General features: G+C 43.5%; 89 protein-coding genes, 6 tRNA genes, 1 pseudogene and 1 riboswitch (2 of these 97 cut by a window edge). Of the genes and pseudogenes, 72 read left to right on the forward strand and 24 right to left on the reverse strand.

Annotation, left to right across the window (positions count from 1 at the left end; translation table 11 throughout):
* The 3 genes from QP420_RS02835 to QP420_RS02845 all read right to left on the reverse strand — a co-directional run.
* Positions 1 to 568 carry the 5' portion of an amino acid ABC transporter ATP-binding protein gene (locus QP420_RS02835; protein ID WP_081090937.1) on the reverse strand. Its footprint begins 239 nt before the window's first position, so only the first 568 of its 807 coding nucleotides appear in the window; it begins with the start codon at positions 566 to 568; its stop codon lies beyond the left edge, outside the window.
* The gene (locus QP420_RS02840; protein WP_481616486.1) at positions 568 to 1,461 is read right to left on the reverse strand and encodes an amino acid ABC transporter permease; all 894 of its coding nucleotides are present in this window, start codon (positions 1,459 to 1,461) and stop codon (positions 568 to 570) included. The genes QP420_RS02835 and QP420_RS02840 overlap by 1 nt, the downstream gene beginning before the upstream one ends.
* 183 nt (positions 1,462 to 1,644) lie before the next feature.
* Complete coding sequence (locus tag QP420_RS02845; protein WP_060786849.1) at positions 1,645 to 2,514, reverse strand: ABC transporter substrate-binding protein; 870 nt, start codon at positions 2,512 to 2,514, stop codon at positions 1,645 to 1,647.
* Between the two features lie 374 nt (positions 2,515 to 2,888).
* Here QP420_RS02845 and QP420_RS02850 point away from each other — a divergent pair, with 374 nt between their 5' ends.
* Complete coding sequence (locus QP420_RS02850) at positions 2,889 to 3,758, forward strand: 5'-methylthioadenosine/S-adenosylhomocysteine nucleosidase (protein ID WP_481616487.1); 870 nt, start codon at positions 2,889 to 2,891, stop codon at positions 3,756 to 3,758.
* A gap of 19 nt (positions 3,759 to 3,777) precedes the next feature.
* Here the strand turns inward: QP420_RS02850 and QP420_RS02855 are convergent, their stop codons facing one another.
* The 4 genes from QP420_RS02855 to radA form a co-directional block, all read right to left on the reverse strand.
* Positions 3,778 to 4,305, reverse strand: coding sequence for a cupin domain-containing protein (locus QP420_RS02855; protein WP_415688990.1), 528 nt, complete (start codon positions 4,303 to 4,305; stop codon positions 3,778 to 3,780).
* Positions 4,306 to 4,399: 94 nt separating this feature from the next.
* Complete coding sequence (locus tag QP420_RS02860; RefSeq protein WP_060786852.1) at positions 4,400 to 5,821, reverse strand: amidohydrolase family protein; 1,422 nt, start codon at positions 5,819 to 5,821, stop codon at positions 4,400 to 4,402.
* Between the two features lie 90 nt (positions 5,822 to 5,911).
* A complete protein-coding gene (locus QP420_RS02865) occupies positions 5,912 to 7,432 on the reverse strand; it encodes an adenosylhomocysteinase (protein WP_481616488.1) in 1,521 nt (506 codons plus the stop codon).
* Between the two features lie 9 nt (positions 7,433 to 7,441).
* Complete coding sequence (gene radA, locus QP420_RS02870) at positions 7,442 to 8,899, reverse strand: DNA repair protein RadA (RefSeq protein WP_481616489.1); 1,458 nt, start codon at positions 8,897 to 8,899, stop codon at positions 7,442 to 7,444.
* Between the two features lie 91 nt (positions 8,900 to 8,990).
* Between radA and QP420_RS02875 the strand changes: the two genes are divergently transcribed.
* Positions 8,991 to 9,623, forward strand: coding sequence for a hypothetical protein (locus QP420_RS02875; protein WP_415688996.1), 633 nt, complete (start codon positions 8,991 to 8,993; stop codon positions 9,621 to 9,623).
* A gap of 147 nt (positions 9,624 to 9,770) precedes the next feature.
* Positions 9,771 to 9,860 carry a 30S ribosomal protein bS22 gene (locus QP420_RS02880; RefSeq protein WP_004268639.1) on the forward strand — a complete coding sequence of 30 codons (90 nt, stop codon included), beginning with the start codon at positions 9,771 to 9,773 and terminating at the stop codon, positions 9,858 to 9,860.
* A 178-nt stretch (positions 9,861 to 10,038) separates the two neighbouring features.
* On the opposite strand, the gene rpiA is transcribed toward QP420_RS02880, so the two are convergent.
* The 4 genes from rpiA to QP420_RS02900 form a co-directional block, all read right to left on the reverse strand.
* Entirely contained in the window at positions 10,039 to 10,737 is a 699-nt protein-coding gene (rpiA, locus tag QP420_RS02885) for a ribose-5-phosphate isomerase RpiA (RefSeq protein WP_004131725.1), read from the reverse strand.
* A 144-nt stretch (positions 10,738 to 10,881) separates the two neighbouring features.
* Positions 10,882 to 11,862 carry a ribonuclease H family protein gene (locus QP420_RS02890; protein ID WP_481616490.1) on the reverse strand — a complete coding sequence of 327 codons (981 nt, stop codon included), beginning with the start codon at positions 11,860 to 11,862 and terminating at the stop codon, positions 10,882 to 10,884.
* Positions 11,863 to 11,979: 117 nt separating this feature from the next.
* A complete protein-coding gene (pgm, locus tag QP420_RS02895) occupies positions 11,980 to 13,653 on the reverse strand; it encodes a phosphoglucomutase (alpha-D-glucose-1,6-bisphosphate-dependent) (protein ID WP_060786858.1) in 1,674 nt (557 codons plus the stop codon).
* Between the two features lie 30 nt (positions 13,654 to 13,683).
* Positions 13,684 to 14,817, reverse strand: coding sequence for a diacylglycerol/lipid kinase family protein (locus tag QP420_RS02900; RefSeq protein ID WP_060786870.1), 1,134 nt, complete (start codon positions 14,815 to 14,817; stop codon positions 13,684 to 13,686).
* Positions 14,818 to 15,072: 255 nt separating this feature from the next.
* Here QP420_RS02900 and QP420_RS02905 point away from each other — a divergent pair, with 255 nt between their 5' ends.
* The 5 genes from QP420_RS02905 to QP420_RS02925 all read left to right on the forward strand — a co-directional run bounded on the left by QP420_RS02905 (position 15,073) and on the right by QP420_RS02925 (position 23,730).
* On the forward strand, positions 15,073 to 16,596 hold the full coding sequence (locus QP420_RS02905; RefSeq protein ID WP_481616491.1) for a L,D-transpeptidase: 1,524 nt from the start codon (positions 15,073 to 15,075) through the stop codon (positions 16,594 to 16,596).
* Positions 16,577 to 17,887, forward strand: coding sequence for an App1 family protein (locus QP420_RS02910; RefSeq protein WP_060786860.1), 1,311 nt, complete (start codon positions 16,577 to 16,579; stop codon positions 17,885 to 17,887). The genes QP420_RS02905 and QP420_RS02910 overlap by 20 nt, the downstream gene beginning before the upstream one ends.
* Positions 17,888 to 17,947: 60 nt before the next feature.
* Positions 17,948 to 20,452, forward strand: a complete 2,505-nt coding sequence (locus tag QP420_RS02915; protein ID WP_481616492.1) for a S9 family peptidase — start codon at positions 17,948 to 17,950, stop codon at positions 20,450 to 20,452.
* 30 nt (positions 20,453 to 20,482) lie between these two features.
* The gene (locus tag QP420_RS02920; RefSeq protein ID WP_060786862.1) at positions 20,483 to 21,202 is read left to right on the forward strand and encodes a Crp/Fnr family transcriptional regulator; all 720 of its coding nucleotides are present in this window, start codon (positions 20,483 to 20,485) and stop codon (positions 21,200 to 21,202) included.
* Between the two features lie 86 nt (positions 21,203 to 21,288).
* Entirely contained in the window at positions 21,289 to 23,730 is a 2,442-nt protein-coding gene (locus QP420_RS02925) for a transglycosylase domain-containing protein (protein WP_481616493.1), read from the forward strand.
* A gap of 56 nt (positions 23,731 to 23,786) precedes the next feature.
* Here the strand turns inward: QP420_RS02925 and QP420_RS02930 are convergent, their stop codons facing one another.
* Complete coding sequence (locus QP420_RS02930) at positions 23,787 to 24,941, reverse strand: quinone-dependent dihydroorotate dehydrogenase (protein ID WP_464405259.1); 1,155 nt, start codon at positions 24,939 to 24,941, stop codon at positions 23,787 to 23,789.
* Positions 24,942 to 25,594: 653 nt separating this feature from the next.
* On the opposite strand from QP420_RS02930, the gene QP420_RS02935 reads away from it, so the two are divergent.
* Positions 25,595 to 27,322 carry a DEAD/DEAH box helicase gene (locus QP420_RS02935; protein WP_481616494.1) on the forward strand — a complete coding sequence of 576 codons (1,728 nt, stop codon included), beginning with the start codon at positions 25,595 to 25,597 and terminating at the stop codon, positions 27,320 to 27,322.
* Between the two features lie 253 nt (positions 27,323 to 27,575).
* On the opposite strand, the gene QP420_RS02940 is transcribed toward QP420_RS02935, so the two are convergent.
* On the reverse strand, positions 27,576 to 27,998 hold the full coding sequence (locus QP420_RS02940) for a DUF3052 domain-containing protein (protein ID WP_081091024.1): 423 nt from the start codon (positions 27,996 to 27,998) through the stop codon (positions 27,576 to 27,578).
* A 237-nt stretch (positions 27,999 to 28,235) separates the two neighbouring features.
* Between QP420_RS02940 and nrdD the strand changes: the two genes are divergently transcribed.
* The 6 genes from nrdD to QP420_RS02970 all read left to right on the forward strand — a co-directional run bounded on the left by nrdD (position 28,236) and on the right by QP420_RS02970 (position 36,564).
* Positions 28,236 to 30,680, forward strand: a complete 2,445-nt coding sequence (nrdD, locus tag QP420_RS02945; protein ID WP_481616495.1) for an anaerobic ribonucleoside-triphosphate reductase — start codon at positions 28,236 to 28,238, stop codon at positions 30,678 to 30,680.
* Positions 30,681 to 30,765: 85 nt separating this feature from the next.
* Positions 30,766 to 31,473 carry an anaerobic ribonucleoside-triphosphate reductase activating protein gene (gene nrdG, locus QP420_RS02950; protein WP_081091006.1) on the forward strand — a complete coding sequence of 236 codons (708 nt, stop codon included), beginning with the start codon at positions 30,766 to 30,768 and terminating at the stop codon, positions 31,471 to 31,473.
* A gap of 858 nt (positions 31,474 to 32,331) precedes the next feature.
* The gene (locus QP420_RS02955) at positions 32,332 to 34,239 is read left to right on the forward strand and encodes an ABC transporter ATP-binding protein (RefSeq protein ID WP_481616496.1); all 1,908 of its coding nucleotides are present in this window, start codon (positions 32,332 to 32,334) and stop codon (positions 34,237 to 34,239) included.
* A complete protein-coding gene (locus QP420_RS02960; RefSeq protein WP_481616497.1) occupies positions 34,239 to 36,272 on the forward strand; it encodes an ABC transporter ATP-binding protein in 2,034 nt (677 codons plus the stop codon). Before QP420_RS02955 ends, QP420_RS02960 begins: the two co-directional genes overlap by 1 nt.
* A 103-nt stretch (positions 36,273 to 36,375) precedes the next feature.
* Positions 36,376 to 36,449 (forward strand) — tRNA-Asp (locus QP420_RS02965).
* Positions 36,450 to 36,491: 42 nt separating this feature from the next.
* Positions 36,492 to 36,564, forward strand: a tRNA-Phe gene (locus QP420_RS02970).
* Between the two features lie 73 nt (positions 36,565 to 36,637).
* On the opposite strand, the gene galE is transcribed toward QP420_RS02970, so the two are convergent.
* On the reverse strand, positions 36,638 to 37,648 hold the full coding sequence (gene galE / locus QP420_RS02975) for a UDP-glucose 4-epimerase GalE (RefSeq protein ID WP_481616498.1): 1,011 nt from the start codon (positions 37,646 to 37,648) through the stop codon (positions 36,638 to 36,640).
* Positions 37,649 to 37,918: 270 nt separating this feature from the next.
* On the opposite strand from galE, the gene trmB reads away from it, so the two are divergent.
* The 11 genes from trmB (at position 37,919) to QP420_RS03030 (ending at position 50,474) form a co-directional block, all read left to right on the forward strand.
* Positions 37,919 to 38,779 carry a tRNA (guanosine(46)-N7)-methyltransferase TrmB gene (gene trmB, locus QP420_RS02980; RefSeq protein WP_481616499.1) on the forward strand — a complete coding sequence of 287 codons (861 nt, stop codon included), beginning with the start codon at positions 37,919 to 37,921 and terminating at the stop codon, positions 38,777 to 38,779.
* A gap of 164 nt (positions 38,780 to 38,943) precedes the next feature.
* A tRNA-Glu gene (locus tag QP420_RS02985) sits at positions 38,944 to 39,015 on the forward strand.
* 186 nt (positions 39,016 to 39,201) lie between these two features.
* Positions 39,202 to 39,576, forward strand: coding sequence for a thioredoxin (gene trxA / locus QP420_RS02990; RefSeq protein WP_060787267.1), 375 nt, complete (start codon positions 39,202 to 39,204; stop codon positions 39,574 to 39,576).
* Positions 39,577 to 39,729: 153 nt separating this feature from the next.
* Positions 39,730 to 40,734 carry an aggregation-promoting factor C-terminal-like domain-containing protein gene (locus QP420_RS02995; RefSeq protein WP_060787268.1) on the forward strand — a complete coding sequence of 335 codons (1,005 nt, stop codon included), beginning with the start codon at positions 39,730 to 39,732 and terminating at the stop codon, positions 40,732 to 40,734.
* 61 nt (positions 40,735 to 40,795) lie between these two features.
* Positions 40,796 to 42,475, forward strand: a complete 1,680-nt coding sequence (locus tag QP420_RS03000) for an MDR family MFS transporter (RefSeq protein ID WP_464405272.1) — start codon at positions 40,796 to 40,798, stop codon at positions 42,473 to 42,475.
* Between the two features lie 772 nt (positions 42,476 to 43,247).
* On the forward strand, positions 43,248 to 44,054 hold the full coding sequence (locus QP420_RS03005; protein WP_060787269.1) for a DeoR/GlpR family DNA-binding transcription regulator: 807 nt from the start codon (positions 43,248 to 43,250) through the stop codon (positions 44,052 to 44,054).
* A 37-nt stretch (positions 44,055 to 44,091) separates the two neighbouring features.
* A complete protein-coding gene (locus tag QP420_RS03010) occupies positions 44,092 to 44,910 on the forward strand; it encodes a hypothetical protein (RefSeq protein ID WP_481616500.1) in 819 nt (272 codons plus the stop codon).
* Positions 44,897 to 47,707 carry an HAD-IC family P-type ATPase gene (locus tag QP420_RS03015; protein WP_481616501.1) on the forward strand — a complete coding sequence of 937 codons (2,811 nt, stop codon included), beginning with the start codon at positions 44,897 to 44,899 and terminating at the stop codon, positions 47,705 to 47,707. The genes QP420_RS03010 and QP420_RS03015 overlap by 14 nt, the downstream gene beginning before the upstream one ends.
* A 61-nt stretch (positions 47,708 to 47,768) precedes the next feature.
* Positions 47,769 to 49,268 carry an L-serine ammonia-lyase gene (locus QP420_RS03020; RefSeq protein ID WP_481616502.1) on the forward strand — a complete coding sequence of 500 codons (1,500 nt, stop codon included), beginning with the start codon at positions 47,769 to 47,771 and terminating at the stop codon, positions 49,266 to 49,268.
* A 269-nt stretch (positions 49,269 to 49,537) separates the two neighbouring features.
* Entirely contained in the window at positions 49,538 to 49,945 is a 408-nt protein-coding gene (locus tag QP420_RS03025; protein ID WP_060787272.1) for an FKBP-type peptidyl-prolyl cis-trans isomerase, read from the forward strand.
* A gap of 49 nt (positions 49,946 to 49,994) precedes the next feature.
* On the forward strand, positions 49,995 to 50,474 hold the full coding sequence (locus QP420_RS03030) for a GreA/GreB family elongation factor (protein WP_060787273.1): 480 nt from the start codon (positions 49,995 to 49,997) through the stop codon (positions 50,472 to 50,474).
* A gap of 184 nt (positions 50,475 to 50,658) precedes the next feature.
* Here the strand turns inward: QP420_RS03030 and lexA are convergent, their stop codons facing one another.
* The gene (gene lexA, locus QP420_RS03035) at positions 50,659 to 51,381 is read right to left on the reverse strand and encodes a transcriptional repressor LexA (RefSeq protein WP_060787274.1); all 723 of its coding nucleotides are present in this window, start codon (positions 51,379 to 51,381) and stop codon (positions 50,659 to 50,661) included.
* A 159-nt stretch (positions 51,382 to 51,540) separates the two neighbouring features.
* On the opposite strand from lexA, the gene QP420_RS03040 reads away from it, so the two are divergent.
* Together QP420_RS03040 and nrdR are read left to right on the forward strand one after the other, a co-directional pair.
* The gene (locus tag QP420_RS03040) at positions 51,541 to 51,903 is read left to right on the forward strand and encodes a LysM peptidoglycan-binding domain-containing protein (RefSeq protein WP_415689029.1); all 363 of its coding nucleotides are present in this window, start codon (positions 51,541 to 51,543) and stop codon (positions 51,901 to 51,903) included.
* Between the two features lie 293 nt (positions 51,904 to 52,196).
* Entirely contained in the window at positions 52,197 to 52,643 is a 447-nt protein-coding gene (nrdR, locus tag QP420_RS03045; protein WP_060787276.1) for a transcriptional regulator NrdR, read from the forward strand.
* Positions 52,644 to 52,870: 227 nt separating this feature from the next.
* Here the strand turns inward: nrdR and QP420_RS03050 are convergent, their stop codons facing one another.
* On the reverse strand, positions 52,871 to 55,147 hold the full coding sequence (locus QP420_RS03050) for a HelD family protein (RefSeq protein ID WP_415695672.1): 2,277 nt from the start codon (positions 55,145 to 55,147) through the stop codon (positions 52,871 to 52,873).
* A 198-nt stretch (positions 55,148 to 55,345) separates the two neighbouring features.
* Here QP420_RS03050 and mraZ point away from each other — a divergent pair, with 198 nt between their 5' ends.
* The 17 genes and pseudogenes from mraZ to QP420_RS03135 form a co-directional block, all read left to right on the forward strand.
* Entirely contained in the window at positions 55,346 to 56,128 is a 783-nt protein-coding gene (mraZ, locus tag QP420_RS03055; RefSeq protein WP_060787278.1) for a division/cell wall cluster transcriptional repressor MraZ, read from the forward strand.
* Positions 56,125 to 57,195: a 16S rRNA (cytosine(1402)-N(4))-methyltransferase RsmH gene (gene rsmH / locus QP420_RS03060; RefSeq protein ID WP_481616503.1), complete on the forward strand. Its 1,071-nt coding sequence runs from the start codon at positions 56,125 to 56,127 to the stop codon at positions 57,193 to 57,195. Before mraZ ends, rsmH begins: the two co-directional genes overlap by 4 nt.
* Entirely contained in the window at positions 57,195 to 57,869 is a 675-nt protein-coding gene (locus QP420_RS03065; RefSeq protein WP_481616504.1) for a hypothetical protein, read from the forward strand. The genes rsmH and QP420_RS03065 overlap by 1 nt, the downstream gene beginning before the upstream one ends.
* On the forward strand, positions 57,869 to 59,920 hold the full coding sequence (locus tag QP420_RS03070) for a peptidoglycan D,D-transpeptidase FtsI family protein (protein WP_481616539.1): 2,052 nt from the start codon (positions 57,869 to 57,871) through the stop codon (positions 59,918 to 59,920). The genes QP420_RS03065 and QP420_RS03070 overlap by 1 nt, the downstream gene beginning before the upstream one ends.
* A 26-nt stretch (positions 59,921 to 59,946) precedes the next feature.
* The gene (locus QP420_RS03075; RefSeq protein ID WP_481616505.1) at positions 59,947 to 61,158 is read left to right on the forward strand and encodes a UDP-N-acetylmuramyl peptide synthase; all 1,212 of its coding nucleotides are present in this window, start codon (positions 59,947 to 59,949) and stop codon (positions 61,156 to 61,158) included.
* A 49-nt stretch (positions 61,159 to 61,207) separates the two neighbouring features.
* Entirely contained in the window at positions 61,208 to 62,977 is a 1,770-nt protein-coding gene (locus QP420_RS03080) for a UDP-N-acetylmuramoyl-tripeptide--D-alanyl-D-alanine ligase (RefSeq protein ID WP_481616506.1), read from the forward strand.
* Complete coding sequence (gene mraY, locus QP420_RS03085) at positions 62,974 to 64,077, forward strand: phospho-N-acetylmuramoyl-pentapeptide-transferase (protein ID WP_060787283.1); 1,104 nt, start codon at positions 62,974 to 62,976, stop codon at positions 64,075 to 64,077. The genes QP420_RS03080 and mraY overlap by 4 nt, the downstream gene beginning before the upstream one ends.
* Before the next feature lie 70 nt (positions 64,078 to 64,147).
* Positions 64,148 to 65,716 (forward strand): UDP-N-acetylmuramoyl-L-alanine--D-glutamate ligase, encoded by a 1,569-nt coding sequence (gene murD / locus QP420_RS03090; RefSeq protein WP_415695677.1) that lies wholly within the window; start codon positions 64,148 to 64,150, stop codon positions 65,714 to 65,716.
* Positions 65,709 to 67,085, forward strand: a complete 1,377-nt coding sequence (locus QP420_RS03095) for an FtsW/RodA/SpoVE family cell cycle protein (protein WP_481616507.1) — start codon at positions 65,709 to 65,711, stop codon at positions 67,083 to 67,085. The genes murD and QP420_RS03095 overlap by 8 nt, the downstream gene beginning before the upstream one ends.
* Before the next feature lie 146 nt (positions 67,086 to 67,231).
* On the forward strand, positions 67,232 to 68,470 hold the full coding sequence (locus tag QP420_RS03100; protein ID WP_481616508.1) for a UDP-N-acetylglucosamine--N-acetylmuramyl-(pentapeptide) pyrophosphoryl-undecaprenol N-acetylglucosamine transferase: 1,239 nt from the start codon (positions 67,232 to 67,234) through the stop codon (positions 68,468 to 68,470).
* Positions 68,460 to 69,965, forward strand: a complete 1,506-nt coding sequence (gene murC / locus QP420_RS03105; protein WP_481616509.1) for a UDP-N-acetylmuramate--L-alanine ligase — start codon at positions 68,460 to 68,462, stop codon at positions 69,963 to 69,965. Before QP420_RS03100 ends, murC begins: the two co-directional genes overlap by 11 nt.
* 98 nt (positions 69,966 to 70,063) lie before the next feature.
* Positions 70,064 to 71,182, forward strand: a complete 1,119-nt coding sequence (locus tag QP420_RS03110; RefSeq protein WP_481616540.1) for a cell division protein FtsQ/DivIB — start codon at positions 70,064 to 70,066, stop codon at positions 71,180 to 71,182.
* Between the two features lie 260 nt (positions 71,183 to 71,442).
* The gene (gene rpsL / locus QP420_RS03115; protein WP_003813881.1) at positions 71,443 to 71,814 is read left to right on the forward strand and encodes a 30S ribosomal protein S12; all 372 of its coding nucleotides are present in this window, start codon (positions 71,443 to 71,445) and stop codon (positions 71,812 to 71,814) included.
* A 3-nt stretch (positions 71,815 to 71,817) separates the two neighbouring features.
* Positions 71,818 to 72,288, forward strand: coding sequence for a 30S ribosomal protein S7 (gene rpsG, locus QP420_RS03120; RefSeq protein WP_004127577.1), 471 nt, complete (start codon positions 71,818 to 71,820; stop codon positions 72,286 to 72,288).
* A 42-nt stretch (positions 72,289 to 72,330) separates the two neighbouring features.
* Positions 72,331 to 74,460 carry an elongation factor G gene (gene fusA, locus QP420_RS03125; protein ID WP_464405292.1) on the forward strand — a complete coding sequence of 710 codons (2,130 nt, stop codon included), beginning with the start codon at positions 72,331 to 72,333 and terminating at the stop codon, positions 74,458 to 74,460.
* 170 nt (positions 74,461 to 74,630) lie between these two features.
* Positions 74,631 to 75,830, forward strand: a complete 1,200-nt coding sequence (tuf, locus tag QP420_RS03130) for an elongation factor Tu (RefSeq protein ID WP_060787289.1) — start codon at positions 74,631 to 74,633, stop codon at positions 75,828 to 75,830.
* Positions 75,831 to 76,422: 592 nt separating this feature from the next.
* Positions 76,423 to 76,734, forward strand: a pseudogene (locus tag QP420_RS03135) (leucine-rich repeat domain-containing protein); the annotation flags it as partial.
* Between the two features lie 1,574 nt (positions 76,735 to 78,308).
* Here QP420_RS03135 and QP420_RS03140 read toward each other — a convergent pair.
* On the reverse strand, positions 78,309 to 78,539 hold the full coding sequence (locus tag QP420_RS03140; RefSeq protein WP_481616510.1) for a hypothetical protein: 231 nt from the start codon (positions 78,537 to 78,539) through the stop codon (positions 78,309 to 78,311).
* Between the two features lie 40 nt (positions 78,540 to 78,579).
* A tRNA-Lys gene (locus tag QP420_RS03145) sits at positions 78,580 to 78,653 on the reverse strand.
* Positions 78,654 to 78,797: 144 nt separating this feature from the next.
* Between QP420_RS03145 and xseA the strand changes: the two genes are divergently transcribed.
* The 9 genes from xseA to murI all read left to right on the forward strand — a co-directional run bounded on the left by xseA (position 78,798) and on the right by murI (position 90,915).
* The gene (xseA, locus tag QP420_RS03150) at positions 78,798 to 80,027 is read left to right on the forward strand and encodes an exodeoxyribonuclease VII large subunit (RefSeq protein ID WP_060787293.1); all 1,230 of its coding nucleotides are present in this window, start codon (positions 78,798 to 78,800) and stop codon (positions 80,025 to 80,027) included.
* A 62-nt stretch (positions 80,028 to 80,089) separates the two neighbouring features.
* Positions 80,090 to 80,398 (forward strand): exodeoxyribonuclease VII small subunit, encoded by a 309-nt coding sequence (locus QP420_RS03155; protein ID WP_060787294.1) that lies wholly within the window; start codon positions 80,090 to 80,092, stop codon positions 80,396 to 80,398.
* Between the two features lie 49 nt (positions 80,399 to 80,447).
* Positions 80,448 to 80,520: transfer RNA gene (locus tag QP420_RS03160), tRNA-Arg, on the forward strand.
* A 260-nt stretch (positions 80,521 to 80,780) separates the two neighbouring features.
* Positions 80,781 to 84,179 carry a mupirocin-resistant isoleucine--tRNA ligase gene (ileS, locus tag QP420_RS03165; protein WP_481616511.1) on the forward strand — a complete coding sequence of 1,133 codons (3,399 nt, stop codon included), beginning with the start codon at positions 80,781 to 80,783 and terminating at the stop codon, positions 84,177 to 84,179.
* Positions 84,180 to 84,664: 485 nt separating this feature from the next.
* Positions 84,665 to 85,552, forward strand: coding sequence for an ABC transporter permease (locus QP420_RS03170; protein ID WP_060787298.1), 888 nt, complete (start codon positions 84,665 to 84,667; stop codon positions 85,550 to 85,552).
* Positions 85,549 to 86,556, forward strand: a complete 1,008-nt coding sequence (locus tag QP420_RS03175) for an ABC transporter permease (RefSeq protein WP_481616512.1) — start codon at positions 85,549 to 85,551, stop codon at positions 86,554 to 86,556. Before QP420_RS03170 ends, QP420_RS03175 begins: the two co-directional genes overlap by 4 nt.
* 142 nt (positions 86,557 to 86,698) lie before the next feature.
* The gene (locus tag QP420_RS03180; protein ID WP_481616513.1) at positions 86,699 to 88,447 is read left to right on the forward strand and encodes an ABC transporter substrate-binding protein; all 1,749 of its coding nucleotides are present in this window, start codon (positions 86,699 to 86,701) and stop codon (positions 88,445 to 88,447) included.
* Between the two features lie 16 nt (positions 88,448 to 88,463).
* Positions 88,464 to 90,086: an ATP-binding cassette domain-containing protein gene (locus tag QP420_RS03185; RefSeq protein ID WP_481616514.1), complete on the forward strand. Its 1,623-nt coding sequence runs from the start codon at positions 88,464 to 88,466 to the stop codon at positions 90,084 to 90,086.
* A gap of 52 nt (positions 90,087 to 90,138) precedes the next feature.
* Entirely contained in the window at positions 90,139 to 90,915 is a 777-nt protein-coding gene (gene murI, locus QP420_RS03190) for a glutamate racemase (protein WP_481616515.1), read from the forward strand.
* A gap of 60 nt (positions 90,916 to 90,975) precedes the next feature.
* Here the strand turns inward: murI and QP420_RS03195 are convergent, their stop codons facing one another.
* Positions 90,976 to 91,611 (reverse strand): vitamin K epoxide reductase family protein, encoded by a 636-nt coding sequence (locus QP420_RS03195; RefSeq protein ID WP_481616516.1) that lies wholly within the window; start codon positions 91,609 to 91,611, stop codon positions 90,976 to 90,978.
* An 82-nt stretch (positions 91,612 to 91,693) separates the two neighbouring features.
* On the opposite strand from QP420_RS03195, the gene QP420_RS03200 reads away from it, so the two are divergent.
* Positions 91,694 to 92,581: a PHP domain-containing protein gene (locus tag QP420_RS03200; protein WP_060787303.1), complete on the forward strand. Its 888-nt coding sequence runs from the start codon at positions 91,694 to 91,696 to the stop codon at positions 92,579 to 92,581.
* A gap of 19 nt (positions 92,582 to 92,600) precedes the next feature.
* Here the strand turns inward: QP420_RS03200 and QP420_RS03205 are convergent, their stop codons facing one another.
* The gene (locus tag QP420_RS03205) at positions 92,601 to 92,825 is read right to left on the reverse strand and encodes a DUF3107 domain-containing protein (RefSeq protein WP_415689078.1); all 225 of its coding nucleotides are present in this window, start codon (positions 92,823 to 92,825) and stop codon (positions 92,601 to 92,603) included.
* Positions 92,826 to 92,834: 9 nt separating this feature from the next.
* Entirely contained in the window at positions 92,835 to 94,373 is a 1,539-nt protein-coding gene (locus QP420_RS03210; RefSeq protein WP_481616517.1) for a phosphotransferase, read from the reverse strand.
* A gap of 151 nt (positions 94,374 to 94,524) precedes the next feature.
* Between QP420_RS03210 and QP420_RS03215 the strand changes: the two genes are divergently transcribed.
* Positions 94,525 to 96,177, forward strand: a complete 1,653-nt coding sequence (locus QP420_RS03215; RefSeq protein WP_481616518.1) for an ATP-dependent helicase — start codon at positions 94,525 to 94,527, stop codon at positions 96,175 to 96,177.
* Positions 96,178 to 96,293: 116 nt separating this feature from the next.
* Here the strand turns inward: QP420_RS03215 and QP420_RS03220 are convergent, their stop codons facing one another.
* Complete coding sequence (locus tag QP420_RS03220) at positions 96,294 to 97,916, reverse strand: zinc-dependent metalloprotease (protein WP_481616519.1); 1,623 nt, start codon at positions 97,914 to 97,916, stop codon at positions 96,294 to 96,296.
* 239 nt (positions 97,917 to 98,155) lie between these two features.
* On the opposite strand from QP420_RS03220, the gene QP420_RS03225 reads away from it, so the two are divergent.
* A complete protein-coding gene (locus tag QP420_RS03225; RefSeq protein WP_481616520.1) occupies positions 98,156 to 99,070 on the forward strand; it encodes a S16 family serine protease in 915 nt (304 codons plus the stop codon).
* Here the strand turns inward: QP420_RS03225 and QP420_RS03230 are convergent.
* Positions 99,061 to 99,134, reverse strand: a tRNA-Val gene (locus QP420_RS03230). The genes QP420_RS03225 and QP420_RS03230 overlap by 10 nt on opposite strands.
* A gap of 164 nt (positions 99,135 to 99,298) precedes the next feature.
* Here QP420_RS03230 and QP420_RS03235 point away from each other — a divergent pair.
* The 6 genes from QP420_RS03235 (at position 99,299) to QP420_RS03260 (ending at position 105,584) form a co-directional block, all read left to right on the forward strand.
* A complete protein-coding gene (locus QP420_RS03235) occupies positions 99,299 to 100,684 on the forward strand; it encodes a DivIVA domain-containing protein (protein WP_481616521.1) in 1,386 nt (461 codons plus the stop codon).
* Between the two features lie 55 nt (positions 100,685 to 100,739).
* Positions 100,740 to 101,492, forward strand: coding sequence for a DNA repair protein RecO (gene recO, locus QP420_RS03240; RefSeq protein ID WP_481616522.1), 753 nt, complete (start codon positions 100,740 to 100,742; stop codon positions 101,490 to 101,492).
* A 90-nt stretch (positions 101,493 to 101,582) separates the two neighbouring features.
* Positions 101,583 to 101,684, forward strand: a riboswitch (TPP riboswitch).
* A 36-nt stretch (positions 101,685 to 101,720) separates the two neighbouring features.
* Positions 101,721 to 102,341, forward strand: coding sequence for an ECF transporter S component (locus tag QP420_RS03245; RefSeq protein ID WP_060787310.1), 621 nt, complete (start codon positions 101,721 to 101,723; stop codon positions 102,339 to 102,341).
* Positions 102,342 to 102,433: 92 nt separating this feature from the next.
* Positions 102,434 to 103,357: an ABC transporter substrate-binding protein gene (locus QP420_RS03250; RefSeq protein WP_481616523.1), complete on the forward strand. Its 924-nt coding sequence runs from the start codon at positions 102,434 to 102,436 to the stop codon at positions 103,355 to 103,357.
* Positions 103,358 to 103,491: 134 nt separating this feature from the next.
* Positions 103,492 to 104,697 (forward strand): phosphotransferase enzyme family protein, encoded by a 1,206-nt coding sequence (locus QP420_RS03255; RefSeq protein ID WP_481616524.1) that lies wholly within the window; start codon positions 103,492 to 103,494, stop codon positions 104,695 to 104,697.
* 92 nt (positions 104,698 to 104,789) lie between these two features.
* Positions 104,790 to 105,584: an isoprenyl transferase gene (locus QP420_RS03260; protein ID WP_481616525.1), complete on the forward strand. Its 795-nt coding sequence runs from the start codon at positions 104,790 to 104,792 to the stop codon at positions 105,582 to 105,584.
* 33 nt (positions 105,585 to 105,617) lie between these two features.
* Here the strand turns inward: QP420_RS03260 and QP420_RS03265 are convergent, their stop codons facing one another.
* On the reverse strand, positions 105,618 to 105,995 hold the full coding sequence (locus QP420_RS03265; RefSeq protein WP_060787312.1) for an MTH1187 family thiamine-binding protein: 378 nt from the start codon (positions 105,993 to 105,995) through the stop codon (positions 105,618 to 105,620).
* 154 nt (positions 105,996 to 106,149) lie between these two features.
* On the opposite strand from QP420_RS03265, the gene QP420_RS03270 reads away from it, so the two are divergent.
* From QP420_RS03270 to dnaE, 9 genes are all read left to right on the forward strand, one after another.
* A complete protein-coding gene (locus tag QP420_RS03270) occupies positions 106,150 to 107,670 on the forward strand; it encodes a glycine--tRNA ligase (RefSeq protein ID WP_060787313.1) in 1,521 nt (506 codons plus the stop codon).
* Between the two features lie 99 nt (positions 107,671 to 107,769).
* Positions 107,770 to 108,924, forward strand: coding sequence for a tRNA dihydrouridine synthase DusB (gene dusB, locus QP420_RS03275; protein WP_481616526.1), 1,155 nt, complete (start codon positions 107,770 to 107,772; stop codon positions 108,922 to 108,924).
* A gap of 228 nt (positions 108,925 to 109,152) precedes the next feature.
* A complete protein-coding gene (ftsZ, locus tag QP420_RS03280) occupies positions 109,153 to 110,361 on the forward strand; it encodes a cell division protein FtsZ (RefSeq protein ID WP_464405316.1) in 1,209 nt (402 codons plus the stop codon).
* Positions 110,362 to 110,385: 24 nt separating this feature from the next.
* Entirely contained in the window at positions 110,386 to 110,850 is a 465-nt protein-coding gene (locus QP420_RS03285; protein WP_060787316.1) for a cell division protein SepF, read from the forward strand.
* Between the two features lie 186 nt (positions 110,851 to 111,036).
* Positions 111,037 to 111,330 (forward strand): YggT family protein, encoded by a 294-nt coding sequence (locus QP420_RS03290; protein ID WP_060787317.1) that lies wholly within the window; start codon positions 111,037 to 111,039, stop codon positions 111,328 to 111,330.
* A gap of 173 nt (positions 111,331 to 111,503) precedes the next feature.
* On the forward strand, positions 111,504 to 112,817 hold the full coding sequence (locus QP420_RS03295; RefSeq protein ID WP_060787318.1) for a DivIVA domain-containing protein: 1,314 nt from the start codon (positions 111,504 to 111,506) through the stop codon (positions 112,815 to 112,817).
* Positions 112,818 to 112,865: 48 nt separating this feature from the next.
* Positions 112,866 to 113,360 carry a signal peptidase II gene (locus tag QP420_RS03300; RefSeq protein ID WP_060787319.1) on the forward strand — a complete coding sequence of 165 codons (495 nt, stop codon included), beginning with the start codon at positions 112,866 to 112,868 and terminating at the stop codon, positions 113,358 to 113,360.
* Entirely contained in the window at positions 113,353 to 114,291 is a 939-nt protein-coding gene (locus QP420_RS03305) for an RluA family pseudouridine synthase (RefSeq protein WP_481616527.1), read from the forward strand. The genes QP420_RS03300 and QP420_RS03305 overlap by 8 nt, the downstream gene beginning before the upstream one ends.
* Before the next feature lie 52 nt (positions 114,292 to 114,343).
* Positions 114,344 to 115,343, forward strand: the 5' end (the start) of a protein-coding gene (gene dnaE / locus QP420_RS03310) for a DNA polymerase III subunit alpha (protein ID WP_060787321.1). 2,552 nt of this gene lie beyond the right edge of the window; 1,000 of the gene's 3,552 nt are visible here — the first part of the coding sequence; its start codon is at positions 114,344 to 114,346; its stop codon lies off the right edge, out of view.

A 115,343-nucleotide genomic window follows, 5' to 3' on the forward strand; every position in this document is an offset into this window, starting at 1 on the left:
TCTCGTCTAAAAGCAAAAGCTGCGGGCTGGTCATAAGTGCGCGCGCAATTGCCACTCGTTGCTGTTGGCCGCCCGAAAGCTGATCTGGGTAGGACTTTGCTTTATTTTCTAGCTTAATCCTAGATAGAAGCTCCATTGCGCGGCTTTCTGCGCGATCTTTGCTCCAATGGTGAACTTTGCGTGCAGCAAGAGTTACGTTATCTAAAACGCTCATATGCGTAAAAAGATTGAATTGCTGGAACACAACGCCAATCTGAGACCTAATTTTATCTTGATTTATGCGCGGGTCGGTAATGTCTGTGTTTCCAAGCCAAACTTGGCCGTCGTCTACTCGCTCAAGCAAATTAATGCACTTCATAAGAGTAGATTTGCCGCTTCCAGAAGGCCCTAAAAGTGCCACAACTTCGTGAGGCGCAATATCAAAAGAAATACCCTTAAGAACAGGCGTTGAATTATATGATTTACGAATGTTGCTTAGACGCAAAACTGGGGTTAAATCCGTTTGATCGCTTGTGTTTGTTTGATCGCTCATTTGCTGATTTACCTTTTGATTTGTTACGTTATTCATCACACGGTTCCTCCGTTAAGCTCGCGCTTGCGTAGTCTTGCTGTATACCAGTCGTTTAGAACAATAAATGGAATACTCAATGCTATAAACACAACGCTTGCTACAACGTACGGAGTGAAGTTATAAGAAGTTGCAACAGATATTTGAGCGGCTCGAACTGCGTCTACAGCGCCCAAAACCGATATAAGACCTGCGTCTTTTTGCATGGATATAAAGTCGTTCATTAAGGCAGGAGCCACTTTTCTTAAGCCGAGTGGAATAACCACTAATCGCACAGTTTGACCAGATGTTAAACCAAGTGACCTTGCGGATGCTCGCATAGATGGATGCACGTCTTCAAAGCCTGCGCGCAATACCTCGCCAACGTATGCGGAATAGCTCATAACAATGGCAATCGTGCCAAGTATTGCTGGCGGAATTCGCCCAAACAGCTGCAAGCCTGGTATGCCAAAGCCAATTAAGTAAAGAACAACAAGCATTGGTATGCCGCGCATAATGGTTGTGTAGAATTGCGCTATAGCTCGCAGAGGGAAAAGCATTGGGCTTACGCTTGTTCTAATAACGGCAATTAAAGTTCCAAGTATTGCAACGCCGACCACGGCAAATGCAAGCACTTGCACGTTAAGCATTAAGCCTTGCAAAACAGAAGGCAAAGATAGCATAAAGTACTTGCCAGAAAAGAACGTCTCTCGTACTCTTGGCCAGCCAGGGCTCGTTGCAAGCGCTGCAATACACACGCCCAACAGAACCAAAGTGCTTATTATGCTTGTTAGAACAGATTTAAGATTCTGTTTTTTGCGGATTGATCTACGCTCAAGCTCGATATTGCTTAAAACGTATTCTCCAGCCTTGTTTGATTCGCGGGTTTTTGTATTGCCGTTAAGTACTGACATTGGCGGCACTCAAGCCTTTCGACATAATGAATGATACGCACTATTGTAAGCACTTTTATGTGACGATTGGGTTACAAGTTGCTTACAATAATGCGTATTGGTAATGAGGATAGTACGATTTTTATTTATTTTATTTGTTTTGATCTATTTTTAATCTATTTTGTTTGATTTATTTAGATCAATTTACTTTAAAACTGGCACATTAGTTGTGTAGTCTGCAAGCCACTTTTCTTGAAGCTTCTTTAAAGTACCATCTTTTTCTAGCGCATTCACAGCTTTAGTAACGTCTGCAGTAAGCTTAGAGCCTTTTGGAAGCACAAGGCCAGTTCCTTCTTTATCTTCCGAACCTGCAATCTGACCAAGAACAACGCCATCTTTAACCTGCTTGCTGCGAACAATGTTTACGGAAGATGGAGTATCAATAACAAGTGCGTCGATTTGCTTAGAGTCAAGAGCCTGAACCAAAGCGTCGTTATCGTTAAAGGTTTGAATATCGCTCTTAATCTTGTCTTTAGCAAAGCTGTAGCTTGTTGTTCCAACCGCTGCGCCAATCGTAGCTGTTTTAAGGTCTGCCAAAGTCTTTGCGTTAGCAAACTTGCTGTCTTTTTTAACTACAACACCCTGAGTTGCGTTGTAGTAGCTTGGCGAAAAGTCTACTGCCTTCTTGCGTTCTGCTGTAATAGAGAACTGCTGAAGGTTAAAATCAAAGTCCTTTGGTCCTGGAGTTACTGCGGAATCGAAGGTTGTGCGAACCCACTTAACCTTGTCTTTGCCGTAGCCAAGCTTCTTTGCAACGGCGTATGCTACTGCGGACTCGTATCCTTTACCGTTTTCTGGCTTGTTGTCGTACATCCATGGTGTGTAAGTTGGCTGAGCTGTGCCGATTGTCAAAACGCCTGGCGTAATCGTCTTTTGGTTTGAATCTTGTGCGTTTTGGCTTCCGCATGCTGCTGTGCTAACCATTGCTGCCACTGCTAATGCTGCTGCTGCAATCTTTGTAGCTGTTGCTGCCACGCGGTTAGTGTGCAAGTTGTTATGTACGAAAATAGCCATTTTTTCTCCTTCGCATCTTTACGCAAAGCCTTGTTATTGTAATTTTTATTAGATTTATAATCGAGGTTTTGCGGTTGTACATTTGATAGTTTATAAGACGATAGAAGCATTTAAGGCTTAATTGCTACAGAATTGTTATCGCGATTGCTTATAACGTGCTATAGTTTGTTGATTTAGTGGTGTAATGGTTGCTTATTTATGTTTAATTTTGTAAATGTTAAGCGGTGGTTGCAATCGGTGTGTTGCGGTGTGTTGCGGTGTGTTGAAGTGCCTTTATGATTTTAGAATCATAAGTATTTGACTGTGTTTGACTATATTTGATTTTGTTAGATTTTATTAGATTAGATTTATTGAACTTATTTTTAGGGGAGACTATGCAAAAGGAATTTTCAATCGGTAATTCTGGCGATTTTAGCAATCTTTTAAGCCTCGCTGTTATAGTGGCTCTTCAAAAAGAAGCTCAGCCTATTTTGCAAGCATTTAATGGTGAATATAAGTCTTGGCAAGATTACGGTGTTACTTTTATTCAAGGTAAAATCGCCTCTAATAACAAAGAAAATAGCGCGATTCTTACAATATGCGTTGCTGGAATGGGAAAGTGTGCAGCGGCTGCAGCTGCCCAGGCTCTTATAATTGAAGCCAAGCCGCAAGTGTTGATTTTTAGCGGAATTGCGGGCGCTTTAAACCCTCGTCTTGGTGTTGGAGATGTTGTTATAGGCAAGAATCTTCACTATCTAGAAACAAATACTCAAATTATTGCCGAGTGCTCTCCATATAAGGACGTTTTTGAATCGGATTCAAAGCTGTGCAATTTAGCAGCAAGTCTTGCGCAATCATTGGGATTTAGGCTTGAAAAGTCTTTGCAAGAATTATCTTCGGTTGCTTGTGATTCTTGTGCGTGTATTTTGCAAAGCGCGTCTAATGAAAATAGCGCGTCTAACAAGAGCGAAAATGGCGTTGCTTATGTTTGCGGAAACATAGCAACAAGCGACCAATTTAACACAGATCCAAAGATTCTAGACGCAGTTCGCAAAGAGGTTTTTGGCGACTGCGAAGAGATGGAAGGCGCTGCCGCAGCACATATTGCAGCTAAAAATGGCGTGCCGTTCCTTGCGATTCGAGCAATGAGCAATCGCTGTGGAGAATCATACGAGTCGGTTGATGCGCATAAAGACGATTTAGTTCTTGCAGCAAATCGCGCTGGAAGCTTAACTTTGAGCGTTTTGAACGCGCTTTTAAAGTAGATTGCGCTTTTAAAGTAACCTACTCGTTTTTAGATGCTAAATTAAATCCGCTAAAAGTAAAACCAGGGCTTACAACGCAAGAAACCAATACATCTGCGTTACTAGGCACAGTTCGTTGCCATGTTCCAGCAGGAATCACAAGGTGACCGCGCGTAGATAAGCCGCTGCCATCTTTAGTGTTTCCAAGTGTAAAGCTCTGCGAATTTGCCTCTGCACAAGGATTTACGCCGCAACCGCCAAGCTCAATCGTAAGATTTGCTGGTCCGTGCCAAAGCCAAATCTCGTCTGCATCAACTTTATGCCACGCGCTTGAATCGCCAGCTGGTAAAAGAAAGTAAATAAGCGATGCAAGTGGTCTTGGCGCGTTTGCACTAGAGTTTTCGTCAATTTGCGCGTTGTTTGCGCTCGCATCTGCGTTGTTTGCGCTATATAGCTGTGCCGCTTGCCAATCGCGAGTGTACCATCCGCCTTCGGGGTGGGCTTCTAAGTGCAATTCTTTAACAAGATTTTTGGCGTAATCGCTCATATCTTCTGCATTGACGCTCATAATATCTCCTGATATCTATCGTTTTATTTTGTGTTGACTTATATGTGTTGACTTATATTTGCATTGATATTAGTCAAGTGTTATTGCGCAAGTGTTATTGCGCAAAAGCGCCATTATTGTACACAAGATTTCCCGATATTACTGTTGCTTTTGCACTTCCTGCGCCGTGGCGAACAAAATTGTGCAAAGTCTCTTCCACACCTTGCGGAGAGTTTGTATCGGTTGGAATGTTAAAGAATGCAAGGTCTGCTGTGGCTCCAGCATTAATCTGTCCAATTCTGTGCGGGCCTACATGCAAGCCCATAACGCTGGCTCCTCCTAAAGTGAGCATGCGAATAATGCGATGCGTTAAATCATCTTTTCTATAGCCCTGCGCTGTTGCTAAGTCGTAGACTTTTGCAGCATCGTCTAAAACATCTAAAGATGGGGAAGAAGATAGCGAATCCGTGCCAATCGAAAGCAGATTTCCTTCTTCCATATAGTCGCGAATTGGCGCGTCTCGCTCGGTAACCGTAATGCGATTGGATCTTGGGCAAAGTGCCACGCCAACTCCGCGCTGGCGCAAGATCCTGCGGTCTTCGCCGTCTGCCCAAACGCCATGCGCAATATGAACGTCTGGCCCCAAAGATCCAAGCTGATCCAAAAATTGTATTGCGGATGCCGTCATTCCGTGCGATTTAAGTTCGCTATAGCTTTCCCAAACATTGCTATTCCAATCTGGAGCAGAATATGTAGTTAAGGTATCTGCGTGGTTTCCCGCCTCCATTGGCGTTTCTGCAAGATGTATATGCAAGCGCATATTTAGCTGACGCGCAATGTCTGGCAAGTCCACAAATGGCTCGGTTTCTAGGCTATAAGGTGCATGTGGGCTAATACCTATACTCGGTATGCTGCCGTTGTTCATCATTTTGCCAAGCATCTCTAGCAGCTTAGCGTAGCCTTCTTCCTTCCAGTCAACGTTTTTCCAGCCCATTACCTCCCAATAGGCAATTCCGTGCATTCCCTGGCTTGCAAGCGCGCCAACGGCTTCAATGTCGGTTACAATATCGGCGGCTGCGGTTGTGCCAGCTTCCACCATCATTCTTGCGCCTTTGTATGCGGAATCTTTCCACGTAGTTAAAGAAGGGTTTTGCTGCTTATCTTCGTGCAATTTGTCGTAAACAACGTTGAATCCCTGTTCCCAATCGTGGAAATTTCTATATTCTGCGCGACCTACGCTCGCCATGTTTGTGTATTGCAAATGCGTGTGAGCGTTTATAAGGCCTGGCGTCATAAGCCCATGCCAATGCTTCTCGTTTCTAAACATTTGCATATACGATTCGCTAGGCATCTCACTTTTTAGCGTGTTTAAAACCCATTGACGTGTTCCAACGTGCACAACGCGCCCGTTAGATACAGCAACAGCACCTTCGGGGATTATTGGCCCCGTTACTGGAATAACCATTGCTGCGCTGTATAGTGTAACTTCGCTAAGTGGTGTTGGGTGTGCGAGTGCGCGTATTGGGTCTGTAAGCATTGTGTTCCTTAAGGAATTATGTTGTACTACTTTTGTTGCTTTTATTCTATTATTGCCTAGATTTATTATGTTTTGGTTAATTGATTTTAGTTAATTGGCTTTTTCTTCCGCAAATCGCGTTAAATCCCACTTGTAGCCGTTGTTTTTATTGGCTTCGCTTGCGCTATATCCGCGTTTTGCCAGTGCGATGCTTGCTATTTGCCTATCGGAGCTTTCTGGCAGTTGATAGATTCCAGAATCAAGGCGATTTTCGTCATTTTTATTGCCATTGTGCTCTAGCAAATACGCAACCGCGCTCACTTGAACAGCAAAGCTAAAGTCCATAATCTCAATCGGATTTCCGCCGCCAGTTGTGTAGTTAGTTCCGTCTCCTTCGCTTATTAACGTAATTTGCGGGCCTAACGGAACTTGGATTTTTCTTTGCGCGGTTCCAACAATCGGCTTAAAATCAGGGATTTCGTCTAGTGCAATCTCGTTTGCAATTCCACCAATAACAGCCAAAATCGCGTTTTCTTGCATGTTTTGCATGTGTTGCAATGTAATTGTGTGACGAACGCCAGTCGCAGAAACAATCATATTGCTTTCTTTAACAGCACAATCAAGATTTTTAGCTTCAAATCCGTCGAAAACTGCGCGCAAAGCTTGAACTGGGTTAGTGTCGCAGATTGTAACTTTTGCGCCCAGAGCGCGTATTCTTAATGCAAATCCACGGCCCACTGGCCCGTATCCAACAACGGTTACTTTAGCGTTTTTAAAGCATTCGCTTCCAAGAATTTGCTGCATTGTTGTAACGCATGTTTCGCCAGTGCCGTGACGATTGTCAAAATCAGTTTTTAAAGCGCTGTTATTCACTGCGATTACAGGGTAGTGCAGGTGACCCGCTTTTTGCATTGCTTCAAATGCGCGCACTCCGCTTGTTGTTTCTTCTGCAACGCCTATTAGATTTGCTGCGATTTGCGGGCGCTCCAGGCTTGCTAGGCGGGCAAAGCTAGCACCATCGTCGATTATTATGTCTGGCTGTATATCGTCTAGAAGATTTAGTGCGCCTTGGTGTGTTTGCTCAGGTGTCCACTCGCGATTTGCCTGCACCAAAATGCCCTCTTTTTTAAGCTGATCTGCCACTCGCTGATCTGTTTCGTCTGGGCCGCAAAAAACGCCCACAATAGCGCCATGCGCGTGCAACTCTCTTAGCAATGCGGCTGTTTTTGGCTCCAGCACAAGGCAAACAGCTATTCTAACGCCTTTTAAATTAAGACCATTTTCTTGTAAATCATTAAGTAGCGTGCGCATTACTGGCATGTGGCTTTGCGCGTAGTCAATGGCGTCTTTTCCGCTTAATTTAGGCGCGTCTATAGTGGTCTCTAGGTTTTTTTGGCAGATTTTTACGCAAAAATCAGCGTCTTCCTTAGAATCTATAGGAATTATTCCCCAAGATTGCGTGCTTTGCAGGAATCTTTGCACATTGCTGTTGTTGATGTTATCGCAGTTATCACTGTTATTGTTATCGCTATTGTTTCCGTTGTTTACATCTTCAATAAACACTCGCGAACCTGCAAGCGAGCGATTAGTTTTTTGCGAAGTAAACGCAGCCCATTGGCTAAAGTCCACCATATTTATCTCCTACAATCCCAGCGCGCTCAACGCTTCTTTAAGATTATTTACCTCAATTACATCAATTCCTGCAACATGAATCTTTTTTTGCAAACGGCAAACAATCGCACGCTTATAGCCAATTCTGGCCGCCTCCCTAAGTCTAGTTTCCATTCTAGAAGCCGATCGAACTTGGCCAGTTAAGCTAATCTCACCAATTGCGCACGTAAACGGCAAAACTGGCTTATTTTTTGCTGCGCTTGCAAGGGACGCCACTATTGCTAAATCGCAAGCAGGCTCTTTTGCCTTTGCTCCAGCAATCGTAGAAACATAAAGATCATTGGCAAGAAGATTCAATCCTCCATGCCTATACAAAACTGCTGTAAGCATGGCAATTCTGTTTGCGTCCACTCCAGAAACTGCACGTCTAGGAGCAGGCAAAACGGAGTTTGTAACAAGCGCCTGAATCTCAATAGCAAGGCTTCGATTGCCTTCTAAAGTAAGTGTTACGCATGTGCCTTCGTTTTTGCAATCCTCGTTAGAAGACAAAAACAGGCCAGAAGGATCTAGAACTTCTTCAATGCCACATCCGCTCATGTCGAAGCAGCCAACTTCGTCTGTAGGCCCAAAACGATTTTTAACAGCGCGAAGCATGCGCAAAGCGGTTTGACTGTCTCCTTCAAACTGGCAAACAGTGTCTACAAGGTGTTCAAGTGTGCGCGGGCCTGCAATCGAGCCGTCTTTTGTAACGTGACCAACTAAAAGCACTGGAATATTACATGTTTTAGCAACGTCAATAAGTGCACTAGCTACTTCTCGAACTTGAGTGGAGCCTCCTGTAATGCCCTCAACATCGCTAGAAACAATGGTTTGTGCTGAGTCAACAATTGCAAGAGTTGGCTTATACTTTTCGATTAGCGCTAAAGCTGTGTTTAAGTCTGTTGTGCTAGCAAGAAGAAGATTTTGACTTATGGCGTTTATGCGTGACGCGCGCAATTTTACTTGAGGCTTTGACTCTTCTCCAGAAATATACAGGACTATGCCTTTTTGGGATTCGTTTCTGCTAACTTCTGCGATTTTGCTGCAAGCATTGGCCACTTTTCCAGCTGTTTCCAAAAGCAAGGTGGATTTTCCGATTCCTGGTTCGCCTGCTATAAGTGTTACAGACCCTGGAACAAGCCCTCCGCCTAAAACGCGGTCAAATTCGCTAAATCCCGTGTGTATTCTAATTCCATTGTCTGCTTGAATGCTGCTAATTGGCTGTGCGTCTACGCTAGAATCAAGGTTTAATGCGGCAATCGCGTTAGCTTTTGCGCTTCTAGAATTTCTAGCAGATCTTAAAGTTTTGGAGACGCCACTTTGCACCTTTGGCTCGCTAAACTCGCTTAACGTACCCCATTCGCCACATTCTGGGCAGCGTCCGTACCATTTTAATCCGCTCCAACCGCATTCGGAGCATAAGTAGTAAGTAGAAGATTTTGCAGCCATGATTTGACGCTAGCCGCATTTGTAGACATTTTACCGTCATAGTTTTGTGAGATAATCCAATTATGATTAACGGCATTATTGGGGTAAAAAAATGAATTTTTATGCGAATAATTCTTCTACTTCATCTAAAGGTTTTTCGGCATCTCATAATAACTTGCGTAAGGTGATTGTTGTTGCCGCAATAGTTGTTGTTTTGGCAATTGTTTCTGCATTTGTTTGGCCAGGGTGGGCGTTAAATCGCCAGCAAGCTGCACAAGATGCTAAAACGCATGTGTCTTCTGCCAAAACGCCTTCTATTAAGGCTAAGGATTTGCCTAGCACGTCTACCGCACTTTTAAAATCTATGCCAGATACCGTTCTTGATTTTGCGCGTGTTGATGCTGCTGCCAGCGCAAAATGGTCTTCTGCTTCTCCGCTAGAAGAATATACAGTTAAGTATTCTACGGGTGAATCTGGGAGTGATATTTCGCTAGTTGTTGCTCAGTGGAGCAGCCGCGATTTAGCAAACAAGCAGTACGAACTTTTGGTAGATGGATTAAGTGGCGTAGATGTTGCGTCTGGAAAGATTCAAGTTTCTGGCAAAACCACTGGAAGCTATGTGCTAAAAACAGAGTCAGGCAATAAATCGAAGGCTAGTGCTGTTTGGCAGAACGATACCGCCGTTTTTGAGATAACTGGCTCAAAGCAGTCTGTTGAAAGATTCTACAAGCAATTCCCAATGTAAATTTGCGCTAATATAAGCCGTTTTGCATGTGTTTTGCATGTGTTTTGCATGTGTTTTTATAAAATTTTGCTTTAGGATTTTTCAAAGTCGTTAAAACGGTGTAACATTAGGCAAGTTGCACACTTTACATATGAATGGAGGCTTCAGATGGGTTCTGTCATCAAGAAGCGCCGCAAGCGGATGAGCAAGAAGAAGCACCGCAAACTGCTGCGTAAGACTCGTCATCAGCGTAAGTAATAGCTGTTTGGCGCGCCTGCCCGTTTGGGCACGTAACACTTTTAAAAGCGTTGGATTTTTCCGGCGCTTTTTTTTTATTACGATTGACGACTGTAAAAAATTTCCCGAAAATGTACGTAAAACAGTGGATTTTACGTACATTCTCGGGAAATGATTGGTTAAATATTAGATTATGCGTTTACTTATTTGGGTTTGTAAGCGTGCGAGGGCCATTTGGATCGCCAACAATCACAGTATCAACCATGTTAAGGAACAATCCATGCTCAACAACGCCAACAGTTTCAATCAAGTCTTTAGCAAGCTCCTGTGGGTGGTCAATGCGCTCCAAGTGCAAGTCAACAACAAAGTTATTCTCGTCTGTGCGTACCTCTTTGCCATTAGCATCCAAGCGCAAAACTGGCTTGTATCCGCGCTTTTCAAACTTGCGAATAACCTGTGCGGAGCCAAATGGAATTACCTCAACTGGGAGTGGGAACTTGCCGATTGTGTCTACAACCTTGCTTGCGTCTACAATCCACACAATGCGATCGGAGTTGATTGCAACAATCTTTTCCCAAAGAAGAGCTGCGCCGCCGCCCTTAATTCCGTTAAAGTTTTTGTCTACTTCGTCCGATCCATCAATCGTAACGTCAATATGGTCAACATCGTTAATATCAAGAATCTTAATTCCGTAGCCTTCTGCCTGCTCTTGCGTACGGCGAGAAGTGGTAACTCCCGTAAAGCTTAAGCCTTCTTCTTTAACTCGGCGACCAAGCTCATCTACCAAAAAACGAACGGTGGATCCTGTTCCGAGTCCAACCATCATGCCATTTTGTACGATTTTTGCAGCTTCAATTCCAGCGGCCTTCTTTAGCGCGTCTTGTTGTGCTTTATCCATTTGTGCCTACTTTCTTGCCTTTGGCAGGCTAATATCGCGCGATTTTGTGCGATACTGCGCCATTTTTAGCGATTATCTAATCGCATCTATTTCATACATATTACATATTAGTCTGCGTTAAGATTATTGCGCGTTTAGTGAGTATTAGCGCGTAGTCTTAATGTAGAACTCGGTTGGGTCTAGTTTAAAAGTGCCATCTGGCATAACGTATCCGCTTAACTGTATGTTGCCCGTTATAAATCGGGGATTTCCGTCAAAGTTGGAGCTTGTTTGTGGAGCAGGGCTAAATTGAAGAACGCCACTAACGCTTAGACCTGGTACTGGTTTATATTCCACTTTTGCATCTGATTTTTTATGCGCTTCGCAAGCTGATTCCTGTGTTGTTTCACACTTTGTTTCACGCGTTATCTGCTCGGCTTTAGTGTCATCGACTTTAGTGTTATCGACTTTAGTGTTCTCGGCTTTAGAATCCTCGGCGTTTTTGCAATCAAAATCTGGATTCACACTTTTTCCAACGCATCTGCCAATGTGATATTCGCTACTAGAAATTGTGCCATCCAACAGCATTTTTGCGTCTTGCGGAACGTCAACACCATCTGAATATTCAGAAGAAATCAACGATTTCCATCCTTCTAATGGCAAATATCCATCCTTCAATTTGCTGCGGCAATCTTCGGCGTAAGTTCTAGCAAGATTGTCAACCTTTTCGTTTCCAGCGTTTCCAGCATGACCCTTAACCCACACGAACTTAACAGGGCCTTTTCGATTGCAAATTTCTGCATCAATCGCGCGGATTAAATCTGCGTTTTTTACAGGCTCTTTTTTGGAGTTCTTCCAACCGTTCTTTTTCCAACCGTGAATCCAAGTGGTTGCACAGTTAATCGCATATTGCGAGTCGCTTTCGATTGTTAAAGGCTCACTTCCAGGGTGTGCGCGCAAAGCTTCCAGAACAGCACATAATTCGCCAATTTGATTAGTGCCATTAGTTGCGCCTCCTGCGTCTGCATTTCCACTGTGATTGTGTTCGCTAGCATTGCCTAGATTATCTAAGTGATCTGCCCAAGCCCAGCCCATTGATCCGTTTGGGTTTCCAAGTGCGGACCCATCGGTAGAAACAACAATCATTGCAAAACCTTTCAAAAATGCGCTGGCCGCATTAGCAACCAGCGCAGATATAAAAGCGAATTAATCGCAAATCAACTTCGACTAATGTGTTTAACTTTAACTAGTCGCGCCAAAGCCTTACGCCAAAGCCTTGTCTACTACGGCAGTAGCTTCTTCAAGCACCTTATCTAGCGCTTCTGGAGAAACGAAGGATTCAGCGTACACCTTGTAAATGTTTTCGGTGCCAGATGGGCGAGCAGCGAACCAATTGTTTTCGGTTGTAACCTTTAAGCCGCCAATCTTTGCGCCGTTTCCTGGAGCTTCCGTAAGCTTTGCAGTAATATCTTCGCCAGCAAGCTTAGTGGCTTCAACGTCGCTGCCGCTTAGAGCTGCAAACTTTTGCTTTTGCTCAAGCGTTGTTGGAGTATCCACGCGCTTGTACCAGCTTTCGCCAAAGCGAGCAACCTGATCTTGATGGAGCTGAGCTGGGTTCTTGCCAGTCTTTGCAGTGATTTCTGCAGCGAGCAAATCAGGAATCAAACCATCTTTATCGGTGGTCCAAACGCGGCCGTCTTTGCGCAAGAAGCTCATGCCAGAGCTTTCCTCGCCGCCGAAAGCAACTTCGCCACTAAAGAGTGGGTCAACAAACCACTTAAAGCCAACAGGAACTTCCACAAGCTTTGCGTTAATCGAAGCAGCCACGCGGTCAATCAAGGAAGAAGACACAAGTGTCTTGCCAATTGCTGTGTTCTTTGGCCAATCTGGGCGAGCGCCGCCGAACAAGTATTCCACGCACACTGCAATGTAGTGGTTTGGATTCATAACACCCCAGTTAGGGCACACAATTCCGTGGCGGTCGGCATCTGGATCGGTGCCGCCAACCAAATCGTACTTATCCCAAGCGCCAGCATTAAGCTGATCAACCAATCCCTTCATTGCGTAAGGGGAGCTTGGATCCATACGAATCTTGCCGTCGTGGTCAATGGTCATAAATCGCCAAGTTGGATCTACGTCTGGGCGCACAACGCCAATATTCAGGCCGTACTTTTCGTTCATAAGTGGCCAATAGTTTACGCTTGCGCCGCCCAAAGGATCAATTCCCAAGCGCACGCCGCTAGAGCGAATTACATCAAAGTCAATAACGTTTGCCAAGTCGCTAACGTAGTGTTCGCGGTAATCGAAGCCTTCTACTAAGTCAGACTTAATTGCCTCTTCAAAAGGCACGCGCTTAATGGACTTGTAGTTGTCAAGCAATTCGTTTGCGCGGTTTGCAATCGCATTAGTTACGTCTGCTGGGGCAGGGCCGCCAGTTACAGGGTCGTACTTAAAACCGCCGTCGGTTGGAGGATTGTGCGAAGGAGTAACGACGATGCCGTCGGCCAATCCGTCTCCGCTAAAGCGCTGAGTGCCATCTGCTGCGCGGTTGTGCGTCAAAATTGCTTGCGACACAACAGGTGTTGGCACAAAGTCGCCGCGGGAATCCACGCGAACGTGAACTCCGTTAGCAACCAAAACCTCAATTGCTGTTTTTTGAGCAGGCTCCGAAAGAGCGTGTGTGTCTCTACCAATATAAAGTGGGCCATTAACTCCAGCGCTCTTGCGATATTCAGCAATTGCTTGCGTAATTGCCACAATATGAGCTTCGTTAAACGAAGTTTTTAAAGCAGAACCACGGTGACCAGACGTGCCGAAAATCACGCGCTGTTCTGGAATGTTGGAATTTGGAACTTCATCGTAGTAAGCGCCAATCAAAGCGTCAACGTCTACTAGATCTTCTGGGGTGGCGGGCATTCCCGCATTTTTTGCTACCATAATTTTTTATTTTGCCACGGCGGCGGTATTTTAATGTAAGTCAGCGTTATTTTGGGTTAAAGAAGATTGCAGACTTTGCGGCACGCGTACGCATAATGCTCGTTTATCTACACTAAAACGCAGGTGTTTTGTGTATCCCAAAATATCTCCATCAACCTGCACTGGAGCAGATCGCTCAAGCTTTACAATGGCCTCCAGCCCCTGCGATTGGTCAATTTTGGAGTTTGTGGAAAGTGGGCTTTGTTGCGCTTTGCCTGTAACCGTTTGATGCACAACATCTCCAAATAAGTTAGCCCATCCAATTAATCCGCCAGAAGTGTCAATAACCTCAAAGTCGAGTATGCCGTCGTCGTAAGCGGCATCTGGCATAAGCGAAAACATTGGAATTTGTCCACAGTTTCCAGCCATAAGAGTTCGGAAAGATATTGATTTAGCTGTGTAATCCGTTCCATCTGTGCGCGTAAAAGTAACGTCTCCGCGGTATTTTGGCGCAAACAAGTGCTTAACGCCTGCAACAAAGTACGCCAGCCAGCTTATGTTCTTTTTAAGCGCGGGATTAGTGTCGTCTATCATAAGCGCGTCGAATCCAATTCCCGCAATAATCAAAAATGCGTGACCATGATCTTCGTATGGCTTGTCGAGTATAAAAACGCGACCAACGTCAACAAACCTAGAACCATGGCTAGTGGCCACTTTTAGCGCAGCCTGAACATCGTCTACTGGAATACCCATATTTCGTGCAAACAGATTTCCCGTGCCGATTGGAATAATTCCCATAGCGTGGTTTGTTCCGCTAACTGCGCTCGCAACCGTTCTAACAGTGCCATCTCCGCCAACAGCAACAACAACGTTTGCGCCATTTTTCAGTGCTTCTAGCGCACATTCGCGCCCATCCTTGTTAAGCTGCGTATCTATTATTTCGTACGTAAAATCGTTGGAAGCGCAGTAATCTTTAATGCTTTTTCGGTATTGTTCGGCTTGTGGTTTAGAAGGATTAAGTATAAAGGCGTAGTGAACGCTGTCTTCGTGCCTTTCCGATAATTTTTCGGCTAAATACTGCTTTTTCAAGGCGCGCGCGACTATCATAATGACGAATGGCGCAAAAACTAGCGCAAAAACAATCACCATTAACGCAATTGTTGCTTGAATTGGCATATCTGGCATATTCTCATTTTTGCACATATATTCGAGTTGTGGGCATTATTTTTCTAATAATTGTCAAATAATTTCCAATATTTAATTATTTTCACATTTTCATTACGTATTTAGCGCATCTTGACTGTGCATTTTTACTGTGTGCCTAACATATGGCGATTTGTACGGCGATTTGTATGCGACTTGCATGGCGACTTATATGACGCGCAAGTGATAAGCTTGCAACATGCGTTTTGCATGATTGAACTATAGGGGTTTATGGTCATGTCTGAATTACAAGAAAATAATGTAGACGTTTTTGAGTCCGACGATACTGAACAATTTGCAGTATCAAAAAAGCGTAGGAAGTCTAATAAGTCTGCGCTTGTATTGCTTTATTCGTTCGTTATTTTCTTAATACTTTTGGCGGCTGCTTTTGTGGGGTCGCAAGCATACTTCCGCGATCGCGTTGCGCCAGGAGTACATTTTGCTGGCAGCAGCGAGATTTCGGGCGCGCAGGTTGAAAAAGTTACCAACGCTGTGAATAACGCGATTGAAAACACAAAGATTGAGATTAAAGACGATTCTGGAAAAAGCTCCGTTGAAACCCTTAAAGATTTATCGGTAAACATAGATAAAGACGCAACCGTGCAGAGCATTATGCGCGCAAAGCACAATAATGTGTTTACAATGCTTATGCCGTGGATGCAAGAAAACGTTGGGCTTAAAGCTAAGTTAAACAACGACCGTATGGATGCATATGTTGTTAAAAAGTTTGTGAGCCAAAAAGATCGAGCAATGCCTTATACGGCTAAGTTTGATTCTTCTTCCAATTCTTACGTTGTAGAAGATGGTGTTCCAGGGCGTACGATTATAACTTTGCCAGTTCGCGAAGCGATTAAGCGAGTTCTGGAAAATCCTGGTAAAACAGTAAAAGTTACGGTTAGCTCGCGCAGAGTGGAAGCTCCGATTAAGCGCGATGTTGCACAGAAAACCGTTGATCAGCTTAATAATTTACTATCTAAAAAAATCACGTTGGATAATGGTGATTCAAAAGATTTTACACTTCCAAAGTCTGTTTTAGCGTCTTGGATTAAGATTGATGCAGATTGTACAAAAAAGAAGATTTCGTACAAGGTTGATTCATCTGCTGCAGACGCATGGCTTTCTAAAGAGCTTGCTAAAAATCTTAATCAGCAAAAAGTAGATCAAGAAGATACTTACAACAAGCAAGGCAAGTTTATATTAACAACGCTTAAGGGCGTTAACGGTATAGAAGTTAAATATTCTAAAGACTTTGCGAATAAGGTTGTTCAGGCTGTAGAAAAGTCGGCGGATGCAAAGATTAGTGTTCCAACAAACATTGTTAAGTTTGGAATCGAAAAAAAGACCGTCGAAATGCGTGTTGTTGTTAATAAAACAGACCAAACAATAAGCGTTTACAAAGACGATCAGCTTCTTAAAACCTTCCCAGTTTGCAGCGGCTCAAACGGTTATTACGAAACGCCAAACGGAACGTACTTTATTTACTTGCGCTACAGGGTGCAAGATATGCGTGGATTTAACCGAAACGGCTCTAGGTATTTCTTACCTGGAATTACCTGGGTTAGCTACTTTAATGGCGGAATCTCGTTCCACACCGCTCTTTGGAACAATGTTGGTATAGCTCAGGGATACCCTGCAAAGTACGGTTCTCACGGCTGCATAAACATGTATGAGCAAGACGCAAAGTGGGTATTTGACAACTGCCCTCGCGGAACAGTTGTGGAAGTTGTTGGAGAACAACCAGATGGACCAGTTCGCCAATAAGGCAGCGGATTTAAAGGGCGATTTGCCTGCTGCAGCTAGAAGAGTTAGTAGCACTCCGATTCAGGTTCGTGTTACCGAAACGCTGTTTGATGCCCCTTCTAGCGAAGAGCGCTTAGACAAAAAGCCTCCAATTGTTCAGTTTGCTAGAAAGTTTGTAACATCTAGTTTCGGGCTTTGGGTGCGCATAAGCGGCAAAATCGCTCGCCATTTTGGCTGGTTTCCTAGCGTTGAACCATATATTGGCTACGGTACCGATCGCTACGCGCGCTTGATTTGCCGAACCGTTTTAGCGCCTAAAGCTGGCCATCATTCCGCTTTAAAGCGCGGTATTTACGCAATGCTTGTTGTTCCTGCAATTCGTGTTAAGGTTGCTCTAAGCATTGATAACGTTGCTGTTGAATGGGCGCAGGTTGGCGATTCTTCTGTGTACGATAAGCCAGATTCTGCATATAATAGCAGCGCTGAATATTGCGTTTCGGATTGTTCTGGTTACTTAGATTTGATTACCGAAAGGTCGCTTTTAGCAGGCGAACACAAGGTTTCGTACAAGGTTGATAATCGCGATCCTGTTGAAGCAAGCATGTTTGTTATATCGGAGCAGACGCCTTTAGGTATTATTTCCGACGTTGACGATACTATTATGGTCACTCAAGCGCCTTCTCCTCTTAGAGCTGCCTACAATCTGCTTATTATGAATCCAGAGCATAGGCATGCCGTTAATGGCATGAGTCACTTTTTTAATAGTATTCGTGATTCAATTCCTAGTGTTCCGTTCTTTTATCTTTCCACTTCTCCTTGGAATGTAGAAGCCTCAATTCGCCACTTTATTTTGCGCGAAGGTTTTCCTGCCGGCCCTCTTCTTCTTAGGGATTTAGACCCGCGCCCCAAGACTTTTGTTCCAACTGGACCGCAGCACAAGCTTGAGTTTGCTCAGCAGCTTATGAATGATTTTCCAGGTATGCGTTTTGTTCTTATTGGAGATGATGGCCAAAAAGACCCTTCGACTTATGCAAAAATCATTGAAAAATTCCCAGATCGTGTTCTTGCAGTTGGCATACGTCAGCTTAAGAAAGATGCAACTTTGGTTGATTTTAGGCGAAGCATGTCTAAGACTTTTGGTGTGACTCTTGCTTCTTCTAGGGTTGCTAAAACTTGCAATAATAGCTTTATTGAAGCTAAGGGTGCGGCTGGAACTTTTGAAGGTGTTCCATTTTTTGCGGCGCAAAATGGCAACGAGCTAGAAGATCTTATGATTCCGTTTATTATTGATTCTGTTAATAGCAAAGACTGATTTTAAGCGCTGTAAATGTTGTAAATGTTGTAAAGTCTGTAAAGGTTGCAAAGGTTATAAATGGAAGATAATTCGTTAAAAGTTGGTGATTTTAAGACTGTTGAAAAGCCACTTCCTGCAAAACGAGTTGATTACGTTCGTAAGTTTCATAACCAGGTGTTTGTAGATGAATATGCTTGGATGAAAAACACTAAATCCAAGGATTTACGCGATTATATTAACGCTCAAAATGAGTACACTAGCAAACGCGTTTCTAGTTTAGAGCCTTTACGTAAACATTTGTTTAGTGAGTTAAAGAGCCGTATTCAAGAAACAGATATGTCGGTTCCAACTCGCATGGACGGTTATTGGTATTACGTTAGAACCGAAGAAGGCAAGCAATACGCCGTTCAATGCCGTATGAAAATTAAGAGCAAAGATGACTGGAATCCACCTGTTATAGATGAGCGCGCGCATGCTGGCCAGACTCCAGGCGAAGAGGTTATTTTTGACGCTAACATAGAAGCCAATCGTTTTAATGGCGGATTCTTCCAGCTTGGCGGAATGGATATTAGCCTAGATGGAAAGCGAATGTTGTTTGGGGTAGATACTAGCGGCAACGAAAGATTTGACTTTTATATACGCGATTTTTGCGCGCCTTCTGGTGACGATTACAACACTCGCTATAACAATAGTTTTGTAACGCTTTCAGATTGCATAAAAGGCATATCTTCCGCGCTTTTAACGCCAGATGGAAAATGGGTTTTCTACGTAACTTTAGATAGTGCTTGGCGTCCATATCAGGTGTTTAGACACAAGGTTGGAACAAGCGTAGAAAATGACGTTAAAGTTTTTGAAGATTTAGACGAGCGCTTTTTTGTTAGCGTGTACGAAAGCTTTGATGAGCGAAGCGTTATTATAAACAGCAGCTCTAAAACCACTTCACGCGTATTAATGCTGCCGTTAAGCACTCCAGAAGCAGATTTTAAAACGGTGTTAAAGCCTGTAGAAAACGTGGAATACGACGTTTCGTTTGCTTGCTTTGAAAACGCTGGGCAAGATGGCAAAGACATTCCACTTATGTTTGTAAGCCACAATCTTAAGAATCCGAATTTTCAGATTGACGTTATAGATTTGCGCAAGCACTCTATAGATTCAATGCCGTTTAACATTGGCGAAGGCTGCTGTGTTGCACAAGGGTCTCCTTACGGATGTAAAAATGGCGATTTAATAGAGAAAGGCGCAAGTAAAAAGGCCATTAGTGAGCCGTATTACAACAGCAAAAATCCTAAGATTTTGCAAGGATTGCGCGGCTTAAGCGTAGATGGTTTAAGCGTTTATAAAAATTACGTGGCTCTTTCTTTCCGTGCAAATGGTTTGCCTCAATTAGCAGTTATGACTAAAAGCAATGCCGTTGAAGACTTTAAGTCTGGGTGCCCTTGGAGATTCCGTCTTGTAAAAGAAGATGGGTTTGTAGAAGATTCTTGCAATTCTGTGGTTTCTTGCGACTCGTTGGATCTTAGCGATTCTTGCGCAAAAGTCGCAAGCTTCCGTTTTACCAGCGCTCGCAAAGAATTATCTAAAATAACGCCTGAGCAGGCAAAAAATAGCCGAATCAGCCTTATTGGAGCAACGGGAAATCCGTGTTACGAAGCGCCAAAAATACGTTATTCTTGCTCAAGTTACGCAACTCTTGGAGCGTTAAAAGAGCTAGACATAGCAACAGGTAAAAGTGTTTTGCTTAAGCGCGGAAAAATCTTGGGCGATTTTAACGAAAATGACTACGCAGAAAAACGAGTGTGGGTTAAGGTTCGAGATGGCGAGAGCGTGCCAGTTTCGCTAGTGTGGAAAAAAGACGCTGTTGCAAAAACAAATGCAATGTTTATAACTGCTTATGGAGCGTACGAGATTAGCAGCGATCCATATTTTTCGGTTGCGCGTTTAAGCATGCTAGATAGAGGAGTGCTTTTTGCTCAAGTTCATGTGCGCGGCGGCGGAGAAATGGGTCGCGCGTGGTATGAGAATGGTAGGCGTCGCAACAAAAAACACACGTTTGAAGATTTTATAGATGTTACGTGCGCTCTTCAAAAAGCTGGGTATGCTTCGGCAAATCAGACTGTGGCTAATGGCGGTTCCGCGGGCGGCCTTCTTATGGGCGCTGTGGCAAATATGGCTCCGCAATGTTATGCAGGAATCGAGGCGGATGTTCCTTTTGTAGATGCGCTTACGTCTATGTTAGACGAATCGTTGCCGCTTACTGTTACCGAGTGGGACGAATGGGGAGACCCGTTACACAACGCGCAAGATTACGCGTATTTAAAGTCGTACACGCCGTACGAAAATGTACCTCAGAGCGTTAAGGCGGGCGAGTTTCCAAAGATTCTTATAACTTCTTCGATTAACGATACTCGCGTTCTTGTTACGGAGCCTCTTAAGTGGCTTGCTCGTTTGCAGGCAGCTGGAGTGGATGCGATTGCGCGAATTGAAACAGACGGAGGCCACGGCGGTGGCTCTGGTAGGTATAAAAAATGGGAAGAAGTTTGCTACGAAAACGCATGGTGTTTAGATGCCATGGGTATTTCGTAGAATATTTTTAAAACACATTGGAGGCTGATTGTGGTAAGAATTAAGCCAAATAAGCCCTACGAGGAAGACCTTCCGTTAACGCATACCGCGTTATTTAAGCAAGTGCCGCTAGATCAAGCGAGGGAGCTGCTAGAACACTTGCATGAGTCGGTTTTTTCTAGGGGGCAGGCGATTTTTAACGAAGGAGATACAGATCGCCGCATGTATCTTTTGGAGCGTGGGCGCGTTAAACTCGTTCGTCATTCAAGAGATAATCGTGTGCAATTGCTTAGCATTCACACGCACGGGGAAATTCTTGGAGAAATTCCTGTTTTTGACCCGTATGGCGGTCCGCGCACGGCTTCTGCGATTGCTATTACAGATAAAACTCGCGTACTCTGGTTAGAAAACGAGGTGCTTTTTAACTGGTTGGGTCACCATCCTCGTGTTGCTGTAGACATGCTTCAGGTTTTGGCTGCGCGCTTAAGAGCAAATAATGAGCATATTTCCGATCTTGTTTTTATGGATGTTCCAGCAAGATTGGCTAAAACGCTTTTAAATCTTGCTTCTAGATTTGGCGAGCCTGTTAGAGAAGGCGTGCTTGTTCCTCACGATTTAACGCAAGAAGAGCTTGCTCAATTGGTTGGATCTTCTAGAGAAACTGTTAACAAAGCCTTGATGGATTTTGCACAAAGAGGTTGGATTAAAAGACACGGAAGGTCGATTATTATTTATGAGCCTGGAATGTTGATTCGTAGGGCAGAAAGATAATCAGAAATATAGTCAAAAATATAATCAAAAAGATAAATCGTCTTTTTCGTGCCGCAACGTAGAGGCAAGCCTCTAGAATAGTTCGCATGCCTAAAAAGAAATCCCTAACAACTCGTAGAGTACTCGCACTGTTTCTTACATACATCACTTTGTGTGTTGCAGGTGGTGTAGCTTCCAGTATTCTTTTTGTACCAGGGGTAATGAGTATAAACAACGTTGTTAAAACTGTTGTACCTTCTCTTAGGGTAGATGGCATTGATTTTGACGTTACCGCGCTGCCGCAAAAGTCGCGTTTGTACGCTTCGGATGGAAAAACAGTAATCGCAACTTTCTACGCGCAAAATCGTACGGTTGTGCCACTTAAGCGTATATCGCAGTACATGCAGCAGGCAATGGTGGCTCGAGAAGATCGACGATTCTTTGAGCATTCAGGTGTAGATGTTCAAGGTGTTATGCGAGCATTTGTGCAAACATTTATAAAAAAATCCGATATGCAAGGTGGATCTTCCTTAACTCAGCAGTACGTTAAAAACGTTCTTATGATTAAGGCGCGAGAAGACAATGATCCTATTTCGGAATATCACGCAGCAGAAAGCACAGTCACCAGAAAACTGCGAGAGATGCTTATTGCTATTCAAATGGAAAAGAAGTATTCAAAGCTAGAGATTTTACAGGGATACTTAAATGTTGCACAGTTTGGTAGTAATAATCTTTACGGTGTAGAAACTGCTGCAAAACGATACTTTAACACTACGGCCGCTAAGCTTAATCTTGTTCAGTCGGCAACAATCGCAGCAATTACAAAGAATCCTTCTAGATACGATCCTTCCATTGAAGAAAATTGGCCAGAATCGCAAAAGCAGAGGAATATTGTTCTTGATTTAATGCTTAGGCAGAATTTTATAACCCAAAAAGAGCATGACGACGCGGCTGCAATTCCTATTAAAGATACTCTTAATATTCAGCACGAAGTTGCAAACGTTGGCTGCCAGGCTGCTGGAGATGCTGCATTCTTCTGCGATTATGTTACTAAAAAAATATTGAATTCCCGCGAGTTTGGAAAGACCACTGTTGCGCGTCAAAAGCTTCTTAACGAAGGCGGATTAGACATTTACACAACAATGGATATTCTTGCAAACTCTACCGCAATGGATACTGCTAGAGCCACTGTTCCAATTCACGATCCAAGCGGCTTTGAAGTGTCAATTGCCGCTATTAAGCCTGGAACTGGAGAAGTGCTTGGCTTTGGAAGCAATCGCATTTACGATGCGACTGATGCAGCAAAGTCCGACCCTACACACACTGCTATTAACTACGCTGTAGACGAGCGCGACGGCGGCGGCTTAGGCTGGCAGATTGGTTCTACGTGGAAGCCGATTAACATTGTTGCTTGGCTGCTTGCTGGAAAGTCAATCAATCAGTCTCTAAGAACAAGCATGCTTTATAACAACACTGATTTCTCTTGCGCAAGATATCGCGGAATAGGGCGTTGGTCTGTTCAAAACTCTGGCGGCGGTAGTGTTAGCCCAGAAACTCCTTTAATGGGTCTTGTTCATTCTCACAACACCATTCAGGCTGCAATGGGATCTCAGCTTAAGCTTTGCGCTGTTGCAGAAGCGGCTAGAACATTGGGGTATCACAATTCTCCGTTAGGTCAAGAAGACGTGTTTTCTAAAAACTCGTTCAACCCGCCTATGTTGATTGGTGCTGTGCAGGCTTCGCCGCTTACAATGGCAAATGTTTATGCAACGATTGCTGCTGATGGAGTTCAATGCGACCCTATAGCCATTAAGCGCGTAGTAGATAAGAATGGCAAGCGTTTAAGAGTTCCAAGTGCTAATTGCCATCAGGCAATACCAAAGAAGGTTGCTCAAACAACAGCATACGCCATTAATCAGGGCGTTGTTCAGCCAACTGGTGTTGCACATATGGCTCAGCTAGAAGGCGGACGCAAGACGTTTACAAAAACTGGTACTAACGAAGACTTTTACATGGCAACAGCTGGATTTGTGCCAAATAAGGTTTCTGCCTTTGTTGCTATTGGAAACGCCGAGGTTCAAAAGAGCTTTAACAACATGAGGATTAATGGCGTCTACCACAGCACATGGTATGGTACCTACATCGCTATGCCTGCTTGGAAAAAGTTTATGGACGCGTACCTAAAGGCATCTAACACTCCTATGGATAACGATTATGGAAAGCCAGATCCAAAGTTTATGGCTGGCGGAAAAATGCCGTTAACTACAGAAGAGATGCGCAAACAGTACGAACTTCAGCAGCAGCGTGATAGAGAAGAAGAAGCACGTAGGCAGGCTGCTCAAGAACAGAGCCAAGATCAAAGCCAGCAGGGTTCGGATTCTAATCAGCAAGATTCGTCGCAGAGCCAGCAAGGTGTGCAAAACTACTACTACAGGCAAGATGCTACTACAAATGGCCGTTATGCAACGGGTGATGGTAGGCAGAATCAGTATTACGGTGGAACCAGCAATAGGTATGGATCCAACTCGTATTACGGAGGAAACCGCTAGGCTACGCTAACCTGCGTTAGGCTAGACTAATCTATGTTAGTTTAGCCTAATCTGCGTTAATCTACGTCTACTCCAACGGCGTCTGCAACGCTATTAAAGCCGTCTTCTTTAAGTAGTTTTGCAAGACCGCGCTTTAAGGTTGTAATCTGCTGAGGGCCTCTGTACATAAGAGAAGAAACGAACATGACTAAATCAGCTCCGTTTCTAATCTTTTGATAAGCCTGATTTGCGGTAAATACTCCGCCGATTCCAGCAATAGCAAAGCGATTGCCAAACTCGCTTCTAGTTCGCCTAATAAGCTCATTGCTTGCGCTGTAAGTTGGAGATCCAGAGATTCCACCTTGCCAATCTGCAGGAATGTTTAGTCCATCGCGATTCTTGCGCAAGTTTGCAATGCTAACTCCATCAACCTTATGCGCGCTCAGAACGTCTAGCAAAGACTTAAACTGAGGCCATCCGCCCTTTAGGTTTAAAGGCATTTTTACAAGAGTTGGCTGAGGGCGCTTAACTTTATCTAAAACGTTAAACAGCTTATCTAGAGCTTCTGGCTGGTTAAAAGGTTCGCCAACCATAGTGTTTGGGCAAGAAATGTTTACTTCAATCATCGAGCTTTTACCGCTTGCACGCTCCATAGATATGCGATAATCTTCAATACCTTCGTCTAAATCTCCAACAAGATTATCGTTTGTGCGCGCAATGCTAACGGAAATCTGCATGCTTTTAGCGTTAGTCCAGGCTTTTTCTACTCTAGGAATAACAAGTGCGCTGCCGTCATTTGCAAGGCCAGCATGAACCAGTAAGGAATCATATTCTGGAAGTCTATGATACCAAGGCTTGGCATTGCCTGCGCAAGGGCGAGCGGTTGTGGAGCCAACTGTCTCAAACCCAAAACCAGCATTGTCTAGAACCGTGCACAAATCGCAGTTTTTATCGAGTCCTGCGCTTAAGCCAAATGGATTTGCAAAATCCACTCCCATAACTTGAGTCTCTAAAACCGGGTCGGTGTAGTCGAGCATTTGGCGCAATAGCCACATTAATCCAGGAATGCGCTCGCTTGTTTTGCAAAATGCAATCATGCGGTCGTGCGCCTCGTCTGGCGGAATGTTAAACACTAAGTGCGGCTTAATAATGTGCTTGTAGCTAAAAGTAAATAAATCCGTTGCAGCAAGGTTCACAGCATTGTGTAATGAATTTTCAGATACATAACTCATGATTCAATACTATCTAACTTTGCGCATTTTGCAATTTTTCCCGAGAATGTACCAAAAAACACCTAAATCACGTACAAAAGTGCGCGACGACCTGCCTTTTCGCTTGAGAAGCGTAGCGCGCGAACGGTTTTCCTTTTTGGTGTGTAGGAGGGCTGGCTAATTCTTGTCTCACAACGCTTCGCCTCTTACGTGTTGTCTGTTGTTGCGGTTGTTCCGATTTGGCTTTGATTTTGTTTTTGGCTGAAGTTTGTTTGTAGGCGTGCGCCACTGGATTATTTGGTATCGGCTGCCGCTCTTATACTGTTCGACCAAGAATCACCCAGCCCTCTTGCATGCTTGAACAATTTCGTATCGCTAGTCGCCTGAGATTCTCGATTTTTCTTGCTGCTTCAGCGAATCACCATTTCATGCTGAGGTTCGCTTCATCCGCTGCGAAAAATCTCGAATCTCCACCTCACTTGGCGTAACCTGCGTAATCATGTGGTGCGCGAGCGATATTTCCGACTTTGTTGCTCAACACGCCGATTTTTAGCAACATTCTCTGCAAATCGTTTTTACCTATTTGTGTGGGGCATGTGCTAGTCTCTGTTAGTTCATGACTTTTCACCGATTCGTTTAATCGAATTGTTCAATCATAGATACGAAAGGCTATTGTGCCAAATACTCATTACGCTGCGTCAAGTGCGTCTAATAGCAAGCGCGAATCTAAAAAAACTGGTGTTGCAAAAAAGCGCGGTCAGCATAAATCGGCGCGCAATCCGTTTGAATACAGAGAATCTAGTAAGAGGCGCGGTGCAAATCACGATTTTAACGCGCGAAAGAATCGCAATCGCAAGGCAGACAAAGCCAGAAGTCGCGCGCGAGAAAAAGCTTTGCAGTACGAAGAGATGGCGATTAAAGAAGCTGAGCAGGACTTTGGCAAACAGGACTTTGGCAAGCGTGATTTTGGCAAGCGTGACTTGAATAAGCAAAATCCACAGAATCCACAGATTGCAAAAAACTCCGTAATGATTCCAGATTCCGCAATTGAATCGCGCGAAAACTACGAAGATGACGTTACTTTTGAGCAGCTTGGCGTTCCGCAGCCTTTGGTGGAAGTTCTGCGTGCAGACGGCAAAACAACGGCTTTTCCAATTCAGCAGGCGACTTTGCCAGATTCTTTGCAAGGCGCAAATATTTTAGGGCGTGGAAGAACTGGTAGCGGCAAGACTCTTGCATTTTCTATTCCGCTTGTTGCGCGATTGGCTGAAAATTTTGTTGATTTGATTAAAACTGGAAAAAAGCGCGGTTCACGCGATTTGCGCGATTCGCACTCCGCCGACGCTGCCAATAGCGCTCCAGCCGCACCACGCGCAATGATTCTTGCTCCAACTCGCGAGCTTGTTCATCAAATAGACGACGTAATCGCCCCTCTGGCGGCTGCTTACGGCATGAAAACTGTAACGGTTTATGGCGGCGTGAGTTACAGGCGGCAAACGGCGCCTCTTAAGCAGGGTGCGCAAATCGTAGTGGCATGCCCAGGGCGATTAGAGGATTTGCTTCGTCAAGGTGCGTTAACTCTTGAAAAGGTGATGGTAAGCGTTTTGGACGAGGCCGACGAAATGGCGGATATGGGCTTTCTTCCAGCTGTTACGCGACTTTTGGAGCAGACTAATCCAAACGGTCAGCGCATGCTGTTTTCGGCCACTCTCGATAAGCAGGTTGGAAATATTGTAGATCAGTTCCTTCCAAATGCGATTGTTCACGCGGTAGACGATGCGGATTCGCAAGTAGATACAATGACACACCACATTTTTGGCGTATCTGCGGCAGATAAGTACGAGGTTTTGCGAAAGCTTGCTTCGGGCAAAAAGCGCGCAATATTCTTTACGCGCACAAAGTATCAAGCTAAGAACATGGCAAAGAAGTTTGTGCAACAAGGAATTCCTGCGGTTGATTTGCAAGGAAACTTATCGCAGAATCAGCGCGATAGGCATATGAGTGTTTTTGCTAGCGGAGATGTGCGCGTGCTTGTGGCTACAGATGTTGCGGCGCGAGGCATTGACATTAGCGACGTGGCACTTGTTGTACAAACCGAGCCGCCAGAGGATCCAAAGTCCTTCTTGCATAGGTCGGGGCGTACGGCGCGCGCGGGCGAGTCGGGCGATGTTGTGACTCTTGTGTTACCGAATCAAAAGCGCGCTGCGCACGTTATGTTAAGGCGTGCGGGCATTAAGGCAAAGGCGCAAGACGTTAAGCCTGATTCGCCAATTTTGCAAGATATTGTTGGCGATTTGGCGGATTTGCAAGAGGGCTGGAGTATGCCAGAGCCGCCGCAACCAAAGCGAAAAGTTAGGCGCTACGACCGACCTTCGCGCTTTAAGCGTAGCGCGCGAAGGTAATTCGGAGCGCTGAGCTTGCTTAAGGTTGAAAGCACGGTGTGCTTTCAACGCAAGCGAAGACGTGAGCGCGCTGTAACGCGCGAACGATGACCTGCCTTGTAGCGCGCTGTAACGCGCGAGTGATGTTCCCGATTTTGTTGTTCAAAACGCTGTAAATCGCTACAAAGTGCGGAGTTGTTTTCCGCTGTTCGTACGTGATTTAGGTCAAATTTGGTACAAAACCCGTCAACTAACTAAGTGCCGACTATTTGCGCTACTTGCTTTGGCCTTTTCCAAATGCACGCAAACGAATTCCATTCCAGTCTTCGCTAACTGTTAAAGGCGTTGCGGCGTTCATACCAGCCGTCATGGCTGCTGCTTGAACAGTGCTCGAACTTGGAGAACCCGCGCGCCCTGGCTTAGGTGTTAAAACCCACATTGGCGCGCTGCTGTTCAACATGTTTGTTGCATCCATAATAGTGTCTGCCAACTCGTCTTCGTCGTCTCCGTCGCGCCACCAAATAATAACGCCGTCAACAGAAGAGTCGTAGTCTTCGTCAACAAGTTCTTCGCCAGTTAATTCTTCGATACTGCTGCAAATTGCATCGTCAACGTCATCGTCCCATAGCCACTGCTGTACGATGTCTCCAGGTTGGAATCCAAATTCTTCTGCATGTTGAAAAGCTGTCTGTTCCACGTGACTCAATATATCAAAGTGCCAAGAATTTGCGCGACTCGCCATAGCTTCACTTTTGCCACCTTGAGACACGCCTGGAAAATCGCCAGAAACCGTAAAATCACTATATCTAGTTTGTTTTTTATTCAAGTTGCCCTAGATATTGTGCATGCAATGGGCTATAGTAGAGCAAGTTGTTGCGAATCATAAGGCGATTTGCGCTGCAAAATATACGGTAAATGGAGAAAGGTCTGTAGAATGCAGGTCTCTGGTATGACTTTAGAAGATGAAGCTTTGCAGGACGAAGCTTTGGCCGATTTTAGTGGCAATAACTCTTCCGCTGAATCTTCCAAGAAATCTCGCGTACAGGTTGAAAAGCGCGATGGTCGCGTTGTTGATTTTGACCCAATGAACATTATTATGGCCATTAAGGCTGCTTTTAAGGATTTGCGCAAAGACGTTGGTCCTCAAGAAGAGCAGATGATTCGCGATATTACAGATCATATTGAAGCCGAGATTCAAGACCGCTACAATGGCCCTGCAAAAATCGAAGATATTCAGACTCTTGTTGAGCATGGTCTTATTGAAAATCACCTTTACGAAGTTGCGCGCTGCTACACAAGCTACCGCCTAAACAGAGATATTGATCGCGCTAAGGCAACAGATATTAATGAAGCTGTTAATCGCCTTGTAAACCGCGATGAGTCGCTTGTGCGCGAAAATGCCAACAAGGATTCCAACGTTTACGCCACTCAGCGAGATTTGCTTGCTGGCGCTGTTTCTAAGGCTTCCGCGTTCTCTATGCTTCCTCACGCTGTTTCTAACGCGCATATGAAGGGCGATATTCACTTCCACGATGCCGATTATTCGCCATTTACCTGCATGAGCAATTGCTCGCTTCCAGATTTTGGGAACATGCTTGCTAAGGGATTTGCGCTTGGTAACGCCATGATGGATAGCCCAAAGTCTATTGGCACCGCCGCAACTCAGGTTACTCAGATTATTAAAGACATTGCAGGTGCGCAGTATGGCGGCCAAACTGTGAACCGTGCAGACGAGATGCTGGAGCCTTACGCTAAGTGCGATTACGACAAGAACCTTGCTATGGCTCAAGCCATGATTCCAGATTCCACGCCAATCGAAGTTGCTAAGGCCATGATTGACGGCTTAAAGGCTCAGGAGCCTAAGAATCTTCATTGCGCAGATAGGGATCCGCTTCCAGAAGACACTCCTTTTGACGAGAATTTGAGCGAGTTGGATCAGCTTCGCGAGGTTTACGCAAAGATAATGACCCGCAAGGCGATTTACGACGCTATGCAAACAATGGAATATCAAATCAATTCCAACCGCGTTTCTAACGGCCAGACTCCGTTCGTAACCGTCGGTTTTGGTCTTGGTACGTCTTGGTTTGCTCGCGAAATTCAGCGCGCTATTTTGCTGAATCGTATTCGCGGACTCGGTAAAGATCGTCATACTGCTATCTTCCCTAAACTTGTGTTTACTATTAAGCACGGCGTTAACGCAGATGCAGGCGATCCAAACTACGATTTAAAGCAGCTTGCGCTTGAGTGCTCTACAAAGCGTATGTACCCAGACGTTGTGTTCTACGAGAACATTGTTAAGATTACTGGATCCTTTAAGGCTCCTATGGGTTGCCGATCCTTCCTTCAGGGTTGGGTTGATCCAAAGACCGGCAAAGACGTGGAAGACGGCCGCATGAATCTTGGCGTTGTAACAGTTAACGTGCCTCGCATTGCGCTGGAATCTCACGGAGACGTAAACCGCTTCTGGAAGCTGTTTAACGAGCGCATGGAAGTAGCGCATCAGGCTTTGCGATTCCGCATTATGCGTTGCAAGCAGGCAACTCCTGTAAACGCTCCAACTCTGTTCCGCTACGGCGCGTTTGGGCGCTTGGGTGCCAACGAAAGCGTGGATCAGCTGTTCCGCAACGAGCGCGCAACGGTTTCGCTTGGCTACATTGGTCTGTATGAAGCTACATCCGTGTTCTTTGGCAAGGATTGGATGCAAGATCACAGCTGGAACGAAGACGGCAAGCAGTTTGCGCTTTCTATGGTTCGCCGCATGAATCAGCTTTGCCAGCAGTGGTCGAAGGCAGAGGGATACCACTACTCGGTATATTCCACTCCTGCTGAGTCTTTGACGGATCGCTTTAACCGCATGGATCGTCAGAAGTTTGGCCGTATTGAAGGCGTTACCGATCACGACTTCTACACCAACTCCTTCCACTACCCAGTGTGGTTGCAGCCAACTCCTATGGAGAAGCTCCGCTACGAGGTTGACTTCCCGTACTTTGCTTCCGGCGGATTTATTAACTACTGCGAGTTCCCATGCTTGCAGGCAAATCCTAAGGCTTTGGAGGCTGTTTGGGATTATGCTTATAAGATTGGCATTGGCTACTTGGGTACGAACACTCCGATTGACCATTGCTTTGTTTGCGGATTCCAGGGCGACTTTGAGCCAACTAAGGAAGGTTTCCGCTGCCCAGAGTGCGGCAACAGTGACCCAGATAAGTGCAACGTAACCAAGCGTACTTGTGGCTACTTGGGCAATCCTGTTCAGCGCCCAATGGTTCACGGTCGTCACGAAGAGATTGCTCACCGCGTAAAGCACATGTCGGGCGAAACTGGCCATGTTATTCTTAACAATGGCGAATCGCGCGAATGGTACGAGGAGACTAAGTAGCGCGTAGAATTGCGGCAAAAGTCGCGGCATAAAATCGCATAAAATAAAGTAAAAGCTAGGCTAAATTACTAAAAAGGTTGGAACCATGGCTCACATAAGTTTGCACGATTTTGCACCTGCAGACGTTAACCGCGGGCCTTGGATTCCAACCTCTCTTTCTAATAATCCGCGCGCAGGGCAGTGGTCCAGTGAGCGCATGAGCAAGGGCATGATTGCGGATTATAAGCGATTTCTTATGACGGACGGCGAAGGAATCCGTTGCTCGCTGTACGTTTCTGGTTGTCCGTTTCATTGCGTTGAGTGCTATAACGAGTCGATTTGGGATTTTCGTGCGGGCTATCCGTACACGCAAAAGCTTGAAGACCAGATTATGGAAGATTTGGCACTTCCGTACGTGCAAGGTTTGACGCTTCTTGGCGGCGAGCCGCTGCTTAACACTGGCATTTTGCTGCCACTTTGCAAGCGTATTCGAAGCGAATTTGGCAATACTAAAGACATTTGGAGCTGGACTGGCTACACCTGGGAAGAGCTTATGCGCAAAGGCGAGACTCCAGACAAGCTTGAGTTGCTTCGCTACATTGACATTCTTGTTGACGGAAGATATATGAAGAATCTTCACGATTCGCTGCTGCAATTCCGCGGGTCTAGCAATCAGAGGATTATTGACGTGCCAAAGTCGCTGGAAAATCCGAGTGAGCCGCCTGTAATCTGGGAAAAGCTTCACGATCAGGAGCGTTTTATTCCGTCGATTTATGGAAAAGATAGAGCGTCGGGTGAGGGCGATGCTTCGTAATCCTATTGAATGCGCCACACATACGATATATTTAACAATGTTTGCGGACGATTATAAGAATGCATACATATACACATGTTAAGCTAAATATAATTAACCTAGTAACATCTGTATTGCAAACTGTCAAAAGAATTATGCTAACTATGCTCATAAATACTGTAACTAAACGATAGATAGTTTGGTATGTTTTTTCTTTGCATAAATATAAAAGATAGATTAGTAATATTAATAGGACGAATGCTTGAATGGTGAGACTAACAGTATTAATACAAGTGTTATCGTCTTTTAAGTCCTTCAATTGTTTAAAGAAATAAATAGCTGACGAAATATAACAAAGCAGCGTTATTGGCAGTAGAACTACGTGTTTGCTGTTCATATTGTTCCTCACATAATTGTTGATATTAATAGTGGAAATTCTCACTGCAAGTCGACACGAATGCCTTTCTGCTGTGCTACAGCGCCAACTATCTTTGTGTTACTCATAAGTTTCTTCTTGGGTGTTGGCTTGAACTTGCAATGATAGTAAAAAGATATGGATAATGCTACTGAGCAAGTAAGTATTCTATTAATAGCTTTTTTATATTCATAACAGTACCTCTTTATACATGCGAATATACATTCTTTCACTATATAATTTTTATAAGATGAAATCAATCGTTGTTTATAATTTGAATGTGTAGAAGCACTTTTTCGTATGTGATTTGTCTGTATACTACTATGTCAAAGATTCATCTATTTATGCATTTGGTAATGAAGTAACTCAATACGGAAATGCGCCATGCGCAATAATTCAAATATGTATTTGAAGAAGTGATATTATTAAACCTACATATGACGTTATGTAGGGGAAGGGATGCAATGGCGGAGAAAGTAACGCGTAAATCGTCGAAGCAATCAAGAAACCGCGCCGATCGTGCTCCTCACGCCTTACGTACCATTCTTTATTCTTTGAAAAACTATCGCCTGCTTGGCGCTCTTACTTCCGTATCAATTATTTTTGAAGCAGCGATGCAAATAATTATTCCGTCAGTAATGTCGAATCTTATTGATTTCGGCATTGTAACGCGCTCCAATTCCGCTTCTTGGTATTACGGTTTGCAGCTTCTTCTTTTTGCAGCGCTTTCCGTGATTGCTGGCGTTATTTCGGGTATTTGCTGCGCGCATTCTAGTGCCGGTTTTGGTAGAAGTTTACGGCACAATATTTTTGCGCGACTGCAGCTTTTAAGTTTTTCTGATTTAGATAAGTTTTCTACCGGCACGATTGTGACTCGCATGACGAGTGATGTGTCGAATGTGCAGTTTGCTTACCAGCTGATTATTCGCTCAGGTGTTCGTAGCGTTGTGATTATTGCGGCAGCGTGGTGGTTTACTTTTTCAATTAGTCCTGCTATTTCTTGGGTTTTTCTTAGCTTTGTGCCGATTGTTGGTTTGATTGGTGCTGTTGGTGCTGCAATTGTTGCGCCTAGATTTATGCGAATTTACCGCATGATTGACGAGATGAATAATCAAGTTGGTGAGAATTTGCATAATATTCGCGTTGTGAAGTCTTATGTGCGCGCTGACTACGAAAATAGCCGTTTTATGCGTATTTCGCACAAGATTTACCAGCATTTTCTTAATGCTGAGTACGTGCTTAATTACAGTATTCCGCTGTTTAATTTGTGCTTTTATGCTGGAATGTTGCTTATTGCGTGGATGGCTTCGCATGAGATTGTTGCTTCCGGAAATAATCCTGCGTTTGGCTTAACTACAGGAAATCTTGCGGCTTTGGTTGTGTATGCGTTGCAAATTTTGTTTGCGCTCGCGAATTTGGTTGCAGTTTTTGTTATGTCTGTAACTGCGCGCGCTTCTATGCATCGTATTGCAAATGTTTTACAATCGCATAACACGGAGTATGTTGCTAAAAATCCACTTACCACTCTTGCAGATTCTTCTATTCGCTTTAATAATGTTGATTTTACATACGCTAGTGGGGATTCATCTTCGGCTGCTGGCGATTCTTCCAGCGAGCATAATGGCGTCTTTTCTAAAGATAAGCAGGAAATTTTACACAATATAAACTTGAGCATTCCTTCTGGATCTACCGTTGGTATTGTTGGCGCAACAGGTAGTGGAAAGTCCAGTCTTGTGCAGCTGATTGCGCGCCTTTACGACGCTACAAAAGGCGACGTTTTTGTAGGTGGAGCCAACGTTCGCGATTATAATCCAGCAAGTTTGCGCGAAGAAATAGGCGTTGTTTTGCAGAAAAATCTTCTGTTTAGCGGCACAATTGCAGAAAATCTTCGTTGGGGAAGTAAGGATGCTAGTGATGAGGATTTGCGAGCGGCATGCCAAATTGCTTGCGCAGACGAGTTCATTAACGATTTGCCGGAGACTTACAACACTCATATTGAGCAGGGTGGCAAGAATATTTCCGGCGGTCAGCGTCAGCGTTTGTGCATTGCTCGCGCGCTTTTAAGAAAGCCTAAAATTCTAATCCTCGACGATTCAATGAGCGCGGTTGATATGAAAACGGATGCTAAAATTCGCGAAGGATTGAAAAAGTTTATGCCTGATTCTACGCAAATTATTGTTGCTCAGCGCATTTCTTCAATCGAGCACGCGGATATTATTGTTGTTTTGCAAAACGGCCGCATACTTGCTCAAGGCTCTCACAGCGACTTAATTAACTCTTGCGAACTTTATAAAAATATGGCGGAATCTCAAGCAAAAAGTCGCGTGCAAAGTCAAGAAAATATTGCTATTGCGGAAGAAGGTGCTGAATAATGTCTGCAGATAAAAAAGTTTCCGCAATCAACTGGCCCGTGCTTAAACGACTCGCTTCCTGCGTGCTTGCTTATCGCGCAAAAGTTTTCGTAATCATATTTGCGATTATTGTAAGTTCTATTGTTCAAGCTGCATGCGCAATGTTCTTGCAATCTATTGTGGACGTGTATATTCTTCCGCTTGTTGGCAAGCATAATCCAGATTGGATGCCGCTTGTGCGCATGATTATTCTTATGGCAAGCGTTTACGTAATTGGCGTGTTTAGCTGCTGGCTGTGGAGCAGGTTGGTTGCGAACGTGTCGGAAAGTGTTATGCGCGATTTGCGTAACGCTATGTTTAAGCACCAACAGAAGCTTTCGCTTAAATACCTTGATTCTCAAGGCTACGGCGATGTTATGAGCCGCTACACTAACGATACGGAAGTGCTTAGGGAAGCGATTTCGTGGGCTTTTCCAGACTCGTTTTCTGCGCTTATTTCTATTACGGCAGCTTTTGTGTCTATTATGTGGCTTTCGCTTCCTGTGGCAGCGTTTGTGGCAGTTTTTACTGTGCTGCTTCTATTTTTAGTCCGATTCATGCTTAAGCGTTCGGGCAGTCTTTTTAAGCAATTCCAGAGCGCTTTGGGTGAGCTTAATAAGTATGTAGAAGAAGCGGCAACAGGCAGTAAAATTATTAAAATTTTCAATCACGAAGAAGTTGCGCTTAAAAAATTAGATATTTGTGTTGAAAAAGTGCAAAAAATTTCGGCAAGTGCTAATTCTTACGCAAATAATGTTATGCCGGTAATTAGTAACGCAAGTTATCTTCTTTATGTGCTTATTGCTTTGCTTGGCGCGTGGGCTGTTTCTGCAGGTTTTCCAACTTTTGGTCTTGCAAACTCTGGTCCTTTGACTATTGGAACGCTTATAGCTTTGCTTACTCTTTCACGCGCGTTTATTAATCCTATTGGCGAAATTACGATGCAATTAAATTCGCTTATGATGGCTTTGGCTGGAGCGTCGCGCATTTTTGAGCTTCTTGACGAAAGTCCGGAGGAGGATTCTGGCACAGTTCGTTTAGTAAAAGTTAGAGTTGCGCAGACTGCAGAAACTCTTGCTGCTGAATCTACTTTTGACGTTTTACAAGAAGTTGACGAAAAAGAAGAGGGCGCTAATATTTACTGGGCTTGGAAGAGAGCAAAGCAAGATAATGGCAATAAAGCTACTCAGCGCGCTAAAAGCTTAAGCGAAATGGCTCAAGAAGTGGTTTTGCGCGCAAAGCGCGACGCTCTAACTTCTAAAGACGGCCGTTACACTCTTCTTCGCGGAGACGTGCGATTTACGGATGTTGTGTTCGGGTATGACCATGAGAAGACGGTTTTGCACGACATTACTTGGTTTGCAAAACCGGGTCAAAAAGTTGCTTTAGTTGGAGCGACGGGTGCTGGAAAAACTACGATTGCGAATTTGCTTACGCGTTTTTACGATATTGATGACGGTCAGATTTTGTACGACGGAATTGACGTTCGTGATATTTGTAAAACTGATTTGCGTTACGCTATTGGTACAGTTTTGCAAGATGTGAACTTATTTACTGGCAGCGTTATGGATAATATTCGTTACGGTCGCCTTGATGCAACTGACGAAGAGTGCGTAGAAGCTGCTAAATTAGCGCATGCTGACGCGTTTATTTCGAATCTTCCAGATGGCTACAATACGCAGCTTAAAAACGGTGCAGAAGAGCTTTCTCAAGGCCAAAAGCAGCTGATTGCCATTGCGCGTGCGGCTGTTGCAAATCCTCCTGTTTTAATTTTGGACGAAGCTACTTCTTCGATTGATACGCATACTGAGGCTTTGGTGCAACATGGCATGGATTCGCTTATGGAAGGCAGAACCGTGTTTGTTATAGCGCACAGGCTTTCTACTGTGCGAAATGCGGATGTGATTATGGTTTTGGACCATGGACGAATTGTTGAGCGCGGACCGCATGAAGATTTGATGAAAAAGCGCGGCGAATATTATCAACTTTGCACGGGTGCAATTGATTTGGAGTAATAAGCCTGATATTCCGCGGCAACACGCCGAACACGCCTAGAGCTTGCATTTTGGCGTGGATTCTGTAAGATAGTGACTCGGCTGTTCGATGGAACAAAGCCACGGCCCCGTAGCTCAGTTGGTTAGAGCGCCGCCCTGTCACGGCGGAGGTCACCGGTTCAAGTCCGGCCGGGGTCGCGATTAGTAAAGGCCCGGTTCGCCGGGTTTTTTATTCATCATGGCTCTGTAGCTCAGTTGGTAGAGCGAGCGACTGAAAATCGCTAGGTCAGCGGATCGATCCCGCTCGGAGCCACAAGTTGAAACAAAAAACGCGCAGCATTTTTGCCGCGCGTTTTGCTTATATAGTCAATCTATTAGCAAATCTATTAGTCAATCTGCTTCCAAGACTCAACATCAATATGATGCTGTGGGTTTGCTTGCCAAGCCGCCCAAGCCGACTCAACGATTTCTTTAACGCTGTAGCTAGCATGCCAGCCCATCTCTTCGTTAATTCGCTTTGGACTTCCAATAAGCTGTGGAGGGTCTCCAGCCCTACGTCCTAAAATCGCCTCTTTAAATGGCAATCCAGTAACGCGTCTAACCTCGTCTACAATCTGACGAACCGAAGTTCCCTTGCCCGTACCAACGTTAAAAGCGTCGTACTTGCGCTCATCGCGATCCAAATAAGTAAGAGCCGCAATGTGTGCATCTGCAAGATCCGAAACGTGAATGTAGTCGCGAATGCAAGTGCCGTCGGCAGTAGGGTAGTCGCTGCCAAAAATCGCAGGTGCTTTTCCTCGTTGCAATCTATCTAAAAGCATAGGAATTAGATTCAAAATTGCAGGATCTTCTAACTCCACAGGGCCACATCCAGCAACGTTAAAGTAGCGCAATGCGCAGAATCGAATTCCGTATGTTTTTTCGCAAGCGCGAGCCATCCATTCGCCAAAAAGCTTAGTTTGGCCGTATGGGTTAATTGGCAGCATTGGCACAACGTCTTCTGGAACAACATCTACTGGCGGCTCGCCGTACGTGGCTGCGCTAGACGAAAACACAAGTTTTTTAGCTCCGCTTTGGCGCATTCCTTCTAGAACGTTAAGCATGCCGTTAATGTTCTGCTGGTAGTACCATAGCGGCTTTTCTACGGACTCGCCAACCTGCTTTCGCGCAGCAAAATGAATTACGGAGTCAACGTTGTTCTCCTTCATTATTTGCGCAAGTCGCGCTCCTGCGTCTGGGGAAGCAATGTCCATTCCGTACAGTCGCGTGCCTTCAATCCTTGTAGGCTTTCCGTAGCTTAAATCGTCTACAACCACAACGTTTTGCTTGGCTTGGTGAAGAGCGTGTACAACGTGTGCGCCAATGTATCCACATCCGCCTGTAACTAGAACAGTCATTGTTTACCTTGTTACCTTTCTGGTATTTATCTGCTTATATCTTGTTATCTGCATGCTGGCACGATTTATTTGCAAATCGGTTTGCAGAATGTATTTTGCAGAATGTTATAGGGAAATTATAGCGCTTGAATAATATTGGGCGCGTGTTTAATGTGCGCTGTTTTGCGCGTTTGGTATTATGCGTTGAGTTGTGATTTAACTTGTAATTCGATTTGTGATTCAACTTGCAGTTTAATTGCGTATGCATGCGAATAAGGAAGATTGGCTAAAATGGACGATTTTAATGTAGATAGCGCAAGTGGCGATTTGCCTAATGGCAACTTGCTCGAGCCTAAACAAACTAATGCCGCCGCAAGGGTTATTCTTTCGTTTGTTCGCAGGTCTGCCAGGCTGGACGCTCGTTTAGAAAAGGCCAAGCAGCGCTACTCGGGCATGTATTTACTAGACATTGCAGATGGCGTTGGGTCTTTGCGTGTAAAAAGCGATTTATGCGTGGACTCGGCATGGATTGAGGCCAATTGGGGAAATGTTAATCCGCTGATTGTAGAAATTGGTTCGGGTCAGGGCGAAAACATTGTGGCGGCAGCTGCGGCGAATCCGAATATGAATTTTCTTGCTTTAGAAGTTTATGATCCAGGCGTGGCTCATACCATGCTTTTGGCGGGAAAACAGGATTTGCAGAATCTACGAATTGCGCAGGTTAATGCTCCCGATTTTCTTGCGGCTTGCAAAAGTAACGTTTTGGCAGAAGTTTGGACATTTTTCCCAGATCCTTGGCCTAAAATGCGTCATCACAAGCGCCGAATTGTTCAGCCAGCTTTGGCGCAGTCTGTGCATAATGCGCTTGTTTCGGGCGGAGTTTGGCGAATTGCTACAGATATTGAAGATTACGCGTTGCATGTTCACGAGGTTATGGATTCTTTGGCGTGCTTTAAAAACGCTGGCGATTTGCGCGTGAGCCTGCCTACGGAGCATGTTGGCAAGGGAAATGCTCAAGATGCTGCGGATTTGCCGCATGCTGATTTTGTTGAGTCGCAGCGATTTGATGGGCGTGTTTTAACTAATTTTGAGCGCAAGGGATTGGAAGCTGGGCGCGTAATCCACGATTTGACTTATGTTGCTAAAAAGTAGATTGCAGGTTTGATTCTTGCGGTTTGATTCTTGCGGTTTGATTCCCGCGGATTTCTGCTTGATTCCCGCTCGATTGCTATGTGTGCTTGCGTTGATTTTACGCACAACACGCCGCGATTTGCGTGTACGCTTAGTGAGTGTTAATATCATATGGTTTGGTTAAAGCCCCCTTCGTCTAACGGTTAGGACACCAGACTTTCAATCTGACAACAAGAGTTCGACTCTCTTAGGGGGTACAAGTTGCGCCGCTTTATTTGAGCGGCGTTTTAGTTTATTCCCATAATTCATCAACCCATTAATGGCGTGCAATTACCATAGTTTTGCTAGAATGGTTCAAATAATAATCAAAACAAAATACTCCAAAATGGGGCGGTTCAATCGCTGTATACGTTGAACCGTATTAAATAGTACAAGGGGCAAAAATGGCACTTATTCACGCTACGCAAGACGATTTTGAGAAGATTGCAAGCACCAACGAGGTAGTTGTTGTTGATTTTTGGGCCACTTGGTGCGGTCCTTGCCGTGCTTTTGGGCCGATTTTTGAGCAAGTGAGTGCAAAGTTTGACGATATCCCGTTTGTTAAGGTAGATATTGATCAGGCTCCCGAATTAGCCAGCGCAGCGCAGATTAAGGCCGTTCCAACGGTTATGGTGATTAAGCGTGGAGAGGTTATTTATCGCCAGGCAGGCGCTTTGCTTCCTGCGGATTTGGAGGATTTGGTTAATCAGGCAAAGTCCTACGATTCTAGCAGTGATTCTAGCAACGATTCAGGCAACGCCCCTAAGGCTAACGACTAGCGCATAAAAACATAGCGCGCGAAGCTAGGGAAAAGTGGCCTCTAGCCGTTGATTTTTAGCCCTTCTCTTTACGTAATATTACAATTGAATACACTGTGTGCAATCGCTGTTAAAGTCTGAGTGCACAGCTTTTAAGGTTTATCAAGGAGAGTTATGACAAGTCACAGAAAGAAAACTGTTACGCTTACCTCATTGAGCGCGCGTCAATGGGCAAGAGTTGCAGCGATTTTTGTTGGTGTTGTGTCTGTTATAGCTCTTGGAATTGTTTCTAGAAACTTTTATTCCAATTCCAAGCCTTATTCCGCAAAGTCTTACGTAACTGCTTATTCTGCAACAGATAGCGCAAATCAGGTTTCTCGTGGAGTCTACAGAAACTCGCTTAAGCCTGTTAAAAAGGGCGCAACTTCTTATGTTACAGTAAATATAAACGGTCATCATCGTGCGGTTTTTGGAACTGATTTTACAAACGTAAAGTCCGTTTTAGAGGCTGGAGATATAACTTTAGATTCGCATGATGTTGTTACGCCTTCTCTTGATTCAAAGGTTAGCGAGGCTACGGTTATAACCATTAAGCGCGCGGGCGCAAAGTTGGAGACTTCCGACGAGCCGATTGCGTTTAACACGGTTAAAAAAGAGACCGCAGCTCTTCCAAAAGGCACGGAAAAGGTTAAGGAACAAGGCGAGCCTGGCGTTATGGAAACAAGCAAAATTGTTACGCGTGCAGGCAAGAAGGTTGTTTCTTCCAACGTTTTTGTTTCCTTTGTTAAAAAGGCTCCAAAAGATAAGGTTGTTCTTGTTGGAACTGGTGGCGCTAGCGTAGATTCTGGTTTTGCCGCTTCCATTGGAACAACCGTTCCAGCTGGCGAGATGCAGGAGTGGGCACATTCCTGGCTGCTTTCAAACGGCTACAGCGAGGCCGATTTTACTGCTACCGTGTTTATTATTTCGCACGAATCTGGTTGGCGTGTAAATGCTATGAACCCTTCTGGCGCCTATGGTTTGCCTCAAGCTTTGCCTGGAAGAAAGATGTCTTCTATGGGTGCTGATTGGGCAACTAATTATCAAACTCAGCTTCGTTGGTTCTGGAATTATTGCAATGGCCGTTATGGTTCGATTCAGGGCGCCTACAGGCACTGGTTATCGCATAGAAGCTACTGATTTGGCGGATAATTAAGTGCCAAATAAATTTTTGAAATCTCTAGCTTCACTATTTTCTAAAATGACGATAACACCTAAACCATCAAGATTGTCTAAAACGCCTAAATTACCTAAATCACATAAATTATCAGAGTTGCCAAAGTTATCCGAGTTACATAAAAATAAGTTTGCTCATTTAAGCAGTGCTTTAGTTGGGGAGCAAGCGTATAAAAATAATCGCCTTACCCGCGCGGCTCTTGTATCCCTTGCAATCCTTACGTTTATAACGTTTATTGGTAATTTTGCGCAATTGCAGCTTACGGCCGCTTTGCCAACCATTGTTCGCGAATTTAACATTAGCGTTACTACGGGTCAGTGGCTTACCTCTATTTTTCAGCTGATTATGGCCATTATGGTGCCGCTTACCGCATTTTTGACTAGGCGATTTTCCACGCGTCAAATCGTTATATCGTCTATGGTTCTTTTTACGCTCGGCTCGATTATGGCTTGGCTTAGCAACGATTTTATTATGGCGTTGGCTGGCCGTACTTTAGAGGCGATTGGCACGGGCGTTATGTGGCCAGTGTTGCAGATTACAGTGTTTTCTGTGTATCCCGTAACGCGGCGCGGAATGGCTATGGGCAGTGTTGGTATGGCAATGAGTATTGCGCCTGCAATTGGCCCAACTGTTGGCGGTATGCAAACCGATTTTAACGGTTGGCGATCAATTTTCTTGTCGCTTAGCATTATTGGCGTAATTTCTATTGTTCTTTCCGCATTTTTCTTGCATAATTTTGGCGAGCAGGATCGCTGTGCCAAAGCTGACTTTTTCTCCGTTGGTCTTTCGATTGTTGGATTTGGCGGAGTGATGTTTGGCTTTACCAACATTGAAGCATACGGAATTTCTAGTGCGTTTTCTTGGGCGCCAATGCTTGTTGGTGCGTGTGGAGTGGCCTGGTTTGTTCTTCGCCAGTTGCGCGCAAGCTCTAATGGCAAGCAGCCACTTCTTGGAATTGGTGTGTTAAAAAATCGCTATTTTACCGTTGGTACGGCTTGCGCGTGCTTAACGTTCTTTGCTTTTAGCTCAATCATGGTTGTTATTCCGCTTTATATTCAGTCGGATCGCGGTTTTTCTGCCACTATGAGCGGTCTGGTGCTTTTGCCAGGCGCGTTTGGAATGGCCATTTCGCAGTATTTTGGTGGGCGCATGCTGGATCGATTTGGCGTGCGGCCAGTGGCAATGGCTGGATCGCTGATTTTGCTTTTTGGCACAGTTATGATGAGTCTTATTGATAGATACACTTGGATTTGGTGGATTTCAATATGGCAATTTACTCGTCAAATTGGCATGGGATTCTTGCTTATGCCAGTTACAACGTGGTCTTTAAATTGCTTGCAGCGCAGCGAGCTTGGAGACGGGTCGGCTGTTACTAACACAATGCGCCAGCTTTGGGGTGCGATTGGTGCGCCTGTTCTTGTTGTAACAATGGCCACTTTTACGCAGTGGCATCATGCGCTTACGGGTGTTGGGAGTGCGGATAACATTGCGGCAAGCATTTTTGGCGTGCAATGGACTTTGCGCATTAGTGCGATTATTACGGCTATTATGGCGTTGATTGTTATTTTTGGCGTTAAGGGAGAGGGCGCGGGTTCGGCGCATCAGCTTGCGCGCAAGGCGATTGACCGCATGCGCGTTTTGCATATTCCGCATGCTTCGGAGCATAAAGACGTTATGCACGATCATACGCATCATCAATACTGATATCTTTGCATATAATCTATTTTCCTTGCGTCTTTCCGCTTTTTGTTGCTAACACGCCGTTTTGAGCAACATTTTCGGGAAAATTTTCCTGATTTTGTAGTTCAACACGCCGTGAATCAGCTACAAACGCAGTACATAAACTCACATAAGTTATACCAAGCTAGGTAGAGATTCGAGATTTTTCGCAGCGGATGAAGCGAACCTCAGCATGAAATGGTGATTCGCTGAAGCAGCAAGAAAAATCGAGAATCTCAGGCGACTAGCGATACGCAATTGTTCAAGCATGCAAGAGGGCTGGGTGATTCTTGGTCGAACAGTATAAGAGCGGCAGCCGATACCAAATAATCCAGTGGCGCACGCCTACAAACAAACTTCAGCCAAAAACAAAATCAAAGCCAAATCGGAACAACCGCAACACAAGACAACACGTAAGAGGCGGAGCGTTGTGCGAATCGACGACTTCGAGCTGCATAGCGCGCGAGAAGTCACCTCGATTCGCTGAGCCGCTTAGAGCAGAAGCACTGCTTCTGCGCGGCGAAGGCGTGAGCGCGGCTAATCCGTGCGAACGCAGAAACACCCAGCCCTCCTACACACCAAATAGGAAAGCGCCATCGCGCAATACCAAGTAAGGATTGCGCATTTTTAAAAGCATTTGTTCGTTTTGGGGAATTTTGCCAGATTTTACGTGATTTTTGTTAAATACTTAACGTTTAGAGCTTAGAAACGCTCATTTGCGTTTGTTTTTTGCGTTTACTTGTGCGATAATGTTCACATGATTTCTTCACAGCGTCAACAATTGATTCTGAGCCGCCTTCGCACCAGGGGGGCCGTGCGTATTACCGCTCTTTCCAAAGAACTCGCCGTTTCTGCAATGACAATTCGCAGAGATATCGCAGAGCTTTCGGATCGCGGGCTTTTAAAGCGCGTACACGGTGGTGCTGTTACAACTAACACTCTTCTTTCGGAGCCGCTGTTTTCCGTAAAGTCGCAGATGGATATGGGGCTTAAGGATGCAATCGCCAGTAAGGCGGTAGATTATGTTCAGCCTGGAGATGTTATTGCTATCGGTGGTGGCACAACTGCGTACGTATTTGCGCAGCATCTGCTTGAGTCGCGTAGGGCGTCTGGAATCACGATTCTAACAAATTCAATTCCAGTTGCGGAGCTTGTTCAAGCGCTTGAGTCCAAAGATATTGAGGTTATTGTTACAGGTGGCGTTATTACGCGTTCCAATTCCCTGGTTGGCCCTATTGCAGATAAGGTTGTTTCGTCTTTGCGTGTAAACACCGTATTTTTGGGCACGCATTCCGTTAGCTTGCCGCGCGGATTCCTTATGCCAAATTCGCTGGAAGCCGCTACAGATATGGCTTTGATGGATATTGCGGATCGCACGATTATATTAACGGATCACACTAAGTGGACGTGCACGTCGCTTTCGCTTTTTGCGCGATTTGACCAGGTTGATACGGTTATTACGGATGATTGCTTAGATGCGGATTCGCAGCTTCGCACCCGTGAGTTGGTTAAGAATCTGGTTCTTGCTCCAACGGTTGCTGGCGATTCTTCCGCGTCCGCGTGATTTTGCGTGAGCGTGTGTAATCGTGGCGTGCGTAGGTATGCGTGCATTTAGTGGTGTTTTGCGCAAAAGCAATCGTAGCAATCGTAGTAATCGTATTGTTTTTGCGCTCGCATCCATGTTGGTTATTTTCTTGCTTGCATCGCTAAGTGCTTGCACGCCTAAAAATCAAGCTGTTGGAGACACTGGTCGTTCGGACGATATTGTTCACGACGGAATCGACGTAGAAGACATAAAGTTGTTTATAGTCGGTTCAAGGCAGGCGGCGCTCGATTCTAAGCTCTTGCATCTGTGTGAGAAATTTGGTTTAAAAGCATCGTACGCATCAATCGCAGACGTTAAGAATGCCAATTTTGCCTCGCAAGAGGCCGTTAAAGATGCGTCAAATCAGCCTGTTTCTATGATTTTGATTAACAACATTAATGTTGATGGCGTAGACCGCGTTGATTCTAGCGCTAAGAGCAATGCTGGTGGAGCGCATGTTGATTTACAGGCGCGCAAAGCTTGGGTTGATGCGCTTAAATATGCGCGTTCTGCGGGGATTCCTGTTGCGCTTGTTAATCCAAAAAATCCACCTAAAGATTGTTCTTTGTTTGCGGCAAAACTCTATATTCTTAAGGATTTAGACGGTCAGGATTTGTTTGATTTTGGTTTAATCAAGGGTGATTTGAAGGGTGATTCTAAGGCCGCTTTTAATGGCGATTTTAGAAATCATTTAAGCTGTGTTGAAAAGAGTTGCCAGAAAAGTCATATAAAAAATTGTGGGAAGATTCAGCATTCTAGTCTTCTAAAAATCGTTCAATCGGTAATTGACAATACGCCTCATGGTAGGGATGTGGTTATAAATGACAAAGGTTAGTGCAGGCGCGCAGGTTTTGCAAGAGGAGCAGGTTGTGCCAGAGGATCAGGTTGTGCAAGAGGATCAGGTTGTGCAAGAGGATCAGGTTGTGCAAGGCGCAAAAGACTCTCCAGATTTGCCAGAAGTTAGCGAATCGGGTTTAACTCAAAGTGAAGTTTCCGCTGCCGTAGAACAAGGATTTGTAAACGTTACAGAAAATCGTACTTCTAGGTCAGTGCTTTCAATTGTGCGCGCAAACGTTTTTACGCTTTTTAATGCAATTATCTTTGCGGCAATGGTTGTTGTTCTTGCCACTGGCTCTTGGAAAGACGCGGTTTTTGGCTTTGTAATTCTTATTAACACAGGTATTGGCGTTGTTACGGAGCTACGCGCAAAGCGCACGCTTGATCGCCTTTCGATTCTTGTTGCTTCTCGTTCTATTGTTCGGCGAGGCGGCCAAAACGTTTATGTTGATCATAGCTGTATTGTTCTTGGTGATTTGTTGTGGGTTCGTGCTGGCGACCAGGTTCCTGCGGACGCTAAGGTTGTTGAGTCTTGGGGCTTGGAGATGGACGAGTCCATGCTTACTGGCGAGTCTGTAACTGTTCGTAAAGCTGCGGACGACTTTGTTTATTCTGGGTCTACAGCGGTTTCTGGTGTTGCTTTAATGCGCGTTACGGCTGTAGGTGCTAATAGTTATGCAGCTAAACTTGCGGCGCAAGCAAAGGTTTATACTAAAACAATTTCCGATTTGAGTCGTGGAATCAACACGATTTTAAAGTGGATGACTATTGTTGTTGTTCCTCTTTGTGTTTTGCTTGTTTGGTCACAGATTAACAAGGTTGGCGGTTTTGCTGAGTCTTGGCAGACTGGGCAGTGGAGGAGTGCTGTTGTTTCTGCTGTTGCTGGCGTTGTTGGCATGATTCCAGAAGGTCTTGTTCTTTTAACTTCGCTTAATTTTGCTGTTGCTGCAATGCGTCTTGCTCGTAAAAAAACACTTGTTCAGGAGCTTGAGTCTGTTGAGACTTTAGCTCGAGTGGATTGCCTTAATTTAGATAAAACAGGCACTATTACAGATGGCGGAATCGCGTTTGTTGGTGTTGATGTGATTGACAATTCGATTGACGATTCAATTGACGAAGCTTTTGTAAAAAGTAAAAGCGGCGATTCTTCCAGCGTGGCGGCTGCTAGCGACTATAGTCATGCTGTAAATCAGGCTTTGTTTGATTTGTCTAACGAAGAAAATCCAAATGCTACGGGTCTTGCCATTATGGAAGGCCTTAAAGATCAAGGTGCTTGCGTTGCGTCGAATGTTAACGCTCGCTTGCCATTTTCTTCCGCAAGAAAGTGGAGTGCAATTCGCTATGAGCTAAAAGACGGCAGTTTTGAAACATGGTATATGGGTGCTCCAGAGGTTTTGGCAACTGCGATTTGCGCTGACTGTTCTTTAGAAGATGGCGATTCTACTTGCAATAATTGCCATTTAACGGAGCCTTTCAAGCGTATTTTGCATCGAGTAAACGAATATGCACAGCAGGGCAATCGTGTTCTTCTTCTAGCGGTTGCTACAGGCAAGTCTGTGGTTTCTGGCTCTGTGGTTTCTGGCGATTCTTGTGATGCAACTTTTTCTAGCTCGCCAAAAGTGTCCACAAGTGCTCGCCCTGTTGCACTAGTTCGTTGCTCGGAGAAAATCCGCACCGATGCTCGCCAAACTCTTGAATGGTTTAGGCAGCAAGGTGTTAGATGTCGCGTGATTTCTGGCGATAATCCAACAACTGTTGCAGCTGTTGCCGAAAAAGTTGGTCTAACTGGTGATTCAAAGCCCGTTTCAATGGACGCAAGGCAGCTGCCTAAAGATATAAATCAGCTTGCCGAGGTTCTTGAAAACGTTGATGTTCTTGGGCGCGTTTTGCCTGATCAAAAGAAGTTAATCGTTCAAGCTCTACATTCCAAGGGTCACGTTGTTGCTATGACTGGTGATGGTGTGAACGACACTCTTGCGCTTAAGGAAGCAGACTTAGGCGTAGCAATGGGTAATGCTGCTCCAGCCGCTAAGGCAGTTGCGCAAGTTGTGCTTGTTGATTCTCGTTTTTCTCATCTTCCAGACGTTGTTGCTAAGGGTCGCCAAGTTATGGCAAATATGGAGCGTGTTGCAGGCCTGTTTCTTGTTAAAACCGTATATTCTGCACTTATTTCAGCAGGTGTGGTTTTACTCGGTCTGCATTTTCCATATTTACCTCGCCACATAACCTATATCGGTTCGTTAACCATTGGTATTCCAGCGTTTTTGCTTGCTTTGGCTCCTAATACAAGACGTTATATTCCTGGATTCTTGCATCGTGTTGTTAGATTTGCGCTTCCAAATGGCATTGCTGTTGCCGTATCTGTTTTGGCTGTTTCCATTTTTGCTCCTTTAATGCTTTCGCGTGGACTTGATTCCTCTAGCGTTAGTGCTTCTAGCATAATTGTTGAATCTGTTTACACCATTGGTCTAACTCGCAGTATTTGCGCTGTTACAGTTTTTGTGCTGGGTGTTGCAGTTTTGGCTACTGTTTCTAGGCCACTTGCTTCTTGGCGTGGAATTATGGTTCTGTGTTTTGCTGCTGCTGGCGTTATTGGCGCGTTTATACCATTTGTTGCGCGTTTCTTTGATTTGCATGTTCCTATAAGCGGAAATGCAATGTTTGTTATGATTTGTGCCATATTATTCGCTTTCGTTATATGGTTGATTTTGCATCTGATTAGTCATCTAGTTGAAAATTGGATTTATAGCGCAAACGATGATATTGCTTTACGCTCGGATTTAAGCAACGATTAGTGCAGCGTGTCGCAACCTTAACAATTGTGTTTACAATAGATATGTGTTCAGTATTTTAGAAATGTTTTCGGTTGGTGTAGGTCCTAGTTCTTCGCATACGGTTGGGCCTATGCGCGCGGCGAATGCCTTTGTAACCTCTTTGCAAAAGAGTGGGAAGCTTAACAATGTTTCTCGTGTGCGCGTTACATTGTATGGTTCTTTGTCTCTTACTGGATTGGGGCATGGTACAGATCGAGCATCCGTTGCAGGTCTTGAAGGTAATCTTCCAGACGATGTTGATACAGAACACATGATGACTATCCGCGAAGATTGCAAGAAAAGTGGAACTTTAACGCTTGCGCATAGTCATACTATTGCGTTTGACTACGATTCCGATGTTGTTTTTGAAAAGTGGAGGCGCATGGCTGCGCATCCTAATGGCATGCGGTTTGTTGCTTTGGACTCCTTTGGTAATACTGTTGACGAGCAAGTTTGGTATTCGATTGGCGGTGGATTTATTCGCAAAGGTAATGCAGACGATAAGATGATTGGTTTGCATGACCGCGTTGGTGAATCTGAAACAGAAAGTGAAGATTCTTCTAAAGACTCTTCTAAAAATGTTGAGTCTTCCACTATGCAATCTACTGATTCTTCTACTGATTCTTCCACTGATTCTTCTGTTCCATATCCTTTTACAACGTGCAAAGAACTTATTTCTATTTGCAAAAAAGAACATAAGAGCATAAGTAGCATTGTTTGGCAAAACGAGCTTGCTTTGCATAATGGCGATTCTGAATATGTTCGCTCCTATTTGCTGCGTGTTTGGAATGTGATGGGAGAGTGTGTTGAACACGGCTGTAACTCTAAGCAGCAGATTCTTCCAGGTGGACTTGATGTTCACAGACGCGCTCCACGCATGTATGAGCGTTTGTCCGCAAATTCCGACATTCTTAAGCAAGATCGCAGACGAGCAAACTGCGCTTTGGAAGCTTCTGATTCTGCGTGGGTAAATCTTTTTGCTCTTGCGGTAAGTGAAGAAAATGCTGGAGGTGGTCGTATTGTTACGGCTCCAACCAATGGATCCGCTGGCATTATTCCAGCAGTTTTGCAATACTATTGGCGTTTTGTAGACAGTGCTAGCGAAGAAGGCATTGTAAAGTTCCTTCTTGCTGCTGGTGCTATTGGTTACTTGTTTAAGCGCAATGCTTCTATTTCTGGCGCAGAAGTTGGTTGCCAGGGAGAAGTTGGTTCGGCGTGTTCTATGGCTGCCGCAGGCTTGTGTGAAGTTCTTGGTGGAAGCCCTGAGCAGGTTGAAAACGCTGCAGAAATCGGTATTGAGCATCATCTTGGTCTCACTTGTGATCCAGTTGGTGGTTTGGTTCAGATTCCTTGCATAGAGCGCAATGCTATGGCTGCAAACACGGCCATTAACGCTGTTAGAATGGCGCTTTTGGGTGATGGCTCTCATATTGTTAGCTTAGATAGCGCTATTAAAACAATGAAGGAAACTGGGCATGACATGATGTCTAAGTATCGCGAAACATCTAAAGGTGGTCTGGCTGTAAACGTTGTTGAATGCTAGTTTATAGCTTTTTATGTTTATAGTTATCTCATAATATTTTTCCTTTAAATGCTTGTATACTTGCTTGCATTATGTTTATGTAGGCGTTGTGTAATTTATATACGTATTGGAATAGGTAGCGGTTGAGTGCTAATCTAAAACACGCTATAAGATTGCATAACTGTTATAATATTCAAAGTTTTTAGTAAATAGTTTGTAGAGGTTAATGGTTGTTTGCAAGCATTTATATATGTTTGTAAGGGATTATAAGAGGTTATAAAGGAGGCAAAATGGTAAAGGATATGCCAGAAGTGGTTGCAGAGTTTGGTACTACGCCAACGGTGACGTTCCCATCGCTTGAGCCGCCAGCAGGGCTTAAGGTTGTTGAGTTGGTAGAGGGCAACGGACCTTTGGTTCGTGCTGGAGACACTGTTACTGTTAATTATCACGGTGTTGTTTGGGGAGCTAGCGAGCCTTTTGATTCTAGTTTTGCTCGTCATACTCCTGCCAGCTTTGGTATTGGTGTTGGTCAGGTTATTCAGGGATGGGATCGTACTGTTCCAGGTCATAATGTTGGTTCTCGCTTACTTGTTTCTATTCCACCTGAGTATGGTTATGGTTCGCGCGGGGTCCCTCAGGCTGGAATTGGCGGTTCGGACACCCTCGTTTTTGTGATTGATATTATTTCTACTCGCTAAATGCGTGTGGTTGATTTTATTCTTTGTTCTTTGTTAAGGAGATTGCAAAATGGCTGAAGAAAAAACAATTTTGTTGACTAAGGAAGCCTACGATAAGCTCAAGGAAGAATTAGCTCATCGCGAAGGTGAATATCGTGACGAAATCACCGAGCGTATTGCTGCTGCTCGCGCCGAAGGCGATTTGTCTGAAAACGGTGGCTATCAGGCTGCTCGTGAAGAGCAGGGCAAGAACGAGGGTCGTATTAATGAGCTTATTGTTAAGCTGCGCAATGCCAAAATCCTTGAGGCTCCAAAAGATGGTCTTGTTGGTAATGGTTCTGTTGTGACTCTAGATCTTGCTGGCCGAGAGATGACATATGTTCTTGGTTCACGTGATATTGCTGTTGCTACTGATTACGATGTTATTAGCCCAGAATCTCCGATTGGCGCTGCAATCATTGGTGCTAAAGCGGGTGATACTGTTAGCTACTCTGCTCCAAATGGTCGTCAGATTTCTGTAACCATTAAGGACTCTCATCCACTCGCCTAGGCAATAAAATGCATTAATAGGCAAGCGTCTTTGCTGTTATCTATCTATTTTCTCTAATCGCTGTGATTTAAAATCTTTATGATTTACAAATCACAGCGATTTTATTTATGCGTTTATTTGTGTCCGTTTAACAGTATCGCTCTTTAGTTGTTTTGATTGCTTAAATCTTTAAATCTCTAAATCTCTAAATTTTTCTTAAAATGGTAACAACTTTGCCCATTATCTTTGCGTGCGATCCGTCAATAGGGGAATACGCAGGGTTGTGAGGCATAAGCCAAACGTGACCATTTTCTTTTCTAAACGTCTTTACAGTTGCTTCGTTATCTAGTAGTGCAGCAACAATATCTCCATTTGTTGCTTCATTTTGTTCTCGCACAACAACATAATCGCCGTCGCAAATTGCTGCGTCAATCATTGAATCGCCATGTACTTCTAGCATGAATAAATTACCGCTTCCAGTAAGTCTTTCTGGTAAACGCATAACATCTTCAACATGTTGTTCGGCTGTTATAGGCGCTCCTGCTGCAATTCTCCCAACAAGAGGAACGTCGTGAGAGTTTATCAAAGACTCGCTGTTGTACATGCTTACATCAATGGCTGATTGTTTTGCAAGCAATTCTTGAGCTTTTTCTTTGTTCTTTTGTAGAAAATCTCCAATAACTTCAATTGCTCTACCTTTATTTGCACTTATTCGTATTAATCCTTTCATCTCAAGTGCTCGTAATTGGTGTTTTACGGAAGAAGGACTTCTTAAACCTACAGCTTCGCCTATTTCTCTAAAAGACGGTGGAAAACCGTGTTCTTCAAGACATTGTTGTATGGCATCCATGATTTTCCTCTGGCGATCCGTTAGTGATTCATTGTTGTGCGCCGCAGAATCGCTAAGCTCGTTTGGGTTGGTATTCATGGTGTCTCCTTTCGTTGTTTACAGTCTAATACACTTTTTCAAAAAAATCAAACATATGTTCGACACGCCGTTGCATATTTAGAACAAATGTGTCAAGATTGATACACCTGTTCGATAGAACAAATGTTCATATCAATATAAATGTAAGAAAGGGCAGTTATGTATAAGAACTTAAACGCTTCTAATAGCATTAACTATTCAAATGCAAATCGTGCCGTTTTGGCAAATAAGGTTTGCAGAAGGCGTAAAAATAAATTATTTATGCGTTTTATTGTTTTTGCTGTATTAACGTGCTTTGCGTGGTTTGTGTTTATGCCAAAGCCAGCTGTTTCAGCCGTGTCAAAGTCTTTTGTAACATACACAGTTCGTCCTGGAGATACATTGTGGAGTTATGCAAAATCTATAACAGATAAAAATGGCAATATTTCTGATTCTGTTGATTATCTTATGCAATTAAATAATCTAGATTCGCCAGATTTAGAAGTAGGGCAGTCTATACGCGTACCTTTTATCGACGATTAACTTGTTATTAAAAATATCATTAAAATATGGAGGATTACATGAGTTCAGATTATGAATATGATTCGTCAGATTTATTTACATTATGCTATGGCGATGAATCTGTGTGTTCTTATTGCGATGATTTAAGTACAGATTCGGTTGTTGTTATGAATGTATTTATATATCCGTCTATTAGGGTGTTTTTCAATAAATTTTATAAAATATACGAGGAAAAATATGAAAAAATTGATTTATTTATATAAAATATTGAAATATATATAACATATTAAATTAATTTTTAGTATGCTGTATATATGCATTGTCCTTTTTGTAAGAATTCCGATACTAAAGTTATCGATACGCGAATTAGTGAAGATGGGTATTCAATACGCCGTAGACGTGAATGCCAGAAGTGTGGACGTAGATTTACAACAGTAGAAACTACACAATTGCTTGTTATGAAACGTTCAGGTTCTATTGAACCGTTTGATAGAGCAAAGGTTGTTGCTGGTGTTGGAAAAGCTTGTCAAGGTCGGCCAATAGATTCTGAAGCATTAAAAACACTTGGAATGGAAGTTGAAGCTGATTTACGTGCTCGTGGATTAGCTCAGGTTACGTCCGAAGAAGTTGGAAAAGCAATATTAAAGCCATTGCGCGAGTTGGACGAAGTAGCATATCTTCGTTTTGCTAGCGTGTATCAGAATTTTACTGGCTTAGAAGATTTTAAACGTGCTATAGAAGATCTTAAGAAAAGTAAGTGATTAGTAATATTTGTGCATTGTGTGAATATTACAAAACAAGTACATGTTATTGAGTATTTGAGTTTATGTGAATATTTGTTCACCATTATGCTGGTGAATTATTGAGTCTTGATTAAATGTAGTTATATATGTGAGCAATAACCTGATTTGTTTGACCCGTTTAAAGGGTCAAACAAATAACAAGGTTGTTAATGGTTAGGTTTACTCAATACTGCACTCTACAATTTTTACTCCGAAAAATCAGCGTCGTCTTGTGTGCGCAAGATAACAAGACGCTGTGTTGGTCTTGTCATAGCAACGTATAAGTTAGCGGCTGCGCTAAGCCTAGATGCAGCTTCTTGCTCTATAGCAGAAGGTTGCATTAGTATTACCGCATCGTATTCCAATCCCTTAACGTCTTCTGCAGTGCAAACACTAATTTGGCTATCGTCAAAGCTTTGCTGAATTATGCGAGTATATTCCTTAGTTGAAAGATTTTTGCTAAGAGTATTTTTAACTATATTGTTTGCGTTGGCTATTAATTCTTGAGGAACAATAATTGCTACTCGTCCACTACCATCTTCGGAAACAAATTCGTTAAATAAATCAATGCAATATTTAGAAAGCGTATTATCAAGTTCATTTTGATTTTGAACTGTTTGCTTAATAAGCGAATCTGGAACAGATCTAACGGCGTTAACTGTTGAAATGTATAAGCCAGAATTATCTGCCACTTTTCCTGCAGCTTCGGAAACTTCTTTAGGATTGCGGTAGTTGATTGTTAGCTCATAAAGATCCCAGTTCTCGTTTCCAAATAATGAGCTCATATTTTTTTGCCAACGGTGTGTACCACCTAAAGAGGAGGTTTGTGCAACATCGCCAACAATAGTAAATGATCGTGAAGGGCACCTGCGGATTAGCATTCGCCAGTCCATTGCAGTAAGCTCTTGTGCTTCATCTACCACAACATGACCATAAGTCCACTCTCTATCTGATGCAGCAAGATTAGCCACCATGTTTGCATCGTTGCCTTGAATGTTTTCAATAAGCATATCTGCGGTAACAATGCCATTGCCTATTCCGTTTTGTGCAAGAGTATCAGAAGCATATTGTTGCTCTTCAAGCTTTTTGCGAGCATTAGCAGCGTTTTGTGCTTCAATCTTTGGGTCTGGTCCTAAAAGTTCCATAGCTTCGTCAAGCAGTGGAATATCGGATTTAGTTAGAGGACTTCCTTTTGGTCTAATTAATGCATGAATATCATTTTCGCTTAACCAAGGAGCATATATGCGAAGCTGTTCGGGTTTAGAAAAAAGTTGGTCTATAAGCCAATTAGCATTCATAGGAAGCCAAGCAAGATTCAAAGTTATTTTGAGCTTGTTTTCCATCCTAAGTTGCGATGTAATGTCGGATATTTCGGCTTGGGAAGGGACGTAATCAAGTTGTTCCAGATACCTGTTTCTAAGCGAACTTATTACTGACTTTACAAATGTTTTACGAGCCTGGTTGTGAGGCTGGTGTGTGCGCTGAGCGTCTAATTGTGCAAGCTCAATATCTTCTTTTTTGAGCTGTACAGCAAAACCGTTTATGCGTAATGTTGGCAAATCTTTAGGAACACGTATTCTTGCGCATATAGCGTTTTGAATAACGTTTTTCATACGGTACATTCCCTTAAGTTTTGCTGCATGTGCAGTATCTTCTGCATCTGCACGAACGTTTGGAATTAAATCCGCTATAGTTCTGCTAACAACACCAGTTTCTCCCAAAGATGGCAAAACTTGGTCTATGTACCTTAAGAATGCAGAGCTTGGTCCTACAATCAAAACTCCTGATCTTTCAAGCTTTCTGCGGTGTGTATATAACAAGTATGCTGCTCTATGCAATGCAACAGCAGTTTTGCCTGTGCCAGGGCCGCCTTGAACAACAATTGTACGGTCTAGAGGAGCGCGAATAATGCGGTCTTGTTCAGCCTGAATAGTTGCAACAATATCCGTCATTTTTCCAGTTCTACGAGAACCTAAAGAAGCAAGTAATGCACCTTCGCCAGTAAGTGTTCCTTGTTTAGACGCTTTGTTTACTTCGTCGGAATGAATGTCTAGAATCTCGTCTTCAACGCCCACAACTTCTCGGAATTTAAGAGTTATGTGTCTGCGCATAACAATGTTTCCGTGATTAGAAGGAGTTGCCTCGTAGAATGGTCGAGCAGCCTCTGCTCTCCAGTCGGTTAAGATTGGGTCGTGATTTTCACTTAGCAAACCGATTCTGCCAATATAGCGTCTTACGCCTTCACAATCGTCTAGGCGACCAAACACAAGTCTATCTTCTACAGCTCTAAGTTGCGTTAAACGATCTTCGTACATTGTTGCAAAAGAATCTCGTTCTGTTCGCTGAGTTGGCGATCCGTGTGAGCCTGCAGCGCGTACAGAATCAAGTCTTGCACGGATTGTTGAACGCAAGTTATCTAAGCGCTCATAAGCGCAATCAACCGCTTGTTGTTCTTCGCTGAGTTGTGAGGAGTACGTAGACATTTGTGTCCGTTCTTCTTAAAAGTTGTGCTAAAACCAGGCGTTTAAGTATACCTCGAGGCTAATACACGTTGCATGTTTCCAATTTTTGCTAAAAAAATATTATTTTTTTACAAAAAGTGGGGATTTTTGGTGAGAAATGGGGTAAAATGGTGAATGATGTGCAAGTGGCATATTGCATGTTGAAAAGGATGTGGATTTATGGCTCGTAATAATGCTGGCGCAAATGCGCAAGATAAAGCCAATTCCTCCTTTAAGCATGCTCAAAATACATCTGCTTCCGATTCTCAAAATATGGCTCAAGCTAATGCACAAGAAGCGCATATGCCAATGCAAAATTCTCAAGCATATGCTCAGCCTTATTACGTGATGCAGCAGGTTCCTCCTATGTATCAATCGCAGCAGATGCCTGTTATACAGCCTGTTATGCAGCCTGTTATGCAGCCTCAAGCTACGTCTTCGGCTTTTACATCCACTCCTTTGCCGCAAAACGCAGTTTTTGATGCTAATGGTTTGCAAACTCAGGCTAATAATCAGGTAAAGAATCCAGTTCTTCTTGGCACCTATTCGCCAAAAATAGATGCCAAAGGTCGTGTGGCTTTGCCAGCAAAATTTAGATCCCAATTAGGTGATGGTTTTGTTATGGCTCGCGGCCAAGAACGCTGCGTTTATGTTCTTCCAATGCAAGAGTTTGAGCGTATTACAACTCAAATCCAGCGCACATCTATGAGCAATAAGTCGGCACGAGATTACCTACGAGTTTTTCTTTCTGGTGCTGTAGATCAAGAGCCAGATAAGCAGGGTCGTATAGTAGTGCCTCCAATGCTAAGAGATTATGCCAATCTTGGAGATGAGATTGTTGTAATAGGCGTTGGAACTCGTGCAGAAATATGGAATAAATCCGCTTGGAATAATTACCTTGCAGATAAAGAGCAAGACTATGCGGATATTGCGAATGACGTTCTTCCGGCGGTGGCACAATGAAAGATCTATCTACAATTCATGCGCCAGTTTTATTGGAAGATTGCGTAAATCTTGTTTCTCCAGCGCTAGAACATAAAGATTCTATTGTTGTTGACTGCACTCTTGGTCTTGCTGGCCATGCAACAGCTTTTCTTAAAGCAGCTCCACTGGCAACTCTTGTTGGAATAGATAGAGATAGTGAGGCTCTTGGCTTAGCAACAAAAAGGATGCAAGATGAAGGATTGAATAATCATTTTATTCCAGTTCATGCTGCATTCGACGAAGTTGACAAAGTTTTGGAAGATTTAGAAATTGATAAAATCGATGCAGCGTTTATGGATTTAGGTCTTTCCAGTTTGCAAATAGACGAAGCGGATAGGGGATTCTCCTATTCCCATAACACAGCCTTAGATATGCGAATGGATACAACTCAGAGTGTTACTGCTGCAACCATTCTTGCTACCTATAGTGCATCTAGTCTGGCTGAAATATTTCGTGAGTACGGTCAAGAACGTTTTTCTGGTCCGATTGCAAGAAAAATAGTGCAAGTTAGGCAAGAGAACCCAATAGTAACATCTGGTCAGTTGGTTGACCTAGTTGATCAGGTTATTCCGCGTGCTCATCGTGCGCCAGGAAATCCTGCTAAACGAGTTTTTCAGGCTCTTAGAATCGAAGTTAATGGGGAGTTGGATAAACTTTCTAGAACTTTACCAAAGCTTGCTTTGCGCTTAAATAACGGCGGCAGGATTGTTGTTGAATCCTATCATTCTTTGGAAGATATTACAGTTAAGCGCTTTATGAATAAGGGATTAGAAGTAGACGTTCCAGCAAATATGCCTATTGTTCCGCAAAGTGCCCAGCCTTTCTTTAAGTCTTTAACTCGTGGAGCTATTAAGGCATCTAAAGAAGAAATTGCAAATAATACAAGGTCTTCTTCTGTTCGCTTGAGGGCAGTGGAGCTTATTAGAGATATTCCAGATAGGTGGATCAAAGATTTTACAGCTATTGCTCAAGGAGAAGATACGTCTTTGCAACATTCTTCTACTAAGTCAAATGGCGTAAATCGTAGCAAAGGAGGCAGGTTCTAATGGATAAGCCACTTAAAAACCGTGCTTCTAGAATTGCAGCATCTTTTGCAGCGTCTTCTGCACCTGCAGGCCGAGTGAACGAGAAAATTTCTGGTGATTCAAGACAAAATCGCGTTTCTAAGTCGATTCCGCTAGTGTTTAGCGCCTCGGATCGCAGGTCTTATGCTGTAATGAATCATTTGCACAAGGTTATAGCGTGGAGCAACACGCGTAAAGCTCCTCTTTTTAACCTAATCATTGTTGTTATGTTCCTTGTTGTTACGCCTACTACATCTCTGTTGCTTCGCACAAAAATGGCAGAGATTTCTTTTGAACAAGCTGCAACTCAAGCCAATATTTCCAGGCTTCGTCAAGACGTAGAGACTGCTCAAACAAAGTTGGATGCTTTAGAAGCAGATCTTCCAACAAAAGCACAAGATATGGGAATGCTTCCGCAGCAAGGTGCAATAACTGTTGACTTAAGTGATTATGCCAATAAAAAGAAGGCAGAAAAAGCAGCTATTGAAGCTCAAAAAGCTAAAAATCGTGATCAAGCTAAAAATCGTGATCAAGCTAAGCAAGAAAAAGCTAAGCAAGAAAAGGCTAAGCCAAATCAGCCTAAGCCAAATCAAGCTAAGCAAGATCCTAAAAAAACCAACCACCAGCCAGAACAAAAAAATAAGGAGAAACATTGATGAACCGCCTAATCAAGCAACGTTTCGCCAAATACTCAGGCAAAATGAAAACAGTATTGTATTATGCCAAATTAGCTGGCAAAAAGTTGCGCTGCATCAAAAATAGCGTAAGAAAAGTCAGAAAGAGTAGGCTCAACATAAGCGGATTGTATAATTCGTATACTAATAATGCTGTTCGCTCTGTTGCGCGCTCTACTGCACGTTCTGGCATGCGTTCTGGCACTCAAACCAGCGTAATTCGCAACACTGTTTTTGCAAAAAAGTGCATTGGTGTTGCAATCATATTTGCGATTATTGCATCTTTAGCAATAGTAAAGCTTAGTTTTATACAGTTGATTAATGCACGTTCTACTGCTCAGGCGGCGCAGGCAGAACGTAGTAGGACTCGTCCAATACTCGCTCGTAGAGGGCGTATTTTGGACGCAAATGGTGCTGTTTTGGCTCAGAGTGTTGAAAGATATAACATAATTGCAGACCCAATGAATGCTCAGTCCTTTAAACCAACTCCTTGCACAAAGCAAACTGCTGGGAATTGCCATGCAATTAATGGCAAAGACGTTGAAGGAACGGGCGCTGTTGCTGTAGCACGTCTCTTGGCTCCTATTTTGCATATGAGTTCTGTTGAAATTGGCGGAAAAATTGCAGGTGTAGGGCGTTATGCTGTTATAAAAAGAAACGTTAAGCCTTCTGTTAAGCGTGCAATAGATAAGCTTAATCTTTCTGGGTGTGTTTATGCAGAAAATAGCAGTGAGCGCGTATATTCAAGTGGTCCTATTTTGGGCGCTTTGATTGGCTCTGTTAAAGACGCAGAAGAAAGCAGCCGAAAAGAAGCTAAGGGCAGAAGAGGTGAAGTTGGTGAATCTGGCTTGGAGCTTTCTCAAGACAAAGTTTTAACTGGTAAAGATGGTTACCAAAAATATCAGGGAAATAACGTTGGAAATGAGAAAATTCCTGGAACGGTAAGTGAATATAAAGAGGCTGTAAACGGTAACGACATAAAGCTAACTATTGATAGCGATGTAGATTGGTACGTTAAGAAGGTTCTTCTAGACGGTATGAATAAGTACAAAGCTGGATGGGGCGTTGCTGTTGTTCAAGATATTCGCACTGGAGAAATTGTTGCTCTAGAAGATAGCGATAATATTAAAGCTGGTTCTGCCGAAGCTAGGGCATCTGTTTCTAAAGCTGTTAGCCAGGTATTTGAGCCAGGCTCCATTGGTAAAGTATTCTCAGTTGCTGGAATGCTTCAAACTGGAGCACGCCAGCTAACGGATAAGTTTGCTGTTCCTGGAAGCATTGAAAAGCAAGGTCAACTTTTCCATGATGCTCACAGCCACGGTGTTATGAAGCTTACTTTAGCAGGCATTTTAAAGGAATCTTCTAATGTTGGCATGATTATGGCTGGCGAAAAGTATCCAAATAACAAGCGTTATGAATTCTTGTCTAAGTTTGGAATTGGGCAATTAACTGGCCTTGATTTGCAAGGAGAATCCCAAGGTTTGTTCCCGAGTGTTCAAGCGTGGGATGGTCGTAAGCAAAATACTGTTTTGTTTGGTCAGGGATATGCAACAAATGCTTTGCAAATCACCAATGCTATTTCAACAATCGCTAATAAGGGCGTAAGGCTTAAGCAATCGATTATAAAGTCTGTAATCGACCCACACGGTAGAGTTACTGAGCGCAAGAGGCCACAAGGCACTCGCGTTTTAGATGAACACGTTGCCGATCAAATGTTAAATGCCATGGAATCCACGGCAGAATATTACAGTAACTACATATCTGTTAACGGATATCGTATTGCTGCAAAGAGTGGTACTGCAGAAGTTGCTGGATTTGGTGGAGCGCTTAGCTCTATTGTTGCAGACTGCGCGGCAATATTGCCTGTCGATAACCCTCGTTTTGCAATAACAGTTGCATTAAGCAATCCAGAAGGCACATTCGGCGTTTTCGCAGCAGCTCCTCTTATAAAGACAATAGGCGAGTTCTTAATGCAAAAGTACAACGTTCCAGTATCGACTCCTCGCAGCAACCCTATTCCTTTACAATGGTGATACATAGTGAACGGGCGGGTGCAAGTATGAATGCTGTTGATGAATTTTCTAGAACAAGAGTGACCCTTGGTTTTGCTGCAGAACAATACGGTTTTGAGGTAATACCATCTTTTGCTTCTGGAATAACAATTACATCGCTTGTATGCGATGTTAGAAACGTTAGGCCTGGGTGTCTTTTTGTTCCTGCAAATCGTGTAGATAAAAGACAGTTGGAAGCTGCTAGAGACGCTGGTGCGTACGCAGCAATGGTTCCTCCAGAGTTTCGAAGCGAAGCTATGAGCGTTGGTATTCCGTTACTTGTTTCTTCCAACAATCCAGTTACTTTGGGCAAACTTGCTTGCGATGTTAACAATGATCCATCTTCTTTTATAGCCACTTTCGCGGTTGCTGGAGATGACGATGACGAAGTTTACGCAAACGTTATAAGGTTAGCGGATTTTCTTCACATGCTTGGCAATCCAGTTGGTGTTATAAGCGCTGCTGGATCTAACTCTCTTCAGCGTGATTTAGATTTGGAATATCCGCTTGGAATAGTAGATATTCAACACAATTTATCGGTGTGTGTAGAAGACGGAGCTGCCGCCGTTGTTATAGCATTAAATTCTGCAACGCTTAAAAAAGATGCCTTGCAGTCTACAAACATTGATGTTCTTGGTGTTGAAAGTAACAATGCTCTTGCCATGTCTGGAAGTCTTGATTTATATAAGTCCGATTCATTAAAAACAGATGTGATTGAGATTGACAAAAAATCGGATGCTACTGGTGATGCTGCTTTCGATTCTTTGGCGGCTGCTAATTCTTCGGCGTCTTTCGATTCTTCTAATGCAAAAGACGAGTCGCAAGCAGGCGGCACATTAAATAAGCAATCCGAAGAGTCTGCTAAGCAAAACCAATTGCAAAAAGAATCCAAAGAATCAACAGGATCAATAGAATCAACAGAATCGCTTAGCTATAGTAGCCAAAGCGATGACTCTCAAATTGACGAATTAAGCATAAATTCTGCGCGCCCTGTAATGAGTTTTTATACTTTGCAGCAAAGATACGGCTTCTTAAGTCATGAAAGATCCTATTGTGTTATGCGGTCTAAAGAATCGGATGAATTAGCTGCATTAGCAGACCAAATAGGCGGCAGAGATGTGAGTAGGCATCTTTCGCTCTCAATTGCAATGGTTCTTGCTGCTGGAGTTAGAAGAGGAACCATTAAAAGTGCGTTGCGAGTGTCTCACGAATTAAAATAGAAACCAAAATGTTTAAGAGCAAATAATGTTTTCAACAAAGCAAAATAGTATGCAAAACAAAATTACGGAAAATGTTTCAGCGCAAGCAAGTTTGCGTATGATGCCTATGAGCATTAAAGAAGTGGCAGATGCGGTTAATGCAACCGAGCTTCTATGTGATTCTGCAAGTTGTGATTCTGCACATTCTGATTCGGTAAACAGCAATGACACTGTTATTTGTGCTACAAGCGATTCTCGCAACGTTTCTTGCGGTGCGGTATTTGTTGCTATAAAAGGTGAACGCGTTGACGGTCATGATTTTGTGCAAAAAGCAGCGCAGCTTGGAGCTAAAGCGGCGATTGTAGAACACGCTGTTTTGCTCGATAAAAGTGTGCAGAACAAAATTGCTCAAATTGTTGTTAAAAATTCGGTTGAAGCACTTGGACTTTTAGCAAAGCACAATCTGGTGCGCCGCCGCGCGTTAAACACGCCTTTTAGCGTTATTGGTATAACGGGTTCCGTTGGAAAAACAACAACAAAAGACATGCTTAATGCTCTTCTTTCAACGCTTGGAAACACGGTTGCGCCAGTTGGGTCATTTAATAACGAAATTGGATTGCCGTTAACTTCTTTGCATGTAAACGAGAATACGCGATTCCTTATTGCAGAGATGGGTGCAAATCATGTTGGTGAGATTTCAATGCTCACAACTATTGCGCCTCCAGATTTATCGGTTGTGTTAAAAGTTGGTGTTGCTCATTTGGGCGAGTTTGGCTCCGTAGAAAAAATTGCTCAGGCTAAGAGTGAGATTGTTAGGGGGCTTTTGCCGCACGGAGTGGCAATTTTAAATGCTGATGATTTTCGCGTTGCGGCAATGAGTGAGCTTGCCGATAAAGATAAAATCCGCTGGTTTGGATTGAATGTTAATAATAATGGCAATTTTGATGCAGCGAATAATGAGAATTATCAGTTACATGCACAAGATATTTCTTTAGATGAAAGTGGTTGTGCACAATTTTCGATTATCGAAAACAAAAACAGTCAGACTTGCGCAAACAATCAGATTCGCGAAAACAGTGCCAGTGTGCATCTTGCGCTTCCTGGAGCGCACAACGTTATGAATGCATTAGCTGCTGCGAATGTTGCAAGATATTTTGGTATGAGTCTTAAAAACATTGCTTTAGTTTTGAATAAAGTTTCGCATATTAGCCCGCATCGCATGCAGATTTCTGTTATTTGCAAAGATGATAAAAAATTTACACTTATTGACGATTCCTTTAACGCAAATCCAGATTCTATGAAAGCTGGAATTGACGGATTATGCTCTTACGAATCCGCTCAGTCCGCTCAGTCCGCTCAGTCCGCACATTCTGCTGATTCCGCATGCACTAAGCTTTTTAGAATCGCAGTTTTAGGCTCAATGTTGGAACTTGGGTCTAATGAAAATAAAATGCATGAATCTATTGGCGAATACGTTGCAAAACGCAATATTGATGCAATAATTACGGTTGGGTCAACTTTAAGCGAAAAGTTAGATGAGTTAGCTTCTTGTATAGCTAAAGGTGCTAAAGATAATTGGCAAAATAGAGATAATCATCAAAATAAAACTGATGATTCTAATTGTGATTCTAATTGTGATTCTAAAAACAGTGTGTATTTTGTGCATGATTGCTCTGAGGCAAATAACATTGTTTGGAGTCTTGTGGCCGAGCATCCTAGTACTGTTGTGTTACTAAAGGGGTCTCACGCTTCGGGACTAAGTGCTTTGGCTGAAAGTTGGGCTAAACTTAGCAATGGCTCTAGCAATGGTCTTAACAAACATACGGAGGTTAACCTGTGATTGCGCTTATTGTGGGAATAGTGGTGTCGCTAATAGTGACGATTGTTGGCACACCGCTTTTAATCCGCCTAGTACACCGCCTAAATTACGGACAATACATTCGTCAAGACGGTCCACAATCTCACTTAGTTAAGCGCGGAACACCTACTATGGGTGGTGTTGTTATAAACCTCGCTGTTGTAGTTGGATGGGCTGCCTCCGCACTTTACAGGTATTTTTCCGTTGGTAGAACGCCGTCTTGGTCTGCTGTTCTTGTTCTTTTTGCCATGCTTTCAATGGGTTTTCTTGGCTTTATTGATGATTTTGCAAAGGTAAGGAAAAAGCAGAATCTTGGTCTTTCTGTGCGCGCAAAGCTGTTTGGTCAGGTTATTTTTGCAAGCATTTACGCTGTTTTAGCTCTTATGCTTCCAACTCAGTCTGGTATTGCAAGCGCTCAGCCTGGCATGAGTTTTATAGAAAAACCATTCTTTGATTTTTCAATGTTTGGCAGAGTAGCTGGAATCGTAATTTTTATTGTTTGGGTAAACTTTTTAATGGCTGCGTGGTCTAATGCAGTAAATCTTACAGACGGATTAGATGGCCTTGCTGCTGGATCCTCTATGATTGCTTTTGCGGGATATGCTTTGATTGCTTTTTGGGAGAGTTATCACGTTAAAGGCGGTGGCCATTTTGGATTCTCTTATGCCGTTTCGGATCCGCTTGATTTAACCATTATCTCCGTTTGCGCAGCCGTTGCCTGCTTTGGGTTCTTGTGGTACAACTCAAATCCTGCTCAGGTGTTTATGGGAGACACTGGGTCTTTGGCTTTAGGTGGTCTTTTTGCCGCGCTTTCAATCGCCACTCACACGGAGTTTTTGGCTGTTATTTTAGGCGGGCTATTTGTTATGGAAACCTGCAGTGACGTAATCCAAGTTGGATGCTTTAAAATGACACATAAACGAGTGTTTAAAATGGCTCCAATCCATCACCATTTTGAGCTTGTTGGATGGGCAGAAGGCAAGGTTGTTGTTCGTTTTTGGATGATTGAGCTTATGTTTGTTCTATCCGCGTTGATGACATTCTATGCGGATTGGGCAGGTCGTTCTGGACTCTTGATTTAGCAGGTTCACCGATTAATAATGGCTATACAATTGCTATACCTATACAATTGCGATTAGTAAGGGTGATTATATGAGCAGCGTTGCAAATGATTTATGCAAGGAGTTCTCTTTACACACTGAATTCCCGTTCCATAATGTTCTTGTAGCAGGATTAGGTGTTTCTGGTATAGGTGCCATGGAAGTACTTAAAACTGTTGGAGCTAACGCGATTAGCGCAGACGAACGCAAGGCGGAAGCTCAAATCCACGATTTTTCCAAAATCGACTGGACCAAGATTGATGCTGTTGTAACATCGCCAGTTTTTAACCCTAGAACACCTTTTATTTTAGAGGCTCAAAAGCGCAATATTCCAGTTATTAGTGAGGTAGAACTTGCATGGCTTGTGCGCGTAAAGTCGCTTAAAACAAGTCTTCCAGCCGCATGGATTGGAATTACTGGAACAAATGGCAAAACTTCTACAACCGAAATGACATCTCAGATGCTTACTGCTTGCGGTCTAGATGCTCCTGCTGTTGGCAATATTGGCAAGTCGGTTTCCCATGCTGCGCTAGAAAAAGAGCACGATGCATTATGCGTTGAATTAAGCTCTTTCCAGCTACATTTTACGGATTCCTTAGAGTTAGATTGTGCTGCGATCACTAACATTGCGGCCGATCATTTAGACTGGCATGGCGGAATCGAAGCCTACGCAAAAGATAAGTCTAAAGTTTTTAATGGCGTTAAAAAAGCGCTTGTGTACAATGCTCAAGATTCACGCGTTAGCGAATTAGCAAAGATTGCACAAGTTAAAGATGGTTGCAAAAAAATTGGTTTTACGCTTTGCGCTCCAAAATCTGGAGAAATAGGCGTTGAAGATGGTTGGATTGTAGACAAAAGTGGCGTTGCTGGTGCAAAAGTTGGCGAAGCAAACAAAATAGTGGCGTTAAATGAACTAAAGCATTTATGTGAGCCAGATGGAAGCGTGTATCCGCATCTTCTTGCAGATGCATTAACTGCGTTAGCGCTAACTCTTGGCTTAAAACAAGACGTTGAAAATGCAGTTAAGGCATTGCGTAACTTTGCTCCAGGAGGGCATAGGATTCAAACAGTAGCTACTTTAAACGCTGAAGATAATCTTCCAGACCACGCGATTCGTTTTGTGGACGATTCAAAAGCAACTAATGCTCATGCTGCTGCCGCCTCTATTTCTAGTTTTGGTAAAAAATCCGTTATTTGGATTGCTGGAGGCCTTGCAAAGGGCGGTCATTTTGAAGATTTAGTTAAGCAAAATCGCAATATTATTAAGGCTGCTGTTGTTATTGGTTTAGATCAAAATCCAATTGTTCAGGCTCTTAACGCTCAGGGGCAAGATATTCCTGTAACAATTGTTTCCGCAAACGGCGAAAGCTATGAGTCTTTTGATTATGCAAATGATTCTGTTGTTAACAAAGCTCAGAATTCGCCAATTTCTAACGCTGATTCCTCGCTGGGGCAAAAAGTCATTTCTACAGCTGTTCAAGCTGCTGGAAGGTACGCGCAGCCTGGAGATGTTGTTCTTTTAGCGCCAGCATGCGCCTCTATGGATCAGTTTGTTTCTTATGCAGATCGTGGAAATCGTTTTGCTAAAGAATCTGAGCAGTGGGTTAAGTGCCATGAATGAGAACAATAGAAAAGATGGCTCATCTAACAATAAGCCTGCAAAAAAGCTTAGAAGACGCATTTTGGGCACAAAGTCTTTTGGCACAAAGTCTTCTGCCGCAAAGCCATCCGCAGCTAAAACCAATAATTCCGACAGTTTTTCTAGTGTTCAAGATTCTCTTAGCGAGAATGCCAAGGCTTTTAAGCAATATGTTGGTATTCGCAGTATTTTCAACCCATTGTGGTGCCTTTTTGGACTAAGAATATCCGTTGTAATATTAACCGTTTTTGGCTTATTTATGGTGTTTTCAAGCTCTTCGGTAACAATGATTACTTATGGAGCTGGCCCTTGGGGTTCTGGAATAAGCCAGCTGATTTATTGCATTATTGGCCTTATTGGATATTTGGTTTTTTCGCATTTACCAGTCGATTTCTATAAAAGTAAGATTATTGTAATTTACGCAATATCGGTTTTTATGCAATTTTTGACTTTTGTACCAGGCATTAGGCACGAGGTTAATGGCAATGCTAGCTGGATTAAAATAGGCCCGTTTACAATGCAGCCAGCAGAAATCACAAAGCTTGCTATATGCATTTGGCTACCAATGGCACTTATTCTTGCAAAAAAGGCATATAAGCGTGTTGCTATGCGAGCCTATATTCCAACTGTTGCAGCTCTAGGTGTTTCGGTTCTTTTAGTTGTTGCAGGCAAGGATCTTGGTACCGCTCTTATTATTTTGCTAATTGCTATTGTTGCGTTTTATGTAGGCGGATTCCCTACAAAATGGCTTGTTGTGGCTCTTATAACGGCGTGTGCTGCGGTTTTGCTGCTTGTTGTTACTAGCCAAAATCGTATGCGTCGTATTCTTGCCACTATTCAGGGTTGCGATGCAAAGTCAATTAGAGGCGTTTGCTTCCAGGCGATTCACGCACAATATGCAATGGCTTCTGGCGGAATCATGGGCGTTGGCATAGGCAATTCTAGGGAAAAGTGGAATTATTTGCCGTATGCTCACAACGATTTTATTTTTGCAATCATTGGCGAAGAAATGGGATTTGTTGTTGCTTCTTGTGTGATTCTTCTTTATATTGTGATTGGCTGGTGCCTGTTAACTTCTGCTTTGCAGTCAACAAATAAGCTTGTTTCAATATCTCTTATTAGCATTGCCACTTGGATTGTTGGTCAAGGCTTAATAAATATTTTGGTTGTTGTTCAGCTTTTGCCAGTTATGGGCGTTCCTATGCCGTTTGTTTCCGCAGGCGGATCTTCGCTTGTTATGTGTCTTCTTGCAATGGGCGTTGCGGATAGTTTTATTAAGAGTAATCCAAATATAAAATTTGGTAATAAATGGACATTCAAGCGCGCCAAATCGAAAGCAAGCGGACGTTAATTTGTAGGAAAGCTTGGTGTGAAATCCGCTTTTTGCAAAAATTTTAGTTAAAACTGAATCAATTGTTAGGTAATATATTAAAGTTTTAAATTAGACTTGTTCTGATTGGGATTTCTGATTGGGATTTTTAAGTAAGCAGATTGTAGGTGACTAAATTGGTGCAAGATAAAGACAGCAATTCTTTGCATGTTGTTCTAGCAGGCGGGGGCACTGCTGGTCACGTTAATCCTCTTCTTTCCGTAGCAGCCGCACTAAAAGATTTAGATAAGTCGATAGAAATTAGCGTTGTTGGCACTAATGCTGGCTTAGAAAAAACTCTGGTTCCTAAAGCAGGACTGCCGCTAGACGTTATTGAAAAAGTTCCATTCCCTAGAAAACCTAATCTTTACATGCTTAAGTTTCCTTTTAAGTGGATTGTAGAAACGCGCAAGGTTGCCAATATTCTTGAGCAAAGGCATGCAGATATTGTTGTTGGATTTGGCGGCTACGCGTCTGCGCCAGTTTATGCACAAGCTCACAAAATGCATTTGCCTATTGTGATTCATGAGCAAAATGCCCGCGCAGGAATGGCAAATAAGCTTGGTGCGCGTTGGGCAAGCATGATTGGTTGCGTTTACAATAACACTGGTTTGCGCGCAAAAATGGCGCCTAATGGCAGTGCGTCTAATGGCAAGGCTTTAAGGGTTGGTCTTCCTCTTAGAAAATCCATATCGGATTTATGTGCAAAGATTACTCAAGACATTGATTTAGCTAGACTTGAAGGCGCTAAGCATCTTGGATTAGACCCAAGTAGGCCGATTGTTCTTGTAACTGGCGGGTCTTTGGGTGCTAAAAGCATTAACGAAGCTGTATCTATGGCCGCTGGCGATTTACTCAAATGTGCGCAAATCATTCATCTTACGGGTAACGGAAAATCTAAAGAGGTTAAAGATAATGTTTCGCGCTCGGCTGGTCTTAATCAAATAAACGACATTAAGCCAGAACATGCAGGACTTGGTGATTATCATATTTGTGAATATTTAGAGCGAATCGATTGGGCTTTTGCTTGCGCCGACTTGGTGATTTGCCGATCGGGAGCTGGAACTGTTGCAGAAGTTTCGGCGATTGGTGTTCCAGCAATCTACGTGCCGCTTCCAATTGGAAACGGAGAGCAGCGCTTTAACGCTCAGCCTGTTGCAGACGCAGGTGGAGCGATTATTGTAAACGACTGCGATTTTAACGATGACTGGATTCGCGCAAACGCGTTGGAATTGCTTAATAACCCAGACGAGCTTTGCCAAATGCGCGAAAAGGCTTGGAAATATGGCATTCGCAATGCTGCAAGCGTAATGGCGGAGCATATTCTTAAAATTGCAAAAGAAAGCAAAAATAATCATGGAAATTAATATGAACCCTATGCGCTCAGCGTTTGGAGCAAATCAGACTATATCTTCTTTAGGTTCTGTGCATTTTATTGGCATTGGCGGCGCTGGAATGAGCGTTTTAGCCGAGATGCTACACGAGCAGGGCGTTAGCGTAAGTGGCTGCGATAGCAAAGAAAGTGACCACACAACACGCCTAGAAGAACTTGGTGTAAATGTGCAGATTGGTCAAAGTGCAAGTCACGTAAAAAATGCAGATGTTCTTGTGTATTCTAGCGCTATTAAGCCAAGCAACCCCGAAGTAGTGGCGGCCGCCGAAAATGGCGTAAAACTTGTTCATAGAAGTGACATCTTATCTTTACTTTTAAGCGCTAAAAAAGGCGTGACTGTTGCTGGAGCGCATGGTAAAACTACAACAAGCTCTCTTTTGGCTCATATTTTAAAAGTTTGTGGCAAAGGCGATTTAGCAGACCCAAGCTATGCGATTGGCGGTTCGATTCAAGCGCAAGGCGGCGGCGAGGTTGACGGAGGCCACGCTGGGCGCGGAAGCGTTATGGTTGCAGAGGCAGACGAATCCGACGGCAGCTTTGAAAAATACAACCCATATATTGCGATTGTTACAAACGTAGAAGCGGATCACCTAGACCACTACAAGAACGCGCAAAATTATCGCGCAGCGTTTGTTGAACATTTAAGCCACGCTCTTGGATACATTGTGATTTGCGCAGACGATGATGGCGCTCGCGCTGTTTTAGAGGATTTAAGCGATGATTCTCTTAAAAAAACAATCGCCTACGCAAGTAGCAAGAACAGTGTTTCTTGCCTAAGCAACAGGGTAAAAAGCTTTGTAAAATTTGCGTTTATTAATCACGAAAGCGAAAAGACGGGTAGTGGTAGCGAGTCGTTTGTTATTGATTTTAATGGCGATTCTACAAACGTTAGTCTTATGATTCCAGGCCTGCACAATGCCAGAAATGCGTGTGCTGCGATTATTGCTGCAACGCTTTTGGGAATGGATTCAAAAGATGCTGCATCTGGCGCTTCTAGCTTCCTAGGCGCTTCTAGAAGATTTGACATTCGCGGATGCGTTGGCGGAGTAACGGTTGTGGATGATTACGCGCATCACCCTACAGAGATTGACGCCCTTTTGCGTGCTGCAAGAAGAAGATACCCAGATTCTACGATTCGCGTGCTTTTCCAGCCGCATCTGTTTTCTAGAACGCGCTCTTTTGCGCACGAATTTGCTTCTGCTCTATCTCTTGCAGACGATGTTATTGTTACTGGTATTTTTCCAGCGCGAGAAAAGCAAGAAGATTTTCCAAATATTCACGCTTCGACTATTGTTAACGCAGCCAAAGAATGCGGACTTAATTGCAATATTGAAGCTGTAGAAGATATGAATGATGGTGCTTTGTTGCTTGCACGTAGAGCGAATAGTGGGGATGTGCTGTTTACTGTTGGTGCTGGAAGTATTACTGCTATGACGTCTGTTATGCTAGAAGAGTTGCGCTCAAAATAGTGTGTAAAGTCGCAAGTAAGTCGCCAAATAAGTAAATCGCAAGTAAATCGCAAGTAAATCGCGAAAAGATGCAAGAGGAAAGTAGGTGAGTGGTAGTTATGGGACGAGTGATTTTTGGTAAATCTGCGAGTGCTAATAAATCTAACGTGTCTAGTGAATCTACTGAATCTACTGAATCTATTAAGAGGTTGCGCGTTGCAAAATCTGGTAAGTCTGCTAGAAAAATCGAGTCGGCTAATGTTGTGCAAAATAGCGTGCAAAATGGCGTGCAAAATGGCGTGCAAGATATCCCGCTTAATGTAGTTAACAGTGCGCATAATGCCGTTAAAAATGCACGCTCTAAAAACGCTTTTGTAGATGCAAGAAGACTTTCTGTAGTTGACTTTGTAAAGCAAACTTTAAAGTCTAGTGCTGGTCCACTTGGCATTGCATCTAGACCTAAAGTAATAGATTTTAGTGCAAGAGAAAAAGAAAAGAACTCCGCTAAATTGCGCACTATTTTGCTGCGATTTGCCTACACTTTTCTTGCGGTTGCAATAGTTGTATTGCTTTGCTGGCTGCTATTTTTATCGCCATTCTTCCGCTTGAATGCTAAGAATATACGCATTATAGGCTCTAATGAGTGGGTTAGTGAGCAAAAAATCGCGTCTATTGCGTCCAACCAAGTAGATAAGTCTCTGTTTTTAGTTTCTTCTCAGCAAATAATTGAGCAGTTAAACAACATACCTGGCGTAACCGAAACAAAGGTTGTAAAGCAGTTCCCACAAGGCTTGCAAATAACGGTTCGCGCGCAAAAACCTGCTGCCATGCTTAAAGCCAAAGTTGGAGAAAAACTTACAGCTGTAGACGTTAGAGGCAGGATTTTAAACGCTGTTCAAAATGTTTCTATAAGTGGAATTCCTGTTATAGAAGTTAGCGACGTTCGTAGAAGTTTAAACAGTAAAGCTGTTAAAGAAGCGTTGAAAATTGTAAGCTCGCTTTCGCAAGATTTTAGGTCTCATGTTACGCGAGTTAGCGCAAAAACGCAGGATTCCGTTGAAACAGAAGTTTCTTACCCAAGCCCAAGCGGAGATATTCATCGGCTTGTTGTTTGGGGGGATTCTTCGGATTTAGAGCTTAAAAAGGCGATTGTAGAAACGATTATTAATGATCCAAGTAAAATCGGCAATCGCCAGCTTTTAGATGTTTCTGCGCCTGCAAGGCCAATTCTTAAATAGTCTGCTTAAGTGGTTTTTAATTGTCACGTAAAGGTGTATAATAGTACTTTGTGTGTGCCAACGGTGCGCCTTATGTTATAGGTGCTCGCGTTGGGATATCCCAAGTGCCAAAGATAGCGCGCAGTAATGCGTGGCTGGAGGCGCAAGGGCCATCGGGCCGGTGGACTGTGGCTTTTCTCTTTAACCGATTCAGGTTTAAGGTGTGCTGCAGTGCTGCGGTTTCACCAAATAGAAGACATTAATGAATCGGAGAACTTAAGTTGCCTACGATTGAACAACTCGTCCGTAAGGGACGTCAGGCCAAGCCTAAGAAGTCAAAGACTTTGGCCTTGAAAGGTAGCCCGTTGCGTCGTGGCGTGTGCACTCGTGTGTACACCACCACTCCTAAGAAGCCAAACTCTGCGCTTCGTAAGGTTGCTCGTGTGCGCCTCAGCTCGGGTATTGAAGTAACCGCCTACATTCCAGGCGAAGGTCATAACTTGCAGGAGCACTCCATTGTGCTTGTGCGCGGTGGCCGTGTGAAGGATCTCCCAGGTGTGCGTTACCACATCGTGCGTGGCGCTCTCGATACCCAGGGTGTTAAGGACCGCAAGCAGGGTCGTTCCCTGTATGGAGCAAAGAAGGCGAAGTAAAACATGTCACGTAAAGGACCTGCAAAAAAGCATCAGCTGCTTCCTGATCCAATCTACGGCTCGACCGTCGTGGCTCAGTTGATTAACAAAATTCTTCTCGATGGCAAGAAGTCCATCGCAGAAAACATCGTCTACACCGCTCTTGAGCAGGTGAAGGCCAAGACCGAGCAGGAGCCAGTTTCTGTTTTGAAGCGCGCTCTCGATAACATTCGTCCAAGCCTCGAGGTTCGTTCCCGCCGCGTTGGTGGTGCAACCTACCAGGTGCCAGTCGAAGTTAAGCCTGCTCGTGCAAACACTTTGTCCTTGCGCTGGCTTACGGACTTCTCCCGCGTTCGTCGCGAGAAGACCATGGCTGAGCGTTTGGCTAACGAAATTCTCGATGCCTCCAATGGCTTGGGTGCTTCTGTAAAGCGCCGCGAGGATACCCACAAGATGGCAGAAGCAAACAAGGCTTTTGCTCACTATCGCTGGTAATCCACAAGATAATCGGTATCTTAAAGAGCTAAGGATATTAATATGGCACAAGATGTGCTTAACGACCTGAATATGGTTCGTAACATCGGCATCATGGCGCACATCGATGCTGGTAAGACTACTACCACCGAGCGTATTCTTTACTACACTGGTAAGAATTACAAGATTGGTGAAACTCACGATGGCGCTTCCACCATGGACTTTATGGCGCAGGAGCAGGAACGCGGTATTACTATTCAGTCTGCTGCAACCACTTGCTTCTGGAAGCGTCAAACCCATGACGTAGATAACCGCTATCAAATCAACATCATCGATACTCCAGGCCACGTTGACTTTACCGCAGAGGTAGAGCGTTCTTTGCGTGTTCTCGACGGTGCTGTTGCAGTGTTCGACGGTAAGGAAGGCGTGGAGCCTCAGTCCGAAACCGTTTGGCGTCAGGCAGATAAGTACAGCGTTCCACGTATTTGCTTCATCAACAAGATGGATAAGTTGGGCGCAGACTTCTACTATTCTGTTAAGACCATTAAGGAAAAGCTTGGCGCTAAGCCACTCGTTATTCAGCTTCCAATCGGCGCTGAAAACGACTTCCTTGGTGTTGTTGACTTGATTCGTATGAAGGCCTACGTTTGGAACGACGTTAAGGACGATATGGGTGCCCACTACGACACCGTTGACATTCCTGCCGATTTGCAGGAACGTGCAGAAGAATATCGTGCCGAGCTTATGGATCAGGTTGCAGAAGCCGACGAAGAGTTGCTTGAGAAGTATCTTGAATCTGGAGAACTTTCCGAAGAAGAGATTCGCATTGGTATTCGCAAGCTTACCATCGCTCGCGAAGCCTTCCCAGTAACTTGCGGTTCTGCATTTAAAGATAAGGGTGTTCAGCCAATGCTGGATGCTGTTGTTGACTTCCTTCCAAGCCCAGAAGATGTTCCATCTATTAAGGGCTTTGATCCAAGCGACGAATCCGTTGAGATTGATCGTAAGCCAGTAAATACAGATCCATTTGCTGCATTGGTCTTTAAGATCTCTACTCATCCGTTCTACGGAAAGCTTGTGTTCGTGCGCGTGTACTCTGGCGAAGTTAAGCCAGGCGATTCCGTGTACGATTCCACTAAGAGCAAGAAGGAACGCGTTGGTAAGATCTTCCAGATGCACGCAGATAAGGAAAATCCTGTAGATTCTGCAGAAGCTGGAAACATTTACACCTTCGTTGGTTTAAAGAACGTTAGCACGGGTGACACCTTGTGCGACGAGAAGAGCCCAATTTCTTTGGAATCCATGACATTCCCAGATCCTGTTATCGAGGTTGCTGTGGAGCCAAAGACGAAGGCAGATCAGGAAAAGATGAGCTTGGCTTTGGCTAAGCTTTCCGACGAGGATCCTACCTTCCAGGTTAAGACCGACGAAGAGTCTGGTCAGACTTTGATTTCTGGTATGGGCGAGCTTCAGCTCGACATTATTGTGGATCGTATGCGCCGCGAGTTCAAGGTTGAAGCGAATGTTGGTAAGCCACAGGTTGCTTACCGTGAAACCATTCGTAAGGCTGTTATGAACCAGGAATACACCCACAAGAAGCAGACCGGTGGTTCTGGCCAGTTCGCAAAGGTTTTGATGAACTTCGAGCCAATCGATCCAGAATCTGGCGAAGTCTATCAGTTTGTTAACGAGGTCACTGGTGGCCACATTACTAAGGAATTCATTCCTTCCATCGACGCAGGTGTGCAGGAAGCTATGGAATCTGGCGTTTTGGCAGGCTTCCCAGTGGTTGGCGTTAAGGCAACCGTTACCGACGGTCAGACTCACGACGTTGATTCTTCGGAAATGGCCTTCAAGATTGCAGGTTCCATGTGCTTCAAGGAAGCTGCTCCTAAGGCTCACCCAGTAATCCTCGAGCCAATTATGGCCGTGGAAGTTCGTACTCCAGAAGAGTACATGGGCGACGTTATGGGCGATTTGAACTCCCGTCGTGGAAACATTCAGTCTATGACTGACGCTACTGGCGTTAAGGTTATTGACGCTAAGGTTCCACTGAGTGAGATGTTCGGCTACATTGGTGATCTTCGTTCCAAGACTCAGGGACGTGCTATGTTCACCATGCAGATGGATTCTTACGCGGAAGTTCCAAAGGCCGTATCGGACGAGATTATTAAAGCCCAGCGCGGCGAGTAAAAGCGCACGCTACTTCGGTGTTTTGTGTCCCTAGTCAACGCTAGAATTTCCTACGTTGACTGGGTTCTGGCACCGAAGTGGCACCTAACCCAGAAACCCAGTAAATATGTAGCGAGAGGCTTCACATAAGAATGTGAGGCAAACTACGAGACGTCCAGGAGGACAAACACATGGCAAAGGAAAAGTACGAGCGTACTAAGCCGCATGTTAACATTGGTACCATTGGTCACGTTGATCACGGTAAGACTACCTTGACCGCGGCTATTTCTAAGGTGCTTCATGGCGAATATCCAGATCTGAACCCTCAGTATGACTTCGATCAGATCGACGCCGCTCCAGAAGAGAAGGAGCGCGGTATTACCATTAACATCGCCCACATCGAGTATCAGACTGAAGCACGTCACTACGCTCACGTGGACGCTCCAGGCCACGCTGATTACGTTAAGAACATGATCACCGGTGCCGCTCAGATGGATGGCGCAATCCTCGTGGTTGCTGCTACCGACGGCCCAATGGCTCAGACCCGTGAACACGTCTTGCTTGCTAAGCAGGTCGGCGTTCCAAAAATTCTTGTTGCTTTGAACAAGTGCGATATGGTTGACGACGAAGAGCTTATCGACCTCGTTGAAGAAGAGGTTCGTGACCTCCTCGATGAAAACGGCTTCGATCGCGATTGCCCAGTCATCCGTACTTCCGCTTACGGCGCTTTGCATGATGACGCTCCAGATCACGACAAGTGGGTAGAGACCGTCAAGGAACTCATGAAGGCTGTTGACGAGTACATCCCAACCCCAACTCACGATCTTGACAAGCCATTCTTGATGCCAATCGAAGATGTGTTCACCATCTCCGGTCGTGGTACCGTTGTCACCGGTCGTGTTGAGCGTGGTAAGCTCCCAATCAACACCCCAGTTGAGATCGTTGGTTTGCGCGATACCCAGACCACCACCGTCACCTCTATCGAGACCTTCCACAAGCAGATGGATGAGGCCGAGGCTGGCGATAACACTGGTCTTCTTCTTCGTGGTATCAACCGTACCGACGTTGAGCGTGGTCAGGTTGTGGCTGCTCCAGGTTCTGTGACACCACACACCAAGTTCGAAGGCGAAGTTTACGTCTTGACCAAGGACGAAGGTGGCCGTCACTCGCCATTCTTCTCCAACTACCGCCCACAGTTCTACTTCCGTACTACCGATGTTACTGGCGTTATCACCTTGCCAGACGGCATCGAAATGGTTCAGCCAGGCGATCACGCAACCTTCACTGTTGAGTTGATTCAGGCTATCGCAATGGAAGAGGGCTTGACCTTCGCAGTTCGTGAAGGTGGCCGTACCGTTGGTTCTGGTCGTGTGACCAAGATTCTTGCCTAGTATTTTCTGATTTTCTAATCTGAAAATATTTAGCTAATCTTTAAAAGACCCCGTAAGTTTTCTTGCGGGGTCTTTTTGTTTTCTGTGTTTTCTGTATTTTATTCATTTTTATGTAATTGTTCCAGATGGTTACTAAAATGGCGATTAGTGGCTTATGGCCGTGTTTACGAGTTAACATTTATTTTTAAGTTGTTAAATAATTGAGTTGTTAAATAAGAAGGTTGAGTTTATGCCTGGGGTTATTGGCATGTTGGTTAATCGTATTAAAAGTGGCTTAAAAGTTAAGGCTTTTAAGCTGTTTGTTGCTTCGATTATTGCTGTTGGCATGCTTTTTGGCATAATGCCAGCTTATGCAGCTTTTGCGCAAAATATTCAAGTGGGGGGTACCCCTAACCAGGCAACTAGCTTAAACGCCAATGGTGCTGCAGATGCAGAAAAAACAAAAAAGCAAAAAGACGCAGAAAATCCAAACGATTTATTCGCTAATAATCCAACACTTAAGAGAGACTTGTATAACTGCTTATCTTACTCTCAAAACGATGGTTTTACTTTACCTGATTCTGTTGAAAAGTGGCATCCAACAAAAACAGATATGCAGAATATCAAAAAGCTTGAATTGAGCATTGAAGACATTAGTGACATTAGCTTTTTAAAGTATTTTCCAAATCTTGAAGAATTGAAATTAGGTCACAATAATATTTCTGATTTAAATCCGCTTTCTACTCTTACAAGTCTTAAAACATTGGATTTGAGTGATAATAATATAAGTGATATTTCTAAATTAGCCAGTTTAACAAATCTTAAAAATTTGAATTTGAGTGGGAATAGTATAAGTGATATTTCTAAATTGGCTGGTTTAACAAATCTTGAATCTTTGGACATAAGTACAAACAAAATTAGTAATGTAGATAGTCTTGTTAATCTTTGTGCAGGCAAGCTTATAAGTATTAAGGCTGAAGAAAATAGTATTAGAAACGTTGATAAGATTTACGCTATTGCTGCTGTAAAAAGCGATAACTTGTTTGCTGAAGCCCATAAAGAAGCCAAAACTAATCCGTATATGTTATGGGGGAAAACCAAATACGATAGTTTGTATGATTTTTCTAAGCAGCATATTGAAGAAAATATAACTCCTACGCAGGCTAAAGCTGGGTATGAATATACTAAGCTTTTGGCGTCAACTGTTAAAGATAAAGATTACAAATTTACTTATACGTACGTTTATAGATATGTTCCTACTCCCTTTATGAAGCGAACTTATATAAATGATAAAACTATTACAATAAATGAAAATGATGGAGTTAAATTAATAGATTTTGACCTAAATAAAACATTAGGATTTGAGTTCTATCCTCATACAGGTGGAGAAAATGTTCATGTTGGTCCTAATTTTTTGTTTAATGGAGAATTGTTGATTCGTCAATATAAGATACAAGATTTTAATATTGAACTTGGATTTGGTGAGGGAAGAGGGATTGATATGTCATCTCTAAAATCCAAAGTTGTAATAGACGGATTTAAAAAAGGCATGGATTATTTTGATTTTTCATATTGGGATGCCTGGAATGAAAATATTAATACTGATGGTGCAATTGGCAAGAATGCATATCTGCCTGGCGAATACAATTTTGCTGCAGCTTTAAAATATACACAAGGAGAAGCAAAAGGCAACAAGATAATTGGGTATGATTCTGTTGATAACTTTAATATTCACGTTAAAGTAAAAACAATGGCTGAAACGTGGCCTGCTAAAAGCAGTGATGTGAAAATTGATGATATTGATTCGGCTAGCGCTACGCAGTCTAGTAGCAAACCGACTGTGAAATCGATTAGTGATGATGTTAAAAATCAAGTTGAGGGATTATTTGCAAAAGGTGGAAAGCGTGACTACCCTGCAATTCCTGCTGGTTTGAAGCCTACTGCATGTGATTATTGTGATCCAGAGGATGATGATTGTAATAAGAGAAATTGTGGTGACGACACAAACGCTTACTCATTTTATTTGTATGGACCAACGAATCCTGAACCTACTATTTTCAAAAAAGTAGGAGATTTTTGTTCATATACGGATGAGCATGATAATGATGTTGCATATTATTACAAAGTGCCTACGGTTACGGTAGATAATTTTACAATACCTGAAGCAACTAGTGAAAATCAGATTGTTAATGTTCCTGTTACGGTTACTTATGTTGATGGGTCTAAGTGTACGTTTAACGCTAGCTTTACTGTAAAGGCAAAACCGAACCCGAACCCGGATCCAAAGCCTCAACCACAACCAGAGCCTCAGCCGCATCCGCAGCCAGGCCCTCAGCCAGGCCCTCAGCCAGGCCCTCAGCCAGCTCCGCAGCCAACACCAACGCCTGTGCCAACGCCTCAACCTCAACCGCAGCCTCAACCGTCAGATCCGCAGGATCCGCCTGTCACGCCTACGCCTGCGCCGACGCCGACGCCAGATCAGCCTGGAACCCCTTCTGGTCAATCGCACATGACGGAACCAGATATATTGCCTAAGCCGTATTTGAACATAGACGTAACGCCTAATCCAAACATAAGCACAGCGCCTACTAATGGCCACAAAACCGCTGATAGGGTTAACTCTGCCTCATCCAAATCGCGTGGAACTATTCCAGCAACTGGCTCCGACTCGTCTTTAATAGCACTTGCCGCAATTCTTAGCGTGTTGCTTGGTGTTGTTGCTATTCGCATACGAAAAAACCCAAGCCGCAAAGCTTGGGTTTTCAACAAGTGCCCCCTCAGGGATTCGAACCCTGGACACGCTGATTAAGAGTCAGCTGCTCTAGCCAACTGAGCTAAAGGGGCGTTGGCGTTTTCTTGAGCCGAGTAATAACTATACTCACAATCGATTTATTTGCAAGTCACGGCGTGTCGTGCTTTGTGTGTTTTCTGTGCTTATTGCGAATTTTTTAAACGCTTATTGTCCATCTTTTAAAAGAAACTTGGTATATGACTTTACCTTTGCATGCAAGCGAAACAAGCGCTGAAAATCCTTGGCCAGTAAGCGTCATAAGCCAAAAGTTCCATGGAGCTGTAGAGAAGTGGCCTGCGGCTTGGGTAGAAGGTCAGATTGTTGAAATCAACATGAGAAGGTCTACGTCTGGCTACATAACGCTTAGAGACAGCAACGAAGACGTTTCAATCTCCATAATGGGCTTTAGCAATTTTGTTCAGCAGGCTAAAGATTTGCGTCAGGGAGATAGGGTAGTTGTTCACGGCAAGGCAGATATTTGGGTAAAAGCAACACGATTGAGCTTTGTTGCCGACGAAATTAGGCGTGTTGGTGCTGGCGATTTAAAGGCGCAAATAGACGAGTTGCGCAAAAAGCTTAAAGGCGAAGGCTTGTTCGACGCAGAAAACAAGGTGCCGCTGCCTGAGTTTCCAAAGTGCATTGGTCTGGTGTGTGCACCTCAAGCTCGCGCCGAGGGAGATGTTATTACAAACGTTAATTTGCGCTGGCCTGTAACGCGTTTTAAGGTGGTTCACGCGCATGTTCAGGGTGTGCAATGCCCAGCGGACGTTATTGCGGCAATTAAACAGCTAGATGCCGACCCAGAGGTTGATGTGATTATTGTTGCGCGCGGCGGCGGTAGTTTTGAAGATTTGATTGGATTTTCGGACGAGGGCGTGGTTCGCGCAACGGCTGCTTGCTTAACTCCGATTGTTTCTGCGATTGGTCACGAAGACGATTGGACGCTTATTGATTTGGCGGCAGATATGCGAGCTTCTACGCCTACAGATGCAGCAAAGCGCGTTGTTCCAGATGTTAACGAGCAATGGCAGTTGATTGACAACGCTTTGCAGCATGCGCGCATGAGGATTTCTGCCCGAGTTAGCAACGAGATTCAGCTTATTGAAGGCTACGCAAATAGGCCAAGTATTACCCAGCCAACCACTATGCTGGAGCCGCACGAGTTGTTTGTGCAGCAGGCGGTTGAACGCATGAGGCATGGTTTGGTGCGGTTGCTTGACGACGCTAGCTTGACTGTTGAAAAGGCGCATGCCAGTGTTATGGCTCTTAGCCCGCAGTCAACGCTTAATCGCGGTTACGCGGTTGTGCAGATTAGCGGCGGGAAAGTGCTTGACGATTCTAGTCGTGTAAAAGCTGGAGACGATATAACAGTCACTCTTAAAAGTGGCTTGATCACAGCTAGCGTTACGTCTGTAGAAAAGTCGTAAAGTTTTAAAGTTTTAAAGTTTTAAGTAAAAAATCTTAAGTAAAAAATTAGAAAAGGATGATTATGAGTGACGAAACAAAAGACGCAAGTGCAAAAGTTGACGCGATTAGCACACTTAGCAACGAAGAGCGCGCTGCGATTAACGCAATGCCTTACGAAGAGGCTCGCGAAAAGCTTGTGCAAGCTGTTAAAGCACTTGAGGCTGGCGGCTTGACTTTAGATCAATCTATGCATCAATGGGAGCTTGGAGAGGCGTTAGCAAAGCGCGCGCAGGGTTTGCTTGCTGCGGTTCGCGCTAAGCTTGACGCGGCTCAGGCGGAGCAATCCGCTACGGCTGCTACGGCTGGAACGCAGTCGAATCTTGAATCGTGATTATTCTGTGGTGTGTAAACTACGCCATGGTGTATAATTGCCATTTGTTGCCTCGGTAGCTCAGTGGATAGAGCACCACTCTCCTAAAGTGGGTGTCGTCAGTTCGATTCTGATTCGGGGCACTTTTCTTTCCCCAATGTTAGGGGATAGTGTTAGATTATTTCTAACTTAAGCGATGATCCGTTATCGGCGGGGAGTTTTCGGAAGAACGGCGAGTGTTCGTAAGATTCTCGCTTATTAGAACCGACGGGGTTGGCCCGCATAGCCAAACACGAGAGGCTGCAAGAGTTGCGTTGAGCATTTTGCAGCAAGCGAGGTGGTACCGCGGCGTAACTGTCGTCCTCGCAGGGAAATATTCACCCTGTTGAGCGAGGAGAGCACAGTGAGCGAATCCACTAATCCAGCCGAAAAGTTGTGCGCAAATAACGTATACCCAAAGGTAAGTGTTGCCGCATCTGCACAAGAAGCTGCCAGTGAGCAAGTTGCACCAAATCCTTCTTTCCCAAAGCTTGAAGAGTCAGTGCTTCAATACTGGGATGCAAATAACACTTTCCGTAAGTCAATCGAATACCGCCCGTCTGGCAAGGGTAGCCAAAACGAGTTTGTGTTCTTTGATGGCCCTCCATTTGCAAACGGTCTTCCTCACTACGGCCACTTGCTCACAGGTTATGCAAAAGACGTTGTTCCGCGCTATCAGACTATGCGCGGACGCAAAGTAAATCGCGTTTTTGGCTGGGATACTCACGGCCTTCCAGCAGAGTTGGAAGCGCAGAAGGAACTCGGCATTGAGTCGGTTGATCAAATCGAAAAAATGGGCATCGCAAAGTTCAACGATGCTTGCCGTGCCAGCGTTTTAAAGTACACAAACGAGTGGCAAAACTACGTACATCGTCAGGCGCGCTGGGTTGATTTTGAGCGCGGCTACAAAACGCTTAACATTCCATACATGGAATCCGTTATGTGGGCCTTTAAGCAGCTTTACAGCAAGGGATTGGCTTACAAGGGTTACCGCGTGCTTCCGTACTGCCCTAAGGATCAGACGCCTCTTAGTGCGCACGAGCTTCGTATGGATGCAGATGTTTACCAGAATCGTCAAGATGCCACTGTTTCCGTGGCCGTTAAGCTTCGCGATGAGGCCGACGCTTACGCAGTATTCTGGACCACTACTCCTTGGACCGTGCCAACAAACTTCGCAATCGTAGTTGGTGCAGACATTGACTACGTGGAAGTTCGCCCAACTGAAGGCAAGTTTGCTGGTAAAAAGTTCTACATTGGCAAGCCTTTGCTTGAATCCTACACTAAGGAACTTGGCGAAAACTACGAAGTTGTGCGCGAACTTAAGGGTGCTGAGATGGCTGGTTGGCGCTACTATCCAGTATTCCCATACTTTGCAAGCGATTCCGCGCTTTCCGAGGGCGGCACTCCTGGTCCTAACGCTTTTACGATTTTTACAGCAGATTATGTTGACACCGCAGAAGGTACTGGCCTTGTTCACCAGGCTCCTTACGGCGAGGACGATATGAACACGCTTAATGCGCACGAAATTCGCAGCGTTGACGTGCTCGATGCTGGCTGCAAGTTTACAAGCGATTGCCCAGATTACGAAGGCTTGTATGTTTTCGACGCCAATTTGCCAATTTTGCGCAACTTGCGCGCAGGAGATGGCCCGCTTGCCAAGATGCCAGAAGATCAGCGCGCGTTGCTATTCCAAGAAAAAAGCTATGTGCACAGCTATCCTCACTGCTGGCGTTGCGCAACTCCGCTTATTTATAAGCCTGTTTCTAGCTGGTTTGTTTCGGTTACAAAGATTAAGGAGCGCTTGCTAGAGCTTAATCAACAGATTAATTGGATTCCTGGAAACGTTAAGGACGGCCAGTTTGGTAAATGGCTTTCTAACGCTCGCGATTGGTCGATTAGCCGTAATCGCTTCTGGGGCTCGCCAATCCCAGTGTGGGTGAGCGACGATCCAAAGTATCCTCGCGTAGATGTGTATGGATCTTTGGAAGAGCTTAAGGCTGATTTTGGTGATTATCCTCGCGACGACGATGGCAATGTGAATATGCATCGTCCGTATATTGATCGCCTTACTCGACCAAACCCAGACGATCCTACTGGAAAGTCGCAAATGCATCGCATTACGGATGTTCTTGACTGCTGGTTTGAGTCTGGTTCTATGCCTTTTGCGCAATTCCATTATCCGTTTGAAAACAAGGACTTCTTCGAAGAGCACTTCCCATGCGATTACATTGTTGAATACATTGGCCAGACTCGTGGATGGTTCTACACGCTTCACATTATGGCTACGGCTCTATTCGACCGACCAGCCTTTAAGAACGTGATTTGCCACGGCATTGTGCTTGGTTCCGACGGTCAGAAGATGAGTAAGCATTTGCGCAATTACCCAGATGTTAATGGCGTTTTTAACGAGTACGGCTCGGATGCTATGCGTTGGTTCCTTATGTCTTCGCCAATTTTGCGCGGCGGCAATTTGATTGTGACTGCAGACGGCATTAGGGATACGGTTCGCCAAGTTATGCTTCCAGTTTGGAGCTCGTACTACTTCTTTACGCTGTATGCCAATGCTGCAAACGGTGGCAAGGGCTACGATGCTCGTAGACTTCGCGCGGACGAGGTTGCAGGCCTTTGCAACATGGATCGCTACTTGCTTGCTCGCACGCGTTTGCTTGTTGAGCGCGTAGAAAAGTGCTTGAACGAGTTTGCGATTAGCGATGCTTGCGCAGCAGTTAGTGACTTTATTGACGTTCTTACTAATTGGTATATTCGCGGCAGTCGCGACCGCTTCTGGAATGAAGATGAAGCTGCTTTCAACACGCTTTATACTGTGTTGGAAGCCTTTATGCGCACGATTGCTCCTCTTGCTCCTATGGAAGCAGAGGCTGTGTGGCGTGGCCTTACTGGCGGCGAATCCGTGCATTTGGCTGATTGGCCTTATTTGGTGGAGCCTGAGACTCTTTCGGATGGCGAGAAGAACCCTAAGGCTGGAGAAGTCACCGAGCTTGGTGCGGTTCTTGCGCATGACGATGCTTTGGTTGCTGCTATGGATAAGGTTCGCGAGGTTGTGTCTTCTACGCTTTCGTTGCGTAAAGCGGAGCAGTTGCGCGTGCGCCAGCCTCTTGCAAACTTGACGGTTGTTGCAGAAAATACGGCTGCTGTAGAGCCATATGAGCAGGTTCTTGAGCGTGAGCTTAATGTGAAGAATGTAACATTCTGCACTTTGGAAGACGCAAGCGACCACGGTTTGAAGATTGTTCACGAGCTTAAGGTTAACGCTCGCGCGGCTGGCCCTCGTTTGGGTAAGCAAGTGCAGTTTGCTATTAAGGCTTCGAAGAGTGGCGATTGGCGTGTTGACGCCTCTGGTGCTCCTGTTGTCAATACTCCAAACGGCGAAGTTGCGCTTGAACAAGGTGAATATGAGCTTGTAAATCGTGTTGAGTCTTCGGATGCTCAAGCAGCTGCAAATACTGCTTCTGCTGCAATGCCAACTGGCGGCTTTGTTATGCTTGACACTGCTTTGACGGCGGATTTGCTTGCGGAAGGTTATGCTCGCGATGCTATTCGCGCTGTTCAAGATGCGCGTAAAGAGAGCGGCTTAGACATTAGCGATAGAATCGCTTTGACTTTGAGCGTGCCAGCAGCCGATGTTGCTAAGGTAAATCAGTTCCGTGATTTGATTGCGGAAGAAACTTTGGCAACTAGCTTTGAAGTTACAGAGGCTGATTCTAGCGCAACCGAGCTTAGCGTAAGTCTTAAGCGTGCGTAGTTTAAGCATTACGTAAATCTTTAGCTAACTAAACAAAAAACGTGCCGTTGTATTATTAAATACCTCGGCACGTTTTGTTTTTGCGTGTGGTGGGTGGTTTGTGGTGTTGTATGTAAATCGTGTGGAATTTGGAACAAATGCAGGGAGGATTTTCCAGAGTTTGTTCCAAATTTGGGTTGAATTTGGTACAAAATGCGGAAAGTCGCTCGCGCGTTACAGCGCGCTCACGTCTTCGCCGCGCAGAAGCAGTGCTTCTGCTTTGAGCGGCTCAGCGAATCGAAGTGCATTCGCGCGCTACGCTTTAAGCGCTCATGCAAGTCGATTCGCGCTACGCTTCGAGTGAAAAAGCAAGACGATGCGACACTCCGATTTCCATACCTTCATATAGATTCGTTATAACGACAGTACAAATCTACTCATGTTTGTATTTGTTGGTTTTATAGAAAAATTGCAATACGAAAGTGCAGGTAACGAAATGAGTGGCGATGAAAAGGGGCGGTGTATTTTATTCGCGTAGCAAGCGCGACTTATCAAGTGTTACCGCAATTGTTGGAATTGCAATAATCTCACTGTTTGTTTTATTGGCGATTTTTGCCGACCTCTTTACTCTTATTACAGGTAATGATCCATATAGCGAAAATCCCGATGTTTTGTCGGATTCTTCGTTGCCTACAGGCATAGGCGGAATAAGCTCAAAACATTGGTTTGGCGTAACGCCATTGCGCGGAATTGACTTATTTGCAATCATCTCTCACGGCGCAAGAATCTCTCTTGGCATTGGCTTAGCTTCTACTGCAATCTCCGTTGTTTTAGGCGTTGTAATTGGCGTTATTGCTGGTTATTTTGGTGGTTTTGTTGATTTTGCAATTTCTCGCATTATGGACGTGTTCTTTGGGTTCCCGTTCCTAATCTTTGCGATTGCGCTTTCTGCGATTGTTCCTCAAACTTTCCCGCGTCCGCTTCTTTTAACTCTTGTAATCGGCTTTTTTGGTTGGCCTAGCATGGCGCGATTGGTTCGCGGCGAAACACTTAGCCTTAAAAATCGCCATTTTGCTGTGGCTTCCAGAGTTATGGGCGCTAGTGCTTTTCATGTTTTGCGCAATCAGATTTTGCCAAACATGCTTCCAATAATCATTGTTAATACAACACTTTCTATACCAGGCCGTATTGCACTCGAAGCGGCACTTTCATTTCTTGGCGTTGGCATGAATCCGCCTTCGCCTTCGTGGGGACGCTCAATATCCGACGCAGTGCAGTGGGCATTGGTAGACCCGTGGTATTTAATATTCCCAGGTTTATCTTTGTCCCTGCTTGCGCTCGGGTTTAATATGCTGGGCGATTGGCTTTCTTCAAAAATGGAGATAGCAGCATGAGCGTTTTTCTTTACATTATTAGGCGCGTTGCAAGCGCTTTGGCTGTTATTGCTGTTATTGCAATGGCAATGTTTTTGATTTTCTTTATGACTCCAACAAATCCTGCGCAGCTTATGTGCGGCAAACCTTGCACGCCTGAGCGTTTAGCACAAGTTTCTGCGTTTATGGGAACTGATTTGCCTTGGTATGGTCAGCTTTTTAACTATTTGCAGGGTATTTTTGTTGGCCGTACTTTTGGTGATTCTGCATCTGCCAGCGCAATTGTTTGCGCGACTCCTTGCTTAGGATGGTCTTTTGCGCTTAATGAGCCTGTTACTGGTTTGATTTTTAGTCGTTTTCCAGTTACCGCATCAATCGCTATCGGCGCTGCTGTTTTGTGGATGCTAATTGGCGTATTTGCAGGCGTTTTGCAAGCTGTTAAGCGTGATTCGTGGATTGATCGCTTAATCGTAGCGTTGTCTTCGATTGGTATTTCGTCTCCTACCTACCTAATTGGTTTGCTGGCGATTATTGCTTTTGCGGTTTACATTCCAGTTTTTCCTACTGGCGGATATGTTAGCTTCTTTGCTAATCCTTTTGACTGGGCTTGGCATCTGCTACTCGCTTGGATTGTTTTAGCGTTGATAAATGGCGCTTTTTATGCGCGCATTACTCGTTCTACAATGCTTAGGGAATTTGGTAAAGATTATGTGCGAACTGCAAGAGCAAAGGGCATGCCCGATTCACATGTTGTAGTAAATCATGCTTTGCGAAATGCAATTTTACCAATATTTACAATGTTTGGTTTAGATCTTGGCGGTCTTCTTGGTGGAGCGGTTATAACTGAGCGCGTGTTCTCTATGCACGGGTTGGGTTCTCTTCTTTTAGACGCTGTTAAGACTTTTGATTTGCAAGTTTTGGTTGGAGTTACGCTGTTTTCGGCCGCTCTTGTAATAATTGCAAATCTTATTGTTGACGTCTGTTATTGTTTGCTTGATCCTAGAGCGGCTAAAGTCGCCCTTTAAAGTGGTGATTAGTGAGCGATTAAAATCGCCAGCAAAATCGCCATTAAGGTTGCGGCTAAAGTCGCTACTAAAGTCTTCTTTAAATCACAATAATAAAAATTTTTAATAACTTTATAACTTTATAAAAAATTAAGGAAAAATCATGCAAAATACACAAAATATGCAAAATTATTATCAAATCATCAAAAAATTTAATCGTGGCTTTGCTCTAAATACATTAAGAGCAATTGCCGTAATTCTAGTGTTTTCGCTGGTTTATGCATTTTCTGCTTGCGGATCTGCTGCGCAAAGTGGTCAAAACCTACAAAAAAGACTACCAAATGCTTCTGTGCTTAATAGCAATCCAAAAAAGGGCGGAACGCTTACGATTCTAAGCTCTGAATCAAAAATGGATTTTGATCCTGCAAGAAGTCAAGGTTTGCCAATAACCTCTAATAGCCTAGTTTTCCGCGCTTTAACAACGTGGAAAGTAACACCAAGTGGTAAAACGCGTGTTGTTGCCGATTTAGCAACAGATACTGGAACTGCTTTAGACGGCGGAAAAACTTGGAAGTACACTCTTAAAAAAGGCATTAAATACCAGGATGGAAGCCCAATAACGTCTAAAGATATTAAATATGGTCTTGAGCGTTCTTTTGCAAACTCGCTTACAGGCGGATTTGGTTACCACAAAGCGCTTTTGGAAGGCGCTAAAGACTATGCCGGTCCGTTTAGTGGCAAATCTTTGGATTCTATTGAAACTCCAGACAATCAAACAATCATTTTTAAACTAAATGCTGCTTTTGCTAATTGGCCTTGGGTTGCGTCTTTGGCTGCATTTGCTCCCGTTCCGCTAAATTCTGGGAATGCGCAGGATTATGGCAAAAGCCCAGTTGCTTCTGGACCGTACAAAATTGTTGAAAACGAAGCTGGCAAGCAAATTGTTATGGTTAGAAACACTAATTGGGATTCCAGCGCGGATTCAATTCGAGCTAATTACCCAGACAAGATAATTTGGAAGCTTGGTGTTGATCCTTCTGTTGCTGCCCAATCTATGATTCAAGGCAATTCTGGCGCAGACAATGCTATTCTTGCAGATTTTGTGCCTCCAGCTCAACGCGCACAAGCTAAAGCAAACTACAAGTCGAGCAATCTTTTAGTTACAAGCGGTGACGGAGCGTTGGAATATTTGGCCATGAACAATCGCCGTATTAAAGATGTTAAGATCCGCAAGGCGATTCAGTACGCTGTAGATAAGCAGTCGTATCAGCGAGCAAAGGGCGGTGCGGTTGCTGGCGGTTTTGCAACAACGCTTATTACTCCAGGCGTAAGCGAGCGCAAAGTCTATAATCTCTATTCTGCAAATCCGCGTGGGGACGTAGAAAAGGCTAAACAATTATTAAAGGAATCGGGTAAATCTAAACTAAAGTTTAGTCTTATTGCTCGCCCAGATCAGGCGCAAGTGGCATCTTCTATTCAAGCAAGCTTAAAGCGCGTTGGAATTGGTGTTTCTATACGAACTGTGGATTCGCAGATTTTTACAGATATGATTACTGGCGATTCTGGCGACTACGATTTAGCTTTGTCTAAATGGCAGCCTGATTTTCCTTCTGCGTATGCAAATATTGGCCCGCTTTTTGATTCTTCGCAAATAGGCGGCGGCAATTGGAATATATCTCGCTACTCGAATCCAAAAGTGGATTCCTTGATTCGCCAAGCTGTTGGCGTTGTAGATAAGTCGCGTGCAGATTTGCTTTGGCAGCAGGTTGATAAAGAGATTATGCGCGATTCTCCAATCGTTCCGCTTATTTACTCTAAGAACACTTATATTCACGGAAGCAATGTGGAAAACTTCTTTGTTGGGTCTTTCCCGGCTTATCCAAACTATGCGCGAGTTTCGCTTAGAAACTAGAAAAGGATTTAAGAAAATGTTGGAAAATCGCGAAAACCCAGTGCTTAGCGTTAGTGACTTGTCTATTGCGATTGGCAAAAATCAGATTACGCATAACGTATATTTAAACTTATACGCGGGCAAAATTAGCGCGCTGGTTGGCGAATCTGGTTCGGGAAAGTCCTTAACTTCGTTGGCGTTAATGGGTCTTCTTCCAGGCGATTTTAGTGTTTCTGGCAAAGCGGTTATTAATACAAGCACTAATGGCAGTTTGGATTTACTAAGCAATAATGCTCCGTATTCTTATATTCGTTCGGGTCTTATTTCAATGGTGTTCCAAGAGCCATCTACCGCATTTAATCCAGTTATGCGAATTGGCAAGCAAATTGAAGAGGCGTTAAAATATCATCCCGAAAAGTTTGGCAAGATGAGCGCTCGCGCTAAAAAATCGCGAGTTCTTGATTCCCTTAGCGAGGTTGGCCTAAAGGATGTGAATCGCGTTTATAGGTCTTATCCGCACGAACTTTCTGGCGGGCAGCTTCAGCGCGCAATGATTGCAATGGCAATTATTAATCAACCTTCTTTGCTTATTGCAGACGAGCCTACAACAGCTTTGGATGTTACAACTCAGCGTAAGATTTTGCAGCTTTTGCGCGATTTAGCTAAAAAGCATAATATTGCGGTTTTGATTATTACGCATAATATGAGCGTTGTTAAGGCTGTTGCAAACACAGTTTATGTTATGAACAGTGGCAGTATTGTTGAAAGTGGGCTAGTTAAAGATGTGTTTTCTAATCCTAAAAACAGCTATACGCGCTCTCTTTTAGACTCTATTGTTGATTTTGATATTAATAATTTAGCTAGCGAATCAACTAGTTCGGAGGCTGTCGATTTTTGCGTAAACATTCAAAATGTTTCTGCTAAATATGCTAAGTCTTCTAAAATTTTCAACCCTTCCAAATACGCAATAAGTGATTTGAACCTTAATATTTTAAAGGGGAAGACGCATGCGCTGGTTGGCGAATCTGGTGCTGGAAAAACAACGATTGCAAAGCTTATTTCTGGTCAGCTTAAGCCAGAATCTGGCAGCATAAGCATAGAGGGTCTTAATTTATACTCCGATTGCAAAAAGCGCGCAAATCGCAAGATTTTAAGCAATATTGGATTCATTTTCCAAGATTCTGGCTCGGCGCTAAATCCTTTAAAAACTGTAGGTTGGAGCATTGCCGAGCCTCTTATTGCCAATAAAAGTCTTAGCGAAGAAGAGCGCAAAAAGCGCGTGGAGCTTGTTCTTAATCAAGTGCATTTGCCATTAAGCTTAATAAACAGGTTCCCGCACGAGCTTTCTGGCGGCCAAAAACAGCGAGTTGGCATTGCACGAGCGTTAATAAATCGTCCTTCTTTGATTATTGCAGATGAGCCAACTTCGGCGTTAGATGCAAATCATTGCCTAAAAATCTTAAATCTTTTAAGTAGTTTGCAAAAGCAGTACAACTTTTCGTGCTTGTTTATAACGCATGATTTGGCTTTAGTAAGCCGAATTGCCAGCCAAGTTAGTGTTATAAAAGGCGGAAGGATTGTTGAGCAGGGAAGCGTTAAAGATGTATTGCGTTTCCCTAAAAATCCATACACGCTCAGTCTTATTGATGCTGTTTTGTAACGCTATGTTTGTGCTAAAAAGTAACATAATAAGAGTCTATTAGGAGGTTTTTATGACTTCGTGCGCTCCGATTGGCGTGTTTGACTCAGGTCTTGGTGGTATTTCTGTAGTTCGCCAGCTTCATGCAGCTATGCCTAACGAGCGCATTATCTATTTTGGCGATTCTGCAAATGCGCCTTATGGTGTAAAAACTCCACAAGAAGTGCGTAATCTCAGTTTTAAAATTGTTGAGCATTTTGCCAAACTTTCGGTTAAAGCTATTGTTATTGCTTGCAATACCGCCACTTCTGCCGCTGTAGATGATTTGCGCAATCATTACAATATACCGATTATTGGCATGGAGCCTGCTCTAAAGCTTGCTTGCGATTTAGGTGGCGGCAAGCCTCAGCGTGTTATTGTTGCAGCCACTTCTTTAACGCTTAAAGAACGCAAGTTTGCAGATCTTATGAATCGTTTTACGCAAAATCACAAGATTTTTCCTCAGCCTTGCCCCGATTTGGTAGAAATTGTGGAAAATGGCGATTTAGGCAATAAAAATATTGTTATGAGCGCTTTGCATAAGTACTTTGATTCCTACGACTTAAACAGCATTGATTCGGTTGTTTTAGGATGCACTCATTTTGTGTTTTATAGAGATTATTTCCGCGAGTTTTTGCCTGATTGTGTAAAGATTGTAGACGGTAACGCTGGCACTATTCATCATCTTAAAAGTGTTTTAGAGTCTAGTGGAGAGCTTGCAGACGCTAACAATAATGGCAGTGTTTTGCTAACTAATTCCGATTCAAGCAATCGCATTAGTGAGTTGTCTAAATCTTTGTTAAATCTTTGATTTAAGCATGTGATTAAGCATGTGATTTGCGGTTAGCGCTACATGAGAGCTACATGAGTGCTACATGAGCGCTCTAAAAATCGCGTTTCCATATTTGCTTAAAATTAGCAATACAAGAGCAAAAATCCATAGTAAATTCACAATTAAATCGTAGTTTAAACGATAGTAAGCGTTTAAAATCCTATTTTTTAATCCAATTCCTTGCGCGCTAAAAGTTGCGTGGCTAAGTGACATAAATTGCAAAGTTGTGCAGAACATTAAAACAAGGCACCAAGGGCAAAGAATTCGTATAACAAACATTGATTGCGTAAACAGCCAATAAGCATATAACAGAGCAAAAAGTCCGCCAATCCAACTAAAGATTGCAAGCCATTTTGGAAGTTTAACTTTTGCCAATCCAACCACTGCAAGCGTTACAAACACGCTTTCTGCAGCAATACCAAAGAACGCGTTTGGGAAGCTTAACTCGCCAAATCGTATAAACTCCGCTTGCCAAGTTTGAGCCACTTTAGAGCAAGAAACAACAGCATTTACATCGCATCCAAGAGCTTTATGTGGTGCGCGAGCAAGCGCTAGCGTTTCGGAAGAAAGTATTAGCGATGTTAAAAGTGCAATTGCAGAAGTAATCAACATAATCATATAAGTCCAAGCAGCAGAATGTCGCCAAGAATTTATGCGATTATTGTAGCTAGTCATAAACACTCCTCAAAGCGCTAATACGGGTTAGATATTTTGTTTATGTATTTAAACGTTACATGCCACAGTTTACGATAATTGTATGACTGTAACTAGCAATAGTGTGAGTGAATCTATTGGCGTTGATTCTTGCCAGCATAATCGCGGGTGGGATTTGCATTGCCATACTTTCTATTCGGATGGCACTAAATCGCCAGAAGATTTGGTTATTGAAGCAAAAAACCTTGGTCTTAGCGGAGTTGCTATTAGTGATCACGACACTACTGCTGGATGGCTCGATTTTGAAAATGCTGCTAAAAACGCTGATTTTCCAGTTATTTTTGGGTCCGAAATAACGGCTGTAGAAGGTGGAATATCGGTTCATATGCTTGCTTATAGGTACAATTCCAACGACGATTGCATTATGAATATGTTTGCCACCACAAAAAAGAGGCGATTAGAGCGTACAAAAAAAATGGTGGATCTTATGTCTGCCGATTTTCCAATTACTTGGGAAAGTGTTATTGCTCAGGCTGGGAAGGGCGATTTAACTACGATTGGCCGCCCGCATATTGCAGATGCGCTTGTGGCTGCTGGTGTTTTTGAAACTAGATCTCAAGCTTTTGCTGGCCCTGTGGCGCCTCACGGCCCATACTACATTCCAACGCCTTCTCCAAGTGTTGAAGAAGTAATAAAAGTTATTAAACATGCTGGGGGAGTGAGCGTTATTGCGCATCCTGCGGATTACAGCAGAAATTCTGTTATTCTTTCCGATTCTCAAATAGCACACTATGCAAGTCTTGGGCTTAATGGCCTAGAGGTTTACCATCGTGGAAATTCTTTAACGCAAAGACAAAGATTGCTTGCTTTAGCTGCAGACTTAGATTTACTTGTTACTGGTGGCTCCGATTGGCATGGAAGCGGAAAGCCAAATCAAATTGGCGAAGAAACCACCAGTTGCAATGTTGTTTCTAAAATTTTAAATTACTAGCTGAATTAAAATTTGCTTATTAAAGAGCGTTAAATCCAACGGTGTGAGTTGGCGTATCTCCTATAATCGCGTACGCAAAGGAGTTTGCCATAATAAAAATCTTTCGATTGTTTTTATCGGTAAGATTAATCGCTTTATCGTCTTTAACAGCGTTTTCAATAATATTCTGTACGTCTTGTTCGCTCTGATTGCTTTCAAAGCTAATAGTGTCGTTTACGTGTTTAATGCCTATTGTTACCTTCATTTTTATTCCTTAATTGTTTTCGCTGTTTTCGGTATTGTTTTCTAGTTTGCTTTTTGCATCTTTAATAGCAAGCTCTGCATCTTTAAGCATTGGAATAATAATTGTTGCTGGCTTATCTGAATCTTCAGTTTTATTGCCATTATTTTCATTATTGCCATCATCTTCATTATTCTTGCTATTGGCGTCATCACTATTTTCTGCATCAGCATTATTGCTACTGTTGGATTCGTTGTTTGAATCGTTATTTGCATCGTTAGCTTTACTAACACTGCTTATAACTTGCGTTTCCATGCTGTCTGCAAGAGTGGCGGTTTTAGTGGCATTAGTATCGTCGTTAAGAGCCACAGTTTGCTCGTTTGTATTATCTTTGTTATAGTCTTTCTGCTCTTCTTGCTTTAGCGTTACCACTGTTTTTTCGTTAGTGGCATCCGAAGATTCTATAGTGTCGTCTTTAATGGTATTGTCTTTAACAATATCGTCTTTAACAATATCTCCCACAGTAAGAGAAGACGCAGGGTTTGCATCTGCATTGTTTTGCTTTGCGTTTGCCGCTCTGGAATTATTTATGCGAGTAAGCTCATGAGCAAGACGCTCCACTTGTGCCTTAAAGCGCATTATTCCGGTTGTATCTGCACGCTGCAAAGCTTGAATAAAATCTCCAACCTGTTCCATTTGAAGCCAGAGATTTGCGCGCAGCATAATCATGCCGTCTAACTTAGAACCAAGCATTCGCCCATACGCGCTAAGCAGAGCGTTTCTATGCTGTTCGCTAAGCTTTGCAAAAATCCAGGCTAAATCGCGAGCAGGATCGTTGATTTGCATGCTTTGCCAATTGGTTATAGCTGTAATAGTGGATCCAGAAAACAGAAAATCTCCATCTTTAAATCCGCCGTGAACAGGGCAAGTATCGAACGACCACAATCCTTCAGTTTCCAAAACTCTAGACCAATTGTCTGTTATTTCTGTAGGAATATGACCTGCTTGACGCAATCTTTTAATCCAAGATGTTAACTGCGCTCTAATTTGACCAGTTGTAAAAGAAGGATAGCCGCCTTTAGTTAAAAAGCTTGGGCTTAACCTATGAATTGCGCCCATTGCCGTTCCAGCATTTACGCAATCGTCTGTTGTAAGAAGACTTAATTCCCTAGAGCATCCGTTTAAATGCTTGCAAATTAGCACTGTTGGGTTGTTAAAATCAGCTTCTCCAATTGACTCAAAATACGAGGCACCTTGATTTTGCTGATTTTCCAGATTGTTATTGTTGTTCTGGTTGTTTTGATTGTTCTGGCTTGAAAGAGACCCAGGAACAAACTTAAGCATTTCTTCGTGAGCAAATCCAAGAGCAGCAAGACCTTTTGTTTTTTGCAGCACCCATGCTGCGCGAGCTCGGTCGTGCAAGCGTTTTTGGCCTTTAGTGTTTGAACTAACATAAATGTCGTAAAGGCTGCCCGAAACGTCTTGAATAACAGCGTGAGATATGCCCGCAGCGGCATCGGTGGCATTTGCCCGCTCGCTTTGGCGCGTTCCAGCGAATTGTACTTCTGGCATGACCGACGAGGCCAGCGCTACCAATTTGAATCTGCTTATTTGTGTCACAGTTCAACAGTAATACAAAGCAACGAGATATAGTAAAATAGCCTTTAACCACATTAGCGTTTTATGCTTTTATTTTTTCTTTATTTGTTGTAACAATAGAATTATGATTTCTACCCAAGAGCCTTTAGCAAACGAAAGCTTAGAATTTGGCGAAAATCTTGGTAAAGATTATGCTCAATCTTTACTCCAAGGATTAGATGATTCTCAGCGCAAGGCAGCAACAGCATTGCAAGGACCAGTGCGCATTACCGCATGTGCTGGTGCTGGTAAAACGCGTACAATTACGCGAAGAATTGCATACGCGTGCGCAAAAGGCGAATGGGATGAAAATCGCGTTTTAGCTGTTACATTTTCTGTAAAAGCTGCTAAAGAAATGCAAAATCGCCTTAAAAAATTAGGCGTAAATAATGCTACCGTTGCAACTTTTCATTCTGCAGCTTTGCAGCAGTTAAGAAGGTTTTGGGCAGATGTTTGCCAAGCTCCTTTCCCAAACATAATGGATGACCCTAAAACCGTTACGGAACAAGCATTAAACCACTACACGGATTTTTCCGATATGACTTCTGTGCAAATACGAGACATTATTGCAGAAATCAATTGGGCAAAGGTTTGTCTTATTGCACCAGATGATTACGCGCGCGCATATGCTTGCGTTAGTCGCGATCTTCCTGCGGCTCTAAACGTTAATCAGTTTGTAGAAGCTTATAAAGCGTATGAGCTAGAAAAGAACGCCAGGAATCTTGTTGATTTTAACGATTTATTGCTTCTAGCATGCCATATTTTGCGCGCTTTCCCTAAAGTTGCTGCGCAAATACGCAGCTCAATTGGTTGGGTTACTGTTGACGAATATCAGGATGTTTCGCCTCTTCAGCATGAGCTTCTTAGATGCTGGTTGGGGAGTAATCGAAATATTTGCGTTGTTGGAGACCCTGCACAAACGATTTATTCTTTTGCAGGAGCCGGCAGCTACGATTTGCTTGAATTCCCTAATGAGTTTGCTCCACTTTGTGCAGATATTAATTTGAATACAGATTATAGGTCTACGGAACGTATTGTAGGGCTTGCTAATCGTGTTCTTTCTAAGTCTGCTTTTAGATGTGATTATTTAAGACTTGTGTCAAAAAACAAGGGTGGCGCTCGTGTTACTAAAACTGTTTACAACACGGACTACGACGAAGCTGTTGACGTTGCTCAGCGAATTCATAATGCTATTAAAACTGGCAAAGCTTCGCCAAGCGACTTTGCAATCCTAACTCGCACTAATGCTCAACAGAATATATTTTGTAAGACTTTGGGCGATTTAGGAATACATTTTTCTGTTAGAAAAGACGCTGGGCTTCAACTCGATGTTTTAGAAAACAACGTTGAAGATTTTGATGCTAGTGGCTTTAGTGATTTAGAAAAAGACATAGATAGTGTTGATGTAAAAGATAGTGCTGCAAAAGATAGTGCTGCAAAAGACAGTAACAGCGAGCGCGCAAAAGTGGATTTAATCAAAAAATCTTTACTTCCTGTAACCATTTCCACAATCCACGCGTCTAAAGGTCTGGAATTTAAACACGTGTTTTTAATAGGATGTTCGGAAGGTCTTCTTCCGTTTGGTGGAGTTAACAGAAGCCAAGATCAAGATGAAGAAGAGCGCAGACTTATGTATGTTGCAATAACTCGAGCGGAAGAAACATTGCACATCTCTTATTCTATTTGTAAAGACTACGGAAGTGGAATGCAAAGATCCGTAAGCCACTTTTTAGAATAACTGCATTTATAAGATGTGCAATTATTTCTAGCAATAGCAGTTTGCAATGTTTACAATGTTTGCAATGTTTACAATGTTTGCAATGTTTGCAATGTTTGCAATATTGTTAGCGCTTTTTAATCAGAATCTGAATCAGAATTTGAATCAGATTCTGAGTTTGCGTTAGAGTCTGATTCAGAATCTGAATTGGAATCATGGCTTGGATCAGATTCATCGTCTGGATTACTACTGCTGTTAGATTCCAATAATTTGCTTAATTCGTCATCCCAATTAACGTCTTTAAGCTTTTGCTCTAAATCATTATCTTCCGTTATCTCAGATTCAACTTTATTTGTTACAGAGCTAATCTGATTGTTTTTATTGTCTTCGTTACTTTTAGCCTCGTCAACTTTATCGTCAACTTTATTGCTTTCTGCATCTTCGCTAAAATCTGGTAATTCTGGCAAAAGATCAGGGTGACTCCACATAGCATCGCGTTCTTCAATGCCTTTTTCGTTTGTGATTGAATCCCACATTGCAGCAGCCTCACGCATTGCTCTAGGCCTAAGCTTTAATCCAGTTAAGGCTTCGAAAGTTATTTCCGAAGGACCGCCAGCTGCGCGCTCGCGCCTAGTCATTTCTCTAAGTTGATCAATGTGCGGAATGTGTGCCATTCCAGCTCGCCAAATAACACAGTCAACCCAGCCTTCGCTAAGAGCAAGAAGTGTTTCAAGACCTTTTAATGCTTGTTTCTGGCCTTCTGTATCGTTTCTAGCAATCTTAGATAAATCTACAGCTCCAGAAATAGATTCTGGGCTCATTCCTTCAATGTCTCTAAGCTGATCTTCCATAGCGCTTAAATCTATAGAAATTCCAGCAGCATATTTTATTATCAACGCTTCAAAACGTGGCATAAGCCAAGGCGCATAAGCAAACAGTCTAGCGTGGGCAAGCTCTCGCAAAGCCAGATAATTCATAACTTCGCTAATATCTAATCCCCACTTTTTTGCGTAATCTATGCAATTGTATGGAATGAGCCCACCTGCAGGATTTTTAAGAAGCGAAATTCCTTGATCAAAGCTTCCGTGAACTTCGTGAGATAAATCTCCAGCAGCATAGCCTAGTTGCATTGCAAAAGAAGTGTTTGCAAGAAGCCGCATTAACTGTTCTGGTTTTTTTACGCCATCTGGCATAGGTATTGGCATAACGCCATCGTATAGGCCTTCTACTTCTAAGTCTTGGTCGTCTCCAAATTTTTCGGCTATAACATTAGAAAAAGCGTTGCTAACTGATTTAGCAACAGGATTTGCAAACTTAACCCACGAATCTATAGTTCCATCAACCCAGTCTGCTCTAGAAAGAACATCTGGAGTTCCAGGTACTGGATTTAGATTGCAGCTTGTATCTAGCCACAAATTTGCTTCGCTTAATGCTCTTCTAGCTGCATCTGCAACTTGTGCGTTTACTGTTCCTCCGTCTCCAATTGCTTTTTGATGAGCAAGAGATTGAGCGAGTTTTTTGTTGATTGGCCCTTCTTTGAGTGTTTCTTTCATCTCAAAAGGCGTATTCAAGCCGCCGCTGGCAAAAGCGCTCATTAATGAATGAACCTCTTCTGGAGATGGAAGACCTCCATTTGAGCATCTTGTAAGAATATCTTCGCGAACATCAAAAGGAAGAGCTTCAAAGTTAGACCAAGCTCTTTCTCCTTCTTCGGGCCCAAAGCAGCTAACAAGCCATTGATGAATTTCTTCTTCGCTCATATGCAATCCTTATGAAGTTCGTTACTACAGTTTTAAAAATATATTTGCATATATTTGGTGTGTTTACACAGTTTTAATTGTGTAGTTTAACTATGTATAAAAGATTCTACTCGATACATGACAATTTTCGCCTAATAAATTAATAATGTGTATAACTTTTTAAAAGTTTTTCAAAAACCGCGTTTTATATGGGTTTTTTATGTGGTAAGTTATGCACATTTGCGTATAGAATCATTTTTATGCCTAATAAGATACCTAATAAGATTATGTACGTGTTTAATAAAATCAATAAAAATATATTCTCTACTTTTAAAAATGTTGCTGGGAGTCTTATTGAATATTTTTCCGCTAAGTCGTTTAGATATTTTATTGGGCTATTTGTTGTAATTGTATCGATTATTACTCTGTTTCTTCCCAGTGCGTACGTTGTTGAAGAGCCAGGGCCAACTCAAGATGTTTTAGCAAAGTCATCTGGAAAATACGTTATTGATGTTAAAAATCACCGTTATAAGCCTGGTTCAAAAAGTGGAAAGCTTCTTTTAGTCACAGTAAACACATCTGGAATACCAGGCTACGAGATACCAAATTTATATGCAATTGCTTCTTGGTTTGATTCTAAAAAACAAGTTTTACCTAGGGAAGTTCTTGTTCCTGTAAATCAAAACGCAAGCGATTATCAAAAAGAAACAACAATGCAAATGCGTTCTTCTCAATCGTCTGCTCAAATATCTGCCTTAAAATATGCAAGCAGCAAGCTTGGTGTAGATGTTAAAAACGTAAAAATCAAGTTGCACATAGACGATATTGGCGGTCCTTCTGCAGGAATGATGTACGCTTTGGGTATTTTAAGCAAGCTTACAAACAATGATTTGGCTGGCGGAAGAACAATAGCAGGTACTGGAACCATTGATAATTCTGGGAAAGTTGGCCCAATAGGCGGAATACGATTAAAGATGATATCTGCAAAAAGAGATGGGGCAAGCTGGTTTTTAGCACCAAACAGCAATTGCAATGAAGTTGTTGGAAATATTCCACAAGGCCTAAAAGTTGTAAGCGTAAAAACGTTGGACGATGCGTACAAAGCGTTGGAAAAGATAAAATCTGGAAAGAATTTAGAATCTTTAAAAACTTGTAAAGCGGAAAGTGGGCGATGAGGGACTCGAACCCCCGACATCCACCGTGTAAAGGTGGCGCTCTAGCCAGCTGAGCTAATCGCCCGCTTGAAACAAGATACAGTATGGTGTGTACTAGAAAGCTGATTTACACTTTAGGCGTGTTTTGTGACTGTATTATCTAGTATGCTTGCGTGTCTTTGTGCTTATGCGTCTTAACAATCGCGTAGAGTGTATTGAATAAGAATCTGTTCAGGAGGTCTATTGTTTATGGCGAGTAAACCTGATACCGCGCGTAATTCTTCGGGTATTGAGCGTGTAGGTAAACGCAAGAAGGGTTACAGCGTAGAGCAAGTTAATGATTTTCTTGAGCGTGCTCATTCTTTGTATGAATCCAACGACATTAGTCTTACGCAAAAAGATATTCAAGATGTGTCTTTCGATTTAGAAGATGAGGGATACGCTATTCCTCAGGTAGATGCTGCTCTTTCTAGATTAGAGCGTGCGGTTGTAGATAAGACTACACAATACGAGATTTCTAATCGTGGCAAGGTTGTTTGGAAGGCGCAGGCAGACGAAGAGTATCGCGTTTTGCTGTCTCATTCTAAGCGCGATTATAAAATGCGTTTTGATTGCGCTAAGTCGCGTAAGCCTTCTTACGATAAAAAACAAGTAGATAATGTTGTTGATAAGTCGCTAGATAAGATTGCTGTTCTTCTTGGGTATAATCCAGTTTGGGGAAATAGCTTAAGTGACTTAGATAAAATTGACGCAATGTTTGTTTCTAATGTTCTGTTTACTCAGCGCTCTGGAAAGCGTGGGTATGATGAGCGCCAGGTGGACTATTATCTAAATGCTTGCGTTCGCTTATTAAGCAGGCTTGAATCTTATGATCGAGTTTCTAAGTATTCAGATTTTGATTCCAGTGAATCTGTTGACTCCAGCAATTTTGGCGGCGGCGCTACAGTCAATAATGCTTTGCAAGAAAGCGCTGTAAATGCTGCAAATGCTGTTAATGCTGCGGCTCAAGCACCTGCTGAGACTAAGGCTCCTGTGTTAATGCCTCCGTCCATTCCTGTTGAGCATCACAATGAGCCTGTATCTAATGATGCTAATGATTCTGTTTCAAACGTTTACTCTAAATCTTCTGCACAAGATTTCGCGGATTCGCAGGATTATCAAGAATCTCCTCAAGATAAGCAGAGCGTTTTTGCGCACGTAGACAATAGCGTTAACGAAAATAACGATGATTACTTTAGTGATTTGCATCATGCAGATAAGGCGATTTTTACTCCTCATTCGGCTGGTGTAGAGCCAAGCGACGATACGGACGACGAAATGTCGCAAGCATCCACTGTTATGCCTCCAGCATTCCCTCCGTCTTATTCTGCTCAAGCTGCGCATTCAAATAATGCCAATAATGCCAATGGTGGTTCCAAAAGCGTTGGAGATTTAAATCTTTCGCTTCTTGCTTCTCCTAAATTTGAGCCATCGCATAGTCTTAATTTAGATATTCCAGATCTTTCGTTCCCTGTTATGAATCATTTTGATGCTTCGATGGAAGATTCTTCTAGCGAAGAAAATAAGGATTCAGACGGTTTTGACGATACTGGCGAATCTAATTTTGGCGGTTTTGTAAACCCTAATCATAATTAATTAGTTGTTTGCATTTTGCTTTAAGGATTATACAAGCTAAGAGTTATTGATTTTAATGCCGTTATATAACGATGAAGCTGTAGTTCTTAAGACTTTTCCTCTTGGGGAAGCAGATAGAGTTGTTGTTATGCTCACTAAAAAGCATGGCAAGGTTCGTGCTGTTGCAAAAGGTGTTAGGCGATTAAAATCTAGATTTGGCGGCCGCTTAGAGCCATTTATGCGCGTGAATGCTCTTTTTGCAACTGGAAAAACGTTTGATGTTATTTCTCAAGCGGTACTTGTTTCGGCTTATGCTGGGCGAATTTGTGCGGATTACAACTTGTACAGCAATGCAAACATGATTGTAGAAGTTGCAGACGATTTAGTTTCATCTTCTGGGCAATATATGGATTCTTCTGCGCAATACAATCTTGTTGTAGCCGCGTTATCTGCTCTTTCTAGAAATTTGCACAGCGCTGACTCAATCGCATTTTCGTATGTGTTAAGGGCATTGCGGTTGGCTGGTTGGTCTCCAAGATTAAATGAATGTGTTATTTGTTCAACACGCAGTGATTTAAACTATTTTTCTGCATCTTCTGGCGGAGTTATGTGTTCTAAAGATCACGCATTAGAATCCATCAAATGTAATGATTTAGCGCGTTTTCAAATGGTTTCTTTGATTAATGGCGATTGGCAAAAATTAGATGGAATAAATATTGACGATTTAACGTCTAAATGCATTGAACAATGGTGTGAGTATTGGCTAGAGAAGCCTATTAAATCCATGCGTTTAAGCGAAAAAAATTCTAATTCACTGTATTTTGATTAGCATTTCTATTGCCTATATTAATGAGCGTTTTTGTTAGTTTTATGTTTGAATCTTATAAAATTTGTCCTCGCCGTCTGATGCAATATGAATGATATCAGGCACGGGTGCTCTTTTAAAGAGCTGAGAAGATACTGTCTAACCGTTTAACGTGAATCGGGTAATGCCGACGTACGGAGTTTTCTGCAGGGTCGCCTTTGTTTGATTGGTTAAAGATGAAAGGAGACCCTAATGGGTGCATCTGTTGAAGAAGAAACCGTTCGTCCATCCTTGCGTTGGAACGTAGCCGATGTTACGCTCACGGTTGTTGTTGCTGTAGCTTCCGGTATTATCTTCTGGGGAATTGGTTTGATTAGCGAGCCTATTTCTGCTGCTCTTAAGCTTATCCCAGTTCCAGGCGTTAGCGCTTTGTACTACGGTTTGTTCTACTTTGCCGGTCCTTTGGCTGCTATTATGGTTCGCAAGCCAGGCGCTGCACTGTTTGGCGAGTTTATTGCTGCAATGGTTGAGTTAACCGTTGGAAGCCACTGGGGCGGTATTGGTACCGTTCTTCCTGGCTTTGTTCAGGGCTTGTTTGCTGAGTTTGCATTCTTGTTTGTTATGTATCGCAAGTGGAATGTTGGTTTGACTGCACTTTCTGGCGCATTAGCTGGTTTGGGTGGCATCGTAGCCGTTTATCCGTTCTACTATGCAGGTGTTCCAATCTTTGGCGCATTCATGATTATTCACACCATTTGCAGCATGATTTCTGGTGCTGTAATCGGTGGCGTAGTTATGTGGTACTTGTACAAGGGTATTGCAGCCACTGGCGCATTGAGCCGTTTTGCTTCTGGCAAAGAAGTACGCGCTTGATTTTTGCTGGTAAAATTTGATTTAGTGGGCGGGGCATTACCTCGCCCATTTTTGTAAAGTTTAAAATAAATCAATAAAACAAAGGAGTTAATATGCTAAGAGTGCGCCTCGAATACGTGCATCCATGGACGAATCACGCAGGTATGTATCTTGCAAGAAAGCGCGGATTGTATGCGCAGTATGGATTAGATGTAGAGTTTACAAGCACAGATACAGAGCGCGGCGATGTTCCAGCATGCTTGGAGCGTGGAGAAGTAGATATAGCTCTTGTTCGATTAAATCAGCTTTTGGCTCATCAAAATGGTACAAACAAGCTAACGTCATTTGCTGTAATGAATCAATCGCAAATTGGTGGAATCATAACAAACAAGAACACAGGAATCACGCGTTTTAAAGATCTAGAAGGAAAGCGCGTAGTAATTCCTATGGGAGTTAAGCGCTTATACACGGAGCTTCAGCAGGCGGTTGCGGCCGACGGCGGTGATTTTAGCAAGCTGATTACAATTGACCCAGGCCCATGGGAGCCAGATATTCGAGCTGTAGAGCGCGGAATGTGCGATGCGTTTATTAACGTAGCTTGGTGGGAGCCATACCAGGGATCTTTGCCATTTGACCAGGTTGTTGTTCTTCCGTTTGATTCGATTGGTGTGGCGCCGCATCATTCTTACTATGTTTGCGCTCGCCAAGAAATGATTGAGAGAAATCCGCAGCTAATACGCAACTTTGCAAGCGCAACCGTTAAGGGCTATGAGTTAGCAGGAAAAGACCCTCAGGCTGGCGTTGATGCTTTGCAAAATGCGCTTTGCCACATTAGCCCAGAGGCTTTGCGCGCCTCGCTAGACGAGGTGATTCCGTCTTGGTACGACAAGAACGGTCGCTGGGGTACAGCAGACATGGCATTGGTGGAAAATTACACTCGTTGGATGAGTGAAAATGGCCATTTGAGTGTTCCTCTTGATTGCGCTCTTAAGAGCCTAGAAAACGGATGCGTAACAAACGAGTATTTGCCAGAATAATCGGCTAGCATGTGCGTAAATCGCAAGCGTAATAACAATTGCAAGCGAAAGCGCAATCGCGATTAAATATTGCAATTAAATATTGCAATTAAATATCGCAATTCAATGAACCTGTGGCAATAATTGGAGCAAATATGGAAAACGAAAGCAACGACCCTCAGCTAGATATTGTTGCTCAAAGATGGGCAAATGTTGATTTAGATGAAGCAAACACGGTTTGCTCGCTTTTAGAGGAGCCGTTAAAAGTAGATTGCATTCTAAGCCATAGTTTGCGTCCAATGGCCGCAGGTTCATTGGTTCGTGCACATTACAAAGATGATTCGTTAAAGGGATCGCAAAGTCTAGACGTTTATATTAAAAGATGCAGCACAAAAGTGAGGCAGGCAAGCACAATTAGGCCGTATCATCGTTTTGCGGAACATCTTTTAAAAAACAAAATAAGCACACCAAAGTACTTGTATTTTAATAAAAATAGCGAGTCTTTAGTCTTAGAAAAAAATGTTCAAATAGAAGGAACTCTTCTTGTAATAGACGATTGCGCTTACGAAGTCACCTTAAAAGCTAGCGGAGAAGATCGCTACAAAGATGCATACACTTGGGATCCACCTAAAACGTGCGAAGAAGCCAAAAATCTTGGAGTAATGATGGCAAAAATCGCCTTAGCTTCGCAAGGTTTTGACGAGCCAAATCCTAAGGACTTTAACGCGTTTCAATCAAGATTTAGTCTTTGCGCAAGTGAAGATGTGCAAAAAGCTGCAGAAGTTTGGTTAAAAAATAGACCCGATTTAGCAAAATTCTTAAAAGAACAGAATCGCGATTTTATAAAAGATATAGGCGAATTTGCTCCAACATGTAGAAAAATCTACGATTTAGGCTACGCAAATCTAAAAAAGCAGTGGACTCATGGAGACCCGCATATATCTAATTTTATGTGGGAAGGTAGTGCTCCAAGCGCAGTGTTTGACCTTGCAATGGCCTATAAAAACACAGCAATCTACGATTTGGCAATGACTTTAGAACGCAACACAATTCAATGGGTAGATATTGCAAACGGCAAAGAAGATTCGTATAGAACAGACTTAGTAGAAGCAATTTTGCAAGGATATTCCAGTGTTCGAGCACTAACAGATGTTGAAAAAGAATTGCTGCCACTTGTTCTTAGCGTAAGTCAAATCGAGCAATGCGTAGAATTTGTAGACTATTACTTAAAGTCAAATGGGTCTTACGATTTTAAGATTTGGGGCTACGATACTGGCTTCTTGGAGCATGCTAGATGGTATAAATCTTGCTTTGGAGAAAGATATTTGAATTATCTAACAGAAGTTTTGCAAAAAATATAACGGATTTTTTTAGCGTGCTTTTTAGTGTGCCTTTTGGTGTGCTTTGCAAAACGCTTTAGCTATTCGTTCAATGGGGTTGTTAGATTTTAAATATGAGTTTTGAAAACGTTGATTACACGTCGTTAAATATTCCAGCGGCTCCATTTAGTGATCCTAGCCGCGTTCCAGATTTTCCTAAAGGCAAAGTTCCTCGCCATGTAGGTGTGATTATGGACGGCAATGGCAGATGGGCTAAAGAGCGCGGAATGATTCGCACAGAAGGGCATAAAGCGGCGGAACCAGTGGTTTTCGACACTATTGCGGGCGCTATAGAAGCAGGGGTTCGTTATTTAAGCTTGTACACGTTTTCTACCGAAAATTGGAAGAGATCTCCTCAAGAAGTGCATTTTTTGATGGGATTTTCTAGAGATATTATTCACCGCCGAGTTGCACAGATGAACGAGTGGGGAGTGCGCGTGCGCTGGGCTGGAAGACGACCAAAATTGTGGAAGTCTGTTATTGATGAGTTGGAAAAAGCTCAAGAGATTACAAAAAATAATACTACTATTGACGTTGTTTTTTGCTTAAACTACGGTGGTCGCGCGGAAATCGCAGACGCTTGCGCGGCAATTGCTAGGGAAGTTAAAAGCGGCAAAATTAAGGGCGATCGTATAAGCGAAAAAATGATTGCAGAACACTTATACAATCCAGATATTCCAGATTGCGATCTTGTTATTCGCACTTCGGGAGAGCAGCGAACAAGCAACTTTTTGCCTTGGCAGGCGTCTTATGCGGAGCTTGATTTTGTGCCAGAACTCTTCCCAGATTATGGCCGCGAAGCGCTTTGGAGGTCTATTGACCGTTATGCGCATCGCGACCGAAGGTTTGGTGGCGTAAAAAACACTTAAAATGCTTAAACGCTTAATTGTGCTTAACCGCGATTAATCGTTGTTGCTTTCGCGTTCTTCAAGAATCTTGTCTACAAGAGCGGCTTTTGCTTCCATTTGCCCGCTAAAGCCAGGGCGAATATCTAACTTTAAGATAACACCTGTGCGATAGCCTTTTTCAACAAGAACCATAGTTGCGTCTTTTACAACTTGCATAACGTCGTCAAATTCGCCTTCAATGTTTGTAAACATTGAGTTTGTTTCGTTTTTTAATCCAGAATCACGAATCACTTTAACGCAGTCTGCCACGTATTCGCTAAGTTCTTCGCCAACTCCGCTAGGAGAAATGCATAATGCTGCAACAGTATTAGTTTTGTGGCCATTCTTATTATCTTCTTTAATGCCTTTATTGCTAACAGCGTTTTCGCTCATCTTCAATCCTTTCTAAGTGCAAATGTGTGCGCAAAACTATGCTTATACATTATTCTATTCGTTTAGCTTATATTTATTTTTATCAGCGTCACAGGGTTTTTCTATAATTAACACCGTTTCACCCGAATTTTCTAGATTTACGAAAAGGTGCATTGTGGCTGTTTCAAAGCTTGATGAAGTGGTGTCCTTAGCTAAGCGCCGAGGATTTGTGTTTCCAGCTGGCGAGATTTATGGCGGAACCCGCTCCGCGTGGGATTATGGCCCTTTGGGCGTGGCTTTAAAAGATAATATCAAGCGCGAATGGTGGCGTTATATGGTCACTACTCGTGGCGATGTTGTTGGAGTAGATACCTCCGTTATTTTGCCTTCTCAAGTTTGGGTTGCTTCTGGTCACGTTTCTGTGTTTAACGACCCTCTTATTGAATGCTTAAATTGCCATAAGCGCCATCGTGCAGACAAGCTTGAAGAGTCTTATGCCGAAAAGCATGGCGATAAAATGCCAGAGAATGGCTTAAAAGACATTGCTTGCCCAGATTGCGGAACTCGCGGAAACTGGACGGAGCCTCGCGACTTTAACATGATGCTTCGCACGCATTTAGGCCCTGTAGAAGACGAAAACAGCTTGCACTATTTGCGTCCAGAAACAGCCCAGGGTATTTTTGTTGACTTTAAGAACGTTATGACTTCTACTCGTCAAAAGCCACCATTTGGCATTGCGAATATTGGTAAGTCTTTCCGTAACGAGATTACGCCTGGAAACTTTATCTTCCGTACTCGCGAGTTTGAGCAGATGGAAATGGAGTTCTTTGTAGAGCCTGGAACCGATGAAGCTTGGCATCAGTATTGGATTGACACTCGCGTAAATTGGTACGTTGATTTGGGTGTAAAGCCAGAAAACTTGCGTATGTACGAGCATCCTAAAGAGAAGCTAAGCCATTATTCCAAGCGTACGGTAGACATTGAATACAAGTTTGGATTCCAAGGGTCTGACTGGGGAGAGCTTGAAGGCATTGCAAACCGTACCGACTACGATTTGTCTGCTCACGCTAAGCATTCTGGCGAGGATTTGAGCTACTTTAACCAGGCAACGGGCGAAAAGTACGTTCCTTACGTTATTGAGCCGGCTGCTGGCCTTACCCGTTCGCTTATGGCCTTCCTTGTGGATGCTTACGATGTTGACGAGGCTCCAAACACTAAGGGTGGCGTAGATAAGCGCACAGTTCTTAGACTTGACCCTCGTTTGGCTCCTGTTAAGGCTGCAGTTTTGCCATTGAGCAAGAAGCCAGAATTGCAATCGGTTGCTCAAGATTTGGCTGCGGATTTGCGCCAGCATGATTGGGTTATTGATTACGATGAGGCTGGTGCTATTGGCCGCCGTTATCGCCGCGAAGACGAGATTGGCACTCCTTTGTGCATAACAGTTGACTTCGATACTTTGGAAGACAACGCTGTTACAATTCGTGAGCGAGACACAATGCAGCAAGAGCGCGTTTCTTTGGATAAGGTTGCAGATTATGTAGCTAGCCGCATTAACGAAAAGCGCGTTAAGTACCCACAAGGCCCAGTAGAGATTGTTGGTACGCGTGCTGCCGACGGTGGTGTGGATGTTTCTAAGGAAGCTGGTGTAGACGAGTCGCAGCCTGTTAAGATTGCTCAGGCTGGAGGCTTGTACTAATACGCGCCTAGTAAAAATCGATAAATCGCTAGTTAAATTGCTAGCTAAATGCTAACAAAATAACTAGCAAAATATTAAAGTGAATGGAGTTAAAGCAATATGGATTTTTCTATTAAACCAGTGGATTTAGGGAAAATTCATATTGCAACTCCTGTTGTTTTATCTCCAATGGCTGGTATTACTAATTGGCCATTTAGAGTTCTTTGCCGAGAATATGGGCCAGATGGCTTGTATGTTGCAGAAATGATTACTGCGCGCGCGTTAGTCGCAAGAAATCCTAAGGCGCTTAGACTTTGCCGTTTTGCTCCTAGCGAAAAAGTGCGCTCTTTGCAACTTTATGGAGTAGATCCTTTAATTGTGGAGCAGGCTGCTCGAATTGTTGTTGATGAGAATATGGCGGATCACGTTGACTTAAACTTTGGCTGCCCAGTTCCTAAAGTTACAAGGCGCGGCGGCGGTTCGGCTCTTCCTTGGAAAACAGATTTGCTTCAAGAGATTTTGCATCGTGTTGTAAGCGTGTGTAATCCAGCAGGAATCCCGGTTACTGCTAAGTTCCGTGTTGGAATTGACGAGAATCACCAGACTTTTATGCAAGCTGGCCATATTGCGCAAGAAGAGGGTTGTGCTGCTGTTACTTTGCATGCGCGTACCACTGCAGAATACTACGGAGGCCATTCCGATTGGAATCGCATTGGCGAGCTTGTAGAGGCCTTGAATATCCCTGTTTTTGGTAATGGCGATATTTGGGGAGCGGATGACGCTTTAGCAATGTTTAAAGAAACAGGATGCGCGGGAGTTGCCATTGGCCGCGGCTGCCAGGGGCGTCCTTGGATTTTTGCCGATATTCGCTCTGCTTGCAATGGTAGCAATAATCGCGTTAATCCAAGTCTTGGGCAAGTTGGCAAGGTGATTTTAAGGCATTTGAATCTTCTTGTTGACTTTTATGACGGCGACGAGCGAATGGCTGTTCATGACTTGCGAAAGCATGTTGCGTGGTATTTAAAGGGGTTCCCAGTTGGTGGCGGAACTCGCAAAAGCTTTATGGAATGCGAATCTATTGAAGATGTTCAGCGCAATATTGATGCCTTAGATTCCTCGCTTAAGCTTCCTGAGCAGGTTTTAGACACGCCGCGCGGCCGAGTTCGTTTTGCAAAAAAAGTTCATTTGCCATATGGCTGGTTAGATTCAAGAATTACCACCAGCGAGGAGCGCAAAGAGCTTTTTGGCAATGATCCGTTGGATGCTAGTTACTAGAATTTTTCTAATGTTTTCTAGGGCTTAGAGGCTGTTAACAACGGCATTTAAACTATTGCTTAATGCTCCAAACTTTTGTTGGTAAAACGCTTTAAATATTTGCGTATAGCACGGTGTATTATCGAATCGGTGACATTTTTTAAGTTTTTATTTGTAAAACGTCGCCATTATCGAGCGTTTTGCGCTAAAGTATTGCGTAAACGTGCGTGTGAGTGACAGGAGACAACGGTGAGCGAGATTGCCCAGACTGACAATTTCAACGACAAAACCATAATCAAGGTAGTCGGCGTCGGTGGAGCCGGTGGTAACGCCGTCAACCGAATGATCACCGAGGGTTTGCAGAACGTAGAATTCGTAGCAATCAACACTGATGCTAAGGATTTGTTGCGTTCCGACGCTGATGTAAAGATTTCATTATCTGATGCTTCAAGTCGTGGTCTCGGTGCTGGTGCTGATCCAGAAAAGGGCGCTAAGGCGGCACAAGACCATCAATCCGACATTGAAGAAGCATTAAAGGGCGCCGATATGGTGTTCGTAACTTGCGGCGAGGGCGGCGGAACTGGTACAGGTGCAAGCCCTATTGTTGCGCGAGCTGCACACCAGCAGGGTGCTTTAACAATCGCAGTGGTTACAAGGCCATTTGGCTTTGAAGGCCCTCAGCGTGCTGCTTCAGCGAAACTTGGTATTGAAAATCTTCGTAAAGAAGTCGATGCTTTGATTGTTATTCCAAACGATCGTTTGTTGGAAATTTCAGATCGAACCATCGGAATTATTGAGGCTTTTAAGACTGCAGATACAGCTTTGCTTGCAGGTGTTCAAGGTATTACAGATTTAATCACTATGAATTCTTACATTCATGTTGATTTCTCTGATGTTACCGCTGTTTTGCGCGGTGCAGGTACTGCCCTGTTTGGAATTGGCGCTGCAAAGGGAGAAGACAGAGCTACTCAGGCTGCCGAAATTGCTATTAGCTCCCCATTGCTTGAAGAAAGCATTGAAGGCGCTCATGGTGCTTTGATTAACATTGCAGGTCCAAGTGATTTAAAGCTGCAAGAAGCAAGCGCAGCAACCGAGCTTGTTCGCAAGGCAATTCATCCAGAAGCCCAGATTATTTGGGGTCTTTCTTTGGACGATTCTTACGGAGACGAAGTTCGCGTTACAGTTATTGCCGCTGGCTTTGATTCCCACCCTAAGGTGGAAGACGATAAAGCAGGTGCTTTTGTAGACATGCAAGCTGGCGTTGAATCTGTTGCACCAGCTCAGTCAACAACTCCAGCTGTTCGCGATGTAAAGCCTGTTGTTGCTGAAGAAGCTTCGGAACCTGTTTCTTCTATGTTTGATTCTGTTGATTCAAGCCAGCAGTATCAATCGTCGGCTTCTAAAGATAAGCCACAAGATGAACCAGACGAATTGGATATTCCTGATTTTCTACGTTAAGCATAGCGATAGGAGGGCAGCTTAATGGCTGGCTTTATGAAGAACATGATGTCTTACGTAGGCATGAGTGATGTTCAAGACGACGATGATTTCGTTGATTCTCAAGCGCAGGAAACTTCGTTTGACAACGATCACAACGTTGCTCCTATGAATCTGCATAATTCAGAATCGCAGTCGGGTAATGGATCTGTTTCTCGCGCTGGAGTAGGCCGCATGAGTCGCATTACAACGATTCATCCAAAGTCTTATGACGATGCTCAACTAGTTGGCCGTGCCTTAAGGGACGGAACTCCAGTTGTTTTGAATCTTACTGGCGTTAGTGAGTCTGTTGCGTATCGCATAGTTGACTTCTCTGCTGGAGTTGTGTTTGGTGTTCGTGGATCTATTGAGCGAGTAACGCCAAGAGTGTTTCTTTTAAGCCCTTCGCAGGTAAACATAAAAGTTGAAGACGCTCCTAATGGCGGTTCTGCTCGCGATTTGTTCTCGTAATTACACACGCAGAATGAATGGCGGTTTACAGCATTCATTGTTAGACGTAACTTGAGTTTAAGGCAGAGTCTCTTTGAGATTTCTGCCTTAAATTATCTATAACAAAATCTGATTAAGTTTTACTTGTGATTGCTTACTTGTGATTGATTGCAGAAGTTTATTTGGTTTATCTATGGAAGTGAATTTATGATTTTTAATATCTTAATGTTAGTTGTTAATCTTTTTTTAAGCGCATACTTAACAGTGCTGTTTATTAGAGCGATTTTAGACTGGATTCCAATCGTATTCCATTCTTTTAGGCCAAATGAAGTTATTAGAAAATTTGCCCAAATCATATATTACTTAACGGAACCGCTTTTGCGATTTGCACGCAGATTTATACCTCCTGTAAGGTTAGGAAACATAAGTTTAGACGTGAGTTTTATGGCGGTTTACTTTTTGATAATTGTTTTACAGGTCGTTTTAAGCGTTCTTTATTAGTGCTTATTAATGTTGTTTTTTTAATGAAGCGGCATGATAGTTATTAATTTAGAAAAATATTGGCAGATTTCGTAAAAAATAATCATTTTTTGCTCTATTTTTTCTATGGACGTGATAGCATCGAAGAGATATATCAAAAGGGCTGCGCGCCCAAAAGTGAGGTGTAATGCATTATGGCTCTGTTAACGCCTAAAGACATTCGCGAGCATACCTTCCAAATTGTTCGATTTAAGGGAGGCTATGACGTTGACGAAGTTGATGACTTTTTAGATCAGGTTACAGAAACAATCGAGGCGCTTGGTCAGCAGGCCGTGCAAGGTCTTGGAGCTTCCACGCAGTCTCTTGGCGCCGATGTTGCTAGCTTAAATAATAAGATTGCGGACTTAACAAATCAGGTTGAATCCTTAACTAAGGAGAATAATGATTTAAAGACTGCATCTAGCAACGCAAGCAAGAGTGACAACGATCTTGCTGCAAAGCTTAAGGAAGCGGAAGAAAATAACCGCGCATTGAGCGAGCAAAATCAGCAGCTTAAGGAGCAGCTGGATGGGTTGGGTGCTCAGGTTGATCAGCTTACTGCTCAGGCCGCAACTGCAGATAGCGCTAAGGCTGATGCAGACAAGAAGATTCAAGAAGAGCTTGAAAACGTTACGCGCGAACGCGACGACTTCCGTGCAAGCAGCGAAAACTTGGGTCGTGAGCTAGAAGAGGTTCGCCAGCAGCTTGTTGTAACGCAGCAAGAAAACGCTAAGGTTCAAGATCTTAGCAAGCAGCTTGAAGAATCGCATCAGCGAGAAGAACAGCTTCGCGAGCAAGTTTCTAAGATGGAACCAAGCACAGAAACTGGTAGCTTGCAGAAGATTGCAGGTGCTGGTGCAGAAGCTCAAGGCTCGGAGCCAGAACGCGCTACTGCTATGTTGACTCTTGCAATGCAGCTGCACGATCAGTACGTAGACAAGGGCAAGGCAAAGGCTCAGCAGATTGTTGAAGAAAGCCAGACCCGTTATAACGAGATAATTGCCAAGGCAGATGAATACTCTGAGCGTACTCACGGCGAAGCCGATGAGTACAATAAGCAGACTCGCGGGGATGCCGATGATTATTCGGTGCGTACTCGCAGTGATGCCGATGCTTACGCAGCTCGCGCTCACAACGAGGCAGATGCCTACTCTGGCAAGGTTCGTCAGGCTGCAGACGATTACTCTAAGCAGACTCACGATCAAGCTGATCAGTACGAAGCAGAAGTTCAGCATAGGGCTGCGGATTACGATTCCACTACTCGCACGTCTGCAGATGCATATGCTCGTCAGGTACGTGAAAATCTCGAAAAGCAAACTAAGGTTATTGAAGGCAATATTCAAAGCCTTAAGCAGTTTGAAACTGAGTATCGTACTCGCTTGACCGACTTCTTGGGTCAGCTTGTTGCTCAAGTTTCCGACGAGAACACGTATACATCTATGGAAAATCAAGATAAGCAGGATGAGTAGTATCTACTAAATCCCGTTAGATTGGAAAATACATTGACGCATAGTTATGTGCGTGTAGAACGGCTGCGTAATCGCGCAGCCGTTTTTGCACTGATTGCTTTTATTGGCGTGGTTCTAGACCGCATAACCAAAGTTTGGGCTTTAGAGGCGCTTAGCGGTGGAAAAAACATTGATATTCTTCCACACTTGCTCTCTTTTACTCTTGTTAGAAATCCTGGAGCATCTTTTGGCTTAGGTTCTTCTTTTACATGGGTTATTAGCGTATTGGCTTGTGCTGCTTGTGGTGCAATGACAGCGGTTATTAAGCATACAAAATCCTTGTATTGGACTATTGCGCTTGCTTTGGCTTTTGCTGGAGCCTTTGGAAATCTTATTGATAGAGCGCAATATGCTCAAGGCTTTTTAAACGGAAAAGTCGTAGATTTTATAAACTATGGTTGGTCCGTTGGAAATGTTGCAGATATTGAGCTTATGTTTGCAGGAATCGCAGTTATATGCCTTATTTTGATTGGGATTCCTCTTATAGAGCGCGCTGATGAGTGATATTCGCTTTACGGTTACGAGTCAATTTGCTGGCTGCAGATTTGACGTATGCTTGTCGAAGCTTGCTGGCGTATCGCGTGCAAACGCAATATCGCTAATAGAGCGCGGCAAAGCAAAAATCTTAAATAGAAAGTCGCAAAAATCATCTATTTTGCAAGAATCAGATGTGATTGTTGTAAACAAAAATGAAGATTCTACTTGCGATTCTTCCAGTAATTCTCAAAGCCAGCCTTCTATATGCGATTTAGAAATCGTATATAACGATGACGATGTTGTAGTAATAAACAAGCCTGTTTCTGTGGCGTCTCACGCAGCAAAAGGGTGGAATGGGCCTACGGTTCCAGAAAGCCTAGAAGCCGCTGGCATTAAAATAAACACAACGCTTTGCGACGAATCTCGAAAGGGAATTGTAAGCAGATTAGATGTTGGAACAAGTGGCCTTATGCTTGTTTGCAAAACGGACTTAGCGTACGAAAAGATGAAGCAACAGTTTGCAAGTCATAGTGTTAAAAAAACTTATACGGCATTAGTGCAAGGAAATTTGCAGCAGAACAAGGCCACTATTGATGCTCCAATTGGAAGGTCAAAAGTATCTGATTTTAGATTTACAGTAGCAAAAGATGGCAAGCCAGCTATAACGCATTGGGATGTTTTAGAGCGCTTTGGAATAGCAACTTTAGTTAGCGTAAATCTAGAAACAGGTAGAACTCACCAAATACGAGTGCATTTTTCTTCGATTGGTCACCCGTTAGTGGCGGATCAAATGTATGGAGCAAATCCAAAACTCGCAGAAAAACTGGGGTTACAACGCCAATGGCTTCATTCAACTAAGCTAGAATTTACGCATCCTAGAACGGGAAAACTGATTAAAGTTGAATCGCAGTATCCGCCAGATTTGCAACACGCTTTGCAGGCCGTGCGGCAATTATAAAAGTAGGCGTATTTAGCAAAACAGGTCATATTGCATCTATAAAATAGCAACCATGACTAGGCCAGAAACAAACTTTGTACATTTGCACAATCACACGCATTATTCGCTTTTGGATGGTGCTTCAAAGATTCCAGACCTAGTTTCGCGCGCAAAAGAATTAGGCATGCCAGCTGTGGCAATTACGGATCATGGAAATATGCATGGCGCGTACGAGATGTGGAGTACGGCTGTAAAAGCTGGAATTAAGCCGATTATTGGAATTGAAGCATACGTTACTCCAGAAACAGCTAGACAAGATAAAAGCAAGGTTCATTGGGGAACCGAAGCACAAAGAAGCGATGATGTTTCTGGCGGTGGCTTAATTACGCATATGACAATGTGGGCCGAAAACGATGAAGGCCTAACAAATCTGCTTAAAGCGTCATCGGTTGCAAACTTAGAAGGTCGCGTAATGCGATACCCTCGAATGGATAAAGACGTACTTTCAACGTATTCTAAAGGGGTTATAGCGTCTTCTGGATGCCCGTCTGGTATTATTCAAACCCGTTTAAGATTGGGTCAGTTTAAAGAGGCTTTACGCGCTGCTGGAGAATTCCAAGATATTTTTGGGAAAGATAACTTCTTTATAGAGCTTATGAATCACGGGCTTTCGATTGAAACGCGCGTAACAAAAGACTTGCTTGAGATTGCAAAAAAGATTAATGCGCCTCTTCTTGCTACAAACGACTTGCACTACGTACACGAAGAAGATCGCGAAGCTCAAGACGCAATGCTTTGCATTAATTCTGGATCTCGTTTAGACGACCCAGATAGGTTTAAGTTTGACGGTTCTGGCTACTATTTAAAGTCTGCCGAGCAAATGCGCGAGCTTTTTAAGGAATTTCCCGAAGCTTGCGATAATACGCTTGAGATTGCGCGCCGTTGCAATGTTATGTTTGATGACGGCGAAGATGGCGCTTTTATGCCGCAATTTGACTGCCCTAAGGGGTGGGATGAGACTTCGCTGTTTCTTAAAAAGGTAGAAGAAGGCTTAGAGCGTAGGTATAACAACA

The organism is Bifidobacterium sp. UMB1197, from assembly GCF_030217745.1.
In the GTDB taxonomy this organism is placed as follows: Bacteria; Actinomycetota; Actinomycetes; order Actinomycetales; family Bifidobacteriaceae; genus Bifidobacterium; species Bifidobacterium vaginale_B.

Excerpts from the sequence above, each read along its gene's own strand:
- QP420_RS02840 (WP_481616486.1), bottom strand. The coding sequence starts at position 1,461 with ATGTCAGTACTTAACGGCAATACAAAAACCCGCGAATCAAACAAGGCT.
- QP420_RS02845 (WP_060786849.1), bottom strand. The coding sequence starts at position 2,514 with ATGGCTATTTTCGTACATAACAACTTGCACACTAACCGCGTGGCAGCA.
- QP420_RS02850 (WP_481616487.1), top strand. The coding sequence starts at position 2,889 with ATGCAAAAGGAATTTTCAATCGGTAATTCTGGCGATTTTAGCAATCTT.
- QP420_RS02855 (WP_415688990.1), bottom strand. The coding sequence starts at position 4,305 with ATGAGCGTCAATGCAGAAGATATGAGCGATTACGCCAAAAATCTTGTT.
- QP420_RS02860 (WP_060786852.1), bottom strand. The coding sequence starts at position 5,821 with ATGCTTACAGACCCAATACGCGCACTCGCACACCCAACACCACTTAGC.
- QP420_RS02865 (WP_481616488.1), bottom strand. The coding sequence starts at position 7,432 with ATGGTGGACTTTAGCCAATGGGCTGCGTTTACTTCGCAAAAAACTAAT.
- radA (WP_481616489.1), bottom strand. The coding sequence starts at position 8,899 with ATGGCTGCAAAATCTTCTACTTACTACTTATGCTCCGAATGCGGTTGG.
- QP420_RS02875 (WP_415688996.1), top strand. The coding sequence starts at position 8,991 with ATGAATTTTTATGCGAATAATTCTTCTACTTCATCTAAAGGTTTTTCG.
- QP420_RS02880 (WP_004268639.1), top strand. The coding sequence starts at position 9,771 with ATGGGTTCTGTCATCAAGAAGCGCCGCAAGCGGATGAGCAAGAAGAAG.
- rpiA (WP_004131725.1), bottom strand. The coding sequence starts at position 10,737 with ATGGATAAAGCACAACAAGACGCGCTAAAGAAGGCCGCTGGAATTGAA.
- QP420_RS02890 (WP_481616490.1), bottom strand. The coding sequence starts at position 11,862 with ATGATTGTTGTTTCTACCGATGGGTCCGCACTTGGAAACCCAAACGGA.
- pgm (WP_060786858.1), bottom strand. The coding sequence starts at position 13,653 with ATGGTAGCAAAAAATGCGGGAATGCCCGCCACCCCAGAAGATCTAGTA.
- QP420_RS02900 (WP_060786870.1), bottom strand. The coding sequence starts at position 14,817 with ATGCCAGATATGCCAATTCAAGCAACAATTGCGTTAATGGTGATTGTT.
- QP420_RS02905 (WP_481616491.1), top strand. The coding sequence starts at position 15,073 with ATGTCTGAATTACAAGAAAATAATGTAGACGTTTTTGAGTCCGACGAT.
- QP420_RS02910 (WP_060786860.1), top strand. The coding sequence starts at position 16,577 with ATGGACCAGTTCGCCAATAAGGCAGCGGATTTAAAGGGCGATTTGCCT.
- QP420_RS02915 (WP_481616492.1), top strand. The coding sequence starts at position 17,948 with ATGGAAGATAATTCGTTAAAAGTTGGTGATTTTAAGACTGTTGAAAAG.
- QP420_RS02925 (WP_481616493.1), top strand. The coding sequence starts at position 21,289 with ATGCCTAAAAAGAAATCCCTAACAACTCGTAGAGTACTCGCACTGTTT.
- QP420_RS02930 (WP_464405259.1), bottom strand. The coding sequence starts at position 24,941 with ATGAGTTATGTATCTGAAAATTCATTACACAATGCTGTGAACCTTGCT.
- nrdD (WP_481616495.1), top strand. The coding sequence starts at position 28,236 with ATGCAGGTCTCTGGTATGACTTTAGAAGATGAAGCTTTGCAGGACGAA.
- nrdG (WP_081091006.1), top strand. The coding sequence starts at position 30,766 with ATGGCTCACATAAGTTTGCACGATTTTGCACCTGCAGACGTTAACCGC.
- QP420_RS02955 (WP_481616496.1), top strand. The coding sequence starts at position 32,332 with ATGGCGGAGAAAGTAACGCGTAAATCGTCGAAGCAATCAAGAAACCGC.
- QP420_RS02960 (WP_481616497.1), top strand. The coding sequence starts at position 34,239 with ATGTCTGCAGATAAAAAAGTTTCCGCAATCAACTGGCCCGTGCTTAAA.
- galE (WP_481616498.1), bottom strand. The coding sequence starts at position 37,648 with ATGACTGTTCTAGTTACAGGCGGATGTGGATACATTGGCGCACACGTT.
- trmB (WP_481616499.1), top strand. The coding sequence starts at position 37,919 with ATGGACGATTTTAATGTAGATAGCGCAAGTGGCGATTTGCCTAATGGC.
- trxA (WP_060787267.1), top strand. The coding sequence starts at position 39,202 with ATGGCACTTATTCACGCTACGCAAGACGATTTTGAGAAGATTGCAAGC.
- QP420_RS02995 (WP_060787268.1), top strand. The coding sequence starts at position 39,730 with ATGACAAGTCACAGAAAGAAAACTGTTACGCTTACCTCATTGAGCGCG.
- QP420_RS03000 (WP_464405272.1), top strand. The coding sequence starts at position 40,796 with ATGACGATAACACCTAAACCATCAAGATTGTCTAAAACGCCTAAATTA.
- QP420_RS03005 (WP_060787269.1), top strand. The coding sequence starts at position 43,248 with ATGATTTCTTCACAGCGTCAACAATTGATTCTGAGCCGCCTTCGCACC.
- QP420_RS03010 (WP_481616500.1), top strand. The coding sequence starts at position 44,092 with ATGCGTGCATTTAGTGGTGTTTTGCGCAAAAGCAATCGTAGCAATCGT.
- QP420_RS03015 (WP_481616501.1), top strand. The coding sequence starts at position 44,897 with ATGACAAAGGTTAGTGCAGGCGCGCAGGTTTTGCAAGAGGAGCAGGTT.
- QP420_RS03020 (WP_481616502.1), top strand. The coding sequence starts at position 47,769 with ATGTTTTCGGTTGGTGTAGGTCCTAGTTCTTCGCATACGGTTGGGCCT.
- QP420_RS03025 (WP_060787272.1), top strand. The coding sequence starts at position 49,538 with ATGGTAAAGGATATGCCAGAAGTGGTTGCAGAGTTTGGTACTACGCCA.
- QP420_RS03030 (WP_060787273.1), top strand. The coding sequence starts at position 49,995 with ATGGCTGAAGAAAAAACAATTTTGTTGACTAAGGAAGCCTACGATAAG.
- lexA (WP_060787274.1), bottom strand. The coding sequence starts at position 51,381 with ATGAATACCAACCCAAACGAGCTTAGCGATTCTGCGGCGCACAACAAT.
- QP420_RS03040 (WP_415689029.1), top strand. The coding sequence starts at position 51,541 with ATGTATAAGAACTTAAACGCTTCTAATAGCATTAACTATTCAAATGCA.
- nrdR (WP_060787276.1), top strand. The coding sequence starts at position 52,197 with ATGCATTGTCCTTTTTGTAAGAATTCCGATACTAAAGTTATCGATACG.
- QP420_RS03050 (WP_415695672.1), bottom strand. The coding sequence starts at position 55,147 with ATGTCTACGTACTCCTCACAACTCAGCGAAGAACAACAAGCGGTTGAT.
- mraZ (WP_060787278.1), top strand. The coding sequence starts at position 55,346 with ATGGCTCGTAATAATGCTGGCGCAAATGCGCAAGATAAAGCCAATTCC.
- rsmH (WP_481616503.1), top strand. The coding sequence starts at position 56,125 with ATGAAAGATCTATCTACAATTCATGCGCCAGTTTTATTGGAAGATTGC.
- QP420_RS03065 (WP_481616504.1), top strand. The coding sequence starts at position 57,195 with ATGGATAAGCCACTTAAAAACCGTGCTTCTAGAATTGCAGCATCTTTT.
- QP420_RS03070 (WP_481616539.1), top strand. The coding sequence starts at position 57,869 with ATGAACCGCCTAATCAAGCAACGTTTCGCCAAATACTCAGGCAAAATG.
- QP420_RS03075 (WP_481616505.1), top strand. The coding sequence starts at position 59,947 with ATGAATGCTGTTGATGAATTTTCTAGAACAAGAGTGACCCTTGGTTTT.
- QP420_RS03080 (WP_481616506.1), top strand. The coding sequence starts at position 61,208 with ATGCAAAACAAAATTACGGAAAATGTTTCAGCGCAAGCAAGTTTGCGT.
- murD (WP_415695677.1), top strand. The coding sequence starts at position 64,148 with ATGAGCAGCGTTGCAAATGATTTATGCAAGGAGTTCTCTTTACACACT.
- QP420_RS03095 (WP_481616507.1), top strand. The coding sequence starts at position 65,709 with ATGAATGAGAACAATAGAAAAGATGGCTCATCTAACAATAAGCCTGCA.
- murC (WP_481616509.1), top strand. The coding sequence starts at position 68,460 with ATGGAAATTAATATGAACCCTATGCGCTCAGCGTTTGGAGCAAATCAG.
- QP420_RS03110 (WP_481616540.1), top strand. The coding sequence starts at position 70,064 with ATGGGACGAGTGATTTTTGGTAAATCTGCGAGTGCTAATAAATCTAAC.
- rpsG (WP_004127577.1), top strand. The coding sequence starts at position 71,818 with ATGTCACGTAAAGGACCTGCAAAAAAGCATCAGCTGCTTCCTGATCCA.
- fusA (WP_464405292.1), top strand. The coding sequence starts at position 72,331 with ATGGCACAAGATGTGCTTAACGACCTGAATATGGTTCGTAACATCGGC.
- tuf (WP_060787289.1), top strand. The coding sequence starts at position 74,631 with ATGGCAAAGGAAAAGTACGAGCGTACTAAGCCGCATGTTAACATTGGT.
- QP420_RS03140 (WP_481616510.1), bottom strand. The coding sequence starts at position 78,539 with ATGCGAATAGCAACAACACCAAGCAACACGCTAAGAATTGCGGCAAGT.
- xseA (WP_060787293.1), top strand. The coding sequence starts at position 78,798 with ATGACTTTACCTTTGCATGCAAGCGAAACAAGCGCTGAAAATCCTTGG.
- QP420_RS03155 (WP_060787294.1), top strand. The coding sequence starts at position 80,090 with ATGAGTGACGAAACAAAAGACGCAAGTGCAAAAGTTGACGCGATTAGC.
- QP420_RS03170 (WP_060787298.1), top strand. The coding sequence starts at position 84,665 with ATGAAAAGGGGCGGTGTATTTTATTCGCGTAGCAAGCGCGACTTATCA.
- QP420_RS03175 (WP_481616512.1), top strand. The coding sequence starts at position 85,549 with ATGAGCGTTTTTCTTTACATTATTAGGCGCGTTGCAAGCGCTTTGGCT.
- QP420_RS03180 (WP_481616513.1), top strand. The coding sequence starts at position 86,699 with ATGCAAAATACACAAAATATGCAAAATTATTATCAAATCATCAAAAAA.
- QP420_RS03185 (WP_481616514.1), top strand. The coding sequence starts at position 88,464 with ATGTTGGAAAATCGCGAAAACCCAGTGCTTAGCGTTAGTGACTTGTCT.
- murI (WP_481616515.1), top strand. The coding sequence starts at position 90,139 with ATGACTTCGTGCGCTCCGATTGGCGTGTTTGACTCAGGTCTTGGTGGT.
- QP420_RS03195 (WP_481616516.1), bottom strand. The coding sequence starts at position 91,611 with ATGACTAGCTACAATAATCGCATAAATTCTTGGCGACATTCTGCTGCT.
- QP420_RS03200 (WP_060787303.1), top strand. The coding sequence starts at position 91,694 with ATGACTGTAACTAGCAATAGTGTGAGTGAATCTATTGGCGTTGATTCT.
- QP420_RS03205 (WP_415689078.1), bottom strand. The coding sequence starts at position 92,825 with ATGAAGGTAACAATAGGCATTAAACACGTAAACGACACTATTAGCTTT.
- QP420_RS03210 (WP_481616517.1), bottom strand. The coding sequence starts at position 94,373 with ATGCCAGAAGTACAATTCGCTGGAACGCGCCAAAGCGAGCGGGCAAAT.
- QP420_RS03215 (WP_481616518.1), top strand. The coding sequence starts at position 94,525 with ATGATTTCTACCCAAGAGCCTTTAGCAAACGAAAGCTTAGAATTTGGC.
- QP420_RS03220 (WP_481616519.1), bottom strand. The coding sequence starts at position 97,916 with ATGAGCGAAGAAGAAATTCATCAATGGCTTGTTAGCTGCTTTGGGCCC.
- QP420_RS03225 (WP_481616520.1), top strand. The coding sequence starts at position 98,156 with ATGCCTAATAAGATACCTAATAAGATTATGTACGTGTTTAATAAAATC.
- QP420_RS03235 (WP_481616521.1), top strand. The coding sequence starts at position 99,299 with ATGGCGAGTAAACCTGATACCGCGCGTAATTCTTCGGGTATTGAGCGT.
- recO (WP_481616522.1), top strand. The coding sequence starts at position 100,740 with ATGCCGTTATATAACGATGAAGCTGTAGTTCTTAAGACTTTTCCTCTT.
- QP420_RS03245 (WP_060787310.1), top strand. The coding sequence starts at position 101,721 with ATGGGTGCATCTGTTGAAGAAGAAACCGTTCGTCCATCCTTGCGTTGG.
- QP420_RS03250 (WP_481616523.1), top strand. The coding sequence starts at position 102,434 with ATGCTAAGAGTGCGCCTCGAATACGTGCATCCATGGACGAATCACGCA.
- QP420_RS03255 (WP_481616524.1), top strand. The coding sequence starts at position 103,492 with ATGGAAAACGAAAGCAACGACCCTCAGCTAGATATTGTTGCTCAAAGA.
- QP420_RS03260 (WP_481616525.1), top strand. The coding sequence starts at position 104,790 with ATGAGTTTTGAAAACGTTGATTACACGTCGTTAAATATTCCAGCGGCT.
- QP420_RS03265 (WP_060787312.1), bottom strand. The coding sequence starts at position 105,995 with ATGAGCGAAAACGCTGTTAGCAATAAAGGCATTAAAGAAGATAATAAG.
- dusB (WP_481616526.1), top strand. The coding sequence starts at position 107,770 with ATGGATTTTTCTATTAAACCAGTGGATTTAGGGAAAATTCATATTGCA.
- QP420_RS03285 (WP_060787316.1), top strand. The coding sequence starts at position 110,386 with ATGGCTGGCTTTATGAAGAACATGATGTCTTACGTAGGCATGAGTGAT.
- QP420_RS03290 (WP_060787317.1), top strand. The coding sequence starts at position 111,037 with ATGATTTTTAATATCTTAATGTTAGTTGTTAATCTTTTTTTAAGCGCA.
- QP420_RS03295 (WP_060787318.1), top strand. The coding sequence starts at position 111,504 with ATGGCTCTGTTAACGCCTAAAGACATTCGCGAGCATACCTTCCAAATT.
- QP420_RS03305 (WP_481616527.1), top strand. The coding sequence starts at position 113,353 with ATGAGTGATATTCGCTTTACGGTTACGAGTCAATTTGCTGGCTGCAGA.